113 protein-coding genes (2 of these 113 running past the window's edge) are annotated in these 113,514 nt (G+C 65.3%); 74 read left to right on the top strand and 39 right to left on the bottom strand.

The features are described from left to right. Positions 1–509, top strand: partial view of an SDR family oxidoreductase gene (locus JYG37_RS22700; protein WP_050017423.1) — the 3' portion only. It extends 301 nt beyond the left edge of the window; the window shows 509 of its 810 coding nt (coding positions 302–810); the start codon falls outside the window, past its left edge; the stop codon is at positions 507–509. Between the two features lie 126 nt (positions 510–635). Here JYG37_RS22700 and JYG37_RS22695 read toward each other — a convergent pair whose 3' ends face one another. Continuing rightward, the gene (locus JYG37_RS22695; RefSeq protein ID WP_050017424.1) at positions 636–1,328 is read right to left on the bottom strand and encodes a dihydrodipicolinate reductase C-terminal domain-containing protein; all 693 of its coding nucleotides are present in this window, start codon (positions 1,326–1,328) and stop codon (positions 636–638) included. A 379-nt stretch (positions 1,329–1,707) separates the two neighbouring features. On the opposite strand from JYG37_RS22695, the gene JYG37_RS22690 reads away from it, so the two are divergent. The 5 genes from JYG37_RS22690 to JYG37_RS22670 all read left to right on the top strand — a co-directional run bounded on the left by JYG37_RS22690 (position 1,708) and on the right by JYG37_RS22670 (position 6,521). After that, a complete protein-coding gene (locus JYG37_RS22690) occupies positions 1,708–2,421 on the top strand; it encodes an SDR family NAD(P)-dependent oxidoreductase (protein ID WP_176015816.1) in 714 nt (237 codons plus the stop codon). An 89-nt stretch (positions 2,422–2,510) separates the two neighbouring features. Beyond that, the gene (gene creB / locus JYG37_RS22685) at positions 2,511–3,224 is read left to right on the top strand and encodes a two-component system response regulator CreB (protein WP_050017426.1); all 714 of its coding nucleotides are present in this window, start codon (positions 2,511–2,513) and stop codon (positions 3,222–3,224) included. Between the two features lie 15 nt (positions 3,225–3,239). After that, positions 3,240–4,700 carry a two-component system sensor histidine kinase CreC gene (gene creC, locus JYG37_RS22680; protein WP_050017427.1) on the top strand — a complete coding sequence of 487 codons (1,461 nt, stop codon included), beginning with the start codon at positions 3,240–3,242 and terminating at the stop codon, positions 4,698–4,700. Between the two features lie 105 nt (positions 4,701–4,805). Next, the gene (gene creD / locus JYG37_RS22675; protein WP_213346468.1) at positions 4,806–6,194 is read left to right on the top strand and encodes a cell envelope integrity protein CreD; all 1,389 of its coding nucleotides are present in this window, start codon (positions 4,806–4,808) and stop codon (positions 6,192–6,194) included. A gap of 129 nt (positions 6,195–6,323) precedes the next feature. After that, positions 6,324–6,521, top strand: coding sequence for an oxidoreductase-like domain-containing protein (locus JYG37_RS22670; RefSeq protein ID WP_080334376.1), 198 nt, complete (start codon positions 6,324–6,326; stop codon positions 6,519–6,521). Positions 6,522–6,611: 90 nt separating this feature from the next. Here JYG37_RS22670 and JYG37_RS22665 read toward each other — a convergent pair whose 3' ends face one another. Further along, positions 6,612–8,072, bottom strand: coding sequence for an MFS transporter (locus tag JYG37_RS22665; protein WP_213346465.1), 1,461 nt, complete (start codon positions 8,070–8,072; stop codon positions 6,612–6,614). A gap of 147 nt (positions 8,073–8,219) precedes the next feature. Here JYG37_RS22665 and JYG37_RS22660 point away from each other — a divergent pair, with 147 nt between their 5' ends. Both JYG37_RS22660 and JYG37_RS22655 read left to right on the top strand, forming a co-directional pair. Beyond that, positions 8,220–9,092: a LysR family transcriptional regulator gene (locus JYG37_RS22660; protein WP_050017430.1), complete on the top strand. Its 873-nt coding sequence runs from the start codon at positions 8,220–8,222 to the stop codon at positions 9,090–9,092. Between the two features lie 60 nt (positions 9,093–9,152). Then, on the top strand, positions 9,153–9,473 hold the full coding sequence (locus JYG37_RS22655; RefSeq protein WP_050017431.1) for a DUF7660 family protein: 321 nt from the start codon (positions 9,153–9,155) through the stop codon (positions 9,471–9,473). Between the two features lie 32 nt (positions 9,474–9,505). Here the strand turns inward: JYG37_RS22655 and JYG37_RS22650 are convergent, their stop codons facing one another. Then, positions 9,506–10,408, bottom strand: a complete 903-nt coding sequence (locus JYG37_RS22650) for a LysR family transcriptional regulator (RefSeq protein WP_050017432.1) — start codon at positions 10,406–10,408, stop codon at positions 9,506–9,508. Between the two features lie 99 nt (positions 10,409–10,507). Between JYG37_RS22650 and JYG37_RS22645 the strand changes: the two genes are divergently transcribed. Continuing rightward, positions 10,508–11,485 (top strand): NAD-dependent epimerase/dehydratase family protein, encoded by a 978-nt coding sequence (locus JYG37_RS22645; protein WP_050017433.1) that lies wholly within the window; start codon positions 10,508–10,510, stop codon positions 11,483–11,485. A 131-nt stretch (positions 11,486–11,616) separates the two neighbouring features. Beyond that, positions 11,617–13,008, top strand: a complete 1,392-nt coding sequence (locus JYG37_RS22640; protein ID WP_050017434.1) for an RtcB family protein — start codon at positions 11,617–11,619, stop codon at positions 13,006–13,008. A gap of 416 nt (positions 13,009–13,424) precedes the next feature. Here JYG37_RS22640 and JYG37_RS22635 read toward each other — a convergent pair whose 3' ends face one another. From JYG37_RS22635 to JYG37_RS22615, 5 genes are all read right to left on the bottom strand, one after another. After that, complete coding sequence (locus JYG37_RS22635) at positions 13,425–14,126, bottom strand: DUF2848 domain-containing protein (protein WP_213346464.1); 702 nt, start codon at positions 14,124–14,126, stop codon at positions 13,425–13,427. Between the two features lie 49 nt (positions 14,127–14,175). Then, positions 14,176–15,495, bottom strand: coding sequence for an MFS transporter (locus JYG37_RS22630; protein WP_089489528.1), 1,320 nt, complete (start codon positions 15,493–15,495; stop codon positions 14,176–14,178). Between the two features lie 57 nt (positions 15,496–15,552). Beyond that, positions 15,553–16,236, bottom strand: coding sequence for a DUF4286 family protein (locus tag JYG37_RS22625; protein WP_213346462.1), 684 nt, complete (start codon positions 16,234–16,236; stop codon positions 15,553–15,555). A 99-nt stretch (positions 16,237–16,335) separates the two neighbouring features. Beyond that, positions 16,336–17,379, bottom strand: a complete 1,044-nt coding sequence (locus JYG37_RS22620; protein ID WP_050017438.1) for a LysR family transcriptional regulator — start codon at positions 17,377–17,379, stop codon at positions 16,336–16,338. A 100-nt stretch (positions 17,380–17,479) separates the two neighbouring features. Next, positions 17,480–18,271 (bottom strand): SDR family NAD(P)-dependent oxidoreductase, encoded by a 792-nt coding sequence (locus JYG37_RS22615; protein WP_050017506.1) that lies wholly within the window; start codon positions 18,269–18,271, stop codon positions 17,480–17,482. Positions 18,272–18,701: 430 nt separating this feature from the next. Between JYG37_RS22615 and ypfJ the strand changes: the two genes are divergently transcribed. The 11 genes from ypfJ to JYG37_RS22560 all read left to right on the top strand — a co-directional run bounded on the left by ypfJ (position 18,702) and on the right by JYG37_RS22560 (position 31,560). Beyond that, the gene (ypfJ, locus tag JYG37_RS22610) at positions 18,702–19,580 is read left to right on the top strand and encodes a KPN_02809 family neutral zinc metallopeptidase (protein ID WP_213346461.1); all 879 of its coding nucleotides are present in this window, start codon (positions 18,702–18,704) and stop codon (positions 19,578–19,580) included. Between the two features lie 162 nt (positions 19,581–19,742). Continuing rightward, positions 19,743–20,471: a helix-turn-helix transcriptional regulator gene (locus JYG37_RS22605; RefSeq protein WP_124555969.1), complete on the top strand. Its 729-nt coding sequence runs from the start codon at positions 19,743–19,745 to the stop codon at positions 20,469–20,471. Between the two features lie 150 nt (positions 20,472–20,621). Continuing rightward, entirely contained in the window at positions 20,622–22,124 is a 1,503-nt protein-coding gene (locus tag JYG37_RS22600) for an aldehyde dehydrogenase family protein (RefSeq protein WP_050017440.1), read from the top strand. Between the two features lie 52 nt (positions 22,125–22,176). Further along, positions 22,177–23,517, top strand: a complete 1,341-nt coding sequence (locus JYG37_RS22595; protein WP_124592955.1) for an aspartate aminotransferase family protein — start codon at positions 22,177–22,179, stop codon at positions 23,515–23,517. Positions 23,518–23,755: 238 nt separating this feature from the next. Next, positions 23,756–25,258, top strand: a complete 1,503-nt coding sequence (locus JYG37_RS22590) for an APC family permease (RefSeq protein WP_089489526.1) — start codon at positions 23,756–23,758, stop codon at positions 25,256–25,258. Beyond that, entirely contained in the window at positions 25,255–25,854 is a 600-nt protein-coding gene (locus tag JYG37_RS22585) for a DUF3156 family protein (RefSeq protein WP_213346460.1), read from the top strand. Before JYG37_RS22590 ends, JYG37_RS22585 begins: the two co-directional genes overlap by 4 nt. A gap of 70 nt (positions 25,855–25,924) precedes the next feature. Continuing rightward, complete coding sequence (locus tag JYG37_RS22580) at positions 25,925–26,863, top strand: helix-turn-helix domain-containing protein (protein ID WP_050017444.1); 939 nt, start codon at positions 25,925–25,927, stop codon at positions 26,861–26,863. Positions 26,864–27,032: 169 nt separating this feature from the next. Continuing rightward, positions 27,033–28,241, top strand: a complete 1,209-nt coding sequence (locus JYG37_RS22575; RefSeq protein ID WP_213346458.1) for a porin — start codon at positions 27,033–27,035, stop codon at positions 28,239–28,241. 313 nt (positions 28,242–28,554) lie between these two features. Continuing rightward, positions 28,555–29,793, top strand: a complete 1,239-nt coding sequence (locus JYG37_RS22570; RefSeq protein WP_089489524.1) for an ABC transporter substrate-binding protein — start codon at positions 28,555–28,557, stop codon at positions 29,791–29,793. A 40-nt stretch (positions 29,794–29,833) separates the two neighbouring features. After that, on the top strand, positions 29,834–30,703 hold the full coding sequence (locus JYG37_RS22565; RefSeq protein ID WP_089489523.1) for a carbohydrate ABC transporter permease: 870 nt from the start codon (positions 29,834–29,836) through the stop codon (positions 30,701–30,703). Beyond that, entirely contained in the window at positions 30,700–31,560 is an 861-nt protein-coding gene (locus JYG37_RS22560) for a carbohydrate ABC transporter permease (RefSeq protein ID WP_124630721.1), read from the top strand. Before JYG37_RS22565 ends, JYG37_RS22560 begins: the two co-directional genes overlap by 4 nt. A gap of 32 nt (positions 31,561–31,592) precedes the next feature. On the opposite strand, the gene JYG37_RS22555 is transcribed toward JYG37_RS22560, so the two are convergent. Then, positions 31,593–32,615 (bottom strand): LacI family DNA-binding transcriptional regulator, encoded by a 1,023-nt coding sequence (locus JYG37_RS22555; protein WP_213346456.1) that lies wholly within the window; start codon positions 32,613–32,615, stop codon positions 31,593–31,595. A 6-nt stretch (positions 32,616–32,621) separates the two neighbouring features. On the opposite strand from JYG37_RS22555, the gene JYG37_RS22550 reads away from it, so the two are divergent. Next, the gene (locus JYG37_RS22550) at positions 32,622–33,542 is read left to right on the top strand and encodes a phosphatidylinositol-specific phospholipase C (protein WP_213346455.1); all 921 of its coding nucleotides are present in this window, start codon (positions 32,622–32,624) and stop codon (positions 33,540–33,542) included. Between the two features lie 21 nt (positions 33,543–33,563). Here JYG37_RS22550 and JYG37_RS22545 read toward each other — a convergent pair whose 3' ends face one another. Next, a complete protein-coding gene (locus tag JYG37_RS22545; RefSeq protein ID WP_050017450.1) occupies positions 33,564–34,175 on the bottom strand; it encodes a LysE family translocator in 612 nt (203 codons plus the stop codon). Between the two features lie 102 nt (positions 34,176–34,277). On the opposite strand from JYG37_RS22545, the gene JYG37_RS22540 reads away from it, so the two are divergent. Then, positions 34,278–34,805, top strand: coding sequence for a GNAT family N-acetyltransferase (locus JYG37_RS22540; RefSeq protein WP_050017451.1), 528 nt, complete (start codon positions 34,278–34,280; stop codon positions 34,803–34,805). A gap of 18 nt (positions 34,806–34,823) precedes the next feature. Here JYG37_RS22540 and JYG37_RS22535 read toward each other — a convergent pair whose 3' ends face one another. Both JYG37_RS22535 and JYG37_RS22530 read right to left on the bottom strand, forming a co-directional pair. Further along, positions 34,824–35,885, bottom strand: coding sequence for an alkene reductase (locus JYG37_RS22535; protein WP_089489521.1), 1,062 nt, complete (start codon positions 35,883–35,885; stop codon positions 34,824–34,826). A gap of 81 nt (positions 35,886–35,966) precedes the next feature. Further along, positions 35,967–36,275 (bottom strand): ArsR/SmtB family transcription factor, encoded by a 309-nt coding sequence (locus JYG37_RS22530; RefSeq protein WP_050017453.1) that lies wholly within the window; start codon positions 36,273–36,275, stop codon positions 35,967–35,969. Between the two features lie 350 nt (positions 36,276–36,625). Between JYG37_RS22530 and JYG37_RS22525 the strand changes: the two genes are divergently transcribed. Next, positions 36,626–37,795, top strand: a complete 1,170-nt coding sequence (locus tag JYG37_RS22525) for an alpha/beta hydrolase (RefSeq protein ID WP_213346453.1) — start codon at positions 36,626–36,628, stop codon at positions 37,793–37,795. Between the two features lie 153 nt (positions 37,796–37,948). Here the strand turns inward: JYG37_RS22525 and JYG37_RS22520 are convergent, their stop codons facing one another. Next, positions 37,949–38,290, bottom strand: coding sequence for a cupredoxin domain-containing protein (locus JYG37_RS22520; RefSeq protein WP_050017455.1), 342 nt, complete (start codon positions 38,288–38,290; stop codon positions 37,949–37,951). A gap of 19 nt (positions 38,291–38,309) precedes the next feature. Then, positions 38,310–39,254: a metallophosphoesterase family protein gene (locus JYG37_RS22515; protein ID WP_124555958.1), complete on the bottom strand. Its 945-nt coding sequence runs from the start codon at positions 39,252–39,254 to the stop codon at positions 38,310–38,312. Positions 39,255–39,508: 254 nt separating this feature from the next. Between JYG37_RS22515 and JYG37_RS22510 the strand changes: the two genes are divergently transcribed. The 12 genes from JYG37_RS22510 to tssJ all read left to right on the top strand — a co-directional run bounded on the left by JYG37_RS22510 (position 39,509) and on the right by tssJ (position 57,648). Beyond that, on the top strand, positions 39,509–39,694 hold the full coding sequence (locus tag JYG37_RS22510; RefSeq protein WP_050017457.1) for a hypothetical protein: 186 nt from the start codon (positions 39,509–39,511) through the stop codon (positions 39,692–39,694). Between the two features lie 85 nt (positions 39,695–39,779). After that, the gene (locus JYG37_RS22505; RefSeq protein ID WP_089489517.1) at positions 39,780–41,534 is read left to right on the top strand and encodes an ABC transporter permease; all 1,755 of its coding nucleotides are present in this window, start codon (positions 39,780–39,782) and stop codon (positions 41,532–41,534) included. A gap of 11 nt (positions 41,535–41,545) precedes the next feature. Further along, positions 41,546–42,892, top strand: a complete 1,347-nt coding sequence (locus tag JYG37_RS22500) for an ABC transporter ATP-binding protein (RefSeq protein WP_060733366.1) — start codon at positions 41,546–41,548, stop codon at positions 42,890–42,892. Between the two features lie 628 nt (positions 42,893–43,520). Further along, the gene (locus tag JYG37_RS22495; protein WP_124632026.1) at positions 43,521–44,681 is read left to right on the top strand and encodes an IS30 family transposase; all 1,161 of its coding nucleotides are present in this window, start codon (positions 43,521–43,523) and stop codon (positions 44,679–44,681) included. Beyond that, complete coding sequence (locus JYG37_RS22490; RefSeq protein WP_502775902.1) at positions 44,678–47,014, top strand: type VI secretion system Vgr family protein; 2,337 nt, start codon at positions 44,678–44,680, stop codon at positions 47,012–47,014. The genes JYG37_RS22495 and JYG37_RS22490 overlap by 4 nt, the downstream gene beginning before the upstream one ends. A 76-nt stretch (positions 47,015–47,090) precedes the next feature. After that, a complete protein-coding gene (locus JYG37_RS22485) occupies positions 47,091–49,460 on the top strand; it encodes a hypothetical protein (RefSeq protein ID WP_306427013.1) in 2,370 nt (789 codons plus the stop codon). Further along, positions 49,424–50,089 (top strand): hypothetical protein, encoded by a 666-nt coding sequence (locus JYG37_RS22480; protein ID WP_176015803.1) that lies wholly within the window; start codon positions 49,424–49,426, stop codon positions 50,087–50,089. The genes JYG37_RS22485 and JYG37_RS22480 overlap by 37 nt, the downstream gene beginning before the upstream one ends. Before the next feature lie 88 nt (positions 50,090–50,177). Next, the gene (locus JYG37_RS22475; protein WP_089489513.1) at positions 50,178–50,438 is read left to right on the top strand and encodes a PAAR domain-containing protein; all 261 of its coding nucleotides are present in this window, start codon (positions 50,178–50,180) and stop codon (positions 50,436–50,438) included. Next, positions 50,390–51,742 (top strand): KPHS_23130 family T6SS system protein, encoded by a 1,353-nt coding sequence (locus JYG37_RS22470; protein ID WP_249746073.1) that lies wholly within the window; start codon positions 50,390–50,392, stop codon positions 51,740–51,742. Before JYG37_RS22475 ends, JYG37_RS22470 begins: the two co-directional genes overlap by 49 nt. Further along, positions 51,690–55,274 (top strand): ImcF-related family protein, encoded by a 3,585-nt coding sequence (locus tag JYG37_RS22465; protein WP_249746072.1) that lies wholly within the window; start codon positions 51,690–51,692, stop codon positions 55,272–55,274. Before JYG37_RS22470 ends, JYG37_RS22465 begins: the two co-directional genes overlap by 53 nt. Beyond that, the gene (gene tssF, locus JYG37_RS22460; RefSeq protein ID WP_213346451.1) at positions 55,271–57,121 is read left to right on the top strand and encodes a type VI secretion system baseplate subunit TssF; all 1,851 of its coding nucleotides are present in this window, start codon (positions 55,271–55,273) and stop codon (positions 57,119–57,121) included. Before JYG37_RS22465 ends, tssF begins: the two co-directional genes overlap by 4 nt. A 17-nt stretch (positions 57,122–57,138) precedes the next feature. Beyond that, positions 57,139–57,648 carry a type VI secretion system lipoprotein TssJ gene (gene tssJ / locus JYG37_RS22455; protein ID WP_176015801.1) on the top strand — a complete coding sequence of 170 codons (510 nt, stop codon included), beginning with the start codon at positions 57,139–57,141 and terminating at the stop codon, positions 57,646–57,648. Between the two features lie 120 nt (positions 57,649–57,768). Here tssJ and JYG37_RS22450 read toward each other — a convergent pair whose 3' ends face one another. Further along, a complete protein-coding gene (locus JYG37_RS22450; RefSeq protein ID WP_050012004.1) occupies positions 57,769–58,647 on the bottom strand; it encodes a MurR/RpiR family transcriptional regulator in 879 nt (292 codons plus the stop codon). 368 nt (positions 58,648–59,015) lie between these two features. Between JYG37_RS22450 and ggt the strand changes: the two genes are divergently transcribed. Continuing rightward, positions 59,016–60,767 carry a gamma-glutamyltransferase gene (gene ggt, locus JYG37_RS22445; protein ID WP_050012003.1) on the top strand — a complete coding sequence of 584 codons (1,752 nt, stop codon included), beginning with the start codon at positions 59,016–59,018 and terminating at the stop codon, positions 60,765–60,767. A 153-nt stretch (positions 60,768–60,920) separates the two neighbouring features. Further along, the gene (locus JYG37_RS22440; RefSeq protein WP_050012002.1) at positions 60,921–62,249 is read left to right on the top strand and encodes a dicarboxylate/amino acid:cation symporter; all 1,329 of its coding nucleotides are present in this window, start codon (positions 60,921–60,923) and stop codon (positions 62,247–62,249) included. Between the two features lie 3 nt (positions 62,250–62,252). Here the strand turns inward: JYG37_RS22440 and JYG37_RS22435 are convergent, their stop codons facing one another. Further along, complete coding sequence (locus JYG37_RS22435) at positions 62,253–62,642, bottom strand: DUF3331 domain-containing protein (protein WP_089489507.1); 390 nt, start codon at positions 62,640–62,642, stop codon at positions 62,253–62,255. Positions 62,643–62,686: 44 nt separating this feature from the next. Continuing rightward, positions 62,687–63,979, bottom strand: coding sequence for an NAD(P)/FAD-dependent oxidoreductase (locus JYG37_RS22430; protein WP_050012000.1), 1,293 nt, complete (start codon positions 63,977–63,979; stop codon positions 62,687–62,689). Positions 63,980–64,124: 145 nt separating this feature from the next. Here JYG37_RS22430 and JYG37_RS22425 point away from each other — a divergent pair, with 145 nt between their 5' ends. Next, positions 64,125–64,784 carry a TetR/AcrR family transcriptional regulator gene (locus JYG37_RS22425; protein WP_050011999.1) on the top strand — a complete coding sequence of 220 codons (660 nt, stop codon included), beginning with the start codon at positions 64,125–64,127 and terminating at the stop codon, positions 64,782–64,784. A 24-nt stretch (positions 64,785–64,808) separates the two neighbouring features. Here JYG37_RS22425 and JYG37_RS22420 read toward each other — a convergent pair whose 3' ends face one another. Next, positions 64,809–65,720: a LysR family transcriptional regulator gene (locus JYG37_RS22420; protein WP_124555943.1), complete on the bottom strand. Its 912-nt coding sequence runs from the start codon at positions 65,718–65,720 to the stop codon at positions 64,809–64,811. A gap of 108 nt (positions 65,721–65,828) precedes the next feature. Between JYG37_RS22420 and JYG37_RS22415 the strand changes: the two genes are divergently transcribed. Continuing rightward, positions 65,829–66,590 (top strand): SDR family NAD(P)-dependent oxidoreductase, encoded by a 762-nt coding sequence (locus tag JYG37_RS22415; RefSeq protein WP_050011997.1) that lies wholly within the window; start codon positions 65,829–65,831, stop codon positions 66,588–66,590. A 24-nt stretch (positions 66,591–66,614) separates the two neighbouring features. Here the strand turns inward: JYG37_RS22415 and soxR are convergent, their stop codons facing one another. After that, positions 66,615–67,094 carry a redox-sensitive transcriptional activator SoxR gene (gene soxR / locus JYG37_RS22410; RefSeq protein ID WP_050011996.1) on the bottom strand — a complete coding sequence of 160 codons (480 nt, stop codon included), beginning with the start codon at positions 67,092–67,094 and terminating at the stop codon, positions 66,615–66,617. Between the two features lie 79 nt (positions 67,095–67,173). On the opposite strand from soxR, the gene JYG37_RS22405 reads away from it, so the two are divergent. The 6 genes from JYG37_RS22405 to JYG37_RS22380 all read left to right on the top strand — a co-directional run bounded on the left by JYG37_RS22405 (position 67,174) and on the right by JYG37_RS22380 (position 76,092). After that, complete coding sequence (locus tag JYG37_RS22405; RefSeq protein WP_089489504.1) at positions 67,174–68,373, top strand: efflux RND transporter periplasmic adaptor subunit; 1,200 nt, start codon at positions 67,174–67,176, stop codon at positions 68,371–68,373. A gap of 13 nt (positions 68,374–68,386) precedes the next feature. Continuing rightward, the gene (locus JYG37_RS22400) at positions 68,387–71,560 is read left to right on the top strand and encodes an efflux RND transporter permease subunit (protein WP_213346449.1); all 3,174 of its coding nucleotides are present in this window, start codon (positions 68,387–68,389) and stop codon (positions 71,558–71,560) included. Further along, positions 71,557–73,068 carry an efflux transporter outer membrane subunit gene (locus tag JYG37_RS22395; RefSeq protein WP_213346448.1) on the top strand — a complete coding sequence of 504 codons (1,512 nt, stop codon included), beginning with the start codon at positions 71,557–71,559 and terminating at the stop codon, positions 73,066–73,068. Before JYG37_RS22400 ends, JYG37_RS22395 begins: the two co-directional genes overlap by 4 nt. A 164-nt stretch (positions 73,069–73,232) precedes the next feature. Next, positions 73,233–73,688 carry a MarR family winged helix-turn-helix transcriptional regulator gene (locus JYG37_RS22390; protein WP_050011992.1) on the top strand — a complete coding sequence of 152 codons (456 nt, stop codon included), beginning with the start codon at positions 73,233–73,235 and terminating at the stop codon, positions 73,686–73,688. A gap of 166 nt (positions 73,689–73,854) precedes the next feature. Beyond that, complete coding sequence (locus JYG37_RS22385) at positions 73,855–74,502, top strand: glutathione S-transferase family protein (RefSeq protein WP_089489502.1); 648 nt, start codon at positions 73,855–73,857, stop codon at positions 74,500–74,502. A gap of 339 nt (positions 74,503–74,841) precedes the next feature. Continuing rightward, positions 74,842–76,092 (top strand): MFS transporter, encoded by a 1,251-nt coding sequence (locus tag JYG37_RS22380; RefSeq protein ID WP_213346446.1) that lies wholly within the window; start codon positions 74,842–74,844, stop codon positions 76,090–76,092. A gap of 364 nt (positions 76,093–76,456) precedes the next feature. Here JYG37_RS22380 and JYG37_RS22375 read toward each other — a convergent pair whose 3' ends face one another. After that, on the bottom strand, positions 76,457–76,828 hold the full coding sequence (locus JYG37_RS22375) for a YXWGXW repeat-containing protein (protein ID WP_050011988.1): 372 nt from the start codon (positions 76,826–76,828) through the stop codon (positions 76,457–76,459). Positions 76,829–77,412: 584 nt separating this feature from the next. Between JYG37_RS22375 and JYG37_RS22370 the strand changes: the two genes are divergently transcribed. After that, positions 77,413–78,534: a porin gene (locus tag JYG37_RS22370; RefSeq protein ID WP_050011987.1), complete on the top strand. Its 1,122-nt coding sequence runs from the start codon at positions 77,413–77,415 to the stop codon at positions 78,532–78,534. Between the two features lie 176 nt (positions 78,535–78,710). Here JYG37_RS22370 and JYG37_RS22365 read toward each other — a convergent pair whose 3' ends face one another. Next, entirely contained in the window at positions 78,711–79,109 is a 399-nt protein-coding gene (locus JYG37_RS22365) for a GreA/GreB family elongation factor (protein WP_050011986.1), read from the bottom strand. A gap of 512 nt (positions 79,110–79,621) precedes the next feature. Between JYG37_RS22365 and JYG37_RS22360 the strand changes: the two genes are divergently transcribed. Next, positions 79,622–79,951 (top strand): DUF4148 domain-containing protein, encoded by a 330-nt coding sequence (locus tag JYG37_RS22360; RefSeq protein ID WP_050011985.1) that lies wholly within the window; start codon positions 79,622–79,624, stop codon positions 79,949–79,951. Between the two features lie 157 nt (positions 79,952–80,108). Here JYG37_RS22360 and JYG37_RS22355 read toward each other — a convergent pair whose 3' ends face one another. After that, positions 80,109–80,570: a CBS domain-containing protein gene (locus JYG37_RS22355; protein ID WP_050011984.1), complete on the bottom strand. Its 462-nt coding sequence runs from the start codon at positions 80,568–80,570 to the stop codon at positions 80,109–80,111. 175 nt (positions 80,571–80,745) lie between these two features. Here JYG37_RS22355 and ribA point away from each other — a divergent pair, with 175 nt between their 5' ends. Beyond that, positions 80,746–81,396, top strand: coding sequence for a GTP cyclohydrolase II (gene ribA, locus JYG37_RS22350; protein WP_006480964.1), 651 nt, complete (start codon positions 80,746–80,748; stop codon positions 81,394–81,396). Positions 81,397–81,617: 221 nt separating this feature from the next. Continuing rightward, positions 81,618–82,892, top strand: coding sequence for a tyrosine-type recombinase/integrase (locus JYG37_RS22345; protein WP_213346444.1), 1,275 nt, complete (start codon positions 81,618–81,620; stop codon positions 82,890–82,892). On the opposite strand, the gene JYG37_RS22340 is transcribed toward JYG37_RS22345, so the two are convergent. The 17 genes from JYG37_RS22340 to JYG37_RS22265 all read right to left on the bottom strand — a co-directional run bounded on the left by JYG37_RS22340 (position 82,837) and on the right by JYG37_RS22265 (position 91,561). Next, the gene (locus tag JYG37_RS22340; protein WP_080334155.1) at positions 82,837–83,118 is read right to left on the bottom strand and encodes a helix-turn-helix transcriptional regulator; all 282 of its coding nucleotides are present in this window, start codon (positions 83,116–83,118) and stop codon (positions 82,837–82,839) included. The two genes, JYG37_RS22345 and JYG37_RS22340, sit on opposite strands and share 56 nt — an antisense overlap. Positions 83,119–83,148: 30 nt before the next feature. Then, positions 83,149–83,895: a hypothetical protein gene (locus JYG37_RS22335; RefSeq protein ID WP_213346442.1), complete on the bottom strand. Its 747-nt coding sequence runs from the start codon at positions 83,893–83,895 to the stop codon at positions 83,149–83,151. Positions 83,896–83,911: 16 nt separating this feature from the next. Continuing rightward, positions 83,912–84,352, bottom strand: coding sequence for a hypothetical protein (locus JYG37_RS22330; protein ID WP_213346440.1), 441 nt, complete (start codon positions 84,350–84,352; stop codon positions 83,912–83,914). Continuing rightward, positions 84,349–85,113 carry a PRTRC system ThiF family protein gene (locus tag JYG37_RS22325; protein WP_249746071.1) on the bottom strand — a complete coding sequence of 255 codons (765 nt, stop codon included), beginning with the start codon at positions 85,111–85,113 and terminating at the stop codon, positions 84,349–84,351. The genes JYG37_RS22330 and JYG37_RS22325 overlap by 4 nt, the downstream gene beginning before the upstream one ends. Then, entirely contained in the window at positions 85,110–85,475 is a 366-nt protein-coding gene (locus tag JYG37_RS22320) for a hypothetical protein (protein ID WP_150123294.1), read from the bottom strand. The genes JYG37_RS22325 and JYG37_RS22320 overlap by 4 nt, the downstream gene beginning before the upstream one ends. An 11-nt stretch (positions 85,476–85,486) precedes the next feature. After that, positions 85,487–86,287, bottom strand: a complete 801-nt coding sequence (locus tag JYG37_RS22315; RefSeq protein ID WP_235356154.1) for a PRTRC system protein A — start codon at positions 86,285–86,287, stop codon at positions 85,487–85,489. Positions 86,288–86,292: 5 nt separating this feature from the next. Next, positions 86,293–87,006 (bottom strand): PRTRC system protein B, encoded by a 714-nt coding sequence (locus JYG37_RS22310; protein ID WP_213346439.1) that lies wholly within the window; start codon positions 87,004–87,006, stop codon positions 86,293–86,295. Next, a complete protein-coding gene (locus tag JYG37_RS22305; RefSeq protein WP_213346438.1) occupies positions 87,003–88,064 on the bottom strand; it encodes a PRTRC system protein F in 1,062 nt (353 codons plus the stop codon). The genes JYG37_RS22310 and JYG37_RS22305 overlap by 4 nt, the downstream gene beginning before the upstream one ends. Continuing rightward, a complete protein-coding gene (locus JYG37_RS22300; protein WP_050011977.1) occupies positions 88,061–88,246 on the bottom strand; it encodes a hypothetical protein in 186 nt (61 codons plus the stop codon). Before JYG37_RS22300 ends, JYG37_RS22305 begins: the two co-directional genes overlap by 4 nt. Further along, the gene (locus JYG37_RS35085; protein ID WP_213346436.1) at positions 88,243–88,638 is read right to left on the bottom strand and encodes a PRTRC system protein C; all 396 of its coding nucleotides are present in this window, start codon (positions 88,636–88,638) and stop codon (positions 88,243–88,245) included. The genes JYG37_RS22300 and JYG37_RS35085 overlap by 4 nt, the downstream gene beginning before the upstream one ends. Positions 88,639–88,652: 14 nt before the next feature. Further along, complete coding sequence (locus JYG37_RS22290) at positions 88,653–89,195, bottom strand: PRTRC system protein E (protein ID WP_249746070.1); 543 nt, start codon at positions 89,193–89,195, stop codon at positions 88,653–88,655. 315 nt (positions 89,196–89,510) lie between these two features. Continuing rightward, positions 89,511–89,669: a hypothetical protein gene (locus JYG37_RS22285; protein ID WP_235356153.1), complete on the bottom strand. Its 159-nt coding sequence runs from the start codon at positions 89,667–89,669 to the stop codon at positions 89,511–89,513. Positions 89,670–89,724: 55 nt separating this feature from the next. Further along, complete coding sequence (locus JYG37_RS35025; RefSeq protein ID WP_265183409.1) at positions 89,725–89,850, bottom strand: hypothetical protein; 126 nt, start codon at positions 89,848–89,850, stop codon at positions 89,725–89,727. Next, the gene (locus JYG37_RS22280) at positions 89,847–90,083 is read right to left on the bottom strand and encodes a hypothetical protein (RefSeq protein WP_085538311.1); all 237 of its coding nucleotides are present in this window, start codon (positions 90,081–90,083) and stop codon (positions 89,847–89,849) included. Before JYG37_RS22280 ends, JYG37_RS35025 begins: the two co-directional genes overlap by 4 nt. An 8-nt stretch (positions 90,084–90,091) precedes the next feature. Further along, positions 90,092–90,232, bottom strand: a complete 141-nt coding sequence (locus JYG37_RS22275; protein ID WP_162838114.1) for a hypothetical protein — start codon at positions 90,230–90,232, stop codon at positions 90,092–90,094. 386 nt (positions 90,233–90,618) lie between these two features. Continuing rightward, on the bottom strand, positions 90,619–91,083 hold the full coding sequence (locus tag JYG37_RS22270; RefSeq protein WP_050011972.1) for a helix-turn-helix domain-containing protein: 465 nt from the start codon (positions 91,081–91,083) through the stop codon (positions 90,619–90,621). Between the two features lie 217 nt (positions 91,084–91,300). Continuing rightward, positions 91,301–91,561: a hypothetical protein gene (locus JYG37_RS22265; RefSeq protein WP_213346435.1), complete on the bottom strand. Its 261-nt coding sequence runs from the start codon at positions 91,559–91,561 to the stop codon at positions 91,301–91,303. 58 nt (positions 91,562–91,619) lie between these two features. Here JYG37_RS22265 and JYG37_RS22260 point away from each other — a divergent pair, with 58 nt between their 5' ends. The 24 genes from JYG37_RS22260 to JYG37_RS22145 form a co-directional block, all read left to right on the top strand. Next, the gene (locus JYG37_RS22260; protein WP_050012102.1) at positions 91,620–92,171 is read left to right on the top strand and encodes a phage regulatory CII family protein; all 552 of its coding nucleotides are present in this window, start codon (positions 91,620–91,622) and stop codon (positions 92,169–92,171) included. A gap of 26 nt (positions 92,172–92,197) precedes the next feature. After that, positions 92,198–93,565 (top strand): replicative DNA helicase, encoded by a 1,368-nt coding sequence (gene dnaB / locus JYG37_RS22255; RefSeq protein WP_085538313.1) that lies wholly within the window; start codon positions 92,198–92,200, stop codon positions 93,563–93,565. A gap of 38 nt (positions 93,566–93,603) precedes the next feature. Then, a complete protein-coding gene (locus tag JYG37_RS22250) occupies positions 93,604–94,575 on the top strand; it encodes a helix-turn-helix domain-containing protein (RefSeq protein WP_160300493.1) in 972 nt (323 codons plus the stop codon). 12 nt (positions 94,576–94,587) lie between these two features. Then, complete coding sequence (locus JYG37_RS22245) at positions 94,588–94,986, top strand: hypothetical protein (protein WP_213346433.1); 399 nt, start codon at positions 94,588–94,590, stop codon at positions 94,984–94,986. 135 nt (positions 94,987–95,121) lie between these two features. Continuing rightward, on the top strand, positions 95,122–95,490 hold the full coding sequence (locus tag JYG37_RS22240) for an HNH endonuclease (protein ID WP_213346432.1): 369 nt from the start codon (positions 95,122–95,124) through the stop codon (positions 95,488–95,490). A gap of 195 nt (positions 95,491–95,685) precedes the next feature. Beyond that, on the top strand, positions 95,686–96,189 hold the full coding sequence (locus tag JYG37_RS22235) for a P27 family phage terminase small subunit (RefSeq protein WP_050011969.1): 504 nt from the start codon (positions 95,686–95,688) through the stop codon (positions 96,187–96,189). Positions 96,190–96,233: 44 nt separating this feature from the next. Beyond that, positions 96,234–97,898 carry a terminase large subunit gene (locus tag JYG37_RS22230; protein WP_213346639.1) on the top strand — a complete coding sequence of 555 codons (1,665 nt, stop codon included), beginning with the start codon at positions 96,234–96,236 and terminating at the stop codon, positions 97,896–97,898. Then, positions 97,895–99,184, top strand: coding sequence for a phage portal protein (locus tag JYG37_RS22225; RefSeq protein WP_213346430.1), 1,290 nt, complete (start codon positions 97,895–97,897; stop codon positions 99,182–99,184). Before JYG37_RS22230 ends, JYG37_RS22225 begins: the two co-directional genes overlap by 4 nt. Beyond that, positions 99,150–99,953 (top strand): head maturation protease, ClpP-related, encoded by an 804-nt coding sequence (locus JYG37_RS22220; RefSeq protein ID WP_249746069.1) that lies wholly within the window; start codon positions 99,150–99,152, stop codon positions 99,951–99,953. Before JYG37_RS22225 ends, JYG37_RS22220 begins: the two co-directional genes overlap by 35 nt. 68 nt (positions 99,954–100,021) lie before the next feature. After that, positions 100,022–101,287, top strand: coding sequence for a phage major capsid protein (locus tag JYG37_RS22215; protein ID WP_213346428.1), 1,266 nt, complete (start codon positions 100,022–100,024; stop codon positions 101,285–101,287). Between the two features lie 104 nt (positions 101,288–101,391). Then, positions 101,392–101,922 carry a head-tail connector protein gene (locus JYG37_RS22210; protein WP_213346426.1) on the top strand — a complete coding sequence of 177 codons (531 nt, stop codon included), beginning with the start codon at positions 101,392–101,394 and terminating at the stop codon, positions 101,920–101,922. Positions 101,923–101,932: 10 nt separating this feature from the next. Then, entirely contained in the window at positions 101,933–102,259 is a 327-nt protein-coding gene (locus tag JYG37_RS22205; RefSeq protein ID WP_213346425.1) for a phage head closure protein, read from the top strand. Further along, positions 102,252–102,674, top strand: coding sequence for an HK97-gp10 family putative phage morphogenesis protein (locus JYG37_RS22200; protein WP_213346424.1), 423 nt, complete (start codon positions 102,252–102,254; stop codon positions 102,672–102,674). Before JYG37_RS22205 ends, JYG37_RS22200 begins: the two co-directional genes overlap by 8 nt. Continuing rightward, positions 102,671–103,015: a hypothetical protein gene (locus tag JYG37_RS22195; RefSeq protein ID WP_212093224.1), complete on the top strand. Its 345-nt coding sequence runs from the start codon at positions 102,671–102,673 to the stop codon at positions 103,013–103,015. The genes JYG37_RS22200 and JYG37_RS22195 overlap by 4 nt, the downstream gene beginning before the upstream one ends. A 58-nt stretch (positions 103,016–103,073) precedes the next feature. Continuing rightward, positions 103,074–103,538, top strand: a complete 465-nt coding sequence (locus tag JYG37_RS22190) for a phage tail tube protein (protein ID WP_213346422.1) — start codon at positions 103,074–103,076, stop codon at positions 103,536–103,538. A 27-nt stretch (positions 103,539–103,565) separates the two neighbouring features. Continuing rightward, entirely contained in the window at positions 103,566–104,033 is a 468-nt protein-coding gene (locus tag JYG37_RS22185; protein ID WP_213346420.1) for a phage tail assembly chaperone, read from the top strand. Next, complete coding sequence (locus tag JYG37_RS22180; RefSeq protein WP_213346637.1) at positions 104,030–104,308, top strand: phage tail assembly protein T; 279 nt, start codon at positions 104,030–104,032, stop codon at positions 104,306–104,308. Before JYG37_RS22185 ends, JYG37_RS22180 begins: the two co-directional genes overlap by 4 nt. A gap of 13 nt (positions 104,309–104,321) precedes the next feature. Beyond that, positions 104,322–108,422, top strand: coding sequence for a phage tail tape measure protein (locus tag JYG37_RS22175; protein WP_213346418.1), 4,101 nt, complete (start codon positions 104,322–104,324; stop codon positions 108,420–108,422). Beyond that, positions 108,422–108,760: a phage tail protein gene (locus tag JYG37_RS22170; protein ID WP_213346417.1), complete on the top strand. Its 339-nt coding sequence runs from the start codon at positions 108,422–108,424 to the stop codon at positions 108,758–108,760. Before JYG37_RS22175 ends, JYG37_RS22170 begins: the two co-directional genes overlap by 1 nt. Positions 108,761–108,768: 8 nt before the next feature. Further along, entirely contained in the window at positions 108,769–109,884 is a 1,116-nt protein-coding gene (locus JYG37_RS22165; protein WP_213346415.1) for a hypothetical protein, read from the top strand. Then, positions 109,881–110,564, top strand: coding sequence for a phage minor tail protein L (locus JYG37_RS22160; protein ID WP_213346413.1), 684 nt, complete (start codon positions 109,881–109,883; stop codon positions 110,562–110,564). Before JYG37_RS22165 ends, JYG37_RS22160 begins: the two co-directional genes overlap by 4 nt. Positions 110,565–110,613: 49 nt before the next feature. Next, on the top strand, positions 110,614–111,366 hold the full coding sequence (locus tag JYG37_RS22155; protein ID WP_213346412.1) for a C40 family peptidase: 753 nt from the start codon (positions 110,614–110,616) through the stop codon (positions 111,364–111,366). After that, the gene (locus JYG37_RS22150; protein WP_213346411.1) at positions 111,363–111,944 is read left to right on the top strand and encodes a tail assembly protein; all 582 of its coding nucleotides are present in this window, start codon (positions 111,363–111,365) and stop codon (positions 111,942–111,944) included. The genes JYG37_RS22155 and JYG37_RS22150 overlap by 4 nt, the downstream gene beginning before the upstream one ends. Then, positions 111,941–113,514, top strand: the start of a protein-coding gene (locus JYG37_RS22145; protein ID WP_213346409.1) for a TipJ family phage tail tip protein. It continues 1,732 nt past the right edge of the window; the window shows 1,574 of its 3,306 coding nt (coding positions 1–1,574); it begins with the start codon at positions 111,941–111,943; its stop codon lies beyond the right edge, outside the window. Before JYG37_RS22150 ends, JYG37_RS22145 begins: the two co-directional genes overlap by 4 nt.

Raw genomic sequence — 113,514 nt, 5'->3', positions numbered from 1 at the left:
CCGCGTATTTTCCGTTGACGCCATTCGCGCAGATCGACGAGCCGACGCTCGAGCGGACGCTGTCGGTCAACCTGTCGGCGCTGTTCTGGCTTGCGCAGGCCGCGTTGCCGGCATTCGAGCGCGCGGGGGCCGGGCGGCTGCTCGTCACGTCGTCGGTGACGGGGCCGCGCGTCGCGTATCCGGGGCTCGCGCATTACGCGGCGTCGAAGGCCGGCGTGAACGGCTTCATTCGGGCGGCGGCGCTGGAGCTCGCGCGCCGCAACGTGACGGTCAACGGCGTCGAACCGGGGATGATCCGCACGCCGGCGGCCGGCAATCTCGGCGACGCGTCGGTCGCGGCGCAGATCGCGCGCGACATTCCGCTGGCACGGATGGGCGAGCCGGAGGATATCGCGAACGCGATGCTGTTTCTCGCGTCGGCCGACGCGGCGTACATCACCGGGCAGACGATCGTCGTCGACGGTGGCGCGACGTTGCCGGAGAGCGGGGCGGTGCTGGGAGACGGGTAGCGGTGAGCTAGCGAGGCCGGCCGTGGCGGCGGCCGCGGGCCGTGCGGGCATAGGCGGGCATAGGAGGGCATTTGCGGGCATAGGCCGGCCCACGCCACGGGGCCGTGCCGCACGCCAGCGCCGCGACTACAACCAGCCGTTGCGGATGAATTCGACGATCGAATAGCGACGATGCTCGAGATCGTGCTGCCGCACGGCCTCGACGATCCGCGATACGCCATCCGCATAGGGCGTATCGCCGGATACGCGCGATTCGAACTGGAGGCTGCATGCGCCATCGTCGATGCGTATCCGGTGAACCGCATGGCGGCCGAGCTGATCGTCCGGGATGCCGAATTCGCTGCGCTGCGCAGCCGGGTCGCGCACGGAGCGAATGGTTTCCGGCCGCACGCCGAGCGACCGGGCGATGCCGACGGCCGTGCCGGGGACGGACGTCTTGCCGGCCTGATGCGACTCGGTCACGCTGATCTCGCAGTCGCGGAACAGGTGGCCGCTGGTTTCCAGCATGCTCATGAACTTGAGCATCAGGATGTTCGTGTTCGGACACAGCACGACCGGAAAGCCGTACGTCCCGGTTTCGAGGTCGGAGCCGGTCGACAACTCGACGAGCGGCGACGCGGTGGCCTGGCAGAACGCGATCGCCGCGGCGAGTTCGCGGCCGGAACCGGCATGGACGACGATCGAGCGGGCGTCGCTACGCCGCGCGTCGGTTCGCGTGGCGTCCGACCACGGCATCACGCGACAGCTGGCCGGGTCGAGCTTGTGCGAGCCGAGCAACTCGTTGGCGAGCTTGCCGGTTCCGATGACGAGTACTTGCATGGGATGGACGGGTTGAGGTTCGGGATGCGAGACGGTGATGGGCGCGGGTCTTCGGGCAGGCCAGCCCGGCCGCCTTGCCGCGCGCCATGGGTGCCGGGCATCGCGCATTATGCCCGGCCGTCCGACCGCGTGCTCGTCGACTCGCGCAGGCATCGCACCGTCTCGCGACGGATAGGTCGCGATCTGTTTCGCGATGCCGCCGCCGAATGGCCGCCAGCTTCCCGTCGACCTTTCGCCGAGTTCCCTCCCTCCCGGCCAGCCGCGGTCCACCGACGGACGAACCGCGCGACCGCACCCTCATCCCGTGCGCACGAACGCGTGAACGGCGCTACGCTGTCGGCATTTCATCCCATCACCCTCGATCCAGGAGAACACATCGATGGAACACGACCTGAAAGGCAAGGCAGTCGCGATTACCGGCGGCTTCGGTCATCTGGGCGTCGCGACGGCCGCGTGGCTCGGCGAGCGCGGCGCACGCGTCGCGCTGATCGGCCGCGGCGCGGCTCCGGCAGCGCAGGCGCTACCCGGCGTGCCGGCCGATGCGCTGCGCATCGGCGGCATCGATCTCGTCGATCCGCAGGCCGCCGTGCAGGCGCTCGACGCGGTCAACCGCGAATTCGGCCAGGTCGACGCGCTGCTGAACATCGCGGGCGCATTCGTGTGGCAGACGATCGCCGACGGCGATGCCGCCACGTGGGACCGCATGTATGAACTGAACGTGAAGACAGCGCTGAACGCGTCGAAGGCCGCACTGTCGTACCTGGTCGCGAGCCCGGCCGGCCGCATCGTCAACATCGGCGCGGGCGCGGCGTTCAAGGCCGGCGCGGGAATGGGCGCGTATGCGGCCGCGAAGGCGGGCGTCGCGCGGCTCACCGAGGCGTTGGCGGCGGAACTGCTCGATCGCGGCGTGACCGTGAACGCGCTGCTGCCGAGCATCATCGACACGCCGCCGAACCGCAAGGACATGCCCGACGCCGACTTCTCGCGCTGGGTCCGGCCCGAACAGCTCGCGGCGACGATCGGATTCCTGCTGTCGGCCGACGCGCAGGCGATCACCGGTGCGTCGATTCCGGTGAGCGGCCGCGTCGCGTAGTGCGCCGCGGGCAGGGCTCGCCGGGGCCGGCCGTGCGTACAATGTCGCACCGGATTGCGCGACCCGGACCCGAGACCGAACCCGACACCATGACTCAGCCCACCATCCTGATCGTCGAAGACGAACAGGCGATCGCGGACACGATCGTCTATGCCCTCGGCACCGACGGCATGCAGACCGTCCACTGCACGCTCGGGCAGGCGGCGCTCGACCGCCTGCGCGACACGCGTGTGGATCTCGTGGTGCTCGACGTCGGCTTGCCGGACCTCAGCGGCTTCGAGGTATGCCGGCGGCTGCGCACGTTCACCGATATTCCGGTGATTTTCCTGACCGCGCGGCACGACGAGATCGACCGGATCGTCGGGCTCGAGATCGGCGCCGACGATTACGTCGTCAAGCCGTTTTCGCCGCGCGAGCTGGCCGCACGGGTGCGCGTGATCCTGCGCCGCTTCCGCCGGGCGGCCACACCGGAGCCGGCGCCCGCACCCGCGCTGGCCGACGCGCCTGCACCGGTCGCCGCCGGCTTCACGCTCGATGCCGACGGCGCGCGCGTGGCGTGGCTCGGCCACGCGCTGGACCTCACGCGCTACGAATTCGGACTGCTCGCGTTGCTGGTCCGGCATCCGGGCCGCATCTACTCGCGCGAACAATTGATGGATCTCGTGTGGCACGAGGCGCTCGATTCGGCCGACCGCACGGTCGACACGCACATCAAGACGCTGCGCGCCAAGCTGCGCGCGATCGATCCCGAGCGCGACCCGATCCGCACGCATCGCGGAATGGGTTATTCGCTGCAACCGTAACGACCGGCACCGCCCATGCATATCGGCCTGCGCATCTTCTTCGGCTTTTTCCTGATCGTCGGCCTGGCCGCGCTGATCACGCTGCGCGTATTCGTGCAGGAGGTGAAGCCCGGCGTGCGCGAAGCGATGGAGGACACGCTCGTCGATACCGCGCAGGTGCTGGCGACGCTGGCGGCCGACGACATGGCGAACGGCCATATCGCCGACGGCACATTCGCACGGCAGCTCGGGAAACTGCACGAGCGCCCGGTTAGCGCCAACGTGTGGGGCATCCAGAAGAACGCGATCGGCTACCGCCTCTACATCACCGACGCGCACGGCATCGTCCGCTACGACTCGTCCGGCAGCGCGGTCGGGCAGGACTATTCGCGCTGGAACGACGTGTACCGGACGCTGCGCGGCGAATACGGCGCGCGCAGCACGCGCAGCGATCCGAACGACGACAGCAGCACCGTGATGCACGTGGCGGCGCCGATCCGGCGCGGCAACGAGATCATCGGCGTGCTGACGATCGCGAAGCCGAACCAGACGGTCGCGCCGTTCATCGCGCGCAGCCAGCGCAAGATCATGCTGTACGGCGCGTTGCTGATGGGCGGCGCGATCCTGATCGGCGCCGCGTGCACGTGGTGGCTGGTGCTCGGGCTGCGGCGCCTGCAGCGCTATGCGCGCGCGATCGCGGCCGGCGAGCGCGCGTCGATGCCGCTGCAGGGCGCGAACGAGCTGGCCGAACTCGGGCGCGCGGTCGAAAGCATGCATCAGCGGCTGGAAGACCGGCAGTACGTCGAAACCTACATCCACACGCTCACGCACGAGATGAAGAGCCCGCTGGCCGCGATCAGCGGCGCGGCCGAGCTGTTGCAGGAAGACATGCCGGTCGCGAACCGCCGCCGCTTCACCGAGAACATCCGCCGCCAGGCCGGCCGCCTCGAACAGATGATCCGCAAGCTGCTCGCGCTGGCCGAGGTCGAGCAGAAGCAGCGGCTGTCGGTGCACGAGCCGGTCGCGCTGCGGCCGGTGCTCGACCAACTCGTCGACGATATCGAACCGCGCGCGCGGCAGCGCGGCGTGAGCCTGCGGATCGACGCGAACGATGCGGCTGATGGGGCCGATGCGCCGGTCGTCGACGGCGATCCGTTCCTGCTGCGGCAGGCGCTCGGCAACCTGCTCGACAACGCGCTGGATTTCGCGCCGCAGGGCAGCACGATCCGGATCGCGCTCGAGCGGCAGCCGGCGGGCAGGGCGCACGTCGCGGTCGTGCGCGTCGCCGACGACGGCCCCGGCGTGCCCGACTATGCGCTGTCGCGCGTGTTCGAACGCTTCTATTCGCTGCCGCGTCCCGATGGGCAGGATCGCAGCACGGGCCTCGGGCTGTGTTTCGTCCGCGAGGTCGCGATGCTGCACCACGGCCAGGTCGCGCTCGCGAACCGTGCCGAAGGCGGCGCGTGCGCGACGCTCACGCTGCCGTCGGCGGGCTGACCGCGCGCTTCACGTTCGCCACACATTCGCTTCACGCCGGCTTCAATCGCCCTTCACCGGGGCCGCGCATGCTGACCGTACCTTCCACTCCGGTACCTGCCAGCAATGAATCGAGTCCTGTTGTTCAAGTCCATGATCACCGCGTTTCTCGCGCTGGCGATCCTGATCCCGCTGCAGATGGTCCAGAGCATCGTGCGGGAACGCGCCGACTATCGGCAGAACGCGCTGCAGAGCATCTGGGCGAGCTACGCGGGGCCGCAGACGGTGACGGGACCGGTGCTCGTCGTCCGTTACACGGAAGTCACGCGCGTGAGCGACGACGTGCGCGCCGGCGGCAAGGCGAAAACCAGCCTGAAAAGCGAGACGAAACGGCTGCTCGTGTTTCCGAAGACGCTGAACGTCGACGGCACGCTGTCGGTCAGCGTGCGCTATCGCGGCATCCACAAGGCGCTCGTGTACGGGCTCGACAGCCGGATGACGGGCACGCTGCCGCTGCCGGACCTGAAGAAGCTGCCGCAGGCCGACGGGCACGTGAGCTTCAAGATCGACGGTGCGTATGTCGCACTCGGCATCGGCGACCTTCGCGGGTTGAAGGCGCAGCCCGACCTGCGCATCGGCGGCAAGCGGATCGACGTGGAGCAGGGCACGCGGCTCGAGAGCCTGCGCCAGGGCGTGCATGCGAACCTCGATCTCGCGGCGCTGGCGGACGCAAACGCAGGCGCGACGGTCGTGCCGTTCAGCATCGGCCTGCCGCTCGCGGGCGCCGAATCGGTCGCGTTCGCGCCGGTGGGCGACCAGAACGACTTCTCGCTGAAATCGACGTGGCCGCATCCGAGCTTCGGCGGCGAATTCCTGCCGGCCGACCGCACGATCGACGCGCGCGGCTTCGTCGGCAACTGGCACGTGACGTCGTTCAACACGAAGGCGCGCGAGCAAGTGGCGTCCGGCACCGGCGACGGCGAGATCGAGATGGCGTCGGTATCGGTGATCGAGCCCGTGAACGTCTATCTGCAGGCCGAGCGCGCGACGAAATACGGCGCGTTGTTCGTGATGCTCACGTTCGCGAGCTTCTTCATGTACGAGCTCGTGAAGCGGCTGCGCATTCACCCGATCCAGTACACGCTGGTCGGCCTGTCGCTCGCGCTGTTCTTCCTGCTGCTGCTGAGCCTGTCCGAGCATATTGCGTTCGGCTATGCGTATCTCGCGGCGAGCGGCGCATGCATCGGGCTGCTGGGCTTCTACCTGTCGTTCGTGCTGCACAGCGTGAAGCGCGGCGCGACGTTTACGGCGCTGCTCGCGATGCTGTACGCGGCGCTCTACGGGCTGCTGCTGTCGGAAGACAATGCGCTGATGCTCGGTTCGCTGCTGCTGTTCGCGATCCTCGCCGGCATCATGACGCTCACGCGCCGCGTCGACTGGTATTCGCTCGGCGCCGCGTGGCAGCCGCTGGCCGACAAGCCGGCGGCGGTGAAGCCGGGCGCGCCGGTGAAGTAGGCGAGCAAGCGGGCGGGCTCGGCGATCGCGCAGTGACGGAGGCGTTCATCGTCGGCCGGCCCGGCCTGCCGAAAGCGGCGGCGGCCCGGATCGCCCTATACTGACCACTCCACATTACCGGACCACGCCGTGCCGAACCCAGTTTCAGGAGATCCGTCCATCGACGATCCCCGTCCGACCCCGCCCATCCAACCCGAACTGGAAGACTGCTGCAACAGCGGCTGCTCGCCGTGCGTCTTCGACCTGTACGACGAAGCGCTCGCGCGCTATCGCGTCGAACTGGCCGAATGGGAGGCGCGGCAGGCACAGCGCGAGCATCGCAAATAAACCGGACGCCGGCGAGCGGCCATGCGTTGCATGCACCGCATCTGTCGCCGACGTCGGACTGACGAGGCCAATTCCGTCGCGCGTCAGGCGTCACGCATCCGCATGCAGCCGCCGATGCATCGGCCCGAGCGCCATCGACAATGCAATGCAGCCCACCAACACGATCGTCAGCGTGAACATCGACGCCCTGAACCCCTGCACGTAGTCGAGCGCGGCCGGATGCACGCCGAGCCGCGCGAAGAACACGCCGCCGATCGTCGCGGCGCCGACCGCCGCGCCGATCTGGAGCATCGCGCTGACCATCCCCGACGCGACGCCCGCGCGGGCCGCGTCGACTTCCGCGAGCACGATCCGCACGACCGACGGCAGCACGAGCCCTTGCCCGATGCCGATCGCCGCGATGCCCGCATAGAAGCCGGGCCCCGGCGCGCCGTCGCGGGCCAGCGCGGCGGCGCTCGCGACGCCGGCCGCGAGCATCGCGAAGCCGAGCGTGAGCACGCGATACCCGCCGAAGCGGGCGACGAGGCGCGTCGTCAGCAGCGGGCTCGCGAGGAAGCCGAGCCCGAGCGGCAGGATCGCGAAGCCGGACGCGAGCGGCGACCAGTTCAGGCAGCCCTGCAGATAGATCCCGTAGCTCAGGAAGAATGCGCTCAGCATGTAGAACAGGAACGCGAGCAGGAGCCCGAGCGCGACGACCGGGTTGCGGAACAGCCGGACGTCGAGCAGCGGATCGTGGCCGCGAGCGAGCCGGCGCGCTTCGACCGCCAGCAGCGCGCCGAGCATCGGCAGCGCGCCGATGCCGCACGCGATCATCCACAGCGGCCAGCCGGCTTCCCGACCGTGCGTGAGCGGGTACACGATCATCAGCAGGAACAGCGACATCAGCACCGTGCCCGGCACGTCGATGCGCTGGCCGCGCGGCGCGCGGTTTTCCGGGATGAAGCGCCAGCTGCCGATCAGCGCCAGGACGCCGATCGGCAGATTGACGAGAAAGATCGCGCGCCAGCCGAGCCCGAACGGATGCAGGCTGATCAGCGCGCCGCCGCCGAGCTGGCCGATCACGGCCGCGAGGCCGAACGCGAACCCGTAGAAGCCCATCACGCGCACCTGTTCCTGCGGGCTGAATACGCTGCGGATCGTCGCGAGCACCTGCGGCGCGAGGATCGCGGCGAACAGGCCCTGCAGCACGCGGCCGCCGACCAGCACCGTGCCGTTGCCGGCGAGCCCGCACAGCGTCGACGCGAGCACGAAGCCGGCCATGCCGATCATGAACATGCGCTTGCGACCGTACAGGTCGCCGAGGCGTCCGCCGGTGATCTGCACGACCGCGTTCGCGCACGCATAGGCTGACACGACGAGCTGCAACTCGGCCTGGCGCGCGCCAATGCCGTCGCGAATGGCCGGCAGCGCGAGGTTCACGATGAAGTAGTCGAGCGGCGGCAGAATGGCGCCGACCAGCAGGACCACGAGCGCCCAGCCGTGATGGCTGCGCGGCGTCGTCGCGGCAGCCGCGCCGGCCGGCGCGCAGGGGGCGAGGGTGTGGTTCGTCATGATGAAAGCAGATCCAAAGAATGAGGGCCCGATAGGCGATCGACGCAAGCAGGCCGTTGACTCCTTATTCTGGCCATCGCCCATGATTCGGAAAAGCGGGAAAGAGTGGTAGCATCCATCGGGTTATTCGATGGATGGAGGGTGGCGATGCGCGGTTTCGACCTGGACCAATTGCGCACTTTCGCGGCGGTCGCGGACGCCGGCAGCCTGACGGCCGCCGCGCCGCTGCTGCACCTGTCGCAATCGACGGTCAGCGAGCAGGTGCGCAAGCTCGAATCGCGCGCCGGCGTGCCGTTGTTCGTGCGCAGCAAGCGCGGCGTCGAGCCGACGCCGGCCGGCTCGCGGCTGCTGCAGCACGCGCGGCGCATCGTCGCGCTGAACGAGGCCGCGTTCGACGAGCTGCGCGGGCAGGCGATCAAGGGTGAGTTGCGCGTCGCGATCACCGACTACTACCGCACGAATGAAGTGGCGGGCATGCTGGCGCGGCTGCGCGAGTGCTACCCGCAGTTGAGCCTGCACGTGAGCGCGATGAAGAGCGCGGAGATCGAAGCGGCGCACGCACGCGGGCAGATCGATCTCGGCGTGGTGATGAACATGTCGAGCGGGCCGTTCCGGCCGGTGTCGGCCGACACGCGCTGGGTGCTGCGGCGCGAACCGCTGTCGTGGGTCGCGTCGCCGGCGCTCGCCGAGCAATTGCCCGAGCCGCTGCCGCTGGTGCTGCTGCCGGACGACTGCATGATGCATCAGGTCGCGGTGCGCTCGCTCGACGAGCAGCACACGCCGTACGTGCTCGTGCACAGCGCGTCGGGTGTCGCGGGGTTGCAGTCGATGCTCGCGGCGGGGCTTGGGGTCGGCTGCCTGTGCGCGTCGGCGATCGGCGACGGCCTGATGCGGCTCGGCACCAAATACCGGCTGCCGCCGCTGCCGGACGCGGTGTTTTCGCTGACGCCGCCGCTGCCGGGCGAGCGCGAGACCGTCACCCAGGCGCGCGAGGTGCTGTCGCGTCAACTGCTGATGTAAAACCATGCCGCGCGACACGCGGCGGCGCGTCATCGAGAGACGCGCCAGGGGGGCACAGGCATGAACGACGAACTGAAGCGCGAGATGGCCGCGAAGCTGCAGGATGCGCTGGAGCGCGTGGTCGACGAGCGTTCGCTGATCCACTTCCTGCGGGTGCTCGGCCATGACTGGCATACGGAGCGGCAGCTCGAGGCCGACTCGCCGCTGTCGCCGTACGCGCACGCGGTGCTCGGCTGGGAAAACCGTTCGATCGGCGAATACCTGGAAGCGATGATCGACTGGGCCGAGGCGTCGGAAGAGGGGCTGCGCTTCTATGACGTGCCCGACAATCCTTGGCGGCGCATCGCCGATATCCTGTTCGCCGGGAAAATCTACGAATAGCGCGCGGCCGCGCTATTCGTGCCCACGGCTTTCTACTCGGTGACCTCACCATCCGCATACGCACGCAGCCCGTTGGCCAGTGCATCGAACACGGCGCGGCAGCGCGGGCTCGTCCGCAGGTCTTCGTGCATCACGACCCAGGTTTCCAGCCGCATCGCGGGCCCGTCGGGCAGCACGCGCACGAGCCGCGCGTCGCGTTTCGCGAGCGCCGTCTGGCAGAAGCCGATCCCGTAGCCGGCGCGGATCATCGCGAGCTGCGCGAGATTGCTGTCGGTGCGCAGCGCGAACGCTTCGCGCTTCCAGAGCGGCATGCCACGCGCCGCCGAGCGGATGAACGGCGTGACCGTATCGAAGCCGATCAGCGCGTGATGCGCGAGCGCGTCGATCGTCGCCGGCGCGCCGTGGTGCGCGAGGTAATCGTCGCGCGCATACAGCCCGACCTCGATGTCGCCGACGCGCCGCGCGACGAGTGCGTCCTGCGTGGGCGGCGCCATTCGGACCGCGATGTCGGCCTCGCGTTTCAGCACGTCCTGGATGCGGTCCGTCGGCACCAGTTCGATCACGAGCCCCGGATGGTCGCGCCGGAGCTGCGCGAGCATCGGCGGCAGCACCTCGACGGCGATCACGTCGCTGGCCGAGATCCGCACGATGCCGCGCACGCCGGCGCCGTGGCTGGCCGCCGCGCGCTCGAACGCCGCCGCCGCGCTGCGCAGTGCCTCCGCATGGCCGCGCAGCGCGAGCGCGGCCTCGGTCGGCAGCAGGCCCGACGGCGAACGCGTGAACAGCGTCTGGCCGAACGCGGCTTCGAGCGCCGCGACATGGCGGCCGGCCGTCGGCTGCGTAATGCCGAGCGCGCGCGCCGCGCCGGACAGCGAGCCTTCCGTCAGCACCGCGAGGAAGGTGCGGTAGCGTTCCCAGTTCAGATCGGTGGTCATGCATAAATGTATAGCTGATCCGACAGGTTCGGCAATTCCTTGATAGCGACCGGCGCGCCAGAATGCGTGTCGTGATGGCGCCATTCAAGGAGAGCGGCAATGTTGTCAAATGCAGGCGGGACGCAACGGCAGGCACTCGTGCTGGGCGCGAGCGGCGGGATCGGCGGGGAAGTCGCGCGGCAGTTGCGCGATGCGGGCTGGCAGGTGCGCGCGCTCAAGCGCGGGCTCGATGCCGAGGTCGTGGAGCGCGACGGCATCGCATGGGTGCGCGGCGACGCGCTGGATCGCGCTGCGGTGGTGCGCGCCGCGCGCGGCTGCAGCGTGATCGTGCATGCGGTGAACCCGCCCGGATACCGGAACTGGGCGACGCAGGTGCTGCCGATGATCGACAACACGATCGCGGCGGCCCGGACCGTGCAGGCCACCGTCGTGCTGCCGGGCACGGTCTACAACTTCGGCGTCGATGCGTTTCCGGTGCTGCGGGAAGATGCGCCGCAGCATCCGGCGACGCGCAAGGGCGCGATCCGCGTCGAACTGGAGCGCCGGCTGCAGGACGCCAGCGTGCACGGCGTGCGTTCGATCGTCGTGCGTGCCGGTGATTTCTTCGGACCGCAGCTAGGCAACAGCTGGTTCTCGCAGGGGCTGATCAAGCCGGGGCGGCCCGTTTCGGCCATCAGCGTGCCGAGCCGCGGCGTCGGCCATCAATGGTCGTATGTGCCGGACGTGGCCCGCACGATGCTCGAGCTGATCGAGCGCCGCCAGACGCTGGAGCCGTTCGCGCGTTTTCATCTGGGCGGGCATTGGGATGAAGACGGCATGCAGATGGCGCAGGCCGTGCAACGCATCGCGCAACGGCACGGCATGCGGCCGGCGCTGCGCGATTTCCCGTGGTGGCTCGTGTGGGTGGCCGCGCCGTTCGTCACGACGATGCGCGAATTGCTCGAGATGCGTTACCTGTGGCGCGAACCGATCCGGATGGACAACGCGCGTGTGACCGCGGTGCTCGGCCGCGAGCCGGTGACGCCGCTCGAGACGGCGGTGGAGGCGACGCTGGCGGGGCTCGGGTGTCTCGGGTGAGCAACGGTCGTCGCGGATGTCGCGCGGCTCTGCTATGATCCGCGCTTCCTTCCTCGACGCTGCTGCAGGAAGGTACCCACGACCGCCGGAATGCCGGAGGTCGCGTCGTACCTTTTTCATTTCCAGCAGCGATGTCTACTTTCCCTCGTCTGAAAAAAGCCTTGCAGCGGCAAGGCATCCATGTCGACCATCAGGCCGGCATCTACCATTTGCGCAATGAACAGTCGCAGGCTTCCGTGCTGCTGCCCGATTCGCTCCCGCTCGAGGAGAAGGCCGTGCAGCAACTGCTCGCGTTCGCCGCGGTCAGGTCGCCTGATGGCCACCACGGCGTCTGCAAGGCATGCGCGACGCCCGATTTCCATCCGGGCGGCGTCGCGCCGGTCGGCTCGATCGTCGCGACCGACGACGCGTTCGTGATTCCGGCCGCGATCGGCACCGACATCAACTGCGGGATGCGCCTCGTCACGACGGGTCTCAAGCGCTCGGCCCTCGCACCATTCGAAGCGGCGCTCGTCGAGCGGCTGACCCGTGCGATTCTCGCGGATCGCCGGGACGTGCCGGTCGGTGGCGACGCATTTCGCGCGCTGTTCGACGCGGGCCCGGCGGCATTCATCGACCGCGTGGCGCGGCAGGGGCTGTGGCAGCAGGTCGACCGCGACCGGCTGGCCGCTGAACTGTCGTCGTGCATCGGTCTCGCCGGGTTCGACGGCAGCGCGAAGTATGCGCCGGACGCGCACGTCGGCTCGCGCGACATGTTTCGCGACCCGAGCCTGGGCACGCCGGGCTCGGGCAACCATTTCGTCGAACTCCAGATCGTCGACGCGGTGTTCGACCGGCATGTGGCGTACCGCGCCGGGATCGCGAAGGACGATGTCGTCGTGATGATTCACAGCGGCTCGCGCGATGTCGGCTTCTACGTCGGGCGGCGCTGGATGGATCGCGCGCGTGCCGCATGGCCGGCCGGCGTCAGGCATCCGGAGAGCGGCCTGTACGGTCTGTCCGGCGAACTGGCGCGCGAATACCTCGTCGCGATGGGCACGGCCGCGCGCTATGCATGGCTGAACCGCGTCGTCCTCGCGGAAATGGTGCGCAAGGAGCTGGCGGAACTGACCGGCGCGACCGGTTCGGCGCTCGTGGTCGATGTGCCGCACAATGTCGTGCTGCGCGAGAACGGCATGAACATCCACCGCAAGGGCGCGACACCCGCGCGCGATGGCGATCTCGCGCTGATTCCCGGCTCGATGGGCGACGCGTCGTTTCTGGCCACCGGGCTCGGCCATCCCGACTGGCTGTGGTCATGCAGCCACGGCGCGGGCCGGAGCGTGCGCCGTCAGGCGTTGCGAAGGATGCGTGCCGAGCAGGCGCCCGGTACATGGCGATGCGTGACGTTGCGCGACGAACGCCGGATCGAGGAGGCGCCGGACGCCTACAAGCCGATCGGGCCGGTGATCGACGCGCAGGAGCAGGCCGGGCTGATCCGCAGTGCGGTCCGGCTGAAACCGTGGATCACGTTCAAGGCGTGACGGGCGGCGGCGCGTGCGCGTTGCGTCGCCGCCATTTTCTGCGCCAGGCGCAGCCATGCACCTCGACCGCTTTCCGGTGCATCGGGCCATGCCCGACACCGGAGGGCGTCAGACAGAATCGAAGCACCCGCGGGACAACAATTTTCCACATACCCGCATGCATCCGATGAGCATCATGTCGTCAACGTCGATCAACGGGAAACGGGGGCGAGATGTTGCACGTTGGCTGGAAAGCGTCGGTTGCGGGAGCAATCATGTTCACATTGAGCGGGTGTACCAACCTGGCCGGTGTGCTGTACTGCGGCAACTCGCAGTTCAACTTCCCGGACTATCACTGCTTTGAGTCGTACAGGTAGGAACAGGCGTCACGACCGACAGCCGTGGTGCCCGCGTCCCGTGCGGTTTTCCGCTCGCCGTCAAGCCACGACCGGCAATGCCTCGACCGCATAACGATGCGCGAGACTGCGTCCGAGCACCGGATCGTGCAGCTCCATCTCGAACGCATCGCCGTCACCCATCGTCGCGATCGTGCCGTGCACGGCGACCGTGCCGCCAAACATCGCGCAGCGCGCGGGCATCGCGCGGCGATCGCCGAACCGCTGCCACAGCGCGTCGGGGGCGAGCAGGCCGCTGACCGCGCCGTGCTGGTACGCCGTCCGCTCGCCGTCGCGCGTAATCAGCCACGAACGCATCTCGAGCGCATCCCAGTGATCGGCGACATCCGCATGGCGCCACGCGTCGCGGCCGAGCGGCTTCGCGCACACCTGCTTCGACACGGCGACGCCGTACGCCTCGACTTCGCGATCCGTGTGATCGGAGCCGACCGTGACCAGCGTGCCGGCCGGGCTGTCGACCAGCACGCATTCGATCTCGCCGCCCGAGCGCGCGCCGAGCACGCCGATCGACGGCGCCTGCGTGAGCAGCGCCGACGACACGCGATAGAAGCACGGCGTGGTCGATGGCGGCGCGACGCCGAGCGCCGCGAGCTCGTCGATGTGCGCGCGGACCGCGGCCGGGTCGCGGCCGGCCCAGCCGGCGATCACGACGCGCTCGACGTCGACGTCGACGGCGGCCGGCGCGCGTTGCAGGGAAATCACGTTGAACGACAGGGTGGGCATGCGAATATCCGTTTGAAGTGCGAAGGAACGATTCGGCTCGCGGCGACGCTCAATCTTCGAGCGGCCGGTGCGCGGTCTCGCGCGCGGCGACGAGCGCGATCGACGTGACGACGAGCGCGGCGGTGACGTACAGCGACACGGCGGTCGTCGTGCCCGTCTGCCGGAACAGCGCGGCGATCACGAGCGGCGCGAAGCCGCCGCCGACGATGCCGGCGAGCGTGTACGCGAGCGACGAACCCGCATAGCGCACGCGCGTCGGGAACTGTTCGGTCACGAATGCGCCCTGCGGGCCGTACATCACCGCATGGATCACGAGGCCGATCGCGACGGCCGCGACGATCGCCGCCGGGCGCGCCGAATCGAGCAGCGTGAAAAACACGAACGCCCACACGATCCCGGCCATTGCGCCGACGAGATACACGGGCCGGCGGCCGAAACGATCCGACAGCGCGCCGAAGAACGGCACCGCGAGCGCGTTGCACGCGGTGCCGATCATCACGGCCGTCAGCGCGACGGGGCGCGACAGGTGCAGCACGGTCGTCACGTAGGTCAGCGTGAACACGACGATCAGCGCATACAGCACATCCGAACCGATTCGCGAGCCGCCCGCGATCAGCAGGCGCTTCCAGTGGTACTTCAGCACGTCGGCGACGGGCACTTCGGCGGTCGCGTGCGATTCGGCGAGCTGCTCGAACTGCGGCGTTTCGTCGACGCCGCGACGCACCCAGAAGCCGAACGCGACGAGCAGCGCGCTGGCCGCGAACGGCACGCGCCAGCCCCACGACAGGAAATTGTCGGACGTGGTCGACAGCGTGACGAGCGCGATGCAGCCGGTGCCGAGCAGCGTGCCGAACGACGGGCCGATCTGCGTCCACGACGCGGACAGCCCGCGTCGTTTCTGGTCGCCGTGCTCGACCGACAGCAGCACCGCGCCGGCCCATTCGCCGCCGAGCGCGACGCCCTGCACGAAACGCAGCGCGACGAGCAGGATCGGGCTCAGGATGCCGGCCTGCGCATAGGTCGGCAGCGCGCCCATCAGCGCGGTCGTCACGCCCATCAGCACGAGCGTGAGCATCAGCACCGCGCGGCGGCCGATGCGGTCGCCAAGGTTGCCGAACACGAAGCCGCCGAGCGGGCGCGACACGTAGCCGACCGCATAGGTCGAGAATGCGAGGATCGTGCCGGCCAGCGGATCGACCGACGGGAAGAACAGGTGGTTGAAAACGAGCGCGGCGAGCGTGTTGTAGATCGTGAAGTCGTACCACTCGAGCGACGTGCCGATCATGCTCGCGGTCGCGAGTCGGCTGTTGCGGACACGGCGGGGCGCGTGGGCGGCGGGCTGGGCGAGAGTGCTCATGGTATCGGGCAGGTCGTGACGGGTGACGGGGTGAAGCGCGGGGCCGGCGTGGGTGTCGGCGTCGAGCGTTCAGGCTGGCAGCGCGGCAGCGGCGGCCGGTTCGGTTTCGCGTCGCCGGGCGGGCAGCGGTGCGGCGGCGCGCCACAGCAGGTCGAAGGTGCGCACGTCGTCGTGTGCGGCGAGCGTGGCGGCCACGCGGCGCGTGGCGGCTGCGTCGCTGCCTTCGATCAGCACCAGCGCATCGGCGGCCGGACGGGCGGCAGTCGCGGCGCCGATCGGCGCGGACAGGTCCGGTGACGTGCGGAAGAGCCGCGCGGCGTGGATGCCCGGTTCTTGCAGCGCAGCGTCGAAACGCTCGCGCAGTTGCGGCACGTCGATGCGATCCGGCGGCAGCACGAACAGCGCGAGATGCGCGCCTTCGCCGTCGCCGGCCTCGATCGTCAGCTCGCCGACGCGCCGCTGCGTGCCCGTCATGCGTTCGAAGTTCGCGAGCGACCACGCGGTCTGCTGCGTGAATGCGCGCCGGTACGCATCGCCGTGGAACACGTCGAGCGCGTCCGTCACATACAGCGCGAGGTATCGGCGCGGACCGCCGTCGGTCGCGCGGAACCGCCGCGCATGCGTGAAGCCGGGAATCGCGACACGCTCCTGCATGTGCTCGCGGTCGTACCACGCGTTGAAATCGGCTTCGTGCGCGGGGTCGATATCCGTCCAGACGCAGAGTTGGCCGTGCGGAAGGGAAAGGCGGGTCATCGCGGGGTTCCTCTTGACGGGGATGTCAGGAACCCCAGTGTCCCGAAGAGGGCCCGCGCCCGTCCAACAAGAAAACAAATTCGCGGTGAACAGGTTTTCTTATGAGCGGCGCGGAGGGCGTTTTGCAGCGGGCGCGGCAGACGAGGCGGCTTTCGTCGTGCGCTTCGGCTTCGTTTTCGCACGCGTAGTCGTCTTTGTCGCGGTTGCGCTGCGCGCGGGCGTTGCGTCGACGCGATCGGCGGCGGCCGGCTTCGCGAGGTTCGCGGCAGCCGCCGTCGCACGCGCGACTTCGCTCGCGAGTTCCGCGATGCGCGCGGCGACCGGCAGCCCCTGGCTGCGGTACGTCGCGACGAGCGGCAGCGCCGGGAATTCCGGTTCGACGTCGAGCAGTTCGAGCGTGCCTTCGTGCAGTTCGCGCCCGATGATCGCAGGCGGCAGCGCAGCCACGCCGAGCCCGTCGGCGACGAGGCGGATCATCGCGGCGACCGACGTGATGCAGTTGATGCTGGCCGGCCGTTCGACCGCCGCGAACAGCCGCTCGATCGTCGCGTGCGGCGCCGAGTGGCGCGAGAAGCTGATGATCGGAAACCCGGCCAGGCGCGCGACGTCGAGCGGCTGGCCGCCGAGCCCGAGGCGCGGGCTCGCGGCCCAGCGCACCGGGAATTCGCCCAGCGGCAGGTTCGTGAAGTCCGGGCCCGGCACCGGATCGGTCTGCAGGATCAGGTCGACGCCGTCGGTGCTGAGCAGCCGGATCAGGTGCAGCGTCGTGTCGCTCGTGATCTCGACGTCGAGGCGCGGATAGCGCTCGCGCAGTTGCGCCATCAGCGCGGGGAACCAGCTGTGCACGATCGATTCGATCACGCCGATCCGGATCAGGCCGGCGTCGCTCGCCGCATCGATGTCGCGCCGCATTTCGCCGTCGAGCCGCACGATCCGCTCCGCGTAGGCCAGCATGCGCCGGCCCGCGGGCGTGAGCGTGGCCGAGCGCGTGTTGCGGTCGAACAGGCGCACGTCGAATGCTTCCTCGAGCGAGGCGATGCGGCTCGACACGGCGGCCTGCGTCGTGTGCAGTTTCTCGGCCGTGAGCCGGAAGTTTTCGAGCTTCGCGAGCCAGACGAAGGTTTCCAGAAACCGGATGTTCATCGAATCCCGAACGGTGAGGCGGTGCCGCGCCAGGCGGCGGATCGGGACGATGTTAATGGATTCGGAAGCGGGCAGGCACGCGTGACGCCTTCGGGTGGCGTCAAAGCCGGTCGAACGCGAGCGTCGGCACGTCGACGACCATCGCGCCGCCGTCCGCGACGAGCGTCGCGCCGGTCACGAACGACGCGTCCGGCGACGCCAGGAACGCGCAGACGGCCGCGATCTCGTCGGGATCGGCCGCGCGCCGCAGCGGCACGTCGGCGCTCACGCGGGCGTACGCATCGTCGAGCGAATCGCCGTGCGCGGCCATCAGCGGTTCCATTTCCGCATCGGCCATCGGCGTGCGGACCCAGCCCGGGCAGACGGCGTTCGCGCGCACGCCGTGCGGGCCGTAGTCGCGTGCGAGCGATCGCGCCAGCCCGAGCAGCGCGTGCTTGCCGACCGTGTAGCCGCATACGCCGGGCCCGGCCGCGAGCGCGGCGATCGACGCGACCAGCACGATATTGCCGCGCTGCGCGATCAGGTCGGGCAGGCATGCGCGTGCGCTGACGAATGCGGTATCGAGGTTCGCGTGCATCGCGTCGCGCCACTGCGCGTCGTCGGTTTCGCCCGCGCGGCCGATGCCATGGCCGCCCGCGCATGCGACGAGCGCGTCGACGCGGCCGAAGCGTTCGGCGATGCGCGGCAGGAAGCCGGCCCAGTCGGCGGGGCTGGCGGCGTCGCCGGCCAGCGCGAGCCCGCCCGTTTCGGCAGCCAGTGCGTCGAGCGGTGCCGGACGGCGACCGATCAGCACGACGCGGTCGCCACGGCGGGCAAAGCGGCGCGCGCACGCGGCGCCGATGCCGGTGCCTGCGCCGGTAATCGCGATCGTGCGGGGTGGTGGGTGCGTCATGTGGGTCTCCGGGAAGATGCGTTCCAGCCACTTTAGGCGGCGCCGGCGCGCGCCGGTATCCGCCGAAAGGATGAACGCGGGTCGTCCGGACGACCGAGCCCAGCCGGCCGAGGCCCATTTTGCAAAGGCTGACGATGTCCGCCGCCGAATCGCTCTATCCTCCACATTTTTGCGATAAGCCGCGAAAGCCCGGCAAAATAGCGTGAGCGGGCGCGTGCAACGACGCGCGGCGCGTCGGCGGTCGATTCCGTCGTACGAATGGCGCGGCCAGCAAGGGCGCGGCCAGCAAGGGTGCGGCCGGCCGGATCGGTGCGGCCGGGCGCCCGAAGCGCAGGTATCGCGTCCGCCGACGGCTCGTGTCGCCACGGCGTATCGCCCGGTTGCGCGCTGGCGCGGCCGGACCATCGACAAGAACAGGGAGGGGCCGGCAATGAGGCTGGACGACGAAAGAGAAAGCGCCAACGTCGAGGATCGACGCGGCGGCGGGTTCGGCGGCGGGCGCGGCGCGACGATCGGCATCGGCACGATCGTGGTCGCGCTGGCCGCATCGTATTTCTTCGGGATCGACCCGCGCGTCGTGCTCGAAGGCGCGTCGGCGCTGCAGGGCAGGCAGCAGCAGGCGCAGCCCGCGCCGACCCGGCATCAGGGCGCGCCGGCGAACGATCCCGGCGCGGTGTTTACGCGCAAGGTGCTCGGCAATATCGAACGCACGTGGACGGGCGTGTTCAACACGCAACTGCACGCACAGTACCAACCGCCGAAGCTCGTGATGTTCACGAACTCGACGCCGACCGCGTGCGGCACCGGCCAGACCGCGATGGGGCCGTTCTACTGCCCGGGTGACCGCAACGTGTATATCGATCTCGGCTTCTACGACGAACTGCGCAAGCGTTTCGGCGCGGGCGGCGATTTCGCGCAGGCCTACGTGATCGCGCACGAAGTCGGCCACCACGTGCAGAACCTGCTCGGCATCGCCGACAAGGTCGACGCCGCGCGCCGGCGGTCGAGCCAGTCGCGTGCGAATGCGCTGTCGGTACGGATGGAACTCCAGGCCGACTGCTTTGCCGGCGTGTGGGCGAACAACGCGCAGCGCGCGAACCAGCGGCTGATGGAGCCCGGCGATTTCGAGCAGGGGCTGAAGGCGGCGGCCGCGATCGGCGACGACCGGCTGCAGCAGCAAGGGCAAGGCTACGTCGTGCCCGAAAGCTTCACGCACGGCACGAGCGAGCAGCGCGTGTACTGGCTGCGGCGCGGGATGGAGTCGGGTGAGGTGAGCGCCTGCGACACGTTCGCCGCGAACGCGCGCTGAACCAAGGCGCGCGCCCCTTCGCGCGCCCGTATCGTCCCGGTTGAACCGGCCGCCCTGGCCGGCCCGGGACGAATTGCCGATTTGTGCTCACCGGCGCTTTTCGGCGTCGGTACGCTGGCCCGGACGTCGAGATTCGATGCATTCGCGCGCCAGCCGATTCCCATGCCTACCTTGTCCGCCCCCACCGACCACGCTCCCGCCGATTGGCGACGCGCGCTGCGCGCATGCGTGGACGCGTTCGACGCGTTCGCGAGCCCGTCGGCGATCGTGTTCTACCGGCTCGACCAGAGCGGCGAGCCGGCCGATTTCGAGCTGTTCGGGATGCCGGAATCGATGCACCGCACCTATATTGCCCGCTACCGGATGCTCGATCCGCTGCATCCGTCGCGCTGCGCGGCGGGCGAATGCGCGGTCGTCACGCTCGCGTCCCAACTGCCCGACGAACGACGCGCTGCGTCCGCGTACTGGACCCGTTTTCTGCGGCGGCACGACGTGGCCGACGTCGTCGAGATCTGGCTGCGGGACGCGGGCCGGACGGTCGGCGCGTTCTCGCTGCTGCGCTTCGGCATCGGCGATGCGAACGGCAACGGCACCGCACGACGGTTCGCGCCCGGCGAGATCGACGCGCTCGCGCGGCTGCAGCCGGTCGCTGAAGCCGCGCTGAGCCCGCTGCTGCGTGCACGGCGCGGGATTCATCAGATCGCCTGCGAGGAGCGGCTTACCTACCGAGAGGAACAAATCGCGCGGCTCGTGCGCGACGGCCGCTCGAACAAGGAGATCGCGCGCGATCTCGCGCTCGGGCCGCCGACGATCAAGACGCACCTGATGCGGATGTACCGCAAGCTCGGCGTGTCGAATCGCACGGAGCTGGTCGGGGCGTTGTTCCTGTAATCGGGATCGCGCGGCACGCTGCGCGATCGTCTTGTCGATCACGCGCTGCCAATTTGCGCTCACCGGGCGTGAATCCTCGTCGATACAGTGGTCCGACACCTGCGTGCCTCAACGGCCCGCGGTCCAGCCACGACAATCAACGAGACGCCCATGAGCAACACGAACTTCGTCGCCGTCAGCGACACCGTGCGCACCTTCGTTGCGCGCGACTTCGGCCTCTTCATCGACGGTGCCATGCAGCCCGCGCACGCGGCTGCCCGGCTCGACGTGTACGACCCCGCCACGGGCGAGCGGCTCGCGACCGTCGCCGATGCAGATGAACACGACGTCGACCGCGCGGTCGCCAGCGCGAAACACGCGTTCGACGCGCGCGTGTGGAGCGGGCTGCGGCCGGCCGACCGCGAACGCATCCTGCTGAAACTCGCGGACCTGATCGAAGCCGACGCCGAAACGCTCGCGCAACTCGAAACACTGAACCAGGGCAAGTCGATTCACGTGTCGCGCGCGGTCGAAGTCGGCGCGAGCGTCGAATACGTGCGCTACATGGCCGGCTGGGCGACCAAGATCACCGGCCAGACGCTCGACGTGTCGATCCCGTTCCCGCCCGGCGCGCGCTATACGGCCTATACGCGCAAGGAGCCCGTCGGCGTGGTCGCCGCGATCGTGCCGTGGAATTTCCCGCTGATGATCGCGGTGTGGAAGCTGATTCCCGCGCTCGCGGCCGGCTGCACGATCGTGCTGAAGCCGTCGCCGGAAACGCCGCTCACCGCGCTGCGGCTCGCCGAACTGGCCCGCGAAGCCGGCGTGCCGCCCGGCGTGTTCAACGTGGTCACGGGCGGGCGCGTCTGCGGTTCGGCGCTCGCGAGCCACCCGTCGATCGCGAAGATCTCGTTCACGGGGTCGACCGCGACCGGTAAGCTGGTTGGCGCGGCGGCCGTGCAGAACATGACGCGCTTCTCGCTCGAACTCGGCGGCAAGAATCCGATCGTGATGCTCGACGACGTCGACGTCGCGCAGGCGCTCGATGGCGTCGCCGCCGGCGCGTTCTTCAACCAGGGGCAGGTGTGCGCGGCCGCGTCCCGCATCTATGTGCATCGCAGCAAGTTCGCGCAACTCGCGGACGGGCTCGCCGGCGTCGCGCAGTCGATGAAGCTCGGTGCGGGCCTCGATACGACCGCGCAGATCAATCCGCTGGTATCCGCGCACCATCGCGACAAGGTCGTCCAGCATATCGAGGGCGCGCGCCGGGCGGGCCTCACGTTCCTCGCGGGCGGCACGCCGGCCGACGATTTGCCCGGCTACTACGTGAAGCCGGCCGTGATCGCCGATCCGCACCCGGACAGCGCGATCGTCCACGACGAGGTGTTCGGCCCGGTGATCGTCGTCGTGCCGTTCGACGACGCGGCCGATGCGATACGCCTCGCGAATGCGTCGCCGTACGGCCTCGCCGCGAGCATCTGGAGCAACGACCTGACACGCGTGATGAACCTCGTGCCGCGGATCGAGGCCGGCACCGTGTGGGTGAACTGCCATATCCCGCTCGATCCGTCGATGCCGTTCGGCGGCTACAAGCAATCGGGCATCGGCCGCGAATTCGGCCAGTACGCGATCGAAGGCTTCACCGAAACCAAATCCGTCTGCATCGCGCATTGACGCGCGGGCCCATCCAAAAACCGCAAAAACCGATCCGACAGTGGAGATTGCAATGAGCTACAACGAAGCGAAATTCTGGCATCCGATGCTGCACCCGAACGAAATGAAACAGCGCAAGCCGATCCGCATCGTGCGCGGCGACGGCTGCTACGTGTTCGACGAACAGGGGCGCAAGCTCGTCGACGGCGTCGCGGGCCTGTGGAACGTGAACGTCGGCCACAACCGCCAGGAAGTGAAGGACGCGATCGTGCGTCAGCTCGACGAGCTCGAATACTTCCAGCTGTTCGACGGCATTTCGCATCCGCGTGCGGAGGAGCTGTCGAAGAAGGTGATCGACATGCTCGAACCGGAAGGGATGCGCCGCGTGCTGTACAGCTCGGGCGGGTCGGACTCGATCGAGACCGCGCTGAAGATCGCGCGCCAGTACTGGAAGGTGCGCGGCCAGGCCGATCGCACGAAGTTCATCTCGCTGAAGCAGGGGTATCACGGCACGCATTTCGGCGGCGCGTCGGTGAACGGCAATACGGTGTTCCGCCGCAACTACGAGCCGAACCTGCCCGGCTGCTTCCACGTCGAGACGCCGTGGCTGTACCGCAACCCGTTCACGCAGGACCCGGAGGAACTCGGCCGGATCTGCGCGGAAATGCTCGAACGCGAGATCCAGTTCCAGAGCCCGGACACCGTCGCCGCGTTCATCGCGGAACCGATCCAGGGCGCAGGCGGCGTGATCGTGCCGCCGGCCAATTACTGGCCGCTGGTGCGCGAGGTGTGCGACCGCTACGGCGTGCTGCTGATCGCCGACGAAGTCGTGACGGGCTTCGGCCGCAGCGGCAGTCTGTTCGGCAGTCGCGGCTGGGGCGTGCGCCCGGACATCATGTGTCTCGCGAAGGGGATTTCGTCGGGCTACGTGCCGCTCGGCGCGACGGTCGTGAACGCGCGGATCGAGGACGCGTTTGCCGCGAATGCCGATTTCGGCGGCGCGATCATGCACGGCTACACGTACGCCGGCCACCCGGTCGCATGCGCGGCCGCGATCGCGAGCCTCGACATCGTCGTGAAGGAAGACCTGCCGGCGAATGCGGCGAAGCAGGGCGCGTATCTGCTCGAAGCGCTGCAGTCGTTCGCGGAACGCTTCGCGGCGGTCGGCGAGGTGCGCGGCAAGGGGCTGATGCTCGCGCTCGATCTCGTCGCGAACAAGGACACGCGCGAGCCGATCGATCCGCTGTCGGGCTATGCGAATGCGGTCGCGGAAGTCGCGCGCGAGAACGGCGTGCTGGTGCGCCCGGTCGGCACGAAGATCATCCTGTCGCCGCCGCTCGTGATCCAGCGCGAACAGCTCGACCGGATCGTCGACGCGCTCGCGGCCGGCTTCGAGGCCGTGCCGTTCGCGTGACGGCGTGAGCGCATGGCGGCCAGCCCGCGGCGGCGGGTAAACGCCAGCGCGGGTTTGCCGATTTGCGCTATGACCGGATTATTTTGCCTGCGTATTTTTTCGACATCGGATCACGCCGTGATCGACGAGGGGCCCCGGGAATCGACGCGCTGAAGCACCGCCCGGGGCCGACCGCACAGCATCTGGCCCCGGCCGCCGACGAAGCGCCGGTTCGGGCCAACCCACGAAGGAGACAACGATGTCGGGATGGTCGGGAATGACCGGCGCCGCGGGCGATACGTCCGCCGGCTCGCCGGCTGAAGCAGGCGGCGGCGCCGCATTGAAGGCCGGGGCGGTCGGTTTTCCGACCGCGCTGGCGAGCGCGGTCGGGCTCATCATGGCGAGCCCGGTGATCCTCACCGCGACGTCGGGCTTCGGGATGGGCGGCTGGGCGTTCGCGGTCGCGATGATCATCGCGTTCGTGATGATGCAGGCGCAGGCCACCACGTTCTCCGAAGCCGCCGCGATGCTGCCGACGGCCGGCTCGGTTTACGATTACCTGTCGTGCGGGCTCGGCCGCTTCTGGGCGATCACCGGCACGATTTCCGCGTATTTCCTCGTGCACGTGTTCGCCGGCACCGCGGAGACGATCCTGAGCGGGATCATGGCGCTCGTGAACTTCGAATCGCTGAACGCCGCGTTCGAGAAGCACAACAGTTCGTGGCTCGTCGGCGTCGGCCTCGTGGTCACGTTCGCGATCACCAACATCATCGGCATCAAGGTGTTCAGCAAGCTCGAGATCGTGCTGACGGCCGGCATGTGGCTGTCGCTGATGATCTTCGGGATCCTCGGGCTCGCGGCCGCGCCGGCCGTGCATCTCGACGGCTGGTTCGGCGGGTCGGAAGTCGGCACGTCGATCCCGGCCGTGCTGTCGCTGGTCGGGATGGCGATGTTCATGTTCGTCGGCTGCGAGTTCGTCACGCCGCTCGCGCCGGAAATGAAGGCGCCGGGCCGCACGATCCCGCGCGCGATGGCGCTCGGCCTCGTCGGCGTCGCGATCTGCATGTTCCTGTACGGCGCGGCGATCCGCCGCCAGGTCCCGAACGTGCCGGTGAGCCCCGACGGCCTCACGCATTTGCTCGACACGCCGGGCGCGATTCCCGCGTTCGCGCTGCAGGTGCTCGGGCCGTTCGGGCGGATCTGGTTCGGCATCGCGTTCCTGTGCGCGGGCGCCGCGACGATCAACACGCTGATGGCCGGGCTGCCGCGCATCCTGTACGGGATGGCGATCGACGGCGCGCTGCCGCGCTGCTTCGCGTACCTGCATCCGCGTTTCAAGACGCCGGTGGTCGGTATCGTCGCGTCGGCGATCGTGCCGATCTTCCATGCGTGGCTGATCAACGGCAATCTCGACAGCATCCTGCATCTCGTGCTCGCCGCGACCTGCGCATGGGGCACCGCGTACCTGCTCGTCACCGCGTCGGTCGTGATGCTGCGCATCCGCCGGCCGGACTTGCCGCGGCCGTACCGTTCGCCGCTGTTCCCGCTGCCGCAGATCGTGTCGAGCGTCGGGATCGTGCTCGCGATCTGGTACATCACGCCGCCCGGCATGAACGCGCGCGACATCTACGTGCCGTTCGGCGCGATGCTGGGGCTCACCGCGCTGTACGCGCTGTTCTGGACGCTCGTCGTGCAGCGCCGGCATCCGTTCAGGCCGGTGCCGGTCGAGGACGTGCTGCGCAACGAGCACGTCGCATCGTGAAGGCCGCGCTCGCCCGGTGGCGCGCGGTGCCCGATGCGCCGCCGCCTGGCCATCGGCCCGGCGTGATCGCCGCGCGCGTGCTCGCCGATCTGCGGGCCGTGCGCGATGCCGGTGGTGCCGGGGGTGGAGTCGGCGGCGTCACGGCGCGGCTGCCGAACGGCGTGCGCGTCAGCATCGACGAGCGCGTCGAGCGCCAGTTCCTGATGCATACGGTCAGCGTGAAGGTGACGGCGGCCGCCCGAGGCCCGGCCGCGCACGGCAGCGCGCGCGTGCGGCAGACCGGCTGGCTGCGCTGCACGGGCATCGATGCCGCGCCCATGTCCGGATGCGACCCCGTATTCATCGACACGCTGGCCGCGCTGCTTGCCGAGCCGTCGCTGGCCGACGCGCTGCGGCCGCTGCACTTCACCGACTGCGCGATCGACGCGCGCGACGGCCGCTGGACGCTCGCGATCGTGCCGTTCGGCGGCAGCGAGGTCGTGAACCGGATGCCGTCGTTTCGCCGCTATGTCAGGCTGATCGACGCGCAGGCCGCCGCGCTGTTGGGGGCCTGTCTTGCATTCGAAACCGCACTACGCAGGAATTTGCGAGGGTAAGCTGTGGCGATACGTGCCGTGCGAACCCGGCGGCCGCATCCAGCACCCCAGGGTTTTACCGGAGACGCCGATGCTGTTCCAGTCCCGCTCACACGAAGACGTGCACGATCACGGGCTCGCGATCGCGGGCTGGCATCAGGTCTACCGTCAGATGACGCCGGGCCGCTTCAAGGGCACCGTCACGCAGGTGCTGTACGACGATTTCCACTTCTTCCGCGAGACGACCAACCGGCGCGTCGCGCAAACCGGGCTCGCGCCGGTCGGGCGCACGTCGCTCGCGGTGCCGCTGTCCGTGCCGCTCGCGGGTACGTTCCAGGGCCAGCCCGTCGACGGCTATGCGCTGCTCGCGCTGCGCGCCGGCGAGGATTTCGAGTTCCACACGCCGGAAGGGATGGGGCTCGTCGGGATCAGTGCGGCGTCCGACATGATCGACGAGCTGTGCGAAGCCGAATTCGGCGCGGCCGCCGCGCGCAGGCTGCGGCACGTGACGCGGCTGTCCGACGCGCAGGGCGTCGCGCTCGGCGTGCGGCTGTCGGCGCTGATCGACGATGCGCAGCGCAACCCGGGCTGCCTCGAATATGCGGCGACCCGCAAGATGTTTCGCGACGCGATGCTCGGCATGTTCCTCGACGCGCTCGAACAGGGCATCGGCGTCGAGCGTCGCGACATCACGCATGCGACCTACAGCGATATCGTGAGCCGCTGCGAGAAGCATCTGCGCGAGCGGCCCGAAGAACCCGTCACCGTGCTCGAACTGTGCCGTGCGCTGCGCTGCAGCCGCCGCACGCTGCAAACGAGCTTCCAGCGCGTGGCCGACGTCACGCCGGTCGGCTACCTGCGCACGATCCGGCTGAACGCGGTGCGTCGCCTGCTGCGCACGACGCCGGTGCAGCAGCTCGGCGTCGGCGAAGCCGCCGCGAGCTGGGGTTTCACGCATCTCGGCTATTTCGCGCGCGAGTATCGCGACCTGTTCGGCGAGTTGCCTTCCCAGACGACGCGTCCCGCATGACGTACGCGCATTGTGACGGCACCCCCCCGGGCGCCGTCGCGAGCCGCACCCTCCACCATTTGCTGATTTGGGATAGAGGTCCGGAATTTTCGCTGGATAAAGTCCTGCCACCCATATCGACAACACCATCGGTTGGCACTGCGAATCGATGACCATTGAGGGGCGGGACATGAAGAACGGACGACGACTGACCGCAGCCGCGGCCATGCTGGGTTGCATGCACGCACACGCGCAAACCTCCGGCAGCGTGACGCTGTACGGCACCGTGGATACCGGCATCATCTATTCGACGAACCAGCAGTTCACGCGCGCCGACGGCAGCACGGGCGGCGGCCATGCATGGCAGATGGGCGGCGGCAACCTCGTGCCGTCCCGCTTTGGCTTCCAGGGCGCCGAGCCGCTCGGCGGCGGGCTCAGCGCGGTGTTCTCGCTCGAGCAGCAGTTTCTGTCCGCGAACGGGCAGGCGCTGCAAGGCGGCACGGCGTTCAGCCGGCAGGCATGGGTCGGGCTGCGCCAGGATTCGATCGGCACGCTCGGCCTCGGCCGGCAATACGACTCGTACACCGACATGCTCGGCGCGTATGTGTCGAGCAACAACTGGGCGACGCCGTACGGCTCGCATCTCGGCGACGTCGACAACCTGAATGCCGCATTCAACTTCAACAACGCGGTGAAGTTCACCAGCGCCGATTTCAACGGGCTGACGTTCGGCGGCACGTTCAGCTTCGGCGGGCAGGCCGGCGATTTTTCCGCGAAGCGCGGCTACGCGGTGGCCGCGACGTACACGCGTGCGCCGGTGGCGTTCTCGGTCGGCTACCTCGACCTGCATCAACCGCTCGACGCGGCGCTCGGCGGCGCGAGCGGCTATATCGGCGATTTCGCGTGCAGCAACCCGGGCGCGATGTATTGCCTGCTGCAGGATGCGGGCTCGATGCGCGCGTTCGGCGCGGGCGGGTCGGTCACGTTCGGCGCGGCGACGGTCGCGCTGACCTATACGCATACGCGTCTCGGCGACAGCCGCTATTTCTCGACCGCCGCGCAGCCGCGCACGCACGCGTTCACGTTCGACGTCGGCGAGCTGAACGTCACGTACATGTTCACGCCGGCGCTGCAAGGCGGCGTCGCGTACATCTTCAACGCCGCGCACACGGACGGGCGCGGCACGACGCGCTTCCACCAACTGAACGTCGGCACGAACTACAGCCTGTCGAAGCGCACCGCGCTGTATGCGGTCGCGATCGGCCAGATCGCGAGCGGCACGGGGCTCGGCACCGACGCGGCGGGCAACGCGGCGAACTATGCGCAGATTCCGGTGCTCGCGAACAGCAATTCGAGCCGGCAACTGGCGGTGATGGGGGGGATTCGTGTGAACTTTTGATGCTGGATGCGGCTGGCGGCGGCACGTCGGTCGCGTGCCGCCGCACGACCCTCACGCGCATGGTCCGGCGCCGGTCGATTGCTGGAAAGCGATGCTTGAAAAAAACCGTCCGTATGCTTGACTGAATGGACCCGGATTGACGGAACGCGCGCGTCAGGTCGCCCGGCTTTGCGCGTTGCCACAATACCTTCACGGTATGCGTGAACAATGGCGACGCTTCACGCGACCCGACGTGTCGCCGGCGTTGCACACGTGTGCAACGCATGACCGTTCCGCTCCATACCCGCTCCATACGCCGATCGAGAGAGACCACATGACCCTGCTGAGCCGCCTGCGCGCGCTGTCCGCCGCCGTTGCGCTGTCCTTCGCCGCCACGCACGCTTTCGCGGCGGATCTCGTCATCGCGGGCCGCGACGACATCTACGGCAAGGGGCTCGCCGACGCCGTCGCCGGTTTCACCAAGCTGCATCCGGGCACCGAGATCGAGCTGCTCAAGCTGCCGAACGCGAACCTGTACCAGAAGCTGAAGCTGTCGATGCGCGAAGGCACCGGCGCGTACGACCTCGTGATGATGGACGATACGTGGGCGCCCGAATTTATCGGCAACGGCTGGCTGAAGCCGCTGCCCGCATCGCTCGCCGATGCCGATCTCGTGCCGTCCGCCGTCGCGCTCGGCCGCAATGCGGCCGGCGCGCTGTACGCGCTGCCGATCGTCGGCAACGTCGAGATGTTCGCGTATCGCAAGGACCTGCTCGCGAAGTACAAGCTGCAGCCGCCGCGCAACTGGGACGACGTGCTGAAGATCGCACAGACCGTCGGCGGCGCGGACAAGAGCGTGTCGGGCGTCGTGTTCCGCGGCACGAAGGGCAACCCGGTCGTCACGGGCTTCCTGCCGATCCTGTGGGCATACGGCGGCGACGTGTTCGACCGTGCCGGCAACGTGACGATCGATTCGCGCGAAGCGCAGGCCGCGCTGAAGACGTTCCTCGCGCTGAAGGCGTTCGCGCCGAAGGACGTCGACGTGTACGGCGCGGCCGAAGTGCGCGACGCGCTGCAACGCGGCACGGCCGCGCAGTCGATCGAGGTATGGCCCGCGTGGGTGCCGGCGCTCGACGACGCGAAGCAGTCGCGCGTGGTCGGGCAGATCGCGCTGCAGCCGCCGCCGGGGCAGACCGCGGGCCCGGCCCCGATGCTCGGCATCTGGCAGATGGGTATTCCGAAGGACGCGCCGCACGCGAAGCTCGCGCAGGACTTCCTCGCTTACCTGACCGCACGCGATACGCAGACGCGCCTCGCCGGCATCGGCATTCCGCCGACCCGCCGCAGCGTGTTCAACGATCCGGCGCTGGTGCGCCAGTATCGCTGGTATCCCGATCAACTGAAGGCGCTCGAGGCCGGCCGTGCGCGGCCGCGCGTGACGGATTGGCAGCAGGTCGAGAGCATTCTCGGCGACCAGTTGCAGCTCGCGCTGACGGGGCAGGCCGCGCCCGACGCCGCGCTGCGCCAGGCGCAGCAGAAGATCGCGCAGGCGACGGCCGCGGCCGGCAAGTGACCGCGCGCGTCAACGTCGACCCGACGACCGGAGGCCGCGGATGAAAGCGTTCGGTCGCAGCCTGCCGATCGTCGCGCTGCTCGGGCCCGCGCTGCTGGTGCTCGCCGCGCTGGCGTTGTATCCGGTCGCGCAGGTACTGTTCGACTCGTTCTGCCGGGTCGATTACTCGGCCGGCCGCCGCGCGTTCGTGGGGCTCGCGAACTATCGCGCGGTGCTCGGCGACGACGCGTTTACCGCCGGCTTCGGCAACACGCTGCGCTTCACGATCGTTGCGTCGCTCGCCGAAGTCGCGCTCGGCTTCGGCCTCGCGCTGCTGTTCGTGCGCGCGTTTCCCGGGCGGCGCATCGCGCTGCCGCTCGCGATCCTGCCGATGATGCTGTCCACGCTCGTGTGCTCGGCGATCTGGCGCAACTGGCTGAACTTCGACGGCTTCCTGAACGCGCTGCTCGCGGCGTTCGGCATCGAAGGCGTGCGCTGGCTGTCCGATCCGCATCTCGCGCTGTGGTCGCTCGCGCTCGTCGACGTGTGGCAGTGGACGCCGATGGCGTTCCTGATCGTGCTGGCCGGGCTGCAGTCGATCCCGCAGGAACTGTACGAAGCCGCGCGCACCGACGGCGCGAGCGAGTGGCAGTGCCTGCGCGACGTCACGCTGCCGCTCGCGGCGCCGCAGATCGGCCTCGCGCTGCTGCTGCGCTCGATCGACACGTTCAAGCTGTTCGACAAGGTCTATGCGCTGACGGGCGGCGGCCCCGGCAATGCGACGCAGACGCTGTCGACCTATATCTACGACACGGGCTTCCGTTTCTTCAACGTCGGGCCGGCGAGCGCCGCGTCGGTGCTGATGCTCGCGGCGTCCGCGCTGCTGGTCTCGGGGTACGTATGGCAGACGGTTCGCAAGCGGCGCGCATGACGACACGATCGGCGGGCATCCCGCGCGCACGAGCGAGCGCCGCATTCGGTCACGCGACGCCGTGGACGCTGCGCGTCCTCGCGCTCGCGCTGTTGCTGCTGCCGTGCCTGTGGATGGCCGGCGCGGCCTTCATGCCGACGCTCGAACGTTTCGATCATCCGTTGCGGATCTGGCCGGCCGCGCCGACCTTCTCGCATTTTGCGTCGGTGTGGTCGAACGGCATCGGCGCGCCGCTGTTCAATTCGCTGCTGGTCGGCTTCGGCACGACGCTGCTCGCGCTGGCGCTCGCGTTTCCGGCCGCGTATGCGCTCGTGCGGCTGCGGTTTCCGGCGCGGCTCGACCTGCTGTTCCTGATGCTCGTGCTGGCGTTGAAGCTGATGCCACCGATCACGATCGCGGTGCCGCTATTCGCGCTCGCGAAGCGGCTGCACCTGCTCGATTCGACGCTCGGCCTGATGCTCGCGTACCAGATCTACGCATTGCCGATGGCGATCTGGATGCTGCTCGCGTTCGTGCGCGACGTGCCGATCGAATACGAGGAAGCGGCGTGCATCGACGGCGCGGGGCTCGCGCGGCGGCTCGTGCAGATCGTGCTGCCGCTGTGCGCGCCGGGGCTGATCGCGACCGCGATCTTCGTGTTCATCGCGGCGTGGAACGAATTCCTGATCGCGCTGCTGTTCGTGTCGACGCCGAGCCGCTTCACGCTGCCGCTCGCGATTGCCGGCTATGTGACGGAGAACGGCATCGACTGGGGCGACCTGATGAGCGCGGGGCTGATGGCGTCGCTGCCGACGCTGGCCGTGGCCGGTTATGTGCAGCGCTACCTGTTGCGCGGGTTCGCGGGCGGGTTGAAGTGACGCGTGGCGTGGCCGCGCGCGTTCGTGCGTCGTCACGCGCAGCTGTCGCGCACCACCTGCGTGACCGGCACGACACATGTGCGCGACGGCCCGTCGAACGCCTGCATCCGGTCGGCGAGCAGGTCGATCGCCGCGTGCGCGAGGCCGCGCGTGTCCTGCCGCAGCGTCGTCAGCCGATACGCATCGTATTCGGCGGCGGGGATATCGTCGAAGCCGATCACGCGCAGGTCGTCCGGCACGCGCAAGCCGAATTCGCGGCGCGCGACGTCGATCACGCCGAGCGCAAGCAGGTCGGACGAGCAGAACACGCCGTCGGGCCGCTCGCCGGTCGCGAACAGTTGCCGCGTGGCGTCGATTCCGCAGGCGTGGGTGTCGGACGGCGTGTCGAGCACGCATACGAGCGTCGCGTCGGACGCGTCGCCTCGCCCGAGCGCCTGCTCGAACGCCGCGGCGCGCGACCGGGCGCTGTAGCTCGTGCCGCGCGGCCCGACGAACGCGAGGCGGCGCGCGCCGGCCTGCATGAGCCGCTGCGCGGCGTGGGTGGCGCCCGCCGCGTTGTCGCTGACGACCACATCCGCGCCCAGCAGGTTCGCTTCGCGGTTGATCATCACGACCGGAATCCGGTGTTCGAGATACTGCTGCGCGACCGACAGCGGCGGCGATGCGGACGTCATCACGAGGCCCGCGATCCGGTAGCTGAGCAATTGCTCGAGCGATTGCCGGACCTGGCGCGGATCTTCCGCATTGGTCACGAGCGGCGTGAGCGCGCGCTGCCCGAGCGCGGCCATCAGGTCCGACAGCAGCCGCGCGCGAAACGGGTTCTCGAACCCGGCCGTCACGACGCCGATCATGCTGCTGCGCTGCGTGATCATGTCGCGCGCGATCAGGTTGACCTGGTAGCCCAGCGCACGCGCGGCGACCATCACGCGTTCGCGCGTTTGCGGCGCGATGCTTGCCGTCGGCGAGAACGCGCGCGACACTGCCGAGCGCGAGACGCCGGCCCGCGCCGCGACATCCGACGCCGTTACCCATGGTTTTCTTTCCTTGTCATTCATCGATTCATGATCCCTTCGCGCCACGATACGCGCATGCCGCCTGCCGACTGGATGTCCGCGCTCGACGACGCGCGGCCGCTGCATACGCTGACCCTACCGGGCAGCCATGACACCTGTGCGTATACGGTCGACGATTCGCTGGTGCGCACGCAGCGTGCGCCGCTCGATGCGCAGCTCGCGCATGGCGTGCGGCTGCTCGACATCCGCTGCCGGCACGTGCGCGATGCGTTCGACATCCATCACGGCGGCATCGCGCTCGGCATGACGTTCGACGACGTGCTGGCAAGCTGCACGCGCTTTCTCGATGCGCATCCGCGCGAATGCATCGTGATGTCGGTGAAGGACGAGTGGCCCGCGCATGCGTGCACGCGCAGTTTCGATGCGACGTTCGATGCGCATCGCGCGCGGCACCCGCGGCTGCGCTGGCATGCCGGCGGCACGCTGCCCGCGCTCGGCGACGTGCGCGGCGCGATCGTGCTGTTGCGGCGTTTCCGCAGCGGCCGGCCGCTCGGCATCGACCTGACCGCATGGCCCGACAACGCGACGTTCACGATCGATCATCCGGACGGCGCGTTCGTGATCCAGGACGAGTATCGCGTGCCGGTGGCCGCGTCGATCGCGTGGAAGTGGCGCGCGATCGACGCGCTGCTGACGCATCTGCCGCTGCCGGACAGCGGCCGCTGGGCGCTCAATTTTTGCAGCGGAACGGGGATGGGCGCGAATCCGTCGGTGGTCGCACACGGCGATGGCCGCGTGCAGGGCATTCATGCGCGGCTCGCCGAGCGCTTGCGCGAGCAGCCCGGCCCGTACGGCGCGATGCTGCTCGATTTCTGCGATGACGACGACTGGGCGCTGGTGCGTGCGCTGATCGAATGCAACGATCACACGCCGCAGCGGGGCGTGTGGCGCAAGGCGTTTCGCTGTTAGCGGCCGGCGCGTCGCCGGCGACTACCGCGTCGCGATCGCGACTGCCGCACCGGCCATCGCGGTCGCGCTCGTGCGGTTCGCGATCCGCTTCGCGCGCGCCGACGTCAGGAAGGCCCGTGCCCGGGACGCGAGCAGCGACCAGAAGCAGTCGGCCAGGATCAACACCGCGAGCATCGTCCCGACCAGTTCGGCCCATGCGGCGACGCCGACGTGCGTGAGGTCGACGATGGTCGGCAGCAGCGCGAGATAGAAGATCATGATTTTCGGATTGCCGAGCGTGACCAGCATCCCCGCGACGAACATGCGCCACGGCGACTGGCCGCGCGGCAGGTCGTCCGCGCCCGTGCCGGTCGGCGCGGTCCACATCTTCCACGCGAGGAACAGCAGGTACGCGACGCCGAGCAGCTTCAGCACGATCAGGCCGGTCGCGAACGTGTGCGCGAACGCGGACAGCCCCGCGACCGCGAGCGTGAGCCACAGCGCCTCGCCGAGCCACATGGCCGCGAGGAACGGCAGCACGTCGCGCACGCCGTTCGTCAGCACGCGCGCGACGAGCGCGGCGACGCTCGGGCCGGGCGTGCCGGCGGTGACGAGCAGGGCGAAGGCGAAGACGGCGAGTGCGGACAGCGTCATGACGGACCTCGTGGATCGGGCGTTCGAAATCGTTCGAAACGATACGTATGAAGTTTCGATTATAGTGACGGCCGTTCCAGACTGCCTGCCTGAAATGCCGTCATGCCTGCCTCGATCCTGATTCGCCCCGCCACGCGGGAAGACGCGGCCGCGATGGCCGCCGTGGAAGTCGCCGCCGCGCAGCGGTTTCGCGAGATCGGCATGGCCGACATCGCCGATGCCGAGCCGACCGATGCGGCCGCCGTGCTCGAGCGGATCGACGACGGTCGCGCGTACGTCGCGGTCGGTCCGCAACGCACGTGCGTGGGATTCGCGTTCTATCGGCTGCTCGATGCGCGGCGGCTGTATCTGGAGGAACTGGATGTCGCGCCGTCGCATGCCGGGCAGCGGATCGGCGCGCGTCTCATCGAGCAGGTGATCGCGCGCGCGGCGCGGCAGCACGTCGAGCAGGTGGTGCTGTCGACGTTTCGCGATGCGCCGTGGAATGCGCCGTACTACGCGCGTCTCGGGTTCCGGATCATCGACGATGCGGCGCTCGACGACGCGCTGCGCGCGATCCGCGCGCACCACGTCGCGCTCGGCCTCGACGAAACGCGGCGCGTGTTCATGCGTGCGGACGTGCCCGCCTGAACCCGCGCCGTTCCACCGTCAGGCCGCGTCGCTCAGCGCCGGGTAGTCGGTGTAGCCCGTTTCGCCTTCCGCGTAGAACGTCTCCGGCACCGGCTGGTTGAGCGGCGCGCCGATTTCGAGGCGGCGCGGCAGGTCCGGGTTCGCGATGAACAGCTTGCCCCAGGCGATCGCGTCGGCGCTGCCGTTCGCGAGCGCGGCCTGCGCGGTGTCGAGCGTGAACTGCTCGTTCGCGATCAGCGGGCCGCCGAACGCTTCCTTCAGGCGCGGGCTCAACTGGTCGCCCGAATACGATTCACGCGTGAAGATGAACGCGATCTTGCGGCGGCCGAGTTCGCGCGCGACATAACCGAACGTTGCCGCCGGATCGGAATCGCCCATCGTATGCGCGTCGCCGCGCGGGGCGAGGTGCACGCCGACCCGGCCGGCGCCCCACACGTCGATCGCCGCGTCGACCACTTCGAGCAGCAGGCGCGCGCGATGCTCGATCGGGCCGCCGTATGCGTCGGTGCGGCGATTGGTGCTGTCCTGCAGGAACTGGTCGAGCAGGTAGCCGTTCGCGCCGTGGATCTCCACGCCGTCGAAGCCCGCCGCCTTCGCGTTCTCGGCGCCCTTGCGGTACGCGGCGACGATGCCCGGAATTTCGTCGAGTTCGAGTGCACGCGGCGTCACGAACGGACGCGGCGGACGCACGAGGCTCACGGTGCCGCCCGCGGCGATCGCGCTCGGTGCGACCGGCAGGTCGCCGTTCAGGAACATCGGATCGGAGATCCGGCCGACGTGCCAGAGTTGCAGCACGATGCGCCCGCCGGCCGCGTGCACGGCCTGCGTGATCTGCTTCCAGCCTTCGACCTGCTCGTCGGACCAGATGCCCGGCGTGTCGGCATAGCCGACGCCTTGCGGCGTGACCGACGTCGCTTCGGTAATGATCAGGCCGGCCGATGCGCGCTCGGCGTAGTAGCGCGCCATCAGCGCGTTCGGCACGCGCGCCGCGCCCGCACGGGAGCGGGTGAGCGGCGCCATCACGATGCGGTTCGGCAGGGTCAGGTCGCCGAGCGTAATGGGATCGAACAACGTGGGCATGGCAGATAACCTCTTCACGAAAGGCGGGGAAGCGTGCGCGTCGTGCGCGACGGCGCCCCGGATGGCCGGTTCGGCCGTTGGCTAGAGTTCGCGGCGCAGGGCGTCGTGAAATGCGTCGATGACGGCCTCGTTGCGACGGAAGAACGCCCACTGGCCGATCCGCGTCGACGTCACGAGCCCCGCGCGCTGCAGCGTCGCGAGGTGCGCGGAGACGGTCGACTGCGACAGCCCGCAGCGCGCGTCGATCTGGCCCGCGCAGACGCCGTGTTCGTACGGCAGCGTCTGCTGCGGAAAATGCTCGCCGGGCGTTTTCAGCCAGACGAGGATCTCCCGGCGCACGGGGTTCGAGAGCGCTTTCAGGATCGCGTCGATGTCGAGTTCGGTCGGCATGGAAAGGTGGGCGTTTCGATCGGGCAAACAAGTATCGTCGATGGGCGAATCTTATATCGTATTTTGACGATATGTTTGAAAGCACTGTCGGCAATGGGGTTGATAGGGAATCGTAATCTTGGGGTCGCATGGGCCGCGCCGTGAACCGCTCTCGATGAACTCGCTCGTTTTAGTTCGTCTTGTCGGCAATCTCATACCGCCGCGCGCGAGCCGCTCCGGCCAACGGTGCATCGACGCGGAACGCGGTGCGCAACCGGCCGGCTGATCGGTTGTTCGCAACGGCCCGGCGGCGCGCGACGGATTCTGCGACCATCGCCGTTCAAGTCATATCTGCCTCCCGAGCCGCCGCCATGTCCGTCCTTTCCGTCGCGTTTGCCAGTCTCCGACGCTCGTGTGCGCTGCCGGCCGCGCGCGCCTTGTCATACGCCGTCCCGCTCGCGGTCGCCTGCGCCGCCGCCGGCACGCTGGCCGGCGCGCTGCAGGCCGAAGCCGCCACGCCCACGCAGCGCGAACGTCTCGAAGCGCCGGTCAAGGCCGTCGCCGACCAGCGCATGGTCGTCGATACGCCGCAGGGCAGCGCGATGCTGCCGGTCTACGCCGATCATCCGCTCGACCGGGCCGCGCCCGACGTCACGCGCGTGTTCATCGTGATTCACGGCACGCTGCGTAATGCCGACGCGTACTACGCATCGGGGCGCACAGTCGTCGAAAAGGCCGGTGCGGCGGGCGCGGGCACGATGATCGTCGCGCCGCAATTCCTGACACGCGCCGACGTGCGCGCGTTTTCGCTACCCGCATCGACGCTGGCGTGGACGCAGGAAGGATGGAAGGGCGGCGAACCCGCGCGCCAGCCGGGTCCGATCAGTTCCTTCTCGGCGCTCGACGCGTTGCTCGCGCATTTCGCCGACCGCGGCCTGTACCCGTCGTTGTCGACGGTCGTCTTGATTGGCCACTCTGCCGGCGCGCAGTTGCTGCAGCGTTATGCGGTCGCAGGGCGCGAAGGGGACGCGCTCGCGCGTACCGGCATTGCGGTGCGCTATGTGGTCGCGAACCCGTCGAGTTACCTGTATTTCGACGACGCGCGACCGAATGCCGATGCACTTGCCGGTGGCGTATGCCCGCGCGCGACCGAATGGAAGTACGGGCTGAAGTCGGCGCCGCCTTACGTTGCGTCGCAGGACGTGCGCGATCTCGAAACGCGCTACGTCGCGCGTCATGTCGTGTACCTGCTCGGGCAGGCCGACACGAATCCCTATACGCATTTCATCGACCGTTCATGCGCGGCGATGGCGCAGGGGCCGTACCGGCTGGCGCGCGGGCTCGCCTATTTCGATTACCTGAAAAAGCGGCATCCGGGCGATCTCGCGCAGCAGGTCGTCGAAGTGCCGGGTGTCGGGCATGACGGTCTCGGCATGTTCACGTCCGCGTGCGGGCTGGCCGTGCTGTTCGGGCACGCATTGCCGCAGTCGTGTCCGGTCGTCGCGGGCACCGCGCCGGACTTGCGCGCGGCGGGGCAGTGAGCCTGCATGCAGGGCCCGCCCGCGACGAACATCGATCGACCGGAAAATGCGGGAATCGTGGGCCGCTCCGTGTGGGTCGCGGGCGAAGGGGACGACGGTCGTTGGAGGCGGCAGCCGCCCGTCGTTCGCCCGCGCGCTTCGTGGCGAGCCGCGTCATTCGACGGTGATCGTCTCCTTCATATACGGATGAATTCCGCAGAACACCTTGTAGACGCCCGGCTTGTCGAATCGGAACGAATACGTCTCGTCCTGGTCGAGCGCCTTCGAATGGAAGATGCCGGCGTCGTTGACGACGGTATGCGGCTCCGCGTCGAGGTTCTTCCACGTGATCGTCGTGCCGGCCTTGATCGTGGTCGACATCGGCGAGAACATGAAATTGCGGATTGTCACGAGCGGGCCGTTCGGGCCCTGCGCGAACGCGGCCAGCGGCGTACCGGCAGCCGCGCCGAACAGCATCAGCACGGCGATGATTGGAGATGGCTTGAAGCGGATCATGTCGGTCTCCTTATTTTTGTCACGCGAGCGTCGCATCGTGCAGCGACGACGCGACCGGATGGCCGGCGAACTCGACGGTCGTCACGCCGAGCATCGACGGCAGCCGGTCGTGCGGCACCGTGAGCGGCACGGGGCCCGGCCCGTTGCCGGCCGTCGGCTGCGGGAACGCGGTCGAGCGGGCGGTATGGAACGTCACGTTGCCCTCGACCTTCGACACGATCTGATGGATGTGCCCGTTCAGCACGGTGACCGAGCCGAAGCGGCGCAGCAGCGCCATCGTCTGCGGCGCGTCGCCGGTGCCCCAGCCCCATGGTTCGTAGATGGTCCACATCGGCATGTGCGAGAACACGACGATCGGCGTGCTCGACGAGCGGCCTCTCAGGTCCTGCGCGAGCCACGCGAGCTGTTCGTCGCCGAAGCTGCCGAGCCCGTTCGGCTTGAAGTGCATCACGTTGACGAGCCCGATGAAGTGCACGCCCGCGTGATCGAAGCTGTAATAGCCGCGGTTGTCCGACGCCTTGCCGAACCGGCCGAAATATTCGGCGCCCGAACCGTCGGTGACGTCGTGCTCGCCGGGCACCGTGTGCAGTTCCGGCACGCGCAGCGCGGACAGCAACTGCGACGCGTGGTCGAATTCCTCGGGCTTGGACAGATGCGTGATGTCGCCGGTGTGGATCGCCAGCGCGGGCAGCGCAGGCATCCCGTTGACGAGATCGATCGTCTGCTTCAGCGTGGCCGACACGTCGGGATTCGCGTCCTTGTTGAAACCGATGTGCGTATCGCTGATCTGCACGAACAGCGGCCGCCCCGCGTCGGCCGGGCGCGCGTCGCCGGTCTGCGCGAGCGCGAGGTCGAACGGCGTGAGGATGCCGCCCGACAGCGTAAACAGCGTGCCGAGGCCGCCGAAGGCCATGCATTGCAAGGCCTTGCGGCGCGACGGGCGGGTGGGGGTCGATGAAGACATGTAAGCCTCGCATTCGTGTGACGAAACCGGACGGCCGGATCGTCCTGGAATAAGCCGGCGCCTTCGCATGCGATACCGGCGAAGCGGCGGATTTATTCCCGCGCGTTGCGAGATCGAATCCCCGTGCGCGCGGCCGACGGCGCGATGCGCGACGCCCGCCGGATGACCCGTCAATGTCCTGTAAGTGACATGTCACATTTGCGTCACGGCCGCCCGATAGCCTCCCACTCCGAATACCCTCTCCGGAGCCCTTCATGCCGAACCTCGCGGCAACGGAAACGGGCGGTGCGGTCGGTCATCGCATGCGCCCCGCCAGCTTCGCGCTGTTTTCTTCGATCATTGCCGGCGGCATCGTCGATGCCGGCACTCATCTCGCCGTCGATCTACGCTTCGTCAAGGAAGGCTCGGCGCTGCCGTTCGCACTGCACGGGCTGTCCTGATTCGCCCCGCGGCTGCGAGCGGGCTGCGCGGCATGCGTCCGGACCCATCGATTTTTAATTCAACACAAGACACAAGACGCTACCGATGGATATCCGTTTCTTCGATCCGAATCGCACCGCCAACGCGTCGGCGTGGCGCGTGCTGCCCAATCGCTGGGACGCGGTCGCGTTTCCGTTGATCATCGGCATGCTCGCGATGGCGATCGTCGGCTTTCACGAGACGATGGCGCCGATCGGCGTGCTGCAGACGCAGAAGATCTCGCTCGATCCGTCGAACCTGCCTGAATACGCGTTGCGCACCACGCTGCGGATGCTCGCCGCGATGGTCGCGTCGCTCGCGTTCACGCTCGTCTACGGCACGCTCGCCGCGAAAAGCCGCCGCGCGGGCATGGTGCTGATCCCGATCCTCGACATCCTGCAGTCGGTGCCGGTGCTCGGCTACATCTCGTTTACGGTCACGTTCTTCCTCGCGCTGTTTCCGGGTCGCGTGCTCGGTGCGGAGCTGGCCGCGATCTTCGCGATCTTCACGAGCCAGGCATGGAACATGACGTTCAGCTTCTATCAATCGCTGCGCACGGTGCCGCGCGACCTGAGCGAAGTGTCGCGCGGCTTTCATCTGACGTCGTGGCAGCGCTTCTGGAAGCTCGAAGTGCCGTTCTCGATGCCGGGCCTGATCTGGAACATGATGATGTCGATGTCGGGCGGCTGGTTCTTCGTCGTCGCGTCGGAGGCGATCACGGTCGGCAACCAGACGATCACGCTGCCGGGCATCGGCGCGTATCTCGCGCAGGCGATCTCCGACAAGAATCTCGGCGCGGTCGGCTGGGTGATCGTCGCGATGTCGGTCGTGATCCTTGCCTACGACCAGTTCCTGTTCCGCCCGCTCGTCGCGTGGGCCGACAAGTTCCGGATGGAGAACACCGCGTCGGGCGATGCGCCGCAGTCGTGGCTGCTCGACATGATGCGCCGCACGCATCTGATCCATCAGTTGCTCGTGCCGGCCGGCTGGCTGCTGTCGCAGGCCGCGCGGATTCCGCTGCGCGTGCCGTCGCTAGCGGGCACGCGCGCTCGCGGCGCATCGGCACGCCGTTCGTCGCGCATCGGCGACATCGTGTGGGCCGCGTTCGTGATCCTGCTGACGGCATACGTCGCATGGCGCGTCGTCAGCTTCGTCGCGACTGGCGTGACGATGGCCGAAGTCGGCCACGTGCTCGTGCTCGGGCTCATCACGCTGCTGCGCGTGCTGGTGCTGATCGCGATCGCATCGGTGATCTGGGTGCCGCTCGGCGTGCTGATCGGGCTGCGCCCGAAGCTGGCCGAGAAGATCCAGCCGCTCGCGCAGTTCCTCGCCGCGTTCCCGGCGAACCTGCTGTTTCCGGTGTTCGTGATCGTCATCGTCCATTTCCACCTGAACGCGGACATCTGGCTGTCGCCGCTGATCGTGCTCGGCACGCAGTGGTACATCCTGTTCAACGTGATCGCGGGCGCGATGTCCTATCCGAACGATTACAAGGAAGCGACGAAGAATTTCCGCATCCGCGGCTGGCAGTGGTGGCGCCAGGCGATGCTGCCCGGCATCTTCCCGTACTACGTGACGGGCGCGATCACCGCGTCGGGCGGTGCGTGGAACGCGAGCATCGTGTCGGAGTTCGTGCAGTGGGGCGACACGAAGGTCGTCGCGCACGGCCTCGGCGCGTATATCGCGCAGACCACCGCCGCCGGGGATTTCCCGAAGATCATCCTGGGCATCGCCGTGATGTCCCTGTTCGTTACCTTGTTCAACCGCCTGCTGTGGCGTCCGATGTACGCCTATGCGGAATCCCGGCTCCGTCTCGATTGAGAGTAAGCGCGATGCAAAATTCGACCGTTGTCAACGCCCCCGTCAAGACGTCTCAACCGCTGCAGCCGCCGCGGCTCGGCGAAGAAATCCTGCGCGTCGAGCACGTGAACCGCGGCTTCAGCAAGTCGCAGGGCGAACTGCTCGTGCTCGACGACGCGAACCTGTCGCTGCGCGAAGGCGAGATCGTCGGTCTGCTCGGCCGGTCGGGGTCCGGAAAATCCACGTTGTTGCGCATCATCGCCGGCCTGATCGAGCCGACCGGTGGCGAGGTGACCTATCTCGGCAAGCCGCTGCGCGGCCCGGCCGAAGGCGTCGCGATGGTGTTCCAGACCTTCGCGCTGTTCCCGTGGCTCACCGTGTTGCAGAACGTGGAAGCCGGGTTGGAGGCGCTCGGCGTCGGCGCGCGCGAGCGGCGCGAACGCGCGCTGGCCGCGATCGACTTGATCGGCCTCGACGGCTTCGAGAACGCGTACCCGCGAGAACTGTCGGGCGGCATGCGTCAGCGCGTCGGTTTTGCACGCGCACTGGTCGTCGATCCGACCATTCTGCTGATGGACGAGCCGTTCTCCGCACTCGACGTGCTGACCGCCGAAACGCTGCGTACCGATTTGCTCGATCTGTGGACGCAAGGCCGCATGCCGATCAAGTCGGTGCTGATCGTCACGCACAACATCGAGGAAGCGGTGTTCATGTGCGATCGCATTCTCGTGCTGTCGTCGAACCCGGGCCGCGTGATCGCCGAGATCAAGGTGCCGTTCAAGCATCCGCGCAACCGGCTCGACACCGATTTCCGCAAGCTCGTCGACGACATCTACGCGAAGATGACCGCGCGTCGGACCGGCGAAGCGACGAAGAAGGGGCTGGAACTGGGTAGCTGGATGCCGCGCGTGTCGACCAACCTGATGGCCGGCTTGATCGAGACGCTCGCGATGGCGCCGTACCACGGTCGTGCGGACATGCCGGAAATCGCGCGTTCGCTGCATCTGGAAGTCGACGAACTGTTTCCGATCGCGGAAGTGCTGCAGCACCTCGGCTTCGCGGACGTGCGCGAAGGCGACGTGTTCCTGACGCCGCCCGCGCGCGTGTTCGCGGAATTCGGCACGCAGGAGCGCAAGCTGATGTTCGCGGATCACCTGCTGAAACATGTGCCGCTTGCTGCGCGGATTCGGAAGGTGCTGAACGAGCGCCCGGGCCATCGCGCGCCGCGCGTGCGCTTCGAGCAGGAGCTGGAGGATTTCCTGTCCGACGAAGCGGCGGAGGAAACGCTCGATGCGGTGATCGACTGGGGGCGGTACGGGGAGGTTTTTTCGTACAACGACAAGACGGAAGTGTTCAGTCTGGAGGATGTCGAGTCATAAAGTCGGAAAGTAGATATGTAGGGCGCGACATTCCTCCGTCACCGATGTCGCGCCGACGTTGGGGTGTGACAATTTTCTACATTTCGAAATTCGGTTATGTATCAGATAGATGGATTGATATCGTTCGGCATGTCGAGGATTTATAGGGGATTTTTTAGGATATCATAATTTATGAAATCTACTTTCATTTCGATAGAATTGGCCATCTCGTATGATGGCCGAGAGCCATTTTTGTATCCCATGATGACCTATATTTACTATTTGGTTGTTTGATTTTAGCGATGCTTTTGGAGATCGCGGTTTGATGTAATAAGAGATAAGAAAAAATATAAAGTTAATTAGAAGTGGATAAAAATTTATAAAATAAATAAGTGATTTATTTGATTCTGTAAAAGTTCCGAACTGCCAGATCTGTGACCGGTGTGTGTTCATCCTCGTGAACCCATGCTTCACTGGCGAGAGCGTTGTGGCACTGCGTCCCTGAATGCGTGAATGGGCGAACGTGCCGGCGTAAAACCTCTCGTTCAACGGCAACCATGCGAACCATTCAGGATGTACTGAAACACCTGCGGATTCAACCGGTCGATGCAACACACTAGAATCTGCGCAAGCAGTGGAGGTGTTGCAAATGAAGCAGAGGCCGAGGATCTACTATTCTGAGAGTCAGAAAGCACTCATGTGGGACCGCTGGCGCAAAGGTGAAACGATTCATCAAATTGCCAAACTGTTCGATCGGGGCCACTCTTCGATACAGCGGATCCTGTCAGAGGCCGGCGGCATCGAGCCACCGCAAAGACATCGCGCACCGCAGACATTGACGCTCGCGGAACGCGAGGAAATCTCTCGCTGCCTGGTAAGCGGATTATCGATTCGGTCTATCGCGGCCAAGCTGGGACGTGCTCCTTCCACGATCAGCCGCGAGCTGCAGCGCAACGGAGGCAGCCAAGGTTATCGAGCGAGCCGGGCGGATGAGCTCGCCTGGGATCGGGCACGTCGCCCGAAGATTTGCAAATTAGTGAGCAATCAGACGCTGGCGCGAGTTGTCGCTGCAAAGCTGAAGCTGCAGTGGTCCCCTGAGCAGATTTCTGGTTGGCTCAAGCATACGTATGCCGTCAACAAGGACCATCTGGTGTCACACGAGACGATCTATCGGAGCCTCTATATTCAAGCTCGCGGTGCCCTGAAAAAGGAATTGCTTGAACACTTGCGACGCTCTCGAGCGATGCGCCGGTCTCGCCATCACACATTGAAAACCGAAGACCGCACGAACATTCGCGACGCTGTATCGATCAGTGAACGCCCCGCGACGGCGGAGGATCGCGCGATACCCGGGCACTGGGAAGGTGACTTGCTGTTTGGCAACGCGACCAGCCAGATTGCGACTCTTGTCGAACGTCAGAGTCGATACGTGATGCTGGTAAAAGTAGCCGGTAAGGATTCCGAGGCTGTGGTCAACGCGCTGATACGACACGCCAGCAAGTTACCTCGAGAACTATATAAATCGCTGACCTGGGACAGGGGCACGGAAATGGCTGATCACAAACGCTTTACCGTGGCGACCAAGATCCAGGTCTATTTCTGCGATCCGCAGAATCCGTGGCAACGCGGCTCGAATGAAAACATGAACGGACTGCTGAGGCAGTACTTCCCGAAAGGCACCGACGTCTCTGCCTATTCCCAAGCCCAACTCGACGCTGTAGCGAGGCGTCTCAACGAGCGTCCGCGTAAGACGCTAAACTTTGACACACCCGCCCAGCGGTTCCATCAATCTGTTGCATCGACCGGTTGAATCCGCACCCCAATTCGGTCGTTACCCAACCGCTGCATCTCGAGATCGCGGCGCTCGATGCGCAGGTCTCCGTTCTGTCATTCGTTCTGACCGAGGAAATGAATACGCGATTCCTCGCGGACATCATCGTGACCTCGCAGGACAAGCGGATCGACGGTGCGACGATTGTGGGCCAGCCGGCAGTCTTCACGATCGAGGAGTACGCTTCCGTGCCCTCGATGGCGGCCGTGATCGATCCGGTTCGGCATGCGGCGCGTACCGTGCACGGCGTCGTAACGCAATGGACTCGCGTCAAAACGTCTCGCGACGAAGCAACCTACCAAGTCCATCTGAAGCCGCGCTTCTCGCTGCTTGAAGAGGTGCACGATTCGGCCGTATTGCTGGACAGGTCGTTTCGCGAGTTGCTGAGCGACATGATTATCGATCGCGACTTGTTCCAATCCTTCGACGTCGAGTTCGAGCTGGAAGGGCTCGACGGGAAGCTGGAGCAAACCGTGATGTACGAAGAGACGGTCGCGAACTTTATCGACCGGCACTGCCGTCGCGCGGGGGTCTATTACTACTTCAAGCAGGCGAAGAAAGAGGACGGCCCGCAACGCGACACGCTGGTGTTCGGCAATACACCGCGCGGCTATATGCGAGCGCTCGAGGTGCCGTTGATGCCGCATTCCGGTCTGACGAGTTGGCACGAGGCGATTCTGACGCTGGAAGTCACGCGCGCGCTGGTGCCGCAGACGGTGCGCGAATGGGATCGCAACTACCGCATACCCGACGATCCGCTGCAGGTCGAATCGATCGTGGCCTATGACGATCGCTCGGTATACGGGAGCGTGAACCGCAGCGTCGAGCATTTCCATTCGGTCGAGGAAGGGCAGGCGCTGGCTGACGCGCGGCGTGACGAACTGCTCACGCGGCAAGTGCGGCTCACGGGCACGAGTAACGTCATCGGCATGACGCCTGGCATGGTGGTGCGGATCACCAATGACGAGGTGCACGAGGCGCCGCACGGGATGGTGATCACGAAGCTCGTCACGACCGGTAGCCGGAGCCAGTCGGTGGTCAACACCTTCGAAGCGATCCCCGCGCATCAGACCTACCGGCCCGAGTACGTTCCTGAAAAGCATTGGCGATGGATCGCCGGCATGCTGATCGGTGTGGTCGAGTCCGGCGATGACGAGCCGTACGCATGGATGGACGAATATGGCCGCTATCGCGTCAGGCTCCTGTTCACCCGGCACAGCGGCAAGCGCGGCACGAACAGCATGCCGTTGCGTGTGCTGCGTACGTCGGCGTCGTATCAGGGCGGCCTGCACATCCCCTTGCTGCCGCGGTCCGAAGTACGCGTCGTCGCGACCCAGGGAAATTGCGACCGCCTGCTGATCGCAGGGGCGCTGCATGACCATGCGCGTCGCGACCTCGTCCACGGCAAGGAAGGGTGGTACAGCCGCACCGTATTCCGCTCGCCCTTGCTCGGCAACAAGTTGCGCTTCGAGGATCTGAAAGACCACGAGGGTATCCGGTTGGCGACGGTGTTCGGGCAGTCGTCGCTCAACATGGGCCATCTGGTCGACGGGGACAAGAACAAGCGCGGCCAGGGCTTCGAATTGACCACGCAGAACTGGGGCACGTTGCGCGCGTCGAAGGGGCTGTTCGTTTCGGCAGACGCAGCAGGTGGATCCGAGACACCGCATCTCGACATGCCCGCCGCTATCGCGCAACTCAAGACAGCATTGCAGCGTGTAACGGACCTTGCGGCTGCGACGACGCAAGCCAAGGCCGACCCTGCGGACCGTGCGACGCAGGCGGCGCTGCTCGACGGCCTCGATCAGCTTCGCGACGCGGGGCTGCTTGCGAGTGCTCCCGGCGGCATCGCGTTCGTGACACCGAAATCACTGCAGCAATCGACGGGCGAGAACGTGATCGTCACCGCAGGCCGGGACATGGACGTGAGCATCGTCAGGCGGCTGCGCATGGTGGCGGGTGACCTGATCTCGCTGTGTGCGCACAAGCTCGGGCTGAATTTTGTCGCAGCGAAGGGCAAGGTCATGATGGCGGCGCTTACGGACGGGATGGACTTGTTCGCGAAGCAGCAGCTGCGCGTCGCGAGCCAAAGTGCGGATGTCCAAGTATCGGCCAAGTCGAAGATCACACTCAACAGCGGTGGAGCTTCGCTCGTAATCGAGAACGGCAACATGACATTTCACTGTCCCGGCGCCTTCACGATAAAGGCGGCGTCATTCTCGTTTCACGGGCCGAACAACGTCACGACACCATTGCCGTCGCTACCGCAGGCCAACCTGAAGATTTCCGACCGGTACTCGTCGTCCCACTGAAGCCATGATCATCAGCCCTCCCTTCCTTCCCGTATCGGGCGCGACGTCTAGTGATGCGTCAAAGACGGACGCTATGATGGACGTCGTCGATCAGTTCGAGATTGGTCATCATGGGGTCTATCCCGTTGCCTTCGACCGGCGCTTTCACTGTGGCATTCACCTGGATCCGGGCGAGCAGCACGAACCGGTGCGGGCAATTGCTGACGGCGAGGTGGTCGCGTATCGCGTTTGCAAAAGCGCTCTGTCTGATGGCGCGAAAGATCCGACTGGACAACCGGCGCTGAACTCGAATGCGGGATTCGTCTTACTCAGACATAAGACCGAGACAGGACGTGGGCGAACGATCACGTTCTACTCACTATATATGCATTTGCTGGACATGACCGAACAGGAGTGGCTTGCTCCCCAGCCAACCGATCCGCCGGCCGAGGGATCGATGAGTGCCCTCCCCAAATGGCTGCTCGATACGGCGGGCGGCAAGGACGGAGTCGTTCAGCCGGGCGGCGCAAAGAAGGTGTACCGCAAGGACATGCTCGGATATGTCGGTCAGCATCAGGGGGTGCGGCATCTGCATTTCGAAGTTTTCATGTCCGATGCTGATTTTACAGCCTGGTTTGATCACGACGGCCATCAGGTTCAACTGGGTGAGAAAGATCCTGTTCAGCCTGCGTCGAGCGACTACTGGGGACATTCCTATTTCATCATTAAGGGGCCACAGGATTTTGTCGCGCAGCCGGCGGGTATGACGGACGACTGGTTTCCGCGACTGCCAGGCGGCTCAATTGGTGAGCAAGACATCCTTTATGTGGAAGCGTGGTTCAACAAGGGGCGGCGCTATACATGCGCGTGGATCGACCGTGGTAGCAGCGGCAACGTTATCCTGCTTACACAGGTTCCGGTTGCTGACCCGTACGACGGAGAAACGGAACAGTATGAATATGATCTGTATGATCGAGCGGTAGCACTCTATTCAGAGTGTCCGAGCGATGGCTATGAAATGCTGCGCTTTGGGCGAATTCTTTCAAGTGCGGTGGTGCCGGGAGAAGCTCCTGCTACTTGGGTCGCAGTGCCCATCGATGAGAATGGCACGCAAGGATATGTCAACATCGCTGCTGACGAGATCATCAAATTGTCGGACGCCGACTTTCCATTCTTCAAGGGCTGGCAAAAAGTTGACGAAAGCAATACGCCGTTTAATCAGGACGGGTTATGCGGATACGATGAGCTTTGCCGTCTGACCGGCGTTGCTGATCCACAGGCAACGTCCGGAATGATCCAGCCGCTCGAATACGACAATAACAACGACGATAATGCCAACCAGTTGCTCGCAGGCTATGTGCGGAATGCAGAGGGTGTGCGCACAAAGCTCAGAGGGTTGGTGTTCAACGCGCGCAGCGAGTGGGATCCCTTGTACAACGACGATCGCTATAAAGGTCTGAATGGACCAGATGGATTCTTTGGCAAGCAGAAAGATACCAATCCAGGTGGCTATGCCTCGTTTATTAAGTTCCTCGGGAATTTTCAGTTTCTGGACAAGTTGCCGTCCGAATCGTCGCTAGCAGATCAGAAGTTCTGGTATTTTCATCCGCTTGAATTTATTCGGCACTTCAGGAAGTGCGGGTGGCTCAGTAAGAAGGAGATGCTTCAGCTTATACCGGATCGCGTTATTAGAAAGCCCGGGTCGCATAATTCGCCCTCTCAGGGAGTATGGGAATCGCCAAATCCAGATTATGCTTCATCTTTGCTTGATAGATTTGGACTGGGTTTGAACAATTCGATGAGGAAGTTCAAGCTTGATACCCCTAGTCGACAGGCGTGTTTTATGGCAAATGCCACACAGGAAACAGGATGGTTCCGCTATCTTGCGGAAGGGAATCGCAACGATGGTGCGACAGATCTGCACGGTGGTTGGTTTGGTCGGGGTTTTCTGCAGTTGACAAATCCTAACGGAAATATGGGTGGCGGAAATAATAATTATTATAAATATTTTAAATTTATTGGTCGAAACCCGCGTTTACCACCAGGGGAGCAGGAGGTGCGGTGGCGAAATGAGATTGCAAGAGATGTTTGTCATGCGAGTCATAGTGCAGGCGCTTATTGGGTTTGGTCCGGAAAATCAATGCCAACGGCGAACAATCCGGCGCGACCACGGGTGGATAGTGCGAATAAATATGCAGACGAGATGAGTGTGAATGAAAGAAGGGCAATCCGAACAAATGCCGGTGTTAAGGTGTGGTATTACAACCAGTCCTTTGCGAATTGTGCTGCGGCAGTGAATTATCCGGGGGCTACAGGCAGGAATCCACCAAACATGAATGGTCTAGTAGATCGGTCGACGTCGTTCATTAATGCGCTAATGGTTCTGGCTGATATTGTGGTTTTCAAGGGCCCAAATCAAGAGGATCTAACGTGGCCGGAAAATTTCACAAGGCGGAAATTGTCGTGAGAAATGTATTTTTAGCGTTGGTGGCATTTTTTTGGCTCGATGGAGCTGCGATAGCTGAGTTGGATTCTAATGGTCGATCCAATTATAGAGATAATATATTTCTATTGGAGAGTCGGTGTGGGTATATTCTCGGTGAAAATATATCGTCAAAAACGGTTGATTCGTCTATGAGTGTAAATAATGGAATTGTGTCATTTGATTTTTATCTTGTGATGAAGCTGGATGGGTCTGCTATACGCGGTAAGCTATCGTTTAGTTGCTTTGTGGCTGGGTCGAGTGTGTCAAGTTCGAGTGTTGCGAATAAAACTACCGCAGTCGACGAAATTGCTTTGGAAGATTCTGGCGGACGATATGTGCGCAATATCGTATGGCAAAGGAAATATGAAGGAAAGGGGTGGGATGGAACTGTTGCCTATGTTAATTCGGTATATGGAGATCGGGAAAGAATGCGTGTTCCTGATTATTTTTTAATATGTCCTAATGCAATATATTTTCCGTGTTTCTCGTTTGAGGTTGTGGGGAGGGGGCTTGCAAAAAAGGAAAGCGATCGAATTCCTGTGGTGCTTGGCGGAATTGAAGTTGTTGCCTTGCGATCGACAGTTCCTGAAACAAACGAAAGGGATCGATAGACTTTAATTCTCCATTAATTTGTCCGTGCGCTTGGGTGCGCGGTGTGCCGGGAATTCAAAAAACCCTACTCAACTAGATAGCCGATATATGCAATCTCCCATTCGCAAAGGTGACAAGCTCGAACATGGCGGCGAAGTCACCAGCGGCTCGCCATGGACGATGTTCATGGACAGGCCGCTTGCACGTAAAGGCGACGATGCGACCTGCGACTTGCATGGTCCGACTGTGATTGACGAGGGCGCCGACAAGTATCCCGATCGCGACGGGGAGCTGTTTGCGCTGGACGGCCATCGCTGCGCATGTGGTTGTCGATTGATTTCGTCGTTACCGAACGTCCACTTCGAGTAATGCCGGTCGATCTTTCTCCCGCCGGACGCCCCAGCGCGTATCCGCCCAGGATGCGCTTCTGGCCGTGGGCATTAACTTGGTTTGTCTGTAATGTGTTCGGTCCGCTGGTTATTTTGCTGACGTGGCCGAAAAGCGAACCCGCGAGTGGCCTTAGGTTTTGGGGCTTGATTATTGGGGTGCCGAACGGACTGTTTCTGGTCCTGCTCGGCTTTGGTCGCGCAGGCTACGAGGGGCTGTGGTACCGCGCATACTGGCGCAACCATCATCGTGACCGCTGGCTTGCGAAGAAGATCGGGTTCGCGCAGCGACCGCTTTATGTACTCGGCGCAGGCTATTGCCTGCCTCTTGGCGGGACATCTTTGTTCGACGTTCTGAGAGGGAAACGCTCCATCATGAAGGTGCAAGCCCCGCGGCACGGCTCAGGAAAAGTTTTGTGCAATCGCTTTGACGACGACGACCCGCTACTGGACGACCCGTCGAATGAGCCGCCACCGGACGCTTCATTCATGGCGGATGAAGAGGAAACCCCAACTGACAATGCTGCCGTACCGAAGAAGGCCGATCCAGTTGTGCAGATGATCCGCGTTGCGCTTGAGCCTCTCGCTGGAAGCATTCACGCATTAACTCGATACGAAAGGGCATATTGGCCCCAAGTACGCGTATTGACCGAGTCGGACGTCGCGAACATGCGTTTGACCCAGGTTCGCGCTGCGATGCATCTGGCGGCGCTTCCGCCCTTGGAAGTCCGGGCCGTTCCGGCTACCGACGGGTTGCTTGTGGCCGATGTATGGCTCGATGCGCATGAATCCCGTCCGCTCCTCGTCATCGCTACGGCGTGGTACGACGATGATATCGATGAGAGCCTCGCCGAGGGATGTGTGGCTGCGTTGTTCGATGCCGGCTGTTTCGGGCTCCCGCATGAGGTCAGCAGAAAGGCTGCGCTACATAGGCCCGTTGCAGGTGATTCCGCTGAATCAGGATATGGTTTCGCGAACGCCGCCATCTGGGGCAAAGCCGATGCCGCGTCGGTGACGCGCGCGTGGATAACGCGGCCGGTTGAAAACTGCGTCCCCGCTTTGAACGCTGCAGGGTTTGTGATTGCAGCAAAAGACGCCGCGCAGACTCGGCTGGATCGTATCGTTGGCGACATGCGGGCAGCGAACGGTCTGCTGGCGATCGCTGCGGCGATCGAGTCCGGTGCCAGTGACGGACCGCAACTCGTCGTCGATGGCTCGCACTCGGCCATCCTCCATGTCTTACCCCAAGATCAAACGGCTTCAACGCATGTCGATATCCAAAAATAACCTGCATAACGCGCAGCCTCAAGCGGCGTTAACCGAAGAAGCTCACAGCCGGGTCGCAGTCTGGGGGCTGCCTCTTGCCGCGTTGGTTATTGCCGTTGCAGCGCTTGTGCTGGCTTGGTTCCAGGGCGAGCGCCTCGGCGTTCCCGATGGCACGCCTCGCACACTGGCATTAATCGGTATTCCGGTATTGCTGGTTGTCATCGTGATCATTCATCTGATTGCGATATCGACTGGCGCATATGTGGGCGCTGCCAAACTGTTTCGTCTGCAAACCGGCGAGAAGGAGGCTGCTTCAACGACGGGACAGCAGATCAAACGCGATGCCCGTCTGCAACGCCTGTTCGAGGAACTACGGGTATCGCAGGGCCGGCGCTGGCGATACCGCTCACCGTGGCTGATGGTGAGCGGTGCGGATACGTTGGTCGATCAGGTCGCGCCCGGTCTGAAGCGCGCGGGCGTGATGCCGGTTGGCAATGCGATCCTCGTGCACGGGGCACCGGACGGCATCGACGCGGGCGTGTGGCGTCGGCAGATCCGTAAGCTGCGGAGCAAACGGCCCGTCGACGGCCTTGTGCACGTCACGCACGTGGATGAGCGCGATATCGAATTGCCGTGCGTCCTCGCCGCGCTGGCCGCCGACATCGGCTGGGACGCACCTGTCACGTTGCTGCACGCCGTGCCCGCGCAGGGCGATCGACCCGAGACGTTCGAAGTGATCGGTGCATTTCCGCGGGCGGCATACAAAGGGGGGCCGCCGGCGCTGGACTTGCGCGATCAGCTTGCCGCGATCGAGCGTGGTACGGCGGACGCGGGCGTGCAGCAATGTACAGCACCCACCCGGGTCAGCTATCTAGCCGAAATCTCGCAATACATCGGGACACGGCTCGAACACATCGTTACCGGCTGGCAAGCGCTTCATGCATCGCAGTGGCTGCGCGCGCCGCTGGCTGGCGTGATGTTCGTTCCCATATTTGAGGCGACAGCGGCGATGCCGACGCCGGTGCCGATCGCCGCGGACGCGAGCACAAGGGTGACGAACATCCCGATCGAGTTCCCGCCGCAACCGGCTGCACTGCTACCCGCGTGGTGCGCTATCGCCAACCGGCGACGCATTGGCCGGCGGGTCGGATTCTACTGGCCGGATGTGCTAGCGATGGGCGTGACCATTGCGGCGATAGCGTGGTGTGCATGGATGACCGCATCGTTCATCGGCAACCAGCGACTCATGCGCGAAGCGCAGGCGGCAGCGCGCGCAGCGGTCGATGCGCGGCCGCAGACCACAGCCGCCTGGCGCGCGCAACTGGCGTTACAACAGTTGATGGAAAGGCTCGAATACCGGCAGCAGCATGGCGCCCCGTGGTACCTGCGGGCCGGCTTGTCGCGAAATGACGATGTTCTCGGCAGTCTCTGGCAACCGTACCGACTCGCTGCGACGCGTAACTTGCAGGTGCACGTGGTGCAAACGATCGGGGAAGTGTTGAAGGCAGCAGATCAGGCGCGCGCCGATAGCCTGCAATCGCAGGACACGCGACGTAGTACCTACAACGCGCTCAAGACTTATCTGATGCTCGGCGAGCCATCGCGCACCGAGCCCGCATTTCTGAAGCGTACGCTCGTCACCCTATGGGCGCGGCCGGACGAGATGCCGCTCGGCGAGCGTGACGATACTGGCAGGCGGCTTGCAGGCTTCTACGCCGAGCACCTGAAAGCGCATCCCGAATGGCGGATAGCGACGGACGATCGCATCGTGACCTCGACCCGCAACATGCTGGTCACGCAAATGGGACTCGCGTCGGCGGAGGACACGGTGTACCAACGTATCCTCGACGAAGTCAAAAACAAATACGCCGACGCGTCGCTCGAAACGCTGCTGAATGGCGCAGATGCGCATGGAATGTTCAAGGCATCACAGACCGTCCCGGGGATCTATACGCGGGCGGCGTGGGACGGCATGGTCGGCGCGGCTATCGACAAGGCGTCACATGAGCGCCGGATCAGCGGCGACTGGGTGTTGTCCGGTTCGCAGGCATCACAGAGGATCGGCAATACGCTCGCACAGGGCATGACCCAAACCACGGCGATCGACGATGAGAAACGCGCAGCCGAGGAGCTGAAGCAGCGATTGACGGCCCGGTATTTTGGCGAGTACACGGCGGCATGGCAGCGCATGCTCAATAGCCTGCAGTGGCAACCGACGTCGAACCTCGGTGGCGCGATCGAACAGCTTTCTCGACTGGCGGACGCGCAGACGTCCCCGTTGATCGCGCTGATGAAATCCGTGCAGTATCAGGCGCAAGCGGGGCGGCCGTCGCAGGCGCTGGCCGACACCCTGGTGAGAAAGGCGCAGAACCTGATCGGGGCCGACGAACAGGCGGGGGCGACCGTCATCAACCCGCTCGACAAGCCGTTTGGTCCACTGCTGGTGCTGATGGGCGATACGGGCACGTCGTCTGCCGCGGAAAACGGGAAGCGCGCCACGCCAGCCGACATCGCGCTAAGCGGTGTCAGCTTGTCGCGCTACCTGACGGCAGTCACGACGATGCGGCTGAAGCTGCAGCAGATCGCGGGCAGTCCGGACGCTCAGGTAATGGCGCGCTCGCTCGCCCAGACCGTGTTTCAAGGCAAGTTGTCGGAATTGTCCCAGGCGCGCAACGACGCGGCGCTCACGGCCGCGAGCCTGGGTACGGCGTGGGCGGGCTTCGGCGATACGGTGTTTGCGCAGCCGCTCGAAACCGCATGGCAGACGATCCTGCAACCGGCTGCCGCGAGCTTGAATGACGCATGGCGAGCCGGTGTTGCCGCACCGTTCAACGCAGCGATGAGCGGCCGTTATCCGTTCTTCGATACGCAGGCCGATGCGTCCTTCGCCGAGTTCGGCCGCTATGTACGACCCGATACCGGATTGATTTCGCGCTTCATCACGACGCAACTGGCCGGCGTGATGAAGCTCGAGGGTGACTATTGGGCGCGCAGCGAGCTCGCACCGCAGGCGTTGCAGTTCGACCCGACATTCCTGAGCGCCGTCCGGCAGTTGTCGACGGTTGGGGTACAGCTTTACCCGCAGGCCGATGCCGAGGAGAAATTCGACATGATGGCGCTGCCGACGCCGAACGTGACGCGATCGGAACTGTCGGTCGACGGCATGCGGATCGTCTATTTCAATCAGCAGGAGCGCTGGACCCCACTGGCATGGCCCGGCAACGGCCTGAACGGGCACGCGAGGCTCACATGGCAGACGCGCGACGCAGGCCTGCGACAGGCATTTGATTCGGCCGGCGATTGGGCATTCCTGCGTCTGCTGAGCGAGGCCGACATCAAGCCGCTCGATGGCACGCGCTATCGGCTTACATGGAACACGGGGAGCAGCGAGCCGTTGTCGTACGTATTGCGTACGCGGGTCGGCGCCGGGCCGATCGACCTGCTGAAACTGCGCGGGTTCCGCATGCCGGATCGCATTTTCGTCGTCGGCAAGGCGGGTGCCGTGCCGACGATGCCGCTTCTGCCGCCGCTGCCACCGGATTTCCAGCCATGAGTGAAGACAAGAACAATCCGACGAAGCCTGCAGGAAGCGGTGTCGGTGCGGATGACGATCGATACCTGCGCTACTTCGATGCGGAGATGCGTTATCTGCGCGAGGCGGGGAAGGAGTTCGCGAGGTCCCAGCCACAAGGCGCCCGCCGTGTGGGAATGACGATGCCTGGCGCGCGCCACGACAGTGTCGAGCAGACCTACGAGGGTTTCGCGTTTCTCACGAGCCGGCTGCGGATGAAGCTCGATGACGCGGCACCGGAAATCACCGATCCACTGCTCGATCATCTGTGGCCGCATACAGGCCGTACGATTCCGTCGCTGACCATCCTCGAGTGCGTGCCGCGCACCGGCGAGGCGCGGATACTCGATACGTTGCCACCAGGGTTGCAGGTACGTTCGACACCGGTCGGACCGGACGGGACGATATGTGTCTATCGAACCACTCGGGCGATACACTTGCTACCGCTCAACGTGCGCGAGGCGGGCGCGCGCATGCGCGAGGACGGCCGTACGGTAATCCGGCTCGCGTTCGACCTGCTGCACCGCGAGCAGCGGTTGGTGGACGACCTGTCGCGTATCCGGCTATACCTGCATGGCGACCGGCCGACTGCATCGGCGCTGTACGCGGTTTTCACGCGCCAGGTGGAGTCGATCGGCGTGCGCATGCCGCGCCTGCTAGACGGCCAGCTACAACTGCACCCGGCGATGACGATCGAGGCGGCGGGCTTCGGCGCGCACGCGCGACTGTGGCCGACCGACCTCGATGTACGCGACGTCGATCTCGACCGCGAGCAGACGATGCTCGAATATTTCGCATTCCCCGAAAAGTTCCACTTCGTGGATTTGTGCGGTTTCGACGCGGCCAGCGTGCCGCCGGGCGAAACACGTCTTGAATTCGAAATCGTGATTCGAGACCGGATCCCCGGTGACGCCACGTTCTGTGCGGACAACATCCGGTTGTTCTGCACGCCGGTGATCAATCTGCTCGAACTGGACGCGCAGGCAATCCGTCCCAATGCGCATGACCGCGACTATCCGGTGCGCGCCCCGGCCTCCGCAGGCGAGCACGTCGAGCCGTACGATGTATTGTCGGTGGTGGCGACCGATCCGCGCACCGCCAGGCAATACCCGTATCAATCGATCAAGGTATTCCGGCACCGCGGCGGGATGATGCGGCACGAGTCGCCGGATCGGTACTACCACGCTTCGAATCGGCAGGGTGTAACGGGCCAGCGCGAGATGGTCGTGACGTTGGGCGGGCATCTGTGGGCGGAACCGGGCAGCTTACCGGACGGACACGTAACGGTCCGGGTATTGGCAAACAACGGGCGCTTGCCGCGTATGGCGCTGCGCGAATCGATGGTTACCACGCCTGCTTCGACCTTCAATGGTGTCGAGCGCGTGCACAACTTGACGGCCCCGACGATGCCGCTGTATCCGCCGCGCGGCGGCGATTATGACTGGCGGGTGATTTCTCACTTCAATGGCGCGGGCACAACCGAGCTGAACATGATGGACGCGAATGTGCTGCGCGGCGCGCTGTCGTTGTACGACTGGAGGCGAGATGACGATAACCGGCGACGCATCGACGCGATTCGTCACGTTTGGCTCGATGAGGAAACGGAACGGGTGGGGGCGCGCGTCGACCGTATCGTGAATGTGAACGTGGGTATCGAGCCGTCGGGTTTTGCCGGGTCCGGCGACGTCGCGCTGTTCGGCGACGTACTCAGTCGCTTCGTCGGCCGCTATGCGTGCTTCCATTTTGCGGTGCGGCTCGTGCTGTATGAAGGCGTGGGCGGCCCGAGCCGGCGCTATCCATGCACGATCAAGACGGGAGACTGGCTGTGACACCGCGAGCACATCCGATGATGCGAAGCATTCGATTGGCGGCTGCTATTGCGATGACGGCCGCGTTGCTGTCTGGCTGCGGTATGTGGCAATCGACGAAAGAGACGATCGGCGGCATGACACGCGCGATTTTCGTCACGAAGGTCAAGCAGATGAACCTCGTGATCGAAAGCCGTGCCGCACTCAACGAGAACGAGCAGGGACAATCGCTACCGGTCGTGATGCGCGTCTATCAGTTGAAGGATGCGAAGGTCTTCGAAAACACAGCTTACGTTTCGCTGCTCAATGACGACAGTGCGTTACTGAAGGCCGAGCTGCTCGACAGCATGGAGATCACGCTCGTGCCTGATGCCTCGATGGCTCTGTCTGTGCCAATGGCAGCCGACGCGCAAGCTGTGGGCGTGGCGGGGTTCTTCCGCGATGGGCGCGGTGCCGAGTGGCAACTGGTGATTCCGAAGTCGCAGTGGAAGAAGACGGACCCCGTCAAGTTGGTCGTGACCGGCAACCGGATGGAACTGGTGCCCTGAACGAGGGAACGCGACGGGGGCTGGCATGGCGCGTGACATGTGGGGTTTGCCGTTTGGGATTCGAATTGCACACGCCGCGAGGCCGAGCGCTGACGCCCGCGCCTGAATGGCAATACGCCATCACTCCGGCAAATCCCGCTGACTTACATCCCACTCGATCCCGCCCGCATTGAGTTGCTCGATCTTCTCCATCCGCTGCCGCGCCAGCTCCGGCAGCCGGTTCGTCACGCCGATCACCAGCGCTTCGGCGAGCGCCAGCGCCGGCACGTTGGTCTGCAGCATCGCGAAAGGGCGGCCCTGGATTCGCAGCACGATCTCCGCGAACTCGCCGATCGGCGAGCGCCATTCGTCGGTGATCAGCAGGATCCGCGCGCCGAGCTGGTGCGCGGCCTGCGCGAAGCGGATGCTGTCCTTCTGGTAGCGACGAAAGTCGAAGATCACGAGCACGTCGTTGCGCCCCATGTCGGCCAGCGCGACGGACGCGAGATTCACGTTCGGCTCGACGGACTGCACATGCGGCCGCGCATAGGCGAGCGTGAACGAGAACAAGGATGCGAGCGGCGCCGTATAACGACCGCCGCCGCAGAACACGCGCACGTCCGGATCGGCCAGCACCGCCACGGCCGCATCGAACGCGGCCGCGTCGAGCCCTTCGATCGTGGTCGCGAGCGATTCGGACAGCCGCTGGAAAATCGCCGCATGGTTGTCGCGCATGCCCGTTTCCGAGTGGAACGCATCCATCCGCGCGAGCGGCGAATTCATCGCGGTGTCGATCTCGTCGTGCAGCGCCTGCTGGAACGACGAGTAGTTCGGAAAGCCGATCCGCACGACGAAGCGGAACACGGTCGGGTCGCTGACTTCCGCCTGCTTCGCGAACTGTGCGATGGGACCCAGCCCGAGGCTGGGGTAGCGATCCAGCAACGCCTGTGCGACCTTCTGTTCCGACGGCGTGAAGCTATCCATCTGGGATAACAGCAACGCCCTGATGCTCGTCCCCATCGGGCACTCCGGCTCTCTATCTGAATTGAACGACCAAACGGCGGACGGGCGTCCGCCGACAACTGCACGCATGTTAGCCGATTGACGTGCGGCAGGCCGCGGGCGGTCCGAAATTAGAGGGACGCATCGCTCGTCCAGCGAATCCGTTCATATATGTAATAAAACAAACATTTACCAACGACGACAGTCACGCTTATTCGCTTTAAATTCAGTGATTACCCTAGGTTTTGGTGGAAAAAAGCGAGTGCTATGATCGCGGCCTCGCTGAAATGTATCGTTCATTACATGCTGGATTGGCCGCGTCGATACGCGCTTGCGCGTCGACGCATCCCGGCATGGCCCAGTTTATTCGTCTGGAGGATCCCGTCATGAGGCGGCTGGTAATACTCACCCTGTTGTCGGCGATGAGCGTGTGCGCGTTCGCCGCGTCGGACCCGGCGGTCGAAGCGAAGAACGGCATGGTCGTATCGTCGCAGCACTTCGCGTCGCAGATCGGCGTCGACATCCTGAAGGCAGGCGGCAACGCGGTGGACGCGGCAGTGGCCGTCGGCTATGCGCAGGCCGTGACCAACGCGTGCTGCGGCAACATCGGCGGCGGCGGTTTCATGACGATCCACCTGGCCGACGGCCGCGACCGTTTCATCAATTTCCGCGAGACCGCGCCGGCCGCGGCGTCTGCGAACATGTATCTGGATGCGTCGGGTAACGTGATTCCGGAGCAGAGCCTGTACGGCTATCGCGCGGTCGGCGTGCCGGGCACCGTGGCCGGCCTCGATCTCGCGCAGCGCAAGTACGGGAAGCTGACGCGCAAGCAGGTGATGGCGCCGGCGATCCGGCTCGCGCGCGACGGCTTCGTGCTGACGCGCGGCGATACGGACATCCTTGATACGACGGTCGAGCGCTTCAAGAAGGATCCGGAAGCCGCGCGCATCTTCCTGCGCCCGGACGGCACCGCGTTGCAGCCGGGCGATCGCCTGGTGCAGAAGGACCTGGCCCGCACGCTCGAGCGCATCGCGGAGCAGGGGCCCGACGCGTTCTATCACGGCGAGATCCCGAAGATCGTGGAGGCAGCGGCCAAGCGCGGCGGCGGCGTGATCACGGCGGCCGATTTCGCGTCCTATCGCGCGCAGGACATGTCGCCGCTGACGTGCACGTATCGCGGCTACGAGTTCGTGTCGGCGCCGCCGCCGAGCTCGGGCGGCGTGACGATGTGCGAGACGCTGAACATCCTCGAAGGGTATGACCTGCGCAAGCTCGGCTACCACTCGGCCGCGGCGGTCCACTACATGACCGAAGCGATGCGCCATGCGTACGAAGACCGCAACACGCTGCTCGGCGATCCGGACTTCATCGACAATCCGATCGCGAAGCTCACGAGCAAGGAATACGCGGCGCAGATCCGCAAGAGCATCCATGCCGATACGGCGACGCCGTCGGTCGACGTGCAGCCCGGCGTCGGCGTGCACGAGAAGCCGGAAACGACGCATTACTCGATCGTCGACCACGACGGCAACGCGGTGTCGACGACCTATACGGTCAACGGCCGCTTCGGCGCCGTGGTCATCGCGCCGGGCACGGGTTTCTTCCTGAACGACGAGATGGACGATTTCACCGTGAAGGTCGGCGCGCAGAACCTGTTCGGCCTCGTGCAGGGCACGCGCAACTCGATCGCGCCCGGCAAGCGTCCGCTGTCGTCGATGGCGCCGACGATCGTGAAGAAGGACGGCAAGGTGTTCATGGTGGTCGGTTCGCCGGGCGGCTCGCGCATCATCACGATCACGCTGCAGACCGTGCTGAACGTGATCGACTACGGGATGACGCCGCAGGATGCGGTCGCCGCGCCGCGCATCCATCACCAGTGGCTGCCCGATGCGGTCTATTACGAAACCTACGGCCTGTCGCCCGACACGCTCGCGATCCTGCGCAACATGGGCTACAAGATGGTCGAGCAGACGCCGTGGGGCGCCGCCGAGCTGATCATGGTCGGCCTGCCGGGCACCGAAGCGGCGAGCCGCCAGAGCTCCGGGAACGATTCGTCCGTGTCCGGCAACGTGCGGGTCGGCTTCATCTACGGCTACAACGACCCGCGCCGTCCGGCGGGCGCCGCGATCGGCTACTGACCGATCGTTTCATGCCGAATCGCTGCCGCCGGCGTTCGCGTTGCCGCGAATGCCGGTGCGCGGCGGCGGCGCGTCCGTCGGCGGACATCCGCCAGCCTGAGCGGCCCGCGCGCCTTTTTCCGTCAACTCGATCGCCATGCGGCGAATTCCCTCATGAACAAACGAATGTCTGCGGCAGGCTGGATCCTGCTCGCGATGGCAGCCGGCATCCTGATCGGCTACCTGATCTATACGCAGCTTCCGGACAAGCAGTCGGCCGCGGAAATCGCCGGCTACATCTCGCTCGTGTCCGACGTGTTCCTGCGGCTCATCAAGATGGTGATCGGCCCGCTGGTGTTCTCGACGCTGGTCGTCGGCATTGCGCACATGGGCGACGCGTCGTCGGTCGGGCGCGTGTTCGTGAAGGCGCTCGGCTGGTTCGTCACCGCGTCGCTGATCTCGCTACTGCTCGGCCTGCTGATGGCGAACCTGCTGCGGCCCGGCGAGAACCTCGGCCTGCCGCTGCCGGACATCGGCGCGTCCGCGCATCTGGCGACGTCCAAGTTCACGCTGAAGGATTTCGTCGGCCACATGGTGCCGAAATCGATCGCCGAGGCGATGGCGAACAACGAGATCCTGCAGATCGTCGTGTTCTCGATGTTCTTCGGCATCGCGCTGGCCGCACTCGGCGAGCGCGGCAAGATCCTCGTCGCCGCGATCGACCAGCTCGCGCACGTGATGCTGAAGATCACCGGCTACGTGATGAAGCTCGCGCCGCTGGCGGTGATGGCCGCGATGGCGTCGACCGTCGCGGTCAACGGGTTGTCGATCCTGCTGAAGTTCGCGGTGTTCATGGGCGACTTCTACGTGAGCCTCGTGCTGCTGTGGGCCACGCTCGTCGCGGCCGGGCTGCTGTTCCTCGGCCGCCGCGTGTTCAAGCTGCTCCTGCTGATCAAGGAAGCATTCATGCTGTCGTTCGCGACCGCGAGCTCGGAAGCCGCATATCCGAAGATCCTCGACGCGCTCGACCGTTTCGGCGTGCGCCGCAAGATCTCCAGCTTCGTGATGCCGATGGGCTATTCGTTCAACCTCGACGGCTCGATGATGTACTGCACGTTCGCGTCGCTGTTCATCGCGCAGGCGTACAACATCCACCTGTCGCTCGGTACGCAGATCACGATGCTGCTGATCCTGATGCTGACGTCGAAGGGGATGGCCGGCGTGCCGCGCGCGTCGCTCGTCGTGATCGCCGCGACGCTGCACCAGTTCGACATCCCGGAAGCCGGACTGCTGCTGATTCTCGGCGTCGACACGTTCCTCGACATGGGCCGCTCGGCCACGAACGCGGTAGGCAACTCGATCGCCAGCGCGGTAGTCGCGAAGTGGGAAGGCGAGCTGATGTCGGAGTCCGAAGCGAACGCGCATGCCGCGCATCTCGATGCCGAACTCGAACGGCAGAACCGCGCTCCGGCCTATGGCGCCGGTCAGACCACGTCGACCTGATGCTCAGCCCGCCAACGCGTCGTCGATGCACGCCGCGAGCACCATCGCGGCGGCGTTGCCGGGCGTCGAGCCGAGCAGTTGCGGCGCATAGACGCTGTCGCCGATCTCGATCGGTCGCCCCGACAGCGCGCACACGCCGCGCTTGCGCGTCGTGAACAGGCGCCACTTCTGGTAGCCGTAGTGTCCGGTGCAGGCGTCGCACCACGAAATCATCGCGGTGTCGGCCGTGGGCCGTTCGAGCACGCTGATGGTCGGCTTGCTCGTCGCGTCCCACGACGGCAGCCGGTCGCGCGTGACGCTGCGCCGCCGCGGCTCGCCCCACGAGACGGACGGCATGTCGAAGCTGCCGATTGCGGCGACGGTCATGAGCCAGGGCATTGCACGGTTGTTCATGTTTCTGTTCCTCGAAACGTTACGCGGTGCCGCGACGCGCGGCATCACGACAGGCGGATGCGCGGCTGCACCCAGCCGTTGATCCGTTCGGCGATCCACAGCAAGGTCGCCTTGGAGAAGCCGTGCAGCGCCTGCTGGTGCCGCCGATAGAGCATCAGGTGGCTGAACTGCGCGAAACGCCCCTGGATGAAGCCACCGCGGAAGAACCCGAACTGCCCGAGCGTGCCGAACGCGTCGTAATCGCTGATCGACACCAGCGCGCCGAAATCGTGGAACGCGAACGGCGGAATCGGCGTGCCGTCGAGCCACGCGGGCAGGTGCTTCGCGAGATGCTCGGCCTGCTGCGTCGCGACTTGCGCCGTCGGCGGCAGCGGCCGTTCCTGGCCCTCGAGCTGCAGGCTCGCGCAATCGCCGATCGCGAACACGTGTTCGTCGCCGCTCGCCTGCAGCGTGGGGCTGACGACGATCTGGTTCGCGCGGTTCGTGTCGAGCCCGCCCAGCCCCTGCATGAAATCGGGCGCCTTCACGCCGGCCGCCCAGACCATCAGGTCCGCTTCGGCGAACGAGCCGTCGCCGTAGTGGAAACCGTTCGCGTCGGCCGACGTGACGCGCGTCGACGTCAGCACGCGAAAGCCGATCTGTTCGAGCCGCCGCTGGGCCGACGCGGAAATCCGCGGCGGAAACGCGTTGAGGATGCGCGGGCCGCTTTCGAGCAGCGTGAGCTGCAGCCGCTCGCGCACCGTTTCGTCACCGTACGCCTGCGCCACTTCCAGCAAGCGGCTGAGCTCTGCCGCGAGTTCCACGCCCGTCGCGCCCGCGCCGACGATCGCGACGCGAAACGGCTCGTCGCGCGCGATGCTGCGGAACACGCGCATTCGCAACGCTTCGTTGAAGGTCTCCGCCTGCTGCTGGCTGTCGATGAAATAGCAGTGCTCGCGCACGCCGGGCACGCCGAAATCGTTGGCCTGGCTGCCGAGCGCGAGGATCAGCACGTCGTAGTCGAGTTCGCGTGCGTCGATCACCACGTCGCCGTCCTGCGAGCGGATCTCGCCGAGCTGCACGCGGCGGCGCGCGCGATCGAGCCCCTTCAGTTCGCCGGGCTGGTACGTGTAGCCGTGGTCGCGGGCATGGGCGAGGAAGATCACCTGTTGCTGCTGGACGTCGCGCGTGCCGGCCGCGATCGTGTGCAGCATCGGCTTCCAGATGTGCGTCGGACTGCGGTCGACGATCGTGATCTGCGCCCGCCCGGACCGGCCGAGACGCTCGCCCAGACGGGTCGCGAGCTGCAGCCCGGCGATCCCGCCGCCGACGATGACGATACGTGTAGGGGTTGTCATGGATAAATCATCACGTGATGAATAAGGTATGATCCTAGCGCTTCCCGGCTCCGCGTGTCAACGGAGCGGGGCAAGCCGCCCGATTCCGGGCCGGGAAACCGGCGCCGGATACGGGCATTCGAATCGTTCAAGGAGCAGGAAAAACGTGGCAGAAGTCACTGAGCGCGCGCCGTCGAAGCGGCGTACGCGCGGACGGCCGTCGGCGGATGCATCCGTCGGTCCGGACGTGATATTGCGGGCCGCGCGCCGCACGTTCGCGAAGCGCGGCTACGACGCGACGAGCGTGCGCGAAGTCGCGCGCGAGTTAGGGATCGACGCGGCGCTGATCGCCCATCACTTCGGTGCGAAGGAAACGTTGTGGCTGGCGGTCGTCGAGCAGATCGTCGAGCTGGCCGAACCGATGTTCGACGCGCTGCGCGCGTTGCGCACGTCGCCGCTGCCGCATCGCGACCGCGTGCGGCGCGCGCTCGAGCTGTGCGTCGATCACGAATTCGCCGAGCCGGATATCGGCATGTTCTTCTCGACCGCGGCGACCGAGGAGGGCGCGCGGCTCGATCGGCTGCAGGAGCGGATCGTGCGCCCGTATCACGACGCGATGTTTCCGCTGATCGCGGACGCGGTCGAGGCCGGCGCGATCCGTCCGGTCGATCCGAACGTGCTGTTCTTCATGATCGCGAGCGCGATCGGCACGACGGTGTCGTACAGCCACATGATGCTGGAGTACACGTCGCTGCCGACGCGGCCGGAGGCGTTCCGCGAGGCCGTGCTCGGCGTCGTGTTCAACTTCCTCGGCGACCGGGACTGAGCGCCGCGCGCGCGATGCGCGCGGTCACGTCGCCGCAACCAGGCCCAGTTCGTGCACCGCGTTTCGCGCGGTGTCGCGCAGCGCATCGACGAGCGGCGACGGCGTACGGTACGCGAGCGCCACTTCGTACGCGAGCGGGCTGCCCGCATCCTTCAGTTCGCAGAACGTAATGCCTTGCGGATGCATTGGCACGAACAGGCGCGGCATCAGCGCGACGCCGATGCCGCCGGCGACGAGCCCGGCCGTCGTCTGCATCTGGCGCGGCTGCTGGACCACGCGCGGCGCGAAGCCCGCCTGCGCGCACGCCGTCACGATCAGCGCGTGCATGCCGGGCCCGTGGTGCGCGGCAAACATGACCCACGGTTCGTCCGCCAGCTCGGCCAGCGCGATGCGGCGGCGGCGCGCGAGCCGATGCCCGTCCGGCAGCGCGGCCACCATCCGGTCGCGCAGCAGCGGCTCGACATGCACGTCGCCGGCGTCGGCCACCGGCAGCACGACGAGGCCGACGTCGGTGCGGTCCTGACGCAGCGCAAGCACCTGCTCGGCGGTCGTGCCTTCTTCCAGCTGGAAATCGACGTCGGGATGCCGTTCCTGGAACGCGCGCAGGATCAGCGGCAACAGCGCGTTCACCGTGCTGTCGACGAAACGCAGCCGCAGCGTGCCGCCGAGGCCGGCGCCCGCCCGGCGGGCCACGGCCACCGCGCGCTCGGCCTGTTCGAGTGCGCGCCGTGCTTCGAGCAGGAACGCTTCGCCGGCCGGCGTGAGCCGCGCGCCGCGATTGTCGCGTTCGAGCAAGGCGACGCCCAGTTCGTCCTCGAGCTTGCGGATCGCCGCGCTGAGCGGCGGTTGAGCCATGTGCAGCCGTTCGGCCGCGCGGCGGAAGCTGAGCGTTTCGGCCACTGCGATGAATTGCCGGAACTGGCGCAGATCGATCATGCGATACCTTCCATGTATCAGTAGATCATCGAATTCGTATTTTACCTATCACTCCGAGCTGCCCAGAATGTCCCTGTCGTCAACCGTCGATACTCAGGAGGACAGATCATGACGGGCAATGAACAGCAACGCACGGCAATCGTCACGGGCGGGTCGAGCGGGATCGGTTTCGCGATCGCGAGCCGGCTGGTGCAGGACGGGTATCGCGTCGCGATCGTCGGGCGCGATGCGGCGAGGCTGGAGGCCGCCGTCGAGCGTCTCGGCGGCGCAGCGATCGGGCAGGCCGGCGATCTGAGCGTCCGGCGCGACGCGCAAGCGGTGGTCGCCGCGATCGTCGCGCGATGGCCGCGCATCGACGTGCTGGTCAACAATGCGGGGCGCACCGGGCGCGTCGGCGCGGATACCGAAGCAGGGGAGGCCGAGGCCGTATGGGATGCGGTGCTCCATGCGAACCTGAAAAGCCTGTTCCTGACGACGATGGCCGTGCTGCCGCACCTGGCCGACCGTGCCGCGCGAATCGTCAACATCGGCTCGATCGCGGCGCGCGCCGGCAGCCTGTTGCCGGGCGGCCTCGCGTATGCGGCCGCGAAGGCCGGCGTCGAAGGCTTCACCGTCGCGCTGGCGCGCGAACTCGGGCCGCGCGGCGCGACGGTCAATACGGTCGCGCCCGGCTATATCGCCGGCACGCACTTGTTCGGCGATAGCGGGGTCGCGCCGGCCGTCGCGGCGATGATCCGCGCGCAGACGCCGGCCGGCCGCGCCGGGCAGCCGGACGACGTCGCCGATGCGGTCGCGTGGCTCGCCGGGCCGCGCGCATCGTTCGTCACGGGCGCGACGATCGCGGTGAACGGCGGCTGGCGCGTCGGATGATGCATGGCGCGCGCGGCCTGCGTGTCATTCGGAATCGATCGGCGGCTTGTCGCCGAGCCAGCGCCGCGCGCCGGGCCCGTTGCGGCCCGCGCGGTCTTCCGGGTTGGTCAGCTTGCAGCGTTTCAGGGACAGGCAGCCGCAGCCGATGCATTCGTCGAGGTTGATGTAGAGCCGCTGGAGCTCCTCGATGCGGCTCGCGACACGCTGCTTCCACCCGCGCGACAGCCGCTGCCAGTCCTTGTTGCTCGGCGCCGTGTCCTCGGGCAGGCTGACGAGCTGCTCGGCGATCTCGTCGAGCGAATAGCCGATCTTCTGCGCGAACACGATGAATGCGATCAGCCGCAGCACTGCGCGCGAATAGTGGCGATGGCTCGAGCCGTTGCGGTGCGACTTGATCAACCCGCGCATCTCGTAGAAACGCAGCGTCGACGCCGGCACGCCGCTGCGCGCGGCCACTTCGCGGATCGACATCAGCGGCCATTGCGGGGTTTCCTGGATACCCATGACACCCTCCGGGAAAGCTTGACTTGAAGTTAACTTCAACTTTTATGCTACGCGGCAGTTTAACCCGTCGCGAGGCATCATGCTCTCCTTTTCCCTACGCAGGACGCCGCCTTTGGGCGCCGCCTGCGCCCTCTTGCTGGCGTTGTCGGGTTGTCACGACGGCAAAGGTACATCGTCGGCCCAGCCCCTTCCCGAAGTTGGCGTCGCCACCGTCGCGCCGCGTACCGTCCGCCTCGCGGACGAATTCAACGGACGCGTCGAAGCGGTCGACGCGGTCGAGCTGCGGCCGCGCGTGAGCGGCTATCTGCAGCGTGTCGCGTACAAGGAGGGCGACGTGGTCGCGCAGGGCGCGCTGCTGTTCGAGATCGATCCGCGCCCGTACCGCATCGCGCTCGACCGTGCGAATGCGCAGCAGCAGCGCGCCCGCGCGGCCGCGAGCCTCGCGAACGTGCAGCTCAAGCGCGTGCAGACGCTGATCGATGCGCATGCGACGTCGCAGGAAGAACTCGACAATGCGCGCGCCACCGCCGAGCAGGCGCGCGCCGATCTGCAGGCGGCCGATGCGGCCGTGGCCGACGCGAAGCTCAATCTCGGCTTCACCGAAGTGCGCGCGCCGATCGCGGGCCGCGTCGGCCGCGCGGTCGCGACCGTCGGCAACCTCGCGCGCGCGGACGACACGCTGCTGACGACCGTCGTGTCGCAGGATCCGGTCTACGTGTATTTCGATTGCGACGAGCAGAGCTACCTGCGCTACAACGCGCGGCGCGCCGATCCGGCGCATCGCGCGATCGGCGCCGATCCGGTGCGCGTCGGACTCGCGAACGAGACGGGCTTCCCGCATGCGGGCACCGTCGATTTCCTCGACAACCGGCTCGATCCGCAGACCGGCACGATTCGCGCCCGCGTGCGGCTGCCGAATGCGGACCATACGTTTACGCCGGGCCTGTATGCGCGCGTGCAGCTCGTCAGCGGCCGCGACCAGGATGCATTGCTGGTCGACGACAAGGCCGTGCTGACCGACCAGGATCGCAAGTACGTGTACGTGCTCGGCCCCGGCGACAAGGCGCTGCGCCGCGACGTGACGATCGGCCGCGAACTCGACGGCGAGCGGATCGTCGAGAAGGGCTTGCAGGCGGGCGATCGCGTGGTGGTCGACGGCGTGCAGCGCATCTACTATCCGGGCGCGCAGGTGAAGCCGAAGGCGCCGCCCGTGCGGGCGGTGGACTCCGGCGCCGGTACGCAGGCCGTGGCCGATGCCGGCACGCCTGCCTCGCGATAACGGGAGCCACGTGATGGATTTCTCCCGATTCTTCATCGACCGGCCGATCTTCGCGGTCGTGCTGTCGATCGTCATCTTCGCGCTCGGCCTGATCTCGATTCCGATGCTGCCGGCCGGCGAATATCCGGAGGTCGTGCCGCCGAGCGTCGTCGTGCGCGCGACGTATCCGGGCGCGAACCCGAAGGAAATCGCCGAATCGGTCGCCGAACCGCTGGAAGAGGCGATCAACGGCGTCGAAGGCATCATGTACATGAAGTCGGTCGCCGGTTCGGACGGCAGCCTGCAGGTCGTCGTCACGTTCCTGCAGGGTGTCGATCCCGATACGGCCGCCGTGCGCGTGCAGAACCGCGTGAGCCAGGCGCTGTCGCGCCTGCCCGACGAGGTGCGCCAGTACGGCGTGACCACGCAGAAGCAGTCGCCCACGCCGCTGATGTACGTGAGTCTCTACTCGCCGGACAACAGCCGCGATTCGCTGTATCTGCGCAATTACCTGACGCTGCACGTGAAGGACGAGTTGTCGCGCCTGACCGGCATCGGCGACGTCGGCGTGTACGGCTCCGGCGACTACGCGATGCGGCTGTGGCTCGACCCGAATCGACTTGCGTCGCGCGGGCTCACCGCGAGCGACGTGATCGCGGCCGTGCGCGAGCAGAACGTGCAGGTGTCGGCCGGCCAGCTGGGCGCGGAGCCGTCGCCGAAGAAGAACGACTTCCTCGTGTCGATCAACGTGCGCGGCCGGCTGCGCACGGTGCAGGAATTCAGCGACATCGTGCTGCGCAACGGCGACGACGGCCAGGTCGTGAAGCTGTCCGACGTCGCGCGCATCGAGCTCGGCGCGGGCGACTACACGCTTCGCTCGTATTTCAACGACAGGCATTCGGCCGTGGTCGGCATCTTCCTGTCGCCGGGCGCGAACGCGCTCGACGTCGCGAAAGCCGTGTATGCGAAGCTCGACGAGCTGTCGAAGCGCTTCCCGCCGGGCGTCGCGTATCGGCCCGTGTGGGACCCGACCGTGTTCGTGCGCGAATCGATCCGCGCGGTGCAGCACACGCTGATCGAGGCCGTCGTGCTGGTCGTGCTCGTCGTGATCCTGTTCCTGCAGACGTGGCGCGCGTCGATCATTCCGCTCGTCGCGGTGCCGGTGTCGGTGGTCGGCACGTTCGCATGGCTGTACCTGCTCGGCTACTCGATCAACACGTTGACGCTGTTCGGGCTCGTGCTCGCGATCGGGATCGTCGTCGACGATGCGATCGTTGTCGTCGAAAACGTCGAGCGCAACATCGCACGGGGCCTGAGCCCGCGCGATGCCGCGCATCAGGCGATGCGCGAGGTGTCGGGGCCGATCGTCGCGATCGCGCTCGTGCTGTGCGCGGTGTTCGTGCCGATGGCGTTCATGTCGGGCGTCACCGGCCAGTTCTACAAGCAGTTCGCGGTGACGATCGCGATCTCGACGGTGATCTCCGCGATCAACTCGCTGACGCTGTCGCCCGCGCTTGCCGCGAAGCTGCTGCGTCCGCACGGCGCGCCGAAGGATGCGTTGACGCGCGCGCTCGATCGCGCGTTCGGCTGGCTGTTCCATCCATTCAACCGTTTCTTCGAGCGCAGCGCCGATCGCTATCACGGCGTCGTCGGTCGCACGCTGAAGCGGCGCGGCGTGGTATTCGCGGTCTATGCGGCGCTGCTCGCGGCGACCGCGCTGCTGTTCAACGCGGTGCCCGGCGGTTTCATCCCGGTGCAGGACAAGCTGTACCTGTTCGCGGGCGCGAAGTTGCCGGAAGGCGCGTCGCTCGCGCGCACCAGCGCGGTGACCGAGCAGATGACGAAGATCGCGCTCGGCACCGACGGCGTCGAGATGGTGCCGGCCTTTGCCGGGTTGAATGCGCTGCAGGGCGTCAACACGCCGAACATCACGAACTCGTACGTGATCCTGAAGCCGTTCGACCAGCGCCATCGCCGCGCCGCGCAGATCAACGCGGATCTGAACGCGCGCTTCGCGGCGATCGATGGCGGCATCACCTATGCGCTGATGCCGCCTCCGATCCAGGGTCTCGGCAACGGTTCGGGCTACTCGCTGTATCTCGAGGATCGCGGCGGGCTCGGCTACGGCGAATTGCAGAAGGCGCTCGCCGCGTTCCAGGCCGCGGTCGCGAAGACGCCGGGGATGAGCTATCCCGTCAGCTCGTACCAGGCGAACATCCCGCAGCTCGAGGTGAAGGTCGACCGGCTGAAGGCGAAGGCGCAGGGCGTTGCGCTGACCGATCTGTTCAATACGTTGCAGGTGTATCTCGGCTCGATGTACGTGAACGACTTCAACGTGTTCGGCCGCGTGTATCGCGTGATGGCGCAAGCGGATGCCGGCCACCGGCAGACGGCCGCCGACATCGCGAACCTGCGCACGCGCAACGCGAAGGGCGAGATGGTGCCGATCGGCTCGATGGTGACGGTCGGGCCCGCGTACGGACCCGACCCGGTCGTCCGCTACAACGGCTATCCGGCCGCCGACCTGATCGGCGACGCCGATCCGAAGACGATGTCGTCGTCGCAGGCGATCGCGAAGCTGCAGCAGATCGCGAAGGACGTGCTGCCGCCGGGCATCACGCTCGAATGGACCGACCTCAGCTATCAGCAGGTCACGCAGAGCAACGCGGCGATCGTCGTGTTCCCGCTCGCCGTGATGCTGGTGTTTCTGGTGCTCGCGTCGCTGTACGAGAGCTGGACGCTGCCGCTCGCGGTGATCCTGATCGTACCCGTGTGCATGTGCGCGGCGCTGTTCGGCGTGTGGCTGTCCGGCGGCGACAACAACGTGTTCGTGCAGGTCGGACTCGTCGTGCTGATGGGGTTGGCGTGCAAGAACGCGATCCTGATCGTCGAATTCGCACGCGAGCTCGAGATCCAGGGCAAGGGAGCGGTCGAAGCGGCGCTCGAAGCGTGCAAGCTGCGACTGCGTCCGATCGTGATGACGTCCGTCGCGTTCATCGCGGGCTCGGTGCCGCTGCTGATCGGCAGCGGCGCGGGCAGCGAGGTGCGGGCGGCCACCGGCGTCACCGTGTTCGCCGGGATGCTGGGCGTCACGCTGTTCGGGCTGTTCCTGACACCCGTGTTCTACGTGGCGATCCGCAAGCTCGCGGGCGGCACGCCGGCCGTCTGGAGCGAACAGCACGGCACCCTCGAAGGAGAAAACCGATGAGCGCCGCTTTCCGTCTTTCCGCGCTCGCGATGTCGGTGACGCTGGCCGCCTGCGCGGTGGGCCCCGATTTCAAACGGCCTGAAACGGCCACCGCCGCGCGGTTCGTGCGCGATGCTCACCCGGCGACGCAGCGCGACGCGGCGCCGGCCGATGCACAGCCCGGTATACCGCCCGATGCATCGGCGGCGGCCGATGCCACGTTCTGGCACGGCTTCGGCGACCCGGCGCTCACGCAGTTGATCGATGCGGCGCTCGCGGCGAACCAGGACTTGCAGGTCGCCGTATCGCGCTACGACGCGTCTAACGCGTTGCTGTCACAGGCGACGTTCGACCGCTATCCGACGCTCACCGCGAGCGGTCAGATCGGCCATCGGCTGACGAGCAAGGACCAGGCGTTCGGCGCGCCGCGCAGCCAGCGCGATACGCCGATATCGAGCGTCGGCATCAATGCCGCGTGGGAACTCGACCTGTTCGGCCGCGTGCGCCGCTCGATCGAGTCGCAGCGCGCGGAGACGGCGGCCAGCGCGGCCGACGTGCGTGCGGTGCGCGTCGCGATCGCGGGCGAGGTCGCGAGCACGTATGTCGACCTGCGCGGCTCGCAGGAGCGGTTGCGGATCGCCCGCGAGAACGCCGACAACCAGAAGCAGACGCTCGCGCTGATCAATGCGCGCGTCGGCGCGGGACGCGGCTCGGAGCTCGATGCGGCGCGAGCACGCGCGCAGTACGAATCGACGACATCGCGGATCGCCGTGTACGAAGCCGCGATCGGCGTCGACGAGCATCGGCTCGCGGTGCTGACCGGGCGGACGCCGGATGCGTTGATCGGCCGGTTCGACTGGCCGAAGACGGCCGCGCCGGTGCCGTTGCCGGCGCTTGCCGTCGACATCGATCCCGGCACGCCGGGCGACCTGCTGCGCCGCCGTCCCGATGTCGCGGCCGCCGAGGCGCGGCTGCATGCGGCGACCGCGCGCGTCGGCGTAGCGACCGCCGACCTGTTTCCGCGCTTCACGCTGTCCGGGCTGCTCGGCAGCGCGACGAGCAGCTACGGGTTCTTTCGCGCGGGCAGCGACACGAACCTGATCGCGCTCGGCATCGACTGGTCGTTCCTCGACGTCGGCCGCGTGCGTGCGCGGATCGCCGCGAGCGACGCGGAAGCGGCCGGCCAGCTTGCGCAGTACCGGCAGACCGTGCTCGGCGCGCTCGAGGAAAGCGAGAACGCGTTGCTGCGTGTTGCCCGAACGCGTGACGAGACCGCGCACCTCGTGCGCGCGGCCGACGACAGCGCGCGTGCCGCACAGCTCGCGCAGGCTCGCTTCTCCGCCGGCGCAATCGACTACTACGAAGTGCTCGACGCGCAGCGGACGCTGCTGCAGGCGCAGGATGCGGCGGCCGACGGGCGGATGCGCAGCGCGGCGTCGACGGTCGCGCTGTACAAGGCGCTCGCGGGCGGCTGGCCGGCGGGCATGGGCCAGGGCCCACAAGGCCCGCTCGCTCGGTCGGGGAAGTAATGCGAGCAGTGCGGCGCGGCGGTCGTGGCGCCGCGTCGCGCGACGAAACGCTTGCCTTGCCGATCGGTGGGCAACGCCTAGGCGATTGCAGGCGCATGAAAGGGCCGTCGTTCTCGCGGTAAAATTTAATTGCAACTGCAATCAAGCGAGAGGAAAGACCTGACATGAACGCAACCGAACCCGATCTGTGGTTCTCGTTCGTCCGCGCGCACCGGACGATGATCCGCGAGATCGAGCGTCGCCTCGCGGCGGCCCGCCTGCCTGCGTATGCGTGGTACGACGCGCTGTGGGGGCTCGAAAGCGGCCCCGACGGTACGCGCCGCATGCACGAACTGGCCGACGTGCTCGCGATCGAGCGCTACAACCTGACGCGGCTCGTCGACCGACTCGAACAGGAGGGGCTCGTGACGCGCACGCGTTCGGCGGACGACGGCCGTGCCGCGTTCGCGAGCATCACCGACAAGGGGCGGACGCTGCGCAAAAAGATGTGGAAGGTGTACCAGTCGACGGTCGCCGAGCTTTTTCTCGACCAGTTCACCGGCAAGGAGCGGGCGGCGATGGCCGCCGCGCTCGATCGTGCGACCGCTGCGGCCCGCGACGCGGCAGCCGACGCGAAGTAGCGGTATCCGGCGTACCGAGCGGCCGTGCGCCGCGCGGGCGCACCGGGTCGCACAGTCCGCATGTCCCTCCTTCGAGTACTGGCATGTCCCAACGCCGTCGTTTTCGGCATAGGATTGCAATTGCAACGATTGTAGTTGCAACGATAACCCGATGACAAGGACCGACATGACCTCGACGCACGCTCTCACGTTCTATACGGCCGACACGCCGAACGGACACAAGATCGCGATCTACCTCGAAGAGGCCGGGCTTGCCCACGATCGCGTGCAGGTGAACCTGTCCGCCGGCGAGCAGCGCAGCCCGGCGTATCTCGCGATCAATCCGAACGGCAAGATCCCGGCCATCGTCGACCACGACACGGGGCTCGCCGTATTCGAATCCGGCGCGATCCTCAGCTATCTCGCCGCGAAGACGGGTTGCCTGCAGCCCGAAACGCTGGCCGAGCGCACGGCGGTCCAGCAATGGCTGCATTTCCAGATCGGCGGGATCGGGCCGATGCTTGGCCAGCTGTGGTGGTTCCTGCGCGCATCGAAGACGGGCAATGCGGAAGCGATCGACCGCTACCGGAAGGAGGCGCTGCGTCTCTACGGGGTCGTGAACGGCCGCTTGTCGGAATCGGCGTATCTCGCGTCGTCGCGGTATTCGATCGCCGATATTGCGGCGTTTCCGTGGCTGCGCACGGCGGCCGAGCTCGATCTCGACATTGCCGGTTTCCCGCACGTCGAGCGCTGGCTTGCCAATATCGCCGCGCGGCCGGCCGTGCAACGCGGCCTGATCGCATGCCGCGCGTCGACGGCCGAGGCGGCGCACTGACATCGCATCGGCCGCGCCGCGTGGACCATGGTCGCAATAAATCGCTTCGTGTTATCCAGTCGAACGAGAGCGCCGCATGCGGACGGCGTGCGGCGTCGTTCGGGCTGCTCGCCAGCGTGTTCATGCACGACGGCGCGCCGTGCGTGGTCGCGCGCCGACGATTTCAGCGCGAGCCGCTGAGCGTCGCGTAGCGGCCGCACGGCATGGACGGCGATCCCTCGGCGCGGGCCGTCCAGGGTATCGCACGAGCCGATGCTTAGCATCGCGGCCGGCTGCCTACCGCGGCCGCCGCGCGATCATTACGCTGGGGCGATCATCCACTCTGTCCGGAAGGTCGCCATGTCCCGGCTCGACTACACACTGCTCGGCCCCTGCCTGCTCGCCATCGCGCTCGACGCGATGGGATTCGGGCTCGTTTATCCGATGATGTCCGCGATCTTCAGCGATCCGCACGCGGGCATCCTGCCGGCCGACACCGGCGCGCATGCGCGCAATTTCTATCTCGGCCTCGGCTACGGGATCTACCCGCTGTGCATGTTCTTCGGCTCGTCGCTGATGGGCGAACTGTCCGACCGCTACGGCCGCCGCCGGATCCTGCTGCTGTGCGTGCTCGGTCTCGCGGCCGGCTACGCGATGCTGGCGGCCGGCGCGTGGCACGCGAGCATCGCGCTGCTGCTGGCGGGCCGCGGGCTCACCGGCCTGATGGCCGGCTGCCAGGGCATCGCGCAGGCGGCCATCACCGATCTCAGCACGCCCGACACGAAGGCGTACAACATGAGCATCATGTCGCTCGCGTTCAGCGCAGGCGTGATCGTCGGCCCGGTGCTCGGCGGCGTCACGTCCGACCGGACGATCTCGCCGCTGTTCGACTACGGCACGCCGTTCGTGCTGGTCGCCGCGCTGTCGCTGATCTGCGCGTGCTGGACCTGGGCGTCGTATCGCGATTCCGCCGCGCCGCGCGGCGATACGCGCATCGATCCGCTGCTGCCGCTGCGGATCATCGGGGAGGCGGCGCGCCAGCGCAACGTCGCGTTCCTGTCGATGGTGTTCTTCTTGATGCAAGTGGGCTACGGGCTCTACCTGCAGACCATCATGCTGCTGTTGCAGGCGAAGTTCGGCTATACGAGCGCGCGGCTCGGGCTGTTCAGCGGCGTGATCGGCATCTGCTTCGTGTTCGGCCTGCTGTGCGTCGTGCGACTGATGCTGCGCGTGTGGCGCGTGATCGATATCGCGAAGACGGGCCTGCTCGTCGCCGGGCTTGGCCAGATCCTGTCCGCGTTGTTTCCGCACGAACCGATGCTGTGGGCGCTCGCGATGGTCGTCGGCTGCTTCGACATGGTTGCGTACACGACGATGTATACGGCGTTTTCCGACGCGGTCGGCGACGATCGGCAAGGCTGGGCGCTCGGCGTCGCGGGCTCGGTGATGGCGGTCGCGTGGGTCGTGACGGGCGCGCTGACGAACCTGCTACCCGTATTCGGCGAGACGGGGCTGCTGCTGATCGGCGGCGCGGGTTTCCTGCTCAGCTTCGCGATGATGGTCGCGTATGGCCGCACGCGGCCGGGTGCGCGAGCGGCAATGTTGTCGTAGGCGGCTCGCACGTACGTTAGCCTGCCCGCGGCGACGATCCGCTGGGCCCACGGACATCATCGCGCGATCTGCGCGGCGTGCCGTCGTGCGCGCGAGCTGGAAGGGGGCGCTGAGCGCGGTGCACGCATCGGTCCGTTGGCGGGCGGTAAGCGGCAGACGAGTGCGCGGGCGGCGAGCATGGCCGGATGCATTCGCATCGCCACGGCATGATTTCGTTATTCGAATGATGTCGCCGAATGGCGGCCAGACGATAGGTTGACCGTAGCGCGGCTGCCGTAGCGCACGATTCCGTGGCGCGGACGGCGCCGGCTCTCGCGCACGGTCCGGCTCCGGACCTTCATCGACCGGGGAGCCGGACCGCTGCTTACCGCCACGAACCGTCGACGTAGACCCACACCGGCCCCTGCCGGCGCCAGTAGCCGGGCATCCAGCGACGTCCGGGGCGCCGTGCGACCCAGCGGCCGGACACCCATATATAGCGGCCATGCTGCCAGCGCCAGTAGCCGTCCGTCCATATATAGCCGTGCGGCCGTGGCGGCGGCGGGCGACGGTCGTGGCGTGCCGCCGGGGGTGCGAAGCCGGGGCGATCCGCATACGGCGGCCCGCCGGGAACGCGGTGCGGGCCGGATGGCCGGTACGCGGGCGGGGCGGGCTGGGCCGAGGCGGCACGCAGCCAGCCGGTGCCGGCGAAGGCTGCGGTCAATCCGATGGCGCGCAGCAGCGAGCGTCGATTCATGGCGGTTCCCGTTCTGTATCCAAGACCGCCTTACATTAGCCTGCCGTCAGGCCCGCCGGGTTACGCGGGCGGTCAAGGCTGTTACCGAGTGTCACGGCAGGCGCGAGCCGCCTTCCCTTTCTGCCGGCCGACGGGATCTCGCCGTGGCACTGGCGCCGCCCGCTGTTGACGGGTCGGCGGGACGTTTCGGAGGCAGATCGGCCAATATTTGAGATTGATTTGGGTAACAATTACCGATTTTGGAGTGCCGAACCGAATCCGTTTGTTGTTTCTATGCAACCGTCAAGACGATGACATGTAAGAATGGTGCGATGAAAGCCTCCAAAAAGGGCTCGTCAAGAAGTCAAAAACAAACGTTAAAACAAATACTTATGACGCGTCCCCACTTTCATTATTTCTAGTTCTGGAAAAGCTTATTTCTTTATTTGCGGATCGCTCCCCTAGGGTACACCCCTAAACTCACGGTTCCCAAACGGGCAACTATCCGGGCGCCGCCAGCAGGACCGATGGCGCTCCCGGGCGGTTGCAGACCGTTTATGAACAAGGTCGCGAGACCTGCCTCTTTTTAGAAGGGAGCTCCACGAATGAACAAGACTCTGATCGTTGCAGCAGCTGCAGCATCGTTCGCTACCGTCGCTCACGCGCAAAGCAGCGTCACGCTGTACGGCGTGCTGGACGCAGGCATCACCTACACGAGCAACGTCCAGCCGGCACTCGGCCAAGCTGGCAAGTCGCGTTGGGCGATGGGTTCGGGCATTGACCAGAGCCGTTTCGGCCTGCGTGGCTCGGAAGACCTGGGTGGCGGCCTGAAGGCAATCTTCACGTTGGAAAGCGGCTTCAACATCGGTAACGGCCGCTTCGCGAACGGCAACGGCGGCATGTTCAACCGCCAGGCTTTCGTCGGCCTGTCGAGCCAGTACGGCACGGTCACGCTGGGTAAGCAGTATGACGCAACGCAAGACTACCTGGCACCGCTGACGGCAACGGGCTCGTGGGGCGGCACGTACTTCGCGCACCCGCTGAACCTCGACCGTCTGAGCACGAACGGTGACGTCGCACAGAACAACACGATCAAGTTCACGAGCGCGAACTACGCTGGCCTGCAATTCGGCGGCACGTACTCGTTCTCGAACAACACGAACTTCGGCAACAACCGTGCGTACAGCGCAGGTGCTGCATACCAGTTCCAAGGTCTGAAGCTGGCTGCTGCATACTCGCAAGCGAACCTGGGTGACGGCACGAACGCAAACGGCGCGACGTCGTCGGCGATCGGTGGCATCGCTAACCAAGGCCGCGTCCGCACGTACGGTGCTGCTGCTGGCTACGCATTCGGCCCGGCACAAGTCGGCGCTGCATGGACGCAAGCACGTCTCGACAACAACGCAGTTGCTGCAGGCACGCTGCGCACCGACAACTACGAAGTCAACGCGAAGTACAACCTGACGCCGGCTCTCGGCCTGGGTGCTGCTTACACGTACACGAACGCGAAGATCAACAACGGCAGCACGCACTGGAACCAGTTCGGCCTGCAAGCTGATTACGCACTGTCGAAGCGCACGGACGTCTACGCACAAGCTGTGTACCAGCGTGCAGCGAAGAACGGCATCGGCGCGTCGATCTACAACGGCGACAGCTTCAACAACAACCTGCCGAGCTCGTCGATCAACCAAACCGCAGCAACGGTTGGTCTGCGTCACCGCTTCTAAGCGTGACGGGCGGGGTAACCCGCTCCGCAGCATCGAAAAGGCGCCTTCGGGCGCCTTTTTTTTGTATGCGGAAGGCGATGACGATAATCCGGATCGTCTGGATGCAAAAAAGCGAGGCCCGTGCCTCGCTTTTGTCGTTCTGCGCGCGTATGGCGGGGCGCTGGCCGGCCGTTAGCTCAGCGCGTGTATTCGCCGTTGGCTTCCGGCTGGAACACGATCGCGGCGACCTTCATCAGCTTTTCGGCGCCGCTGGGCTGCATTACCTTGACCATCTGGCCGCGCTGCGTGCCCAGCAGCGCCATGCCGACGGGCGAGAACACGTTCAGGCGCCCGCGTTCGAGGTTGGCGGCGTCCGGATAAACGATCGTCCACGTGGCCTGTTCCTGAGTTGCTTCGTCGAGCAGCGTGATTTGCGAGTTCATCGTGACGACGTTCGCCTTGATGGCGTCGGGCTGGACGATATCCGCGCGTTCGAGCAGCGTGTCGAGCATGGTCTGGAAGCGCGGGTTGTGCTCGGCGTGCTTTTCGAGGCGGGCGACGTCGAGTTCGGTCAACTGGTAAAGGCGTTGTTTCATGGTGGTTCTCCAAATGATCGGCAGGGGCAGGCGTGGCGTGCCTATGAGGATCGCCCGGAGCCTGTCTAACCTGGCTCCGGGTGGAGACCGTGCGGTCAGATCAGGCGCCGGGCAGGGGCGAGCGGCGCCTGGGCCGTGCGTCGAGCGAGGGGATGCGCCGGCTGGCTGGCGCGCGCGCACACGCCGGCCGGGCCGGACGGCGAAACCGAAAGGGACGTGAGCGCGTACATGGTGGATGGAATATCGACTGGCGAATAAAACCTTACGATTCTACAACACAACCTTCCGGGCATGTGATCTGACTGTCGGCGTTTCGTCAGCGATTGTTGTGCAGGTGAGGCAAGTTGGAGCGGCCCTGTTCCGAAACAGTGGGCGATCTTTTCCAAAAACGCAACGCTGTATGTTCAAACTAAGGGTTTCCCCTTGGGGTGGCGAGCACTACACTGGATTCAATCGCTTCAGACAGTCCTGCCGAGGCGACGTCAAAACAGAACATATTCCGGAGGTAAATCATGAAGTCGATCATCTACGCAGCCATCGCCGCATCCGTCCTTGCCGCTCCGATCGCATCGTTCGCGCAATCCGAGCAGGGGTTGACCCGCGCGGAGGTCAAGGCCGAACTCGTGCAACTCGAGCAGAACGGCTACAAGCCGGTGGCGAGCGATTCGCAATATCCGAGCGACATCCAGGTTGCCGAGCAGCGCATTCAGCCGAACCAGCCGATGCTCGCGCAAGCCGATACGAGCGGCTACGGCGCCGTGGCAACGGGCGCCGCGCAAGGCGGCCGCCGCGTGACGCGGGAAGCGCCGAATCCCGTGAATTCGGTCTACTTCGGTAATTGATTGAACATCCCCCGGTCTGCCCGAGCGCACCGCTGAATTGACGAGACGCGCGCCGGTCGCGCGCGTCGTTCGTCCGCAGGAGCAGAACCTCCGTCGCCGCATGCCGGCGGCTTTCCGCCCAGACGCTGATGCGTTTGGGCCTTTTTTGCTGGGCGGATCAGGCGGACGTGACGTTGGGCGTGCCGTGGATGTAGTGTTCGAGCTGGCTGATCGTGAACTGCTGATCGGCAATCACGCTCTTCACGAGGTCGCCGATCGAGATCAGGCCGACCAGCTTGCCGCCGTCGAGCACGGGCAGGTGGCGCATCCGGTGCTCGGTCATCAGCGCCATGCACTCGTCGGTGGATTGCGACGGTTCGACGTAGCGCACCTTCGCCGTCATGATTTCCTCGACGCGGGTGGCTTTCGACGAACGGTCCTGCAGGACGATCTTGCGCGCGTAATCGCGCTCGGTGACGATGCCCGCAATGTCGTCGCCGTCGACGACCAGCAGTGCGCCGATGCCCTTTTCCGCCATCAGCTTGATGGCGTCGTAGACGAGATCGGTCTTCGTGACGGTGTAGATGGTGCGGCCCGAATCCGGCTTGGCCTTGAGAATCTGCGCGACAGTCGTGCTCATTCGCTTTCTCCGTGTGCAGTCGATGCAGGGCAGTCGGGGCGTGATGCGCGTCACCCGGTGAGCCCAGTATAGCCGGGCGGGCGGCGGCAGTCGCGTGACGTTTCCAGATTAGCGGTAAACTCCCGTCACGCACCATCCACATAACTCCTACATTCCTGAAGTTTCGATTGAATTCATGATGTCTTCGCGTCCCCAATCGCCCACGCCGGGCAATGGCCAGGCCGACGAGTGCGTGACGCTCGTCGCCACCGCGTCGCTGCCCACGCGCTACGGTACGTTCACGTCATACGCGTTTCGCGTATCGGGCAGCGATGCCGAACATCTCGCGCTCGTGATGGGCGACGTGACGGGCGAGCAGTCCGTGCTGACCCGGCTGCATTCCGAATGCCTGACCGGTGACGTGTTCGGCTCGTACCGCTGCGATTGCGGCGAGCAACTCGATCTCGCGTTGCGTTACATCGCGGCCGAAGACCGCGGCGTGCTGCTGTATCTGCGCGGCCATGAAGGCCGCGGCATCGGCCTGAGCAACAAGATCCGCGCGTACGCGCTGCAGGAGCAGGGGCGCGACACCGTCGAGGCGAACCTCGATCTCGGGCTGCCCGATGACGCCCGCGAATACGACTCGGCCGCTGCGATCCTGCGGATCCTAGGCGTGACGTCGGTGCGGCTGATGAGCAACAATCCGAAGAAGTTCGATACGCTCGTGAAGCACGGTATTCCCGTCTGCGAGCGCGTGGCGCTCGCGGTGCCCGTGCGCGAGGAAAACGAACGTTATATCCGCACGAAGCAGACGAAGTTCGGGCATTACTTCGAAGAAAACGAGTAACGAAAACAAGGGGCTCTGCGGAGCCCCTTGCCCCATCTAGTTTCCACACCTAGAAGTCTTTCTGGTAAAGGGTTTGAGCCGAAAGTTGCGTTTGTCAGGTGGCTTGTCTGCACTTGACGAAATAGGCGAAAACTTGGCACTCTGGCGTAACATTTTCCTACGCCAGACCGAAAAGCTACGCTGCGGTCTCGGCCCACAACAAAAACCTACGCCGACCGCTGATGAGATTCGATGCGCGCACCGCGAGCAAGCTGCCTGCGGGACAACACATGACCTTTGACGGATTCCCGGGCCTCCGCTTCCAGGCCAGCGAGAGCCGTCGTTCCTGGATCTACCGATACAAGTCCCCCATTGACGACCGAATGCGCCAGGTGAAGCTCGGCGAGTGGCCGGCTATGGGTTTCCCTGCGGCGATTTCTGAATGGGAGCAAAAGCGAGCGGCGCGTGATGCTGGGGCCGATCCCGCTGCTGCAAAGCGCGAGAAACGCGCCGCGGTTGCCCATTCGCGCGCCGTCGACGCATACACCGTCAAGCAGGTGTGTTTCGACTATATGGGCGGCTATCTGGAGCCGAACCGCAAGGGCAAGGGCGTAATCGAGGTTAGGCGGATGTTCAAGGCGATGCTCGGCCCGATCGAGAACGTTCCGGCCGCGTCGATAACTCGTGCTCAGGCGTTCGAATTCTTGGATTCGTATCGTGCCACGCCGGCGCTCGCTGCGCGGCTCCGCATGGAGCTGGGCGGAGCGTGGGACTATGCGATGGACGCTGGGAGGTTGCCTGATGGCACGCCGAACTGGTGGCGAATGATCCTGCGCGGCAAGCTTCGCAGCAAGGGGCGCACGATCGACGGCATCGCCATGGGCACAAAAAAGCGGGTATTGAGCGAGGATGAGGTCGGCACGCTGCTCCGCTGGCTGCCAAATATGAGCCTAACGGTTTCGGACGCGATCACGTTGTATCTGTGGACGGGCGCCCGCGGCGGCGAAATCATTTCTATGGAGTCGCACGAAATCGCCGACGAGTCGGACGGCCTCTGGTGGACTGTGCCGAAGGAAAAGACGAAGAATTCGTGGCGCGCGAAAGCCGGGGATTTGCGGGTGCCGCTCGTTGGTCGAGCCGAAGCCGTCGTCCGTCGACGCAAGGACCAGGCCGTGAACGGCTTTCTGTTCCCGACGTCGACCGGCGAGATGATGAAGCAGACTGTTATTTCGCACGGCATTTACTATCATCAGCCGTACTGTAAGCAGGCGCCAAGTCACAATCGGCCTCGGCTTCCTGTTACACACTGGTCGCCGCATGACTTGCGCCGCACGGCCCGAACAATGCTTGCCGCGCTCGGATGCCCGCACGATGTGGCAGAGGCGGTGCTCGGTCATATTCAACCCGGTGTGGCCGGTGTGTATAACCGTCACCATTACGACCGCGAACGACGTGAGTGGCTCACGCGCCTCGGGCAGTTTCTTGACGAGCTCGCGCTGAAATATCCGAAGAAATAGCGCGCCGACGTCGGTTGCCGTGGCCCGTATTGGGCGGAGGCGCGAGGTCCGATTCCGGGCACGCTTCTGCCCAGGCTTCCACTTCGCGCGTCAGCCAAGCTACGCGGCGATCGGAGAGCAGGCGCGGCTTCGGAAATTTGCTCTCGCGCACCAGTTTCTGAACGGTCGCTTCCGACAACGAGAGAGCGGTCGCGACTGCAGGCAAGTCGAGATAGATCGGTTTCATTCTTGTTTCTCTTTGTTGTAGCGAGCGATGTCACGCCGTGCTCGCGTGATCAGATGCGCTTTCGGCTTGGCAAACATCCGGTGGACACGCGCACACTTCGCAGCCGGGATGCGTGAATCGTGAGTCGTGCGGGGCTGGTGCGGGCTGCTCGACCGGGATTGCGGTCGAACCGTCGATGAAGAGCGCGCCTTCTCCCGGGCACTCGGTGAGCCAGCAGTACATGCCGTTGCCGGAGTGTCCGTCGCCGCGCTGGAACGTCAGTTCGGTCTCGAGCTGGTCGCGATCACGATCCGGCGCAATGAGGTCGAGTGCTTCGAGCAGCTGCGCTCCGGACAGGGTGAGCGAGTCGCCGTTCACGGTGATGCGGTCCTTCGCGCTCGGCTCATTGATCTGCGCTGTTGCGGGTACCTCGACGGTGTAACCGCCGAACAGGTGCGCGATGAACTCTCGAAGGACGAAGAGATCCTCACTATTCGGCTTGCGCGACCAGTTGCTATCTTCGACGATTTCGAACGTCTCGATCGCGGCGAGTGCGGTTTGTGCGGTGATCGGTGTAGGCTGATCGACATCGGATGCGGCGATGGTCGGAACGATCGCGCGGTCGATTAAGTCGTCCACGTTACGCGAGTCGTGATAGTCGAACAGGCTCAGAATTTGGTCGGGCGTGTCGCTTCCGATTCCGCGATCCAATGCAGCAAAATACTCTGTCAGCGCTTCGCCGAGCGCTTGCCGCTTGTCGTCCGTCAGCGCATCAGCGCGGTTCTTGTCGGTTGTCATGGTCATGCTCCTTTTGTTAGAACGGCAAGTCCGGGTCATGCGAGGGTGGTACGGATACGGCGTGGCCCGGCTGCAGCCTCCGGCTGGCGCGGACGCGAATCCGAATCATGTCCTTGCCGGTCATGTCGCAGACGTCGAGCAAATCGCGAAATGCCTTGTATCTGGCCTTGCTGCGGGTGCTCGCAGTCACCGTGAACCAGGCTTCGTATTCGGATTCGTCGCGCCACGGCGGGAGGCAACGCCATTCGCGCAGTACCGGCGCGTCAACGAGCTCGCCGTATTCGACTTGATCAACGGGGTGATAGCGGCGCTCTTCTTCGCTCTTATCGCCATCGATCACGACGCAGAGATAGTGGCCGTCGGCATTCACGATCACGCCGCGCTCGCCGTAGCATTTCACCTGCCGGCCGCGCTCGGCCGGCACGCCGTAATGTTTGCGGATGTATTCGAAGCTCACTTAGCGCTCTCCGATTTTGCGATAGGCAGCGGCCGCACTTGGCCTGTCTTCAGGTTGATGAACGCGCCGCACCAGGTCAGGCGCGCATGCCGGAAAAATTCCCACAGGATCGCGAGCCCCTGCGTGACGACAGCCTGGTTGATGAACAACTCCTGCCGCTCGAGCGCTTCAGCGAGGCTGCAACTCGGCGTGTCGTCTTCGGGAATCGACGTGTCGATCAGTTCGGGAAGCACGTCGTACGGCCAGCGCAGCGGCGTGCTATCAGCGGCAGTCTTTGTGTTGCCCGTCACCTTTTTGTGCGCGCCGAACAGCACCTGGGCGTCGCTCGCTCGGTTGCCGAGGTCCATCACGTAGCAATTCGATGCACGCAGGGACGGCTCGAGCTTGGCGCGAGCTGCCGCGCTGTCCACGCACATGATCGTGAGGGCGGGCGCGCCGCGCACAAGCTCGTCCGGGCCGGCGTGCACGGGGCGACCGCACCAGTCGATCCCGAAAAATGCGTTGATCCGATGAACGAGTACGACGCTTTTGTGCAGGCCGACGTCGGCGGGGCTGAACATCTGCCGACCGACGTTCGCGCTACTGATCGTGTCGGCGTCGAACGCGGTAACGTGCAGGCCGGGATGGCCGAGCTCGACGAGCGCATGATTGAGGCGCGCGAGCCCCGTCAGCATCTGCGAGCCTGTGCCGCCGCATCCGACCAGTGCAACCGTAACGCGCCGGTCGCTGAGAAAGCGGGCCGGTGTCGTGTGATACGTCATACCGTCCTCCACCAGGGCGCACCGACGTCGCGCCCGATCAGCGCGGCGCATTCGGTGATCGCGCGGCGCGTCGCACGCTCGCGCTCCACCTGCTGCGCGAAGACGTCATGCCGCGCATCGATGTCGTCGTGGGTGAAGTGGCGGAACGCACCTGCGCCGGCGTGCGCGGTCACGTAGTCAGCGAAGTGCGTCACGTCGATGCGGGCCGCGGCCGAAAGCTCGAACGCGTCGGCGCGCGAGCCGATCGAATCGAACGCGCGCCAGGCGGCGGTTGCGTTCGGTCTGACGTGAATCGCGGTGCAGTCGCGGACCGTGTGGCGCTTCGCTTCCCACCCTGCGGCGCGCGCGGCGAGTTCGAGCATGTCGAGTTGATTCACGCGGCTTTCTCCGTCGACGGGAAAAATGCCTGTACCGGAACGCGCAGCGCGATCATCTTGCCGAGTGCGCACAGGCGAAACGCAACGCTCGGATTGGCCGTGCCAACGCCACCGATCACGCCGGCAATCTTCACTTCGCCGGCATCGTCTGCGTCGTCGGTTGCGCTAAAGCCTGCCGGGCCGGTGCCGTGGCTGTGAAGGTCGATCGCGAGGCTCTCGTCGTCGGCGAGGGTCGGGCGATTGATGGTGATCTCGGTCGGCGTAGCGCTGGTCACTTCGACTTCGCGGTACACCAGTTCCTTGCTCGTCTCGTTCCAGACGATCCATGCGGCATGCTCGTTCGGCGCAGCGCCAGCGGCGTCGGTTGCGAACCGGCGAAGGAGCGGCTCGGCGGCGCTGATGCGCCCGAACGCGAATTCAATTTTCGCGTCGAGCGAGCCGTACGGCGGACGCGGGCAGGAGCCCTCGAGCGGCGCGACTGGTTGAATCAGGTGCAGCCACGGGCGGCGAATCTCGATGAACAGACCTTCGGCAGCGAGCAGGAAGCGGTGGCCGACGTCGAGCAGCGGCGCGAACTCAGCATGACGCGGTACGGCCGCGACCGGCGCGCTATCGAACAGCGCATTGTCGAGTGCGATGTTCTCGTCGTCGGCCCGCGCGGCGATCGCGCGGTGCTGGCCGGCGATAACTTCGTCGGCGACGGCGCGCGTGAACGTCGACAACGCCTTGCCGAGCTGCTCGAGTACGGCGCCAGTGGTGGTTTCGAATTCGGCTTTGATGGTTTCGATTTTGCTCATGACGATTAACTCCGTTGCGTGATTTTTTTAATGGCGGCGGCGACGGTCATTTCGCTGCTGACGAGCCGCTCGGTGGGAAATTCGGCGCCGTCTAGCAGCTCGACCCAGAGGTCGGCGCCGCTGCCTCCGTTGATCAGCTTCGTGGCGTTCGGGTGCGTGAACCTGCTGCGAAAAAATTCGTCGGCTTCGTATCGTTCGATTTCTGCCGGCGTGGGGTTGGCTGCAATGTCGACGTTGCCGGTGCAAATCTGGCCGCCCACGCTCACATTGAAGTAGGGCGCTTGATAGACCTGCGTGTCAGGCGTCGGCCTACAGTTCCCTGCGAGCGCGAATACATAGCGTGCTTCTCCCCGGGCAACGAACAACAGTGCGGGGTGGTGCGCGACCGCTGAGCGCTCGCCGATTGGTGGGCTCGCTGAGAACCAGACCTGACGCTGCGCGGCCGGCGTCCACCAGGCGACGACGCCGGGTGCAGTAAAAATCACCCGCTCGTGAATGAACCCTTCATGCCCGAGCTGCTTCGACGCGGCGGCGACGAATTCGGCCAATTGCGAGCGTGTGATCGGTGTGCCGGCCATCAGCGTCGGCACGCCGTCGATCACGCGGGCCGAGTGCTTCGTGACGTAGACGTGGCTTTCGTGCACGTTCTTGTAAATCAGCAGGGCGGAGTGAAGATCGAGCGACACGTCGCCGTTTCCATAAACATCAACGCGGCTCATACGCGCACCTGTACCTTGACGGGTTCACCGTCGATATCCGATCCATCGGGCGTCGAGATCAGCATGACCAAATTCGAAACGGCCTTGGCCAGCGTCGCGGAATTGCGCATGCGATCGAGCCACGTTCCGAGGGCGCGGCCATTCGTAGAAATGTGGAGTGCTGCGCACGATTCAGGGTCGCCGCACTGCATTTCGCCTTGCCAGAAATCGTCAAGAATGCGTCCCAGGCCGTCGCCCTGATCCCAGGCGAGGATCAGTGAATAGTCCAGGCAGTATTCGCTCGTATCCTTCAGGTCGACGCGGGCAAACGGGCCGCCGGTGGTGATCGTCCGGTGGATCGCGTCGCACGCGTCAATGACGGCCCATGCGATGAGATTTGTGTCGTAGTACCGACGCACCTCGGATGCATCAAGTACGCGCTTGGGCGTTATTGCCCAAGCGGGCGCGCTCGCGAAAAACTCGGCGCGCCGAGGAACGTCGATGTGGTCGAGGAACTCCTGATCGGGCAGCCACGGGTCGCCCGGTGCGGTATTCATGTCGCGAAGTTCTGAGAGCGCGGCAACCTCATCTTTGTTGCTGTGCCAGTACATGTATTCGGCCAGGCTCATTGCTTCAGGTGGCGTGCACACGGACGGCAAATAGTGGTGACACGCCTCGTATAGAACCGCAAGCACGGTTTGTCCGAGGCCTGGTTGAATCGATTCGAGGCGTCGAATGCCCGAGCCAATGAATCTGATCGGACCGCTTCCAGCTCCTTCGGCCGTGGTGATGCGCACGAGTGCGGTGTCGGGCATGTTGCTCGCGTCGGAGATCGCGAGGCTCCAGTCAAACAACCCAATTTCGCTGGTGATTTCTTTCCATATGCGCGGCATCGCATTCAACGCCAAATCGGTTTCAGTCGACGAGTCGTCGAGCGACGCGGCATCGGCTTCGCTGAGCTGTCGGCCGCGAAGCAATGCCAGCGATAGCCGGCGCATGAAATCGGCGTCGTCGCCGATCGTATAGCGCGTCGGCACGTCAAGCGCGATGCGGGGCAGGGTGAGCGGTGCGGCGATCATGGCAGCAGCGGGGCCTGTGTCGACGGCAGGCGCAGGCGTTCAGTCGTGCCGTGGTTGGTTGAGGCTGCGCGCGCCACGCTGCGCGCGAGCGGCGCGTCATACTTGCCGATCGCGGTCGGCAGGCGCTGGCCCTGATTCAGTGTGTCGGTGCGCAAGCGCTTTCGAAGTTCGCGGAGCGTCATTTCGGTTGCGGGCAGTAGCGCGCGTGCAGCGCATTGATGAACACGACTTCTTCGTCGAGCAGCGGGCATGCGTGCGCGCGCGCGAATCGCTCGACGTCCAGCAGGTAGGAAAAGATCGGATGCGGCGGGCGTGTCGTGCCGTTGATGATCGCGTCGACCATCGCGGAAATGTCGCGCGTTGCCATATCTGTTCCCTTCGTGCCGACGGCGCGGCGGAACGTATAGACGTTGCGATTGCCTTTGACGACCGGGCCCTCGATCTCGGCGTTCGTCAGTTCTGGATAGGTCTGCGAATAGAAGTCGCGAATCTGCTGGAGCGTGAACGTCGGCGCCGGGTCGGCGAGCTTGGCGCCGTTGTACGAGAACTCGCGAGCGAGCGTTTCGATATGCATGTCGTTGTCTCCGATCAGTACAGGTCGACACCAGCGTCGGTTGATTGCGGCGCGCTCGCAGGATCGGCGGGGGCCGGCGTTTCCGCGGCCGGCGTCTCGCCGCCCTCGCTCGGTTGGCCTGCATCGTCGATGCGCAACTGGCGCGGGTCTGTCGCGCCGGCATTTGCATCGTCGCCCGAGGGCGGGTTGTTGGCGTCGTCAGCCTTCGCGGCCTTCGGCGGACGACCGCGGCCGCGCTTCCCGGTTGCGCCAGCGGCGTCACCAGCGTTCGGCGTCGGAAGCGCGGGCGCTGCGTCGGATTTGTTCGCGGCGGCGCACGCGCGCGCCTGGTCGAGCAGCGACAGCGCGCCGGGCTCGTACGCCTCGACCGCAGCTGCGAATTCGGCGTCGAGTTCTTGGGGCGTTGCAACCAGCGACAGCGGCCAGAGTTCCTTCTTGCCTTTGGCGTTCGGCAGCGGCGTGACGTTGACGCGCAGGTTTTCGTCGCCTTCGGCCGTGATCAGGATGTTGATGCTCGTGGTGCGCGCGAGCTCGTGCAGTGACGTGAACAGGGACATGCGATTACCTCTCAGTTGAAGTCAGGCCGCGAGGCCGTCGTAATTGCGATCGGAGAAATCTGGATCGCCGGGATAGCGGTTCGAGCCGTCAGCCCGATGCCAGCAATAAAGGGAGCTGCGCCGATGCGGGAACCAGTAGCCGGCGCAGTCGCAGCGCATCCGCGTCGTGTTGCGGCGATTCATCCAGTGGTCGACGCGATATTTCCGGCGGTTGCACGTGCGGCACGCCGGTAGGCGTGTGTAGCGATCGGGATGACGCCGCAGGCAGCGGCGCGCGGCGCAGTGCGTGCAGCGAACGTGGCAGCGCGGCATCGATCAGTCCTCCGCGTCGCCGGCCTGCAGCCGTTTGATGTCCACACGTGCAGCTGCGCGTCGTCGTTCGCGCGCTTCTCGTGCTCGCGCAGACGATTCGAGCGCGTCCCGCACGCTGGCGCGCTGGATTGCGGTTTCGAAGTCGCCCGTCATGTGCAGCATTTGCCACTCGACGCGCAGCAGATGGGTTGGCAGGTGATCTTTCTGCATGGCCGACTCACGCGCTGTAGGTGCTTTCGCTCGGCGTGTCCGGTGCTTCGTCGCTGTACGTCCATGCGACGCAACCGATACCTACCGCGAGCCAGAGCAGAACGATTTTCCAGAGGGGCATGAGCTTGTTCATGCGCCCTCCGCTCGGTACAGGTGTTCCTTGCCGCTGCCGGTCGCGATTGCCTTTGCGAGTTCGAGATATCCGCGTGCCTCGAGCGCACCGCAAAGGCACACGACGAAATCTGCGGTGCGGCGATCGGGCGCGGAGCTGTCCGGGTTGTATTTCTTGGCGGTTTCGGCCGAGTCTTTGATGCAGTCGAAAATCGCAGCTTCAAGCTGACGTGCGGAGCGCGGTTTGTTATTCATCGCGCACCTCAAACGCTGAATGTGGGGGCGACCGCGCTGGCGATCAGGTAAAGCACGACGAGCGCGGCGAGCGGGTGCCAGTCGCGCGCCTGCAGCGCACGTGATTTAAGCCACGTGAATTCGCTGCGTCGGAACAGGATGGTAAGCATCGAAATTCGCCTCGTTGGATGCGCAGCGAAAGGGCCGCGTGGAGACGAATTTAAGCACACTTAATTTCAGAGCGCAAAGAAAATTTAGTGTGCTTAAGTTGACGGGCAATCTAGACTGCGTGCATACTGGATATCCATACAGTACCGAAAGCGTTTTGTAGAAAAAGACTGAGGGTGCGCGTCGATGAATTTGGGCGAACAGATGAGCGAGGGCCGTATCAATCCGGGGGATCTGGCCGTGATTAGCCGGTGCGCCAACAAGGCGCACATCGGTTTGGTGGTGCGGGTAATGGGGGCGCACGAGACGCCCGAATATGACTGGGACGTCGAGTTGCTAGGGATGCCCGTCAAGGGCTACGCGGCAAGGCATGACCGCGTAGGAGTGTTTAGGTGCGCGGCGGTTTTCGATTGGAATCTGAGTCGTCTGGTGGCGTCGGCGCATTCAAGTCGAGCAGATCACCGCGAGCTCTCTCATGCATAGCCAGCACCGCCTTTAAGGGCGCGTGCACGGCGGTGACCGCGAGCTCGCCCATGCCCAGGGCAATCGCTTTTTTTAGATCGGCATAGAGCGCCTGCGCTTCGTGCGGCAGGTCGTCCTGGGCGTCCTTCATCGGCCCGCGCTTATCCCAAAGCCAGTCGGCGCGCACGCGCAGGAAGCGCGCAACGCGGAACACCGGCGCGGCCTTCAAATTCTCAACGTTCACTTTGCCGCTCGTCCATTGCGAGACAGCTGACGGGGAAACTCCGGCCTTGGCGGCGATTTCCTTGTCGTCGATCGACGCCCCCAGTTCTGCCTCGCGAAGCGTCTTGGCATACCGGAGTCGTCCTACGAAGGTGTCTAGGTCGTTCATTTCAGCAGGCTAAACCTTGCCAGATAAGAGCACTTCACTTTTGAAATTAAGTGTGCTTAAATTGCGCCCATGGAAAACGACCTGCGCATCGCGTGTGCGAGCGAAATCATTGATCGATTGGGCGGGACCGGGGTTGTCGCTGATCTCTTCGAGATTGACGACGCGGCCGTGTCTCAGTGGCGCCGGAATGGCATCCCGAAGCCGAGGATGCAGTTCATTACTGTTGCGCGACCGGACGTCCTTGTTGGCCTGGGGCCGCTCGATCGCCCGGAGCGGAATGGTGCAGACGGGAGCATGTCGCGTCAGCGCGCTGGCATTCGATCGCGGTCGCGTCGCACACCTGCCGCATGAAAGCGGCAAACGAGCGCGAGGCCTTCGCGTCGCTCAAGGTGCGCCGGATCGCGTCGCGCATGTGTCGTTTGAGTTGTGGCTTCGGGGTCGCTGTTGCGTGCTGAATTCTGAATTTTTGCGTTTTCATGGTGATGCTCCGTTTGGCGATGGAGCAATTTTCTCGGAAACGCGAGCACGTTAACAGTATGAAAAACGGTGAAATTCAAGGGGTAAATGTGGCTCACCATTACAGTCAAACCGCATGGATTGACGTCCTGTATACGTCCGTATCAAACACGCCCGGGAAAGTCGAAGACGCTGCCCGCTTTCTTACCGAGCGGAGAGGCACGCGGATTTCCGGCGAGCATCTGCGGTTGCGGTTGCGGGAGGTTGAGGGGGCGCGTATTACAGGCGAAATGTTCGAGCTGCTAGTCGAATGGATGCTCGAAAAGAAGCAACCGCATGCGCTCGATGCTGTGTACGCGTTCAACGCTCGGTTCGGGCTCGTCGCAACGGAAACGGTCGCCGATGCTGAGTCGGATTGCGTCCGTGCGCTTGTCGATTCCGCGCTTACGGTAAGTACGAAAGCGGGCGGCCTGGCCGAAGAGGTCCGGCGCGCCGCTGAAGATGGGGTGATCGAGCCGCGAGAAGCCGAGGCCATCGAGCAGGCCGGGCGCGCGGCGCAACGCCAGATCGAACAGACGATCGCAATCGCCCGACGTTCCGCGCAGAGCCGCCGCCGTCGCCGCGGCGCGTAATTGACCTATTCCCGGAGGTTCTCCTGATGGGCGCACACGACCCATTGGATGCGCACGCCCGTACGTCGGCGCCCGAAGCCGAGCAAAGCATCCTCGGCGCATTATTGCTCGATAACGGCGCGCTTGAGGAAATTGCGGGCATCGTCTCCGAAGCTGATTTTACGATCGGCGAGCACGCGTTAGTGTTCAAAGCGATCTGTGAATTAATTCAGCGTGGCGCGCGCGCAGATGCCGTCACGGTATTCGAGCGTTTGCATTCCGTCGATGCGAAGGTTGATCAGCCCCTCGCGTTCTTGACTGATCTGGTTCACGCAACACCTAGTGCAGCGGGTGTTCGCCATTACGCTGAGATTGTGCGCAACCGCTCGATTTCTCGGCGGATGCTGCGCGTGTCCGAGCGGCTGCGAAATGCCGTGTTGAAGCCCGGCGGCAAATCCCCTCTTGAACTGTTGGACCTCGCGCAGGGCGAACTGCTAAAAATCGCGGATACGAGCAGCGCGGCCGATGACGAGTTTCGGCCAATCTCGGCTGCTCTGACGTCCGTAATTCAGCGGATCGACGATCGTTATCACGCCGGTGGCGCTGCACAAATCGGTGGGACGGCAACGGGCTTTGTCGATCTTGACCGCCATACCGACGGAATGCATGGCGGCGAGCTGATCGTCGTCGCCGGTCGCCCGTCAATGGGAAAGACCTCGTACGCCATGAACATTGCGGAACATGTTGCGGTCGTGTTGCGCATGCCCGTTGCGGTGCTGTCGTTGGAAATGCCTGACGACCAGCTGGCGACGCGGATGCTTGCCGGAACGTCGCGGATCAATCAGCACAAGCTGCGAACTGCGAGTTTGCGTGATGATGACTGGTCGAGGCTGACGCATGGAACACAGATCCTCGTTGACGCTCCGGTGTACGTGCTCGACAGCTCGTCCGTCACGCCGTTGCAGTTCAAGGCAAAGCTCCGTCGCCTGCAGCGCGTCGTCGGAAAACTTGGCCTGATCATCGTCGACTACCTACAGCTGATGTCGGGGGATGGCGGATCAGGTGAAAACCGCACAAGCGAGGTATCGCAAATTTCGCGCGAGTTGAAAAAGACGGCGAAGGAATTCGACGCGCCCGTGATCGCGCTGTCACAGCTAAATCGTGGGCTCGAGCAGCGCCCGAACAAGCGGCCCATGATGTCCGACCTTCGCGAGTCCGGCGCGATCGAACAGGATGCCGACGTTATTCAGTTTATTTACCGAGACGAGGTGTACAACCCGGATAGCGCGGACCGGGGTACCGCGGAACTAATTATCGCAAAACAGCGGAACGGACCACTTGCTACGGTGAGATTGGCATTCCGAAATGAATTGGCGAGATTCGAGAATTTTGCAGAACCTACAGGGGCGTATTAATGGCGGGAGTGCCAACATCATTTACCTGGCGCCGGGCGATGACCGCGAGCGACTTGCCTGGTACGACCAAGCTCGTATTGTTCGTCATAGCCGAGTATGCGAATTCGATCGACGACACTTGCTGGCCGTCTATCGATGAAATTGCCGGGCGCGCGACGTTGACTGCGCGCGCCGTGTCAAAGCATCTCGGCGTGGCAGAGCAGGCAGGCTGGATCAAGCGGTGGAAGTCGCGAAAGAGCGGGCGGAAGTGGGCGCACGGTCACTATCGTCTCACGGTGCCGGAGGAGGTTGCGCGTCGCGCGCGTGACGACCTGAACCTCGATATCGCTGGAGCTGACTTCGACGAGTCGGAACAACGTTCCGGTAATTCGGGGGAGTTTGAGGAACCACGTTCCGGTAATCCGGGCGAGTTTGACGAACCTAGTTCACGTGTCTCGCCGGAGGTCGGCGATTCCGAGGGCGATCTGGGAAGTTACAGGAACCACGTTCCAACTAACAACCCAACAAACAGATATTACGAAACTTCGTCTCTCTCTCAAACGTCGTCGGTATACCTGGGCGGTGAAGGTACAAGCAGAGAGGGAAATCGTCAAGAGGGCTGCGCGGCGCTCACGGCTTGGATGGCTCGGCGGCTTCGCGACAGCGATCCGGGGGCTCGCGAGCCGGATTTTCGTGAGTGGGCGTCGGACGTTGACCGCATGTTGGCCGACGGATTCGACCCACAGCAAATCGCAAAGCTGTGGGCGTGGGCACTGCGCGACGGATTCTGGTGTTCCGTGATTCGCTCGCCGGCGCGCCTTCGAAAAAATTGGGATCAGGTGCGCGCGAAGCGAAACCAGTCGCTGCAGCGCGAGCGGCAGCCTGCGAACCAGCAAACGCGGGACGATCGATGCTGTGCACACGTTGACGGCGACGGCAAGCGATGTACCAACGTCGCCACGTCCATTCTCGGCGCAGGATCGACGCGTCGCGGTTATTGCCGGCTGCACGTCGGCCTTTATGAAGATTGAAACGGGGGAAGTATGACGATCGAGCAACAATTGGAAAATTGGGCCCGCGCACAGCGTGGTGGGCAAGGCGGGACAGACGGGCTCACGTCGAGCATCTACTTTCCTTCGGTCGGCGGGCGTACAGTCGACTCAACGCTCGACCTTGAAGCGGCGAATCGGATGGAGATGGCGATGCGGAAGATTATGCCGTTCGATCGCAAGGTGCTTACGATGCACTTCGTGTGGCGCGCACCGCCGGCAGTGATCTGTCGCCGGCTCGGCCTGAAGGCGCGGCCGACCAGCATATTCGACCTCGCGCTTGCGCATGCAAAACGAGTGATCGAGGAGAAGCTCGCCGTGCCTCGGCCGCAATACGTCTCCATGCAGTCTGTGATCGATAAGTTGAAAGAGGGTGTTGCGGAAACGAAATAGCTGATCTACACTTCGATCCACAATTTGATCCGGTTAATACCGAGCGACGCGGCCTGTACCGGGCCGTCGCTCGCCCGGAAGAATCGCAAAGCCTCGACAGCGAAAGCGTCGGGGCTTTTTGCATTGGAGTTCGTGATGCCGAAGAAAGCGCCGACGCAGTGTCGGCATTACGGATGCGGCCGGCTGGTGTCGACGCCAGGCTACTGCGCTGAGCATGCGAGCGAAGCGGTCGGCTGGCAATCGGATCGCTTACGCGGATCGCGCCACGCCCGTGGATACGGAACGGCGTGGACAAAGCTGCGTCGCGAAGCGCTCGCTCGCGACAACGGGCTCTGTGTGCCGTGCCGAAAGAAAGGTCGGGTCGCTCGCGCTGTCGCGGTGGACCACGTTGTTTCGAAGGCCGAGGGCGGGACCGACGAGCTGACCAATATGCAATCGATCTGCAAGCCGTGTCACGACGCGAAGACCGCGGCCGAAGGCGCGCGGGGGCGCGGGCGCCGCTGACCCCCGGCCCGACCGCCGCCCCGAACCGAGGGGGGGTGGTTTTAATTTTTCGGCCCCTTGCTCGGGACCGAACGTTCAGCCGCATTTTTTCGCGGACCATTTTTGGAAGAGGGGGGGGTTAAGAAAGCCGCCCCATAGAGCCGATCGCGCAACGCGAGATGAGTTTTTCGCCGGCTCGCTTACGGGAAGCCTCACATGAGTCCGAATCAACCGTTTGCCGACGTCGGCGGTGCCGACGAGTCGCGCGCGTCGGGCGGCGGCGTTGGAAAGGCGATCGAATCGCCGCCGCCGCCGCCCGGGGTGCACTTCGAATCGTCGCACCGGAAGGTGTGGGACTACCTGTGCCACGCGCTGCGTGCCGAGGGTGTGCCGCACCGGACGGCCGGTGTTGCGCTCGCGATCGTCTGCGTCGACTTTGTCCGATGGGTGAAGGTCGAGCTGCAGTTGCGCGATTTCGAGAAGGTCAATCACGGATCGTTCATGGTGCAGACGCCGAACGGTCATACGCAGCCGCATCAACTCTACTACGCGGCGAAGTCGCTGAAAGAGGGGCTGCTCAAGTGTTTGCCGGAAGCCTGCCTGACGACGCCGTCGATGCTGATCGCGAAGTCGAAGATGGACGACTCGGACCAACAGGACGACCTGTTCGACGAGCTGCTGAATCACGCGCGCTCGAGGCCGACGAGCTTGCCCGCCTGACGCCAGCCATTCGGCATCGATGGGATGTCGACTACGGCCTGCCGGTGTTGCGAGGCGAGATCGTCGTCGGCGAGTTCGTGTTCCTTGCGGTCAAGCGCCACTACGTCGATCTGATCGACGGCCCGGCGCGCGGCATTGTGTTCAGTGCAGGGCACGCGCATCACGTCATCGACTACATCGAGCGGCAGTTCCTTCACATCAAGGGCGCGCTCGCTGGCCGGGCGTTGGTGCTCGATCCGTGGCAGCGATTCTGGACGGCAGTGATGTACGGTTGGCGCCGCGTCGATTCCGGGCTGCGGCGCTTTCGCACCGGGTACGAAGAAGTCGCACGCAAAAACGGCAAGTCGACGTGGAAGGCAGGGCAAGGCGATTACCTGTTCCTGATGGACGGCGAGCAGGGCGCGGAGGTGTACACGATCGCGACGACGCGCGAACAGGCTATGAGCGTGTTCAAGCCGGCGCTCGACAACTACCGTCGTAGGTGTCGGCGATCGAAACGGCTGGCGCGATCGATCAAGGTGTACGACGGGACGAACCAAGAGCGAATCGTGATCGGCAGCAGCGTGTTCAAGCCGCTGCCGGCGAACGCGGAATCGCTCGACGGCTTGAACCCGTCGGTTTGTATGGTGGACGAGCTGCACGCGCACAAGACGCGCGAGGTGTGGGACGTGATGGAGTCAGCGCTCGGTGCGCGACTCCAGCCGTTAATCTCCGCCATCACGACTGCCGGCTACATCCTCGACGGGATCTGCACGGAAATTCGCGGCTATCTCGTCATGATCCTGCGTGGCGACAAGATCGACGACAGCTTCTTCGGCTACATCTATACGCTCGACGATGACGACGATCCGTTCGACCCGGCAGTTTGGATCAAGGCGAATCCGAGTCTCGGCAGCGCGAAAACTGTCGACTATATGCACGCGCAAGCGGCGAAGGCTGCCGAGCTGCCGAGCGCGAAGGCGAATTTTCTAACCAAGGATCTGAACGTCTGGGTCAATGGCGCTCTGAGTTGGTTCGACATCGCCGTATGGGACGCATGCGGCGCGCCGTTCGATCGGAAATCGCTGGCCGGGCGCAAGTGCTTCGGCGGCTTGGACCTGGCCAGTACGCAGGATTTGTGCGCTTTCGTGCTCACGTTCCCGCCGTACGGCGATGACGGAGAAATCGACCCAGCCGGCGAATGGTTCTATGTCTTCTTCATTTTCGCACCAGAGGCGAAGGTGAACACGCAGGAGGCCAGCGACGCCGCGCCGTACAAGAAATGGGCGGAGCAAGGGTGGTTGATCGTGACGCCGGGCGCGGTCACGGACTACACGGTCATTCGCGACACGATCAAGGCCGCCTGCAAGCTCTTCGACGTGCAGGACATCGCGTTCGACCCATGGAACGCAACGCAGATCGTCAACGAGCTGCTCGAGGACGAGATTCCGATGGTGCAGGTCGCGCAAAACATGGCGGGCCTGTCACCCGGGGCGAAGCAACTGGAGCGCCTGGTTTACGGCGGCCGGATGCGTCATGGGGGGAACCCCGTCGCGCGATGGTGCGCAAGCAACGTTACGTTGCTGCTCGATTCGAACGAAAACATCCGGCCCGACAAGAAGAAGTCGCGGCCGAACGGGCGCATCGATCCGATCGTCGCGGCCTGTATGGCGACCACGCGCGCGGTTACGTATCAGCCTGAAGCGGACCCGGAAATTTACATCCTATGACGAACGCAACGAACGGTGCGCCGCACGCGAACGCAAGCGGCTCGCGAATTTTGAACCAGTGGAACGCCGAGCGCCAGGCGGCAAAGGTGAATGCCGCCGCGGTGTCGACGAGTCAGATCGTCCCGGGCACCGATGCGTACGACTGGATGACGGGCTTGCAGACGCCGGGGCGGGCGGTGAGCGAACGCGGTGCGATGAGTGTCGCAACGGTTTATTCCTGCGTGGCGCTGATCGGCGGGGCGGTCGCTTCGACGCCGCTGGTTGAGTACGAGCGTGGCCCGAACGGCGTGCTGCCGGTGGAATCGGAATATTGGGAACTGCTCAACGAGGAGCTGCACCCGCGGTGGCCGGCGGCGGTGGGGTGGGAATTCGGCATGACGGGCCTGCTCCTGCATGGCGATCTCTTTTCGCGCATTCACCGCGTTACGCGGTGGTCATCGCGAATTGAGTCGGTCGAGCCCTTGCATCCACTTTCGGTGTGGGTTGATCTCGTCGACGGTCGTCTCGTGTACACGTATCTCGATCCGGCTACCAACGTCGTGATGACGGTCGATCAGGACGACATGATCCACGTTCCTGGCCCGGGCTTCGATGGTCGCCGCGGACTCTCGCAAATCCGCAGCGTGCTTCGCATGCCGGTGAACGTTGCCTCGTCCGCTGGCCAGTTGGTCGACACGATGCTGTCGGACAACTTGCGTCCCGACCTCGTGATCAAGTCGGAGGGCAAATTGACCGAGGATCAGGTCGCGTTGCTGCGTAAGCAGTGGATACAGCGATACAGCGGATTGCACAACAGTTCGGCGCCGGTCGTGCTCGGCGGCGGAATGGACATCAAGCAAATTTCGATGTCGGCAGCAGACGTGAAGCTGATCGAAAACCGGAAGCTGACGGATGACGACGTGTGCTCGGTGTTCGGAGTCATGCCCCACATGGTCGGCCGTAGCGACAAGGGTACGACGATCGGCACGACTGCCGAGCAGCTTGCGAAGCACTTCGTGAAATACACGCTGGGTCGACACCTTACGAAGATTGCACAGGAAGTCGGCCGGAAGGTGGTTCGAAAACCGAAGCGTTCAATTCAGCACGACGCCGACGCGCTCGATCTCGGCGACATGAAATCGCGGTTTGAGGCATTCCGCATCGCGCTCGGCCGCGCAGGCGAGCCGGGGTGGATGTCGCAGAACGACGTGCGGCGCCGCTTCAACATGCCGCCGGAGCCGGACGGCAACAAACTCAATTCAGGGACCAAAGATGCGACGAAACCGAATCCTCCAGCTTCTGAATGACAACCGCGCCGCGCCGCGGGCTTTCAGCGTGAAGGCGAGCGACGACGGCACGGTTGCGACTGTCTACCTTTACGACGTGATTGTGACCGACGATTGGTGGGGCGGGGTTTCCGCGCAGTCGTTCGTGCAGGCGCTCGCCGGGATCACGGCCGACACGATCCACCTTCGGATCAACAGTCCGGGCGGCGACGTGTTTGCCGCACGTGCGATGGAGACGGCAATTCGTGGTCATTCGGCGCGGGTGATCGCGCACGTCGACGGCGTTGCCGCGAGCGCTGCCAGCTTCGTGATGCTGGCAGCCGATGAGGTCGAGATCACGGACGGTGCGTTCGTGATGATCCATAACGCGTGGACGTTCGCGATGGGAAATGCGGACGACCTGCGTGAATCGGCGAAGCTGCTCGACGCTGTCGACGCGTCGCTGGTGCGAACCTACGCGAAGGAGACGGGGCAAAGTGAGGACGATATTTCTGCATGGATGGCTGCCGAAACGTGGATGTCATCCGACGAGGCCGTGCAACGCGGCTTTGCTGATCGACTCGCGGGCGCTGGCGCGGATGCACAGGCGTCCGCGTGGGATCTCTCGGCGTATGAGCGTGCGCCGAACGCGGCGCATGCGCAGACGCCGCCGCGTGGCCCTGCAGCGTTCGCCCCGCCGGAGCCGCTGCCGGAGCAGCCCCCGGAACCGAAGCCGGGTGCGCGGGCGCCCGCGGCTACAGCGGATATGGAAGCGCTGCGGCGCCGGCTGGAGCTTGCACAACGTTCGTGACGCGTTCCCGCGTCGATTCAAAGGGCTGCCTTCGGGTGGCCCTTTCTTTTTCTGTCGATGGAGACTGTATGGCTATTGCAATTCAAGCACTGCGGGAGCGTCGCGACGCACTCGCGAAAAATCTGAACGCGTTGCTCGAAAACAACCAGGGCGATAAGTGGGGCGCCGATCAGCAAAAGGCGTACGACGAAGGGCTTGCCGAAATGGATCGGGTGGGCGCCGAGATCAAGCGTCACGAAGGGCTGATGAACCGGCTCGCCGAGGAAGCGCTCGCCGGCAATCCGGAGGGATTGATCAACGCGCACGTGAAGACGCCGGGCGCGCACGAAGGCGAATCGAAAGCGATCCGCACGTTCCTCCGCCGCGGCGTGCTGGCTCTGACCGACGAGGACCGCGCGCGCATGCTCGCGCGGCAGACACCGGAAATCCAGAACGCCATGTCGACCGGCGACCCGGCTGCCGGCGGCTATACCGTCGCGCCGGAGTTCTATCGCCGACTGTCGGAGGCGCTCAAGGCATTCGGCGGCCTTCGCCAGATCGCTACCGTACTGTCGACCGGGACCGGCGCGTCGATGACGTTCCCGGGTACGGACGCGACGACGGAAGAGGGCGAAATCGTCGAAGAAAACGGGGAAACGAGCGACGGCGACACGAAGTTCGTCGCGAAGTCGCTCGAAGCGTTCCGCTACTCGTCGAAGTCGATCGCGATTTCGATGGAGCTGCTGCAGGACAGCATGTTCGACCTCGAAAGCTACATCATCCGTCTGCTGTCGACGCGCGTCGGTCGGATCACCGCGCGGCATTTCGCGAAGGGCACAGGCAACAAGCAGCCGGTCGGACTGCTGACGGCGGTCGGCACGGGCGTTACCGTGGCGTCGCCGAACCTGATCACCTACGACGACCTGATCGACCTTGAGCACAGCGTCGATCCGGCATACCGCGTGCGTCCGAGCTGCGGATATGCGATGCACGACCAAATGCTGAAGGTCGTTCGAAAGATCAAGGACGAGCAGAAGCGCCCGATTTTCGTGCCGGGCTACGAGCAGGGCAATCCGGGCGGTGCACCGGATCGTCTGCTCGGCCGGCCGGTAACGATCGTGCAGGAATACGACGTGCCCGAGGCGGGCGCCAAGCCGCTGACGTTCGGCGACCACTCCGAATACATCGTGCGCGAAGTGATGGATCTCACGATGTTCCGCATGACCGACTCGCGCTACACGCTCAAGGGGCAGGTCGGCTTCGTCGGCTTCAACCGTCAGGGCGGCAACCTGATCGACATCGGCGGTGCGGTGAAGGCGCTGAAGATGGGCGAGGCCGCGGCGCCGCAGGGCTGATGAACGGGGCCGCCACGTCGTGGCGGTCGCACATTCGACGTGAGGAATACATGGCCGACCAGTTGGCATATCCGCTGCGCGTCGCGGCGGGTCGCGTTGACGTCATGACGCGGCCCGTTCAGGAAGCGATCACGCTCGAGCTGGCGCGCGAGCACTGCCGAATTGATGGCGACGACGAAGATGTCCTGCTGAAGGGAAATATCGTCGCCGCGCGAGAGGCGCTCGAGGCGGCGCTGGCCCGCCCGTTGCTGCCACAGGAGTGTCGGGTGCGGGTCGACTCGTTTCCGTCGGAACGGATTCTGCTGTGGAACGACGTAATCGAAATCCTTGACGTGTCGTACACGGACGAGGCAGGCGCGCGGCAAGTCTTGCCGCCGGCCGCGTACCGAGTGATGGATCGGGCGTATCTCGTGTCGCGGAAATCGTTTCCATACGGCGAGGACGTGCAGGTGCGGTTTCGTTGCGGCGCGTTCGAGTCGGCCGACGCCGTACCCGAATCTCTCGTTGCGTGGATGCTGCTGCAACTCGGCACGCTTTCCGCGCATCGCGAATCGGAGCTCGATGGAACGGTCAGTTCGCTTAGCGAGGATTTCACGAATCGACTCATCGCGCGTCACGCGATCGTCAGCATCTAACGAGGAAAGTATGCGTGCGGGAAAGCGGAACGAGCGAATCGTGATCGAGCGCCGAAGCGGTGCGGTAAACGAGAACGATGAGCCATTGCCGGATGCATGGGTTGAGCACTCGAATCCTTGGGCGGACGTGCTGTTTATCAGCGGGAAAGAGCACATCGTTTCAGGTGCGGTCCGGGGTTCGGCGGTGGCCAGCATGCGCATCCGTTACCGGGCTGGTATCGACGAGCAGATGCGTGTGCGGTACGACGGCAGGCTGTACGACATTACGGCGGTCTTGCCGTCGCGCAAGCGCGGATATCTCGACCTGTCGGTGAAGGTGGGGGAAAAGTATGTCTAGCGTGCAAATTTTGGGGCTGGCCGACCTGCGGACGGATTTCGAGAAGCTGGCGAAAGCGCAGTCGACGAAGGCGCTCAGGCGCGCGACTGTGGCCGGGGCGAAGGTGATCCGAGACGAGGCGCGCGCACGCGCGCCGAAGAAATCGGGAAAGCTGCGACGAAACATCGTCTCGGCTGCCCTTCGGCAGAAGGACGCGCCGGGCATCGCGACGGCGGGTGTACGCGTACGGACGAAGGGCAAGGGCGATTCGCCCAGCAACGCGTTTTACTGGCGCTTCGTCGAGCTCGGCACGCAGCATATGCGAGCGCAACCGTTCGCGCGCCCGGCGTTCGACGCCTCGATCGGCCAGGCCGAGGGCGCGATTCGTACCGAAATCGTGCGTGCGATCGACATGGTGATCGGGGGTGGCCGGTGAGCGCCCTCGTTATCCGCAACGCGATCGGCACGGTTGGAGCCGCGAAGGGATATGTCAGCGCCGCCGCAGCAGCAGCGAAATCGCCGTACTACGTGGTATCGCGCGTGAGCGGCGCGCGCGACATGGCGATCGGCGGTGCGACCGGCGGTAAATCGGGCGTGTTCCAGGTCGACGTCTACGCCAGTACGTACACGGACGCCGACGCGCTCGCCGACAAGGTGATCGATCGCGCGTACGCGGCCGAGCAGTTTTCCGTCGGCGGGGTGAGTGACCTGCCTGACGACTATTCGAGCGATTCCGGTGATTTTCGGGTGAGCCTCGAAATATCCGTTGAATTCTGACGGAATCCGCTGTGTGTACGGCCCGCCTCGAGCGGGCCTTTCTTTTTGTGAGGGGCTTATGGCCGAGAAGAGCAAGCGCATCAAGGCGCAAGGTACGAAGGTCGAGATCTCGAAGACGTCGTCGTCGAACCTCGACGACGAGGCGCTCGTATTCGTCGATCTCAACACGACGAGCAAGACGATCAACTGGCAAGGCGGGCAATCGTCGGAAATCGACGCGACGACGCTCGCCAGCGACGAAAAGGAATCCGAACTCGGCCTGCCCGATCCTGGCGAATTTTCCGTCGACGGCAACTATTCGTCGGATGACGCCGGCCAGCTGATTCTCCGCGGCGCGCGCGTCACCGGCGACAAGTACGTGTTCCGCGTGACTTTCCGCGACAAGTCGCAGTTCCTGTTCATCGGCATGGTACGCCAGTACACCTGGTCCGCCGGCGTCGATGGCATCGTGACGTCGACCTACAGCGTCCGTGTCAGCGGCGCGCCGAAGGAAGTGCCGCCGCCGGTCGTACCGGCGGGTTAATCAATCCGGAAACGTAAGGAACGAGTGATGACGAAAACTCCGACGATCGCCGGCGCGTTGCGTGCCGCGATTCTCAATCCGTTGGCCGGCTGGCGGCACCAGATGGTGCCGATGCCGGAATGGGGCGACGTGACGGTCGCGGTACGCGAACCGTTGCTTGCAGACCGCGCATTCTGGCTCGAACCGCTGCGCCTCGCTGCCGGCGTCGAGCCGGGCGACGACGAGGCGATCGCCCGCGAGAAGTATGCGCGAGTCCGCCCGGAAGAGCACGTGCTCGCCTCGGCGCGGCTGTTCGTTCGCGTGCTCTATGTCGAAACGGCGGCAGGCTGGCGTCGAGAATTCGAGGACGCGGACGCGCAGGAGATCGCGTCGGCATTCGGATCCGCGCACGAACGCATCATCAACACGGCGCTCGAGCTCGGCAACATGAAAGCCGACGCGGAGGACGATGCAAAAAAAGCCTCCGCCGAAACCCCGATCTCCGACTCGAACTGACGCTGGCGCTGCGGCTCGGCAGGACGCTCGCCGAGCTGCGCGCGAACATGTCGACCGCGGAGTTCGCCTTGTGGCAGGCGTTCGATGCCGAGTCACCGATCGCCGATGATCGTTACGACCTTCATGCGGCGATGGTCGCGTCGGCGGTGTTCCAGGCACAGGGTGCGAAGGTGAAAGTGGCCGACATGATGCCGAACTGGTCGGGCGAGTCGGCCGAGGTTCAGGAGGTCGCCGACGATCCTTTCTTCGCGGGCCTAATGAGGTTGGCAAAGTAGGCGGATAGGAAATATGGGAACGAGTCTCCGCGAGCTGATCGTCAGCGTAACCGCGAATACGACGCAGTACGATCGACGCATGCAGCAGCTTGGGTCGACGGCCAGCGGCTATTTCAATGCGGTCCGGGATGGGGGGCGGGCCGCTGATGCGGCGTTCGCTTCCAATGCGTCGAGCGTGCAAGTGACGGTGCGTGCGATCGAGGCTGCGCGCGGGTCGCTCACCGCATATGCGCAGGCTGCTGCCGCAGCGTTCGGCGTGCACCAACTGGTTGAGTATGCCGACGAATGGACGAACCTGAGCAACCGGCTCAAGATCGTCACACGGGATCAGATCGATTTCGCCGTCGCGCAAAGCGATGTGCTGCGCATCGCGCAGGCGACGCGGCAGCCGCTCGACGCGACGGCCGAGCTTTATCAGCGGATCGCGAACAACACGTCGCATCTCGGCCTGTCGATTAAGCAGGTCGGCCCGCTGGTCGAAACGATCAGCAAGGCGGTTGCGCTGTCGGGCGTGTCGGCCGACACGGCGCGCCTCGGTATCGTGCAGCTCGGGCAGGCGTTCGCGTCCGGCCAGCTGCGCGGACAGGATCTGAAGAGCGTGCTCGAGGAACTGCCGGGCGTAGCGGACGCGATTGCGCGCGGGATGGGCAAGGGCACGTCCGAGCTCAAGGCGCTGGCCGAGGACGGCAAGCTGACCGTCGAGAACCTGATCGACGCGCTGAAGAATGCTGGCTCGAGCACCGACGCGTTGTTCGGCAAGGTCGACATGACCGTCGGGCAGGCGATGACGCGCCTGCAAACGGAAATCATCGCGTACGTCGGGCACGCGAACGAGGCTACCGGCGCGAGCGCGAAGCTCGCGCAGAGCGTCGTCTACGTTGCCGATCACCTCGACGAGATCGTCGCGATCAGCGCGTCGCTCGCGGCCGGCCGGCTCGGCGTGTATTTCGCGCAGACCACGGTGGCTGTCAGCAAGTCGGCCATCGCGTGGAACGCTGAGCGGCAGGCGTTGCTGGCGAAGGCGCAGGCGGAAAACGCTGCGGCGCTCGTCACGATCACGAAGGCGCAGAGCGACCGCGACGCGGCGGCTGCGAAGCTTCAGAACGCGCAGGCGGCAGAGGTCGCCGCGGTGGCCGAACTGGCCGCCATGCGTGCGATGCGCGAAAGCCTCGCGATGCAGTCGGCGCTGACAGCCGGTTCGATCCAGTACGCGCAGGCGAAGCTCGCTGAGGCGCGTGCGATCGAGGCGAGCGCCGTGGCGCAGGTCGCGACCGCGCGCTCGAATCTGGCGAACAGCCAGGAGATCGGCACGCGGATCGCCGGCACGCCGTACGCGGCGGTGATCGCGCGCGAGACAGCGGCGGCGCAGGGCGAGCTGGAGCGGGCCGAGGCATCCCTCGCGCTGGCGCAGCAGCGCCGCGTGGCGCTGGAGGCTGCAGCGACCAAGGGGACGGTCGACCAGACGCGCTACGCTGCGGCGCTGGCCGAAACGGAGAAGGGGCTTGCAGTGGCCGAACGCGAGGTCGCGGCGGCGACGCAGGCTCGCGAGCGGGCCGAGCGCGGCGCGACGGCCGCGACGGCGGGCCTGGCCGCGGCGACCGAACGCGCGGCGGTGGCGCAGACGGCTGCCGCGCGCGCCGGTTCGCTGATGCGCACGGTCGGGTCGGGTCTGCTGTCGGTGATGGGCGGCCTTCCCGGCATTATCGCGACTGTTGGCACGGTGGCGCTCGGCGCCGCGGTGAACTGGCTGGTATTCCGCGATCACGCGAGTAGCGCGACGTCGAGCCTCATCGACATGCAGGCGCCGCTCGACCAGATCATCGAGAAGTATCGGCAACTGTCGCCATTGCTGCAGGAGGTCGAGCGCAATCGGGCGAAGCAGGCTCAGGCGTCGGCGCGCAGCGACGTATCGGACGCGTACGCGGGCCTTGCGGCGCGTGCATCGCAGAGCGTCATCGTGCCGGGGATCGGCGACAGCGCGCCGATCATCACGGACGAGAATCAGGTTGCGCTCGATCGCTTCATCGAAGGGCTGAACCGGATCAAGACCGAAAATCTCGGCGTCGACGAGAAGTCGCGCGAGCTGGCGGCGCTGGTCGGCGTGTTCGTCGACGCGACGAAGGGCGGTGACGACCTTCGCGTCGAGCTGGTGCAGGCCGCGTCGGCGATCGACACGGCCGGCGCCGCAGCTGACAAGGGCACGCGCACGCTCGCCGCGATGGATGCTGCCGCGCGCGGTGCGGCCGACGGCATTCGACTGCTCACCGAAGAAAACAATTTCTTCGCGGGCGGCATGGCGGCCGAGGCCTGGAACAAGTACGTCGAAAAGCTGAAAGAGGCATCCGACGTCATCGGCATGACCGCGCAGCAACGCGCCGAATACGAAGCAAAAACGAAGGGCGCGAATACTGCGGAGGCGCGGCAGGCAGGCTTGATCGCTGGGCGCGCGGACGCGTACAAATCGCTCGAAAAAGCGATCCAGGACAAAGACGCGAAGGCCGAGGCCGGCGCGCGTCGGAACATCGACAATCTGACGCGCGAGCTCGCGCTGATGAATCAGCAGATGGTCGTCGCCGCGGCGCTGGCCGAGTTTCAGGCGGATCTCGTCAGCAAGAAATTCGAGAAATTCGGATTCAACGCTGACGCGGCGCTCGCGGCCGCCGCGGCGCGCGGCAAAAAGGCGTTCGACGACACGGTGTCGGAATCGGCCGGCCAGGTCGCCCGCATCGGCGTCAATGCTCCAGCGCTCGCGCACAAAAGCCGGGCCGCCGGGTCGCGTGCCGAGCCGGAAAGTCAGCGCATGCTCGACAACATCGCGCAGCGTATTGCGCAGCTGCGCGTCGAGGCGGTCGCAACCGACAAGCTCACGCAGTCGGAGAAAGATCGGATCGGGTTCGACCAGAAGCTGACCGATCTGGCCGCGAAGCGCACGAAGCTGACAGACGGCGACAAGAGCTTGATTCGTGATCAGGCTGCAATTCGCGCGGCATACGACCGCGCGGCGCAGCTGGAGAAAGAGGTTCGCTATCACGAAGCGATCAACAAGCTGAAGGAGCGCAGCGCGCAGATCGACGCGGAGCTGGCGGACTACGCGTCCGAGCGCCAGCGCGAGGTCGCGCGCGAACTTGCCGCGATGCCGATGGGCGACAACGCGCGCGAGCTCAACCAGGCGACGAGCCGCGTCGGCGATGAATTCCGCCGCCGGCGCGACGACTTCACGAAGGGCGCGCGGAAGGACGGCACGCTCGGCTCGCCGGAGTACCTGGCGGAAATCGACCGAATCAACCGGGCCGAGGCAGAGCAGGTCGAGCGCGAACGGGGTTATGTCGAGCAGCGGCTCGCGGTGCAGCGCGACTGGCGCGTCGGCGCGAGCCGTGCGGTGGCGCTGTATCAGGAATCTGCGGAGAACGCGGCAGGTCGCGCGGAGGACGCGTTTACGAGTTCGTTCCGCAGCATGGAGGACGCGCTCACCTCGTTCGTGTCGACCGGCAAGCTGGATTTTCGCGGGCTGGTCAACAGCATGATCACGGACCTTGCGCGCTTCGCCGCACGCGCGGCGATGGCGCCGGTGTTCGGCGCGCTCGGTTCGGCGCTGGGGCTGGGAGCGGCCAGTGCGGGAGGATTCAGTTCGTCGTCGTTGCTCGGCGGTGTGGCGGGTGGCATGTCCGACATGTTCGGTGCGAGCGGCGGCAACGCGTACGCCTTCCACCTCGCGACCGGCGGGCGGGTCACTGGCCCGGGCACGTCGACGAGCGACAGCATTCCGGCGTGGCTCTCCAACGAGGAATTCGTGGTGAAGGCTGCGGCGGTGCGCAAGCCCGGCGTGCTTCGGCTGCTGGAGGCAATCAACAGCGGACAGGATCTCGGCTTCGCGAAGTTTGCGAACGGTGGCCTTGTCGGTGGCGGCTCGGCAGGCGGTGGCGCGGTCGGCACACCGGGCGCGGGAGTCGAGTTGAATATTCCGGTGACCATTGACGGCGGCACGGGCAACGCGGCGCAGATGATGGCGAGCGCGGAGTTCGTGAAGCTGCTAACTCAGATGTTGCGCGGTTTGGTGGCGGCCGAGAGCCGTCAAGGTGGATCGCTCTGGAAAATGAAAAACGGGATGGGGTGATGACCGACACGTTTATCTGGCCGCCGACGGTTGAGGGGTTCGGCGGCGATACGACGCTGCGTGTGCGAAAGGCCGGTTTCGGCGATGGGTACACGCAGCGCGCGGCCGACGGGCTCAACAACCGGGTGCCGTCGTACAACCTTCGATTCGTGGGGAAGGCCGAGAAAATCTCGGCAATCCTCGCGTTCCTCGATGCGCATGCCGGCGCCGTGTCGTTTTTGTGGACGCCGCCGCTTCGGCCGCAGGGGCGATTCGTGTGTGAGAAGTACACCGAGCCGGCGAAGAACGGCAACGTGTACACGATCACGGCGCAGTTTGAACAGACGTTTTCGCCGTAAGGAATCTCATGGGAAAGCTTCAGAAAGTAATTCTCGGGACGCCGCCAAAGGGGAGCGACGGCGATCCCGTTCGCGTCGCTAATTCCAAAGCCAATGCGAACGTCGACGTGCTCGATCGGCAATCGGCGCTCGCGTCGGCCCCAATGATCACTGCGTCGCGGACACTCGGCGAGGAGCATATTGGTCGGCGCGTCAGCATCAATATTGCTGCTGGCGGCACGATCAAGCTCCGCAAGGCGGCATTGTGCGAACCGGATTCGATCGTGTGGCTCGTCAACGTCGGTACGAAACGCGTGTTGCTCGCTCCGGACGACGGATCTGGTGATTCCGTGCCACTGTCGGGGTTGGGCGCAGGTGAGGCCGTGGCGCTTGATGCCGACGGCGTGAATACCTGGCGTGTTCTCGTGCGCGGGCGTCCAAGCTCCGACGATGAGTCGGTCGTCGGAAAGTTGTCGGCAGGCTCCCTCGCCGTAGCTGGCGTAGGAACGTTCGACGTGCGCCCGACTTTCGCAGGAAAGACGCCGTGGGATTCGGGCAATCTCAATCCTGGGAACTATGCCACAGTAAATACGTTTCAAATTTTATCGGCGCGCAAGCGGATTAACGCGAGTCAGGCAACGGGCGAATGGGGCGACCAAACGTTTGTAGTTGAGAGCGATCTGGCCCAAACTGGAATTGGGTTTAGAGCCAGTACCGGGGCGCTGGTACTTCGTTACAACAACAGCAATGCGTCGTTGGAGTGTGTAAGTTGGAATTCAGGTGCGTACGCCCCAATGGTGGCCTCGTCGTTTAACGTCCCATCGGATTATCGCCTTAAGAACGTGATCGGTGAGATAGTCGACCCGATTGAGCGGGTGAGAAGGTTTAAACCGGTTATGGCGGAATACAAGGCGGCTCCCGGGGCTGCTTACCCGATGTTCATCGCTCATGTTCTGCAGAAAGCCGCCTCGCATGCAGTATCGGGCGAAAAGGATGCTGTTACTGCAGACGGTACGCCGATTCATCAAGTTGTCGATTATTCGAAGGTCACGCCGGATTTGGCTGCTGCCATCATCGCGCTTGCTGACGAGTTGGATAACCTGAAACGCAACCTTTCGATTTTGGAAGCACCTGTGCGCGTATGACGATCACAGCCGATATTCAGCAACTGGAACCCGGGCATCGCCTTGAGTTTTTCGAGGTCGATTGCACGGAGATCGGCGGCGACGCGTTGCGCTTTCATGGACACCTGCAATCGACTTCGATCGTGTGGCAGGGTCTGGAATACAAGCCTTGGCCGATTCAGGCCGCCGGCTTCGAGAGGACATCGGACGCGCGGCAGCCGGCGCCGACACTGACGGTGGGCGACATCAACGGCACGATTACGGCGCTGTGCGTTGCGCTCGATGACCTCGTGGGCGCGAAGGTGTTCCGTCGACGCACGCTCGCGAAGTACCTCGACGCGGTGAACTTTCCGGACGGCAACCCGACGGCGGACCCGAATGAGCAATGGCCGCCTGAGCAGTGGCGAATCGAGCAGAAGAGCGACGAGCAGCCCGGCGTGCAGGTGGAATTCACGCTGTCGTCGCCGCTTGACTTCGGCGGGCAGCAGGTGCCGGCGCGCCAGATCGTCGGCACGTGCCAGTGGCGCTATCGCGGGCCCGAGTGCGGGTATGCCGGCGCGGCGTACTTCGACAAGGACGACACGCCGGTGAGCGATCCGGCGCTCGACCGCTGCAGCCAGAAAATCAGCGGGTGCGAATGCCGGTACGGCGTGAACAACCCGCTCCCGTACGGCGGCTTTTTGTGCGATACGCTGGCCTAGACCGCCGACCTACCCCTTTTCACGGACCCGCCAATCGGCGGGTTTTTTTATGGACGAACGAATCAAGCAAGCGATCGCGGAGCATGCGCTCGCCGAGTACCCGCGCGAGTGCTGCGGGCTCGTCGTCGGTACGGCTGCCGGCGATGTGTATGTGCCGGGCCGCAACATCGCGGCGGCGCCCACCGAGCAATTCGCGCTCGCGGCCGATGCTTACGCGGCCGCGGAGGACCTGGGAGAAATTCGCGCGGTCGTCCATTCGCATCCGAACGGAACGGCGCAGCCGAGCATGGGGGACCGCGCGATGTGTGAGCGCGCCGGTATCCCGCAGTGGGTAATCGTCTCGCTCGGCGTGCAGGCCGACGGAACGATCGGCGTCGACAACTGGTGCGAGTTCGGGCCGAGCGGGTACGTCGCGCCGCTGTACGGTCGGGAATACGTGCACGGCGTGCTCGACTGCTACTCGCTGGTGCGTGATTGGTATCTCGCCGAACGTGGGATCGTGCTGCCGGATTTTGAGCGCAAGGATGGGTGGTGGGCCGACGGGTATTCGAACCTGTATGTCGCGCACTACCAGGACGCCGGCTTTCTCGATATGGGTCGCGACGCGCTGCTCGAGCCGGGCGACGTGCTGCTGATGCAGGTCCGGAGCAAAAACGGCGTGCCGAATCACTCTGGCGTGTATCTCGGTGACGGCATGTTCGCGCATCACATGTACGGGCGGCTGTCGTGCCGCGCGGTGTGGGGTTCGATGTGGCGGGACAGCTGCACGACGGTGCTGCGGCACATCGGAGGTGCGAAGTGACGGAAATATTGCGCGAGGTGAGGCTTTACGGGATCGCGGGAGCGCGATTCGGCCGCGTGCATCGGCTGGCCGTCTCGTCGACCGCAGAGGCCGTGCGCGCGCTGTCGGTGCTGATCCCGGGCTTTCGGAGATTCCTGCTCGACGCGCGAGACAACGGGCTGACGTTCGCGGTGTTCAACGGCCGCCGAAACTTGACTGAGGACGATCTCAGTGCGCCGGTCGGAAGCGACGCAATCCGAATTGCTCCGGTGATCATCGGCAGTAAGAGCGGTGGGCTGTTCCAGACGATCTTCGGTGCGGCCCTGATGGTCGTCGGCGCGGTCGCGTCGTTCTATGGGCAACCGTGGGGCGCGCAACTGATGGGGCTCGGCGCGTCAATGGCACTTGGCGGAATCGTGCAGATGCTCAGCCCGCAGCAGGCCGGTCTCGCCGGTGCCGCGGACAACGGCACCTCGTACTACTTCAACGGAGCGGTGAACAGCGCTGCGCAGGGCGAGCCCGTGCCGCTCGTGTACGGCGAGATGGTCGTCGGGTCGAAGGTTGTCAGCTCGGGAATTTACACGGAGGACCAGGTGTGAAAAAGATCTACGCGGAATCCGGGCCCAAGCGTGTTAGCGGCGCGAAGGGCGGCGGTGGTGGCGGCGGTGGCGGCGGTGAATCACCGGACAACCTGCATTCCATCGCGCGCGCGAAGGTGCTCGACGTCATTTCCGAGGGGCCGATCGTCGGTTTGGCGAAGGGCATGCAGTCGGTTTCTTTCGATGGCACGCCTATTCAGAATTCCGACGGCTCGGTCAACTTCCAGAATTACAGCGCCGACGTTCGCACGGGCACGATCGATCAGGAATTCATGCCCGGCTTTCCGGCGGTCGAGCGCGAATCGGCCGTGGGTGTGCCGCTGACTTCCGATGCGCCGTGGGTGCGGCAGGTCCAAAACACGCAACTCACAGCGGTCCGTATTCGCTTCGGCGTGCCCGCGCTACAAAAAAGCGATCCGGCGAAAGGCGTGTTTGGCTATCGCGTGGAATATGCGATCGACCTGTCAGTCGACGGTGGTTCGTACGCGCAGGTGCTGTCGTCGGCATTCGATGGCAAAACAACGTCGCTTTACGAGCGCTCGCACCGGATCGAGTTGCCGCGCGCTGCAACCGGATGGTTGGTCCGTGTGCGGCGCATCACGCCGAACGCACACAGCTCTCTGATTGCGGACGCAGTGAATATCGAGGCGATCACGGAGGTGATCGACCGCAAGTTGCGGTATCCGATGACGGCGCTCGTCGGCATGACGTTCGATGCTCGATCGTTCTCGCAGGTTCCGGTGCGGTCGTACCACGTTCGCGGCCTGATCGTTCGGGTGCCGTCGAACTACGATCCCGAAACCCGCACGTACTCGGGGGCTTGGGATGGGACGTTCAAGCCGGCGTGGACGAACAATCCGGCGTGGATTTTCTACGACCTGCTGCTGAACGACCGCTACGGGCTCGGCAAGACGGTTGACGTGTCGATGATCGACAAGTGGGGGCTGTACGAGATTGCGCGCTATTGCGACGTCATGGTGTCCGATGGCAAGGGCGGCGTCGAGCCGCGCTTTACGTGCAACTGCGTGATTCAGTCCGCGGCCGACGCGTTCAAGGTGTTGCAGGACATCGCCGGCGTGTTCCGCGGTATTTCGTACTGGGGGCCTGGAGCGGTGATCGCTTCCGCGGACATGCCGTCGGATCCGGTCTACGTCTACACGGCGGCGAACGTGATCGACGGGGCGTTCCGCTACGTGGGCAGCGAGCGAAAGACGCGATACACGGTCGCGCTTGTGAGCTACAACGATCCGTCGAACCAGTACAAACAGGCGGTCGAGTACGTGCCGGACGACGACGGCATCGCGCGGTACGGCGTCATCAAGACGCAGGTAACGGCGTTCGGTTGCACGTCGCAGGCGCAGGCGCACCGGCTCGGGCGATGGCTTCTCCTGACGTCGCGCTACGAGTCGGGCACGGTCACGTTCAAGGTTGGGATGGACGGTGTGCTGGTAGGCCCGGGACAGGTGGTCGCGATCGCTGATCCGCGAAAGGCCGGTCGGCGCATCGGCGGGCGCATTCGCGCGGCGGCTGGCAACGTCGTCACGCTCGACAAGGCGCCGACCGTGGCACC

The sequence above is a fragment of the Burkholderia sp. LAS2 genome, assembly GCF_018417615.1.
GTDB lineage: Bacteria > Pseudomonadota > Gammaproteobacteria > Burkholderiales > Burkholderiaceae > Burkholderia > Burkholderia sola.
Note: the sequence above shows the minus strand (reverse complement) of the source record. Positions and strands in the feature narration are given on the sequence as shown.

Coding starts and splice junctions, on each gene's coding strand:
- JYG37_RS22560 (WP_124630721.1), top strand. CDS start 30,700: ATGACGACACGATCGGCGGGCATCCCGCGCGCACGAGCGAGCGCCGCA.
- JYG37_RS22650 (WP_050017432.1), bottom strand. CDS start 10,408: ATGACCACCGATCTGAACTGGGAACGCTACCGCACCTTCCTCGCGGTG.
- JYG37_RS22600 (WP_050017440.1), top strand. CDS start 20,622: ATGAGCAACACGAACTTCGTCGCCGTCAGCGACACCGTGCGCACCTTC.
- JYG37_RS22540 (WP_050017451.1), top strand. CDS start 34,278: ATGCCTGCCTCGATCCTGATTCGCCCCGCCACGCGGGAAGACGCGGCC.
- JYG37_RS22170 (WP_213346417.1), top strand. CDS start 108,422: ATGACCGACACGTTTATCTGGCCGCCGACGGTTGAGGGGTTCGGCGGC.
- JYG37_RS22395 (WP_213346448.1), top strand. CDS start 71,557: ATGAGCGCCGCTTTCCGTCTTTCCGCGCTCGCGATGTCGGTGACGCTG.
- JYG37_RS22305 (WP_213346438.1), bottom strand. CDS start 88,064: ATGATCGCCGCACCGCTCACCCTGCCCCGCATCGCGCTTGACGTGCCG.
- JYG37_RS22690 (WP_176015816.1), top strand. CDS start 1,708: ATGGAACACGACCTGAAAGGCAAGGCAGTCGCGATTACCGGCGGCTTC.
- JYG37_RS22270 (WP_050011972.1), bottom strand. CDS start 91,083: ATGAACGACCTAGACACCTTCGTAGGACGACTCCGGTATGCCAAGACG.
- JYG37_RS22320 (WP_150123294.1), bottom strand. CDS start 85,475: ATGCTCGAACTCGCCGCGCGCGCCGCAGGGTGGGAAGCGAAGCGCCAC.
- JYG37_RS22660 (WP_050017430.1), top strand. CDS start 8,220: ATGCGCGGTTTCGACCTGGACCAATTGCGCACTTTCGCGGCGGTCGCG.
- creC (WP_050017427.1), top strand. CDS start 3,240: ATGCATATCGGCCTGCGCATCTTCTTCGGCTTTTTCCTGATCGTCGGC.
- JYG37_RS22530 (WP_050017453.1), bottom strand. CDS start 36,275: ATGCCGACCGAACTCGACATCGACGCGATCCTGAAAGCGCTCTCGAAC.
- JYG37_RS22605 (WP_124555969.1), top strand. CDS start 19,743: ATGCCTACCTTGTCCGCCCCCACCGACCACGCTCCCGCCGATTGGCGA.
- JYG37_RS22695 (WP_050017424.1), bottom strand. CDS start 1,328: ATGCAAGTACTCGTCATCGGAACCGGCAAGCTCGCCAACGAGTTGCTC.
- JYG37_RS22265 (WP_213346435.1), bottom strand. CDS start 91,561: ATGAAAACGCAAAAATTCAGAATTCAGCACGCAACAGCGACCCCGAAG.
- creB (WP_050017426.1), top strand. CDS start 2,511: ATGACTCAGCCCACCATCCTGATCGTCGAAGACGAACAGGCGATCGCG.
- JYG37_RS22645 (WP_050017433.1), top strand. CDS start 10,508: ATGTTGTCAAATGCAGGCGGGACGCAACGGCAGGCACTCGTGCTGGGC.
- JYG37_RS22345 (WP_213346444.1), top strand. CDS start 81,618: ATGAGATTCGATGCGCGCACCGCGAGCAAGCTGCCTGCGGGACAACAC.
- JYG37_RS35025 (WP_265183409.1), bottom strand. CDS start 89,850: ATGAACAAGCTCATGCCCCTCTGGAAAATCGTTCTGCTCTGGCTCGCG.
- JYG37_RS22240 (WP_213346432.1), top strand. CDS start 95,122: ATGCCGAAGAAAGCGCCGACGCAGTGTCGGCATTACGGATGCGGCCGG.
- JYG37_RS22355 (WP_050011984.1), bottom strand. CDS start 80,570: ATGAGCACGACTGTCGCGCAGATTCTCAAGGCCAAGCCGGATTCGGGC.
- JYG37_RS22385 (WP_089489502.1), top strand. CDS start 73,855: ATGACCTCGACGCACGCTCTCACGTTCTATACGGCCGACACGCCGAAC.
- JYG37_RS35085 (WP_213346436.1), bottom strand. CDS start 88,638: ATGCATATCGAAACGCTCGCTCGCGAGTTCTCGTACAACGGCGCCAAG.
- JYG37_RS22485 (WP_306427013.1), top strand. CDS start 47,091: ATGGACGTCGTCGATCAGTTCGAGATTGGTCATCATGGGGTCTATCCC.
- JYG37_RS22450 (WP_050012004.1), bottom strand. CDS start 58,647: ATGGGGACGAGCATCAGGGCGTTGCTGTTATCCCAGATGGATAGCTTC.
- JYG37_RS22165 (WP_213346415.1), top strand. CDS start 108,769: ATGGGAAAGCTTCAGAAAGTAATTCTCGGGACGCCGCCAAAGGGGAGC.
- JYG37_RS22190 (WP_213346422.1), top strand. CDS start 103,074: ATGGCCGAGAAGAGCAAGCGCATCAAGGCGCAAGGTACGAAGGTCGAG.
- JYG37_RS22515 (WP_124555958.1), bottom strand. CDS start 39,254: ATGTCTTCATCGACCCCCACCCGCCCGTCGCGCCGCAAGGCCTTGCAA.
- JYG37_RS22505 (WP_089489517.1), top strand. CDS start 39,780: ATGGATATCCGTTTCTTCGATCCGAATCGCACCGCCAACGCGTCGGCG.
- JYG37_RS22375 (WP_050011988.1), bottom strand. CDS start 76,828: ATGAATCGACGCTCGCTGCTGCGCGCCATCGGATTGACCGCAGCCTTC.
- JYG37_RS22580 (WP_050017444.1), top strand. CDS start 25,925: ATGCTGTTCCAGTCCCGCTCACACGAAGACGTGCACGATCACGGGCTC.
- JYG37_RS22235 (WP_050011969.1), top strand. CDS start 95,686: ATGAGTCCGAATCAACCGTTTGCCGACGTCGGCGGTGCCGACGAGTCG.
- JYG37_RS22325 (WP_249746071.1), bottom strand. CDS start 85,113: ATGACGTATCACACGACACCGGCCCGCTTTCTCAGCGACCGGCGCGTT.
- JYG37_RS22315 (WP_235356154.1), bottom strand. CDS start 86,287: ATGAGCAAAATCGAAACCATCAAAGCCGAATTCGAAACCACCACTGGC.
- JYG37_RS22400 (WP_213346449.1), top strand. CDS start 68,387: ATGGATTTCTCCCGATTCTTCATCGACCGGCCGATCTTCGCGGTCGTG.
- JYG37_RS22535 (WP_089489521.1), bottom strand. CDS start 35,885: ATGCCCACGTTGTTCGATCCCATTACGCTCGGCGACCTGACCCTGCCG.
- JYG37_RS22365 (WP_050011986.1), bottom strand. CDS start 79,109: ATGAAACAACGCCTTTACCAGTTGACCGAACTCGACGTCGCCCGCCTC.
- JYG37_RS22595 (WP_124592955.1), top strand. CDS start 22,177: ATGAGCTACAACGAAGCGAAATTCTGGCATCCGATGCTGCACCCGAAC.
- soxR (WP_050011996.1), bottom strand. CDS start 67,094: ATGGGTATCCAGGAAACCCCGCAATGGCCGCTGATGTCGATCCGCGAA.
- JYG37_RS22440 (WP_050012002.1), top strand. CDS start 60,921: ATGAACAAACGAATGTCTGCGGCAGGCTGGATCCTGCTCGCGATGGCA.
- JYG37_RS22340 (WP_080334155.1), bottom strand. CDS start 83,118: ATGAAACCGATCTATCTCGACTTGCCTGCAGTCGCGACCGCTCTCTCG.
- JYG37_RS22380 (WP_213346446.1), top strand. CDS start 74,842: ATGTCCCGGCTCGACTACACACTGCTCGGCCCCTGCCTGCTCGCCATC.
- JYG37_RS22250 (WP_160300493.1), top strand. CDS start 93,604: ATGACCGCGAGCGACTTGCCTGGTACGACCAAGCTCGTATTGTTCGTC.
- ribA (WP_006480964.1), top strand. CDS start 80,746: ATGATGTCTTCGCGTCCCCAATCGCCCACGCCGGGCAATGGCCAGGCC.
- JYG37_RS22205 (WP_213346425.1), top strand. CDS start 101,933: ATGCGTGCGGGAAAGCGGAACGAGCGAATCGTGATCGAGCGCCGAAGC.
- JYG37_RS22520 (WP_050017455.1), bottom strand. CDS start 38,290: ATGATCCGCTTCAAGCCATCTCCAATCATCGCCGTGCTGATGCTGTTC.
- tssF (WP_213346451.1), top strand. CDS start 55,271: ATGAGTGAAGACAAGAACAATCCGACGAAGCCTGCAGGAAGCGGTGTC.
- JYG37_RS22245 (WP_213346433.1), top strand. CDS start 94,588: ATGACGATCGAGCAACAATTGGAAAATTGGGCCCGCGCACAGCGTGGT.
- JYG37_RS22370 (WP_050011987.1), top strand. CDS start 77,413: ATGAACAAGACTCTGATCGTTGCAGCAGCTGCAGCATCGTTCGCTACC.
- JYG37_RS22470 (WP_249746073.1), top strand. CDS start 50,390: ATGTGGTTGTCGATTGATTTCGTCGTTACCGAACGTCCACTTCGAGTA.
- JYG37_RS22555 (WP_213346456.1), bottom strand. CDS start 32,615: ATGAATGACAAGGAAAGAAAACCATGGGTAACGGCGTCGGATGTCGCG.
- ggt (WP_050012003.1), top strand. CDS start 59,016: ATGAGGCGGCTGGTAATACTCACCCTGTTGTCGGCGATGAGCGTGTGC.
- JYG37_RS22260 (WP_050012102.1), top strand. CDS start 91,620: ATGAAAAACGGTGAAATTCAAGGGGTAAATGTGGCTCACCATTACAGT.
- JYG37_RS22220 (WP_249746069.1), top strand. CDS start 99,150: ATGCGACGAAACCGAATCCTCCAGCTTCTGAATGACAACCGCGCCGCG.
- creD (WP_213346468.1), top strand. CDS start 4,806: ATGAATCGAGTCCTGTTGTTCAAGTCCATGATCACCGCGTTTCTCGCG.
- JYG37_RS22550 (WP_213346455.1), top strand. CDS start 32,622: ATGATCCCTTCGCGCCACGATACGCGCATGCCGCCTGCCGACTGGATG.
- JYG37_RS22565 (WP_089489523.1), top strand. CDS start 29,834: ATGAAAGCGTTCGGTCGCAGCCTGCCGATCGTCGCGCTGCTCGGGCCC.
- JYG37_RS22495 (WP_124632026.1), top strand. CDS start 43,521: ATGAAGCAGAGGCCGAGGATCTACTATTCTGAGAGTCAGAAAGCACTC.
- JYG37_RS22415 (WP_050011997.1), top strand. CDS start 65,829: ATGACGGGCAATGAACAGCAACGCACGGCAATCGTCACGGGCGGGTCG.
- JYG37_RS22405 (WP_089489504.1), top strand. CDS start 67,174: ATGCTCTCCTTTTCCCTACGCAGGACGCCGCCTTTGGGCGCCGCCTGC.
- JYG37_RS22160 (WP_213346413.1), top strand. CDS start 109,881: ATGACGATCACAGCCGATATTCAGCAACTGGAACCCGGGCATCGCCTT.
- JYG37_RS22570 (WP_089489524.1), top strand. CDS start 28,555: ATGACCCTGCTGAGCCGCCTGCGCGCGCTGTCCGCCGCCGTTGCGCTG.
- JYG37_RS22225 (WP_213346430.1), top strand. CDS start 97,895: ATGACGAACGCAACGAACGGTGCGCCGCACGCGAACGCAAGCGGCTCG.
- JYG37_RS22185 (WP_213346420.1), top strand. CDS start 103,566: ATGACGAAAACTCCGACGATCGCCGGCGCGTTGCGTGCCGCGATTCTC.
- JYG37_RS22335 (WP_213346442.1), bottom strand. CDS start 83,895: ATGACAACCGACAAGAACCGCGCTGATGCGCTGACGGACGACAAGCGG.
- JYG37_RS22390 (WP_050011992.1), top strand. CDS start 73,233: ATGAACGCAACCGAACCCGATCTGTGGTTCTCGTTCGTCCGCGCGCAC.
- JYG37_RS22655 (WP_050017431.1), top strand. CDS start 9,153: ATGAACGACGAACTGAAGCGCGAGATGGCCGCGAAGCTGCAGGATGCG.
- JYG37_RS22215 (WP_213346428.1), top strand. CDS start 100,022: ATGGCTATTGCAATTCAAGCACTGCGGGAGCGTCGCGACGCACTCGCG.
- JYG37_RS22465 (WP_249746072.1), top strand. CDS start 51,690: ATGTCTTACCCCAAGATCAAACGGCTTCAACGCATGTCGATATCCAAA.
- JYG37_RS22175 (WP_213346418.1), top strand. CDS start 104,322: ATGGGAACGAGTCTCCGCGAGCTGATCGTCAGCGTAACCGCGAATACG.
- JYG37_RS22310 (WP_213346439.1), bottom strand. CDS start 87,006: ATGAGCCGCGTTGATGTTTATGGAAACGGCGACGTGTCGCTCGATCTT.
- JYG37_RS22420 (WP_124555943.1), bottom strand. CDS start 65,720: ATGATCGATCTGCGCCAGTTCCGGCAATTCATCGCAGTGGCCGAAACG.
- JYG37_RS22665 (WP_213346465.1), bottom strand. CDS start 8,072: ATGACGAACCACACCCTCGCCCCCTGCGCGCCGGCCGGCGCGGCTGCC.
- JYG37_RS22210 (WP_213346426.1), top strand. CDS start 101,392: ATGACGCGGCCCGTTCAGGAAGCGATCACGCTCGAGCTGGCGCGCGAG.
- JYG37_RS22510 (WP_050017457.1), top strand. CDS start 39,509: ATGCCGAACCTCGCGGCAACGGAAACGGGCGGTGCGGTCGGTCATCGC.
- JYG37_RS22590 (WP_089489526.1), top strand. CDS start 23,756: ATGTCGGGATGGTCGGGAATGACCGGCGCCGCGGGCGATACGTCCGCC.
- dnaB (WP_085538313.1), top strand. CDS start 92,198: ATGGGCGCACACGACCCATTGGATGCGCACGCCCGTACGTCGGCGCCC.
- tssJ (WP_176015801.1), top strand. CDS start 57,139: ATGATGCGAAGCATTCGATTGGCGGCTGCTATTGCGATGACGGCCGCG.
- ypfJ (WP_213346461.1), top strand. CDS start 18,702: ATGAGGCTGGACGACGAAAGAGAAAGCGCCAACGTCGAGGATCGACGC.
- JYG37_RS22430 (WP_050012000.1), bottom strand. CDS start 63,979: ATGACAACCCCTACACGTATCGTCATCGTCGGCGGCGGGATCGCCGGG.
- JYG37_RS22435 (WP_089489507.1), bottom strand. CDS start 62,642: ATGAACAACCGTGCAATGCCCTGGCTCATGACCGTCGCCGCAATCGGC.
- JYG37_RS22275 (WP_162838114.1), bottom strand. CDS start 90,232: ATGCTTACCATCCTGTTCCGACGCAGCGAATTCACGTGGCTTAAATCA.
- JYG37_RS22200 (WP_213346424.1), top strand. CDS start 102,252: ATGTCTAGCGTGCAAATTTTGGGGCTGGCCGACCTGCGGACGGATTTC.
- JYG37_RS22280 (WP_085538311.1), bottom strand. CDS start 90,083: ATGAATAACAAACCGCGCTCCGCACGTCAGCTTGAAGCTGCGATTTTC.
- JYG37_RS22615 (WP_050017506.1), bottom strand. CDS start 18,271: ATGACGCACCCACCACCCCGCACGATCGCGATTACCGGCGCAGGCACC.
- JYG37_RS22635 (WP_213346464.1), bottom strand. CDS start 14,126: ATGCCCACCCTGTCGTTCAACGTGATTTCCCTGCAACGCGCGCCGGCC.
- JYG37_RS22500 (WP_060733366.1), top strand. CDS start 41,546: ATGCAAAATTCGACCGTTGTCAACGCCCCCGTCAAGACGTCTCAACCG.
- JYG37_RS22155 (WP_213346412.1), top strand. CDS start 110,614: ATGGACGAACGAATCAAGCAAGCGATCGCGGAGCATGCGCTCGCCGAG.
- JYG37_RS22575 (WP_213346458.1), top strand. CDS start 27,033: ATGAAGAACGGACGACGACTGACCGCAGCCGCGGCCATGCTGGGTTGC.
- JYG37_RS22625 (WP_213346462.1), bottom strand. CDS start 16,236: ATGACCCGCCTTTCCCTTCCGCACGGCCAACTCTGCGTCTGGACGGAT.
- JYG37_RS22360 (WP_050011985.1), top strand. CDS start 79,622: ATGAAGTCGATCATCTACGCAGCCATCGCCGCATCCGTCCTTGCCGCT.
- JYG37_RS22290 (WP_249746070.1), bottom strand. CDS start 89,195: ATGTCCCTGTTCACGTCACTGCACGAGCTCGCGCGCACCACGAGCATC.
- JYG37_RS22475 (WP_089489513.1), top strand. CDS start 50,178: ATGCAATCTCCCATTCGCAAAGGTGACAAGCTCGAACATGGCGGCGAA.
- JYG37_RS22285 (WP_235356153.1), bottom strand. CDS start 89,669: ATGCTGCACATGACGGGCGACTTCGAAACCGCAATCCAGCGCGCCAGC.
- JYG37_RS22620 (WP_050017438.1), bottom strand. CDS start 17,379: ATGAACATCCGGTTTCTGGAAACCTTCGTCTGGCTCGCGAAGCTCGAA.
- JYG37_RS22640 (WP_050017434.1), top strand. CDS start 11,617: ATGTCTACTTTCCCTCGTCTGAAAAAAGCCTTGCAGCGGCAAGGCATC.
- JYG37_RS22545 (WP_050017450.1), bottom strand. CDS start 34,175: ATGACGCTGTCCGCACTCGCCGTCTTCGCCTTCGCCCTGCTCGTCACC.
- JYG37_RS22300 (WP_050011977.1), bottom strand. CDS start 88,246: ATGACGCTCCGCGAACTTCGAAAGCGCTTGCGCACCGACACACTGAAT.
- JYG37_RS22525 (WP_213346453.1), top strand. CDS start 36,626: ATGTCCGTCCTTTCCGTCGCGTTTGCCAGTCTCCGACGCTCGTGTGCG.